The following is a 115,343-nucleotide window of genomic DNA, read 5'->3' as shown; positions in this document are numbered from 1 at the left end:
TGAGATCGCGATTTATACGATGAATCAAAATGGCTCCTTCTTGCGATTGATGGCCAAATCGAATAAAGCGGGCTTTGATCTGCCACGCTCGTTGAAAATGAGTGAGCATGCTTACCTCACTGAATTAATGACAACGAAGAAGATCATCGTGAATAAAGAGCTTCGTCACGACATGCCCCTTATAGCAGCGCCTATTTTTGACAAGGGCAAAATGCTTGCGGTGGTTACATTGCAGCAGCTCGGTTTTGAAAATTTTACGATGTACACCCAAAACCTTTTCCAAGTCGCCGTTCAATTGATCTCATCCGCTTTGTCCCGTTCTCTTCGATACTTAAACTCCACACAAAAGGACCGTTACCTAGAAGATACCTCTATCCTTATTCCCGCTTTTTTTTCAGCAATGTTGAAGAACAAAAGGGACGCCAAGCAACAGTTGAATAGTGACTTTACCCTGTTGGCAGTAGATTCTGCGCAAATGGATTATCATACGCTCTCCACTCTTGTCGCGGGCTCCCTGCGTGAAGCAGATTATATGGGGATGGACGAAGCTGGAGAGGTGTATATCATCCTCTCCAATTCAAACGAGGATGAAGCCAATATCGTCATTGATCGGCTAGGTAGACTTGGTATTTCAGCCAGAATTACGCATGAAAAGGACCAGGAGCGCTTCTCACTGAAGGATGGCGCCTATGCTTAAGCTGGTCATCCTCTATCTAGTGGTTTCTGTTGGCTACAGTTTGTTGCGAAGCCGTGGCAACAACAAGCAAGTGCTTATCATGCGCCTGCTTGTAACCGGCTTCCTTCCTATTTTGGGTCTTTTGTTATTGGTGATGACAGATGTATATAAACGAACATCGAAAAAGCATGTGAATGAACTGATGCTTGAGAGCGATTTGCTGAAACTGGCAGAGGGATCGAATATTTTCCGAAGAGCGGACATGGAGAAGGAAATGAACGTCGTTCCGGTTGAGGACATTCTGTTTTTGAACGACACTAGCACGCGCCGAAAGATGCTAATCGATGTCTTGAAAGAACAGACCATTTGGCAGATTGGCACTTTGGAGACAGCCTTGCAAAACGAGGATTCGGAAACGGTTCACTACGCGGCAGCCGCATTAACGGAAATGCGACGCAACCTTCAGCTTCAGTTGCAGGATTTATCGGTGAAATACGAGGAAAACAAGCAGGATCTTGAGGTTTTACGCGCCTACGCAGACGTATTGAAGAAGTACCTGGACAGTTCACTCATTGATCAACGCACCTTTGTGAAATTCAGCTACACGTATTCTTTTGTTCTGGAGTCATTATTGGACATTTATCAAGAAGAAGAAAGCTATTTTGTGGACAAGATCAATTGCGAGCTGGTGAACCAGTCCTATGAAAAAGCCGCACAGTACTGCCAATTGTTTTATGAGCATCATCCAGAAAGCGAACAGCCATACGTCATGTCGTTAAAGCGCTTCTTTACGCTCAGAGACCACGCAGGATTTGTGGCAGAAATGAATCGGTTAAAAAGCTCTTCAGTCAAAATCTCCCACGCTACGCTGATGATGATCCGCTACTGGAACTCCCTGGAAGATGATGAGCAAGACAGCACTTGGAAGGAAGTCGCTGTTGCACAGGAAACAGAGACGATTTCGAAAGAGATGAGCGATACAAAATGAGAATGAAAAGGAACAGGAGAAGGAAAAGAGACAAGGAAAAGGACAGAGAATGGAGCATGTCTAAGTCCAACGATATTCCCGTGAAAAAAAACATCTACATCATTCTGATCTTTGTGGCGATTCTGGGGATCACCATAGAAGCTACCCGATCCCAGTTCATCCTTCAGGTGAGCAGTAATAAATCGGGCGGCTCGGGAATGCATACTGACGAGCCGAAGCAAAACGCGATCAGCCAGGAGGAAATCGCCAAGCTCGCAAGGGAGAGATTCCTCATTCTACATGATTCCAAGGATGAGGGCAGCATGGCAATCGCGAGGAATGTGGAGCAAGTACTGCGGTATATGAAAAAGGAGTATGATCTCGCAGACGTTAAGCAGTTCTCCAAGCCCGATCCCCAATACATGACGGTCATTGTCACCATAGAAAATCTGGAAATGCTAGCCAATCTGGATACGATGATGCAATATGTGCACAATGGGGGAAATGTGTTCTTTTCACGTACGCCTGAATACAATGACAGCTTGTATCGCATATACCGAAAACTAGGGATCAATTCCATCAATCTCCCTATCGTGACAAACGGCATTCAGATGACATCCAATCTCTTAATCCAAGGAGAAGATGCAAAAATCGGGGCAGAGTCCATTGTTAATTCCTCGATTCCCGTAGAGCTGGATAGGGATGCGAAGGTTCACGCTGTTTCCGCCGAGAATATGCCACTGCTATGGGAGACCCGGTATGGACAGGGAAAGTTCATGGTCTATAACGGGACGAATATGCAATCTGCAATGAACAGAGGACTGATTGCTGGTGGCATCAGTTTGCTGAATCAAGATTTCATGTACCCCATTTTCAATATGAAAATCACGTATATTGACGATTTTCCCGCTCCCTTTCGCCAGGGAATCGAGCCGAGTATTTACCGCGAGTACCGCAAAGATATTCCCAGCTTCTTCCGGGATGTGTGGTGGCCCGACATGATCAAGCTTGCTGCCGATTACGATGTGACCTACACGGGAGCTATTATCAAAACCTACAATAACCGAGTTGTCTCCCCCTTCACAGATGAGGAAGGAACGGATTCGAACAATCTGATTACGTACGGTAGGGATTTGTTGAAGTTGGGTGGCGAATTGGGCATCCACGGATACAATCATCAATCGCTGGTTACCGATCAAGCGACGGCAAGCCATTACGAGTATAAGGCTTGGCCTGATGAAGCAAGCATGGCTGAGTCACTTGCATACCTGGACGATTATATCAAGAAGGTCTTCTCTTCATATGACATACAGGTGTATGTTCCGCCTTCCAACGTGTTGGGACAGGAGGGACGTCGAGCGCTGAAAAAGTCCTTCCCTGATCTGAGAGTCATTGCCTCCTTGTATGCAGAATCAGACAGCACGCACGAATACATTCAGGAGTTTTCCGTGGCCGAAGATGGCATGGTAGAGCTGCCGCGAATTACCTCAGGATACAGTCGTACAGACATTCATGATTGGTACGTAGCGAATGCGATCACATCCATCGGTGTTTTTTCTCATTTTGTTCATCCAGACGATGTGTTGGACAAGGAGCGAAGCAATAACAAGTCGTGGCCGGAATTGGTAAAAGACTTTCAGCTCATGCTGGAAGAGCTTTACCAGCAGTATCCATGGCTGCGCAGCCAGACTGCTTCCGAAGCTGCAACAAGCCTTGAGAGCTATTTGAAGACGGATGTGTATATCGCGCATACGGATAAAAAAATGACAGGCTACATGAACGATTTCTCCGGCGAAATGTATTTCATCTTGCGGACAAACAAAAAAATGACGAACTTGGTAAATTGCACGGTAGAAAAAATAGAGGAAGGCACCTATCTCGTACATGCAACGGGTGCGAAATTTGAAATAGGACTGGAAGAGTAAGCCATGAAAATTTGTCTGATTGCCGAAGGATCTTACCCTTATATTACGGGGGGGGTCTCTAGCTGGATTCATTCCTTAATCGCTAGCATGCCAGAGCATGAGTTTATCATTTATGCGATTGGTGCAGAAGAGAAAAACAGGGGGAAATATGTCTACCAGCTCCCCGCGAATGTGGTGGAAATCAAAGAGGTATTTCTGGATGCCTATCTCAAAGAAGAGGCCGCACCGGGCAAGCGTCTGGGTCTGACTGAGGATGAGCAGCGTGCGTTGCTTTCGTTGCTCGATGGCACCAAGGGCGACTGGCCTGCTCTTTTTTCCGTGTTGTCGGGGAGTAAGGTGCCATCTGTTGCCGAGTTGCTTACAAGCAAGGACTTTTTCGAGGTAATCCAGCGGCTTTGCGAGCAAAAATACCCGCAAATTCCTTTTACCGAAATGATCTGGATGATTCGCTCCATGGTGCTGCCGTTATGTCTGGTCATTCAGAACGGCATGCCGCAAGCAGATTTGTATCACAGTGTTTGTACGGGATATGGCGGTGTAGCAGGGAGTCTCGGAAAGTATCTGCATGCAAAGCCGTTTTTGCTGACGGAACATGGAATCTATACCCGCGAGCGGGAAGAAGAAATTATCAAGGCAAACTGGATCAAGGGTCACTTTAAAGATATTTGGATCGATTATTTTCATAATCTTTCTGCGTGTGCCTACTCCTACGCGGATGAGGTAGTCACGTTGTTTGAGCGAAACAAGGAAATCCAGATCGAGCTAGGCTGTGATCCTTCCAAAGTATCCGTGATCCCAAACGGTGTGAAAGTGAGCGACTATGCAGACATCGTGGAGGAACAAAATAACGACGCAATAACAATTGGCGCTGTCGTCCGCGTGGTACCCATCAAGGATATTAAAACAATGCTGCAAAGCTTCGGACTCGTCAAAGAACAAGTGCCACACGCACGCTTTGTCATTATGGGCCCGACGGATGAAGACGAGGAGTACTACACAGAATGCCTGCAATTGGTCGACAGCCTACAGCTTGAGGATGTTACGTTTACGGGTGCGGTCAATGTGAAAGAGTATCTCGGAAAAATGGACATGCTTGTTTTGACCAGCATCAGTGAAGGCCAACCACTCGTCATTTTGGAAGGAATGGCATGCAGAAAGCCCTTTGTCACAACGGACGTGGGAAGCTGTCGGGAATTATTGTACGGCAATGGTGACAACTATGGCAACGCAGGGATAACGGTACCCGTCATGCATTTTACCCAAATTGCCCAAGCGATGATTACGTTGTGTCAAAACGAGCCATTGAGACGGCGTATGGGCAGAAGCGGTTTCCAGAGAGTGTCGGCTATTTACACACATGAAAACTTCTTGGCGGGATATCGCAATATGTATCGGAAATACGGGGTGTAAGAAACATGGCGGGCATTGGCTTTGAACTGAAGAAAATGTTTCGGAATAAAGGGTATTTGTCCAGTGTGAAGGCGTATGCATTTTCTTCGTTGGTCACAGTCGGACCGATGCTGATTTGTATGGTAATGATTACGGTGCTACAGCAAATCCTTCTTCAATTGAATGTCAGCTATTTGGAGCGAATGTCATTTCTAGCTGCAGTCGTTTATGCATTTGTGTTTTCGCTGTTGATTACCTGCGGCTTTTCCATGGTCATTTCTCGGTATATTGCGGACAAAATTTACTTGCGTGAGTACAACGACATTATTTCTTCCTTGTATGGAGTTATCGCTGTTTGCCTGGGCTTGGGGGGAATTCTCGGCGTTGCTTTTTACTGGCTCGCTCCTTTGTCGTCTGGCTTTAAGCTCGTAGCCTACCTTCTTTTTGTGGAACTGATCGTCGTATGGCTGCAATCTGCTTACTTGTCTGCATTAAAGGATTACATGCGCATCATTCGCGGGTATTTGGCGGCTGTTGCCGTTACGCTTCTGGCTGCGTTTCTGCTGTTGAATCTGACTGAAGCGGAAATAGGAATCGCGATGCTGATTTCTTTGGATCTTGGCTTCTTTACGATGATCGTTCTGTCCATGATTCATCTGGAGAGCTATTTCCCCAAACGGGAGAGGAACTACTTTGATTTCCTAAAGTACGTGAAAAAATACCCAAGTCTGCTAGGTGTGGGTCTTTTTTGCTCTCTCGGCTTCTATGTGCACCATTTTATTTACTGGCTGGGAAGTCCGCTGCAGGAGGTCGTTGCGGATACTTACGTGATTGCGCCTTTTTATGACGTGCCTGCGTTCTACGCCTCCTTGAGCATATTGCCTACGATGGTCATGTTTGTTGTATCTGTGGAGACAGCTTTTTACGAGAAGTATCGAGCGTATTACGGAACAATATTGGGCACAGGCTCGGTCCAGGATATCAAGCGGGCAAAAACAGACATGGTCCAAACATTGATGCAGGAGCTCAGCTTCATGATGGAAGTGCAGCTGTTCTTTTCCTTCGTCGCACTGGCTCTGGGAATTACGCTGCTCCCGCACATCGGTTTTACGTCCGATCAGATTGAGCGGTATAACATTCTGGTCATCGCGGGATACTTGTACGCTGTTATGTTTGTAATCGTGCTGATGCTGCTCTATTTTGACGATCGGAAGGGAGCGCTTGCGGTGACAACCTTATTTCTCGTCAGTACGGTTCTCATCACCATAGCGATGCTGCCTCTTCAGAACTACGGCTTTTCATTTTTTATTGCTTCGTTTCTTGCACTGGTAGCCGGTCTCAGCAGGCTAATTTATTACTTGAAAAATATCGATTATTACACCTACTGTCTACAGCCACTCTTTGTCAAAGGAAAGCGAATGGAATAGGTGGGTATGTATGGATTGGGGAGGACTTGGGTTGAAGAAAAAACGATTCATGCTGAGCCTGCTCGCAGCATTGGGAGTTGTCACGGCTGGTTGTACACAGGATGCGTCAGAACAGCCAGTGTCAGACAACCCGCCAGCAACGAGTCAGGTGGCGCCAACTCAGCAGATGAACGAGGGTCTGATTGAGAATAGAAGCGTATACGATCAGGATGTTGATGGGAGCGTCGTCCATTTATATGTGACGGTAGTCAACGAAGAAAATTCGAAACTGGAGACGACCACCTTTACGCAACTCAATTTAGCTCCTAGCGGACGAAATGAAAAGGGAGAAGATCTCCAGGCCAAAGTCATTATGCAGGAAGGAACGGCGGAGGGGCCAGCTCAGGGGTACTTTGGTTTTGGCGATACGAGAGCGAACGGAACGATTGAGCTGCGGGGGGAATCGAGCCGAAGAGCGGAACAAAAATCGTACAAAATCCGTTTGTTCGACAGCGCTGGATACTGGCGGGATCAACGCAACATCAACTTAAGCAAGCACAAGTCTGACATGACGCGTGTTCGACAAAAGCTTAGCTTTGATTATTTCGAGCAGATGCCGAATATGACCAGTTTGCGGACGCAGTTCGTTCAAGTGAAAATCAAGGATTTGACCAAAAAAAATCCGGACCGGGACTTTGTTGATTACGGTTTGTTCACTCAAATTGAACAGCCGAACAAAACATTTTTGCAGGCGCATGGATTGGACCGGAACGGAAATTTGTACAAGGCAATTGATTTCGAGTTCCACCGCTACGAGGATCAAATCAAGCTGGCAACCGATCCTACCTACGACAAGAAAGCATTTGAGAAAATTTTGGAGATCAAAGGCAGCGAGAACCATGAAAAGCTCATTGCCATGCTGGAGGATCTCCACAATCCTGCGATCAATGCGCAAGACTTTTTGGACAAGCATTTTGATCGGGAGAACTATTATACCTGGCTGGCATCCAACCTGTTGATGGGGAATCACGACACCGCTGTTCACAATTTTTACTTATACAGCCCGAGCAACTCGAACAAGTGGTATTTCCTCCCGTGGGACTATGACTCATCGTGGGGATTTTTTGAAGAAGAGCTCAAGCGCAGTCCGGAAAAAGGACTCGGTCCATGGCAGTTTGGCCTCTCCAACTACTGGGTGTCGAACCTGCACCGCCGCATCTTCAAAGACCCGGAAAACATCAAGGCGCTAAACGAAAAGGTTGAGGAAGTCAGTAAGATCATTACGAAGGAGCAAACGGAAAAATACTTGAAGAGCTATTATCCGATTGTGAGCAAATACGTGCTGCAACAACCTGATTTATATAATTTGCCGTTGGATGTCTCCTATTTTCACAAGGAGCAAGCACTTCTCTCTGGTGAACCGGAGCGTAACAAAAAGAGATACTATGAACGCCAAGAGAATCCGATGCCCTTTTTTATGGGGGAGCCAAGAAAAGAAGGGGACAAGCTCGTCTTTAGTTGGGACCATTCCTATGACCTGCAAGGAGATGATCTGACCTACGACTTTGCCGTCAGCTACGATCCTGCTTTTACGAAGATACATGCGCAGGCGAAGGGGCTGACAGGGGTTGAATACGCGATAAAAGATCCGGGAAAAGGCCGCTTTTTTTGGCGCGTGATTGTAAGGGACAGCAAAGGGAATACACAGACGGCATTTGACAGGGTCGAGCCGGAGGATGCGATTTATCATGGGGTGAAGGAGTTCGTATTGAAATGAAAGGAATACAGAGCACGGGCATCCAACTCGGCAACAAGCGATTGCGGCATGAGTTGAAGTATTATCTTCGGCTGAGTCATTACGAGCCGCTGCGGCAGAAATTGCGGTTAATCGCAACTCCTGACCCCTATTCTGTGAGTGAGGAAGGATATCATATCCGCAGCTTGTATTTTGATGACTATCACGACACGGCCCTCTATGAAAAAAACTACGGGGTTTTTCAAAGAAAGAAGTACCGCATCCGTATCTACAACAAAAGTGATGCGGTCATCAAGATGGAGCGGAAGAGCAAGTTTGGCGGGTACATTTGCAAAGAATCAGCGTCGATCACGCGAGAGGAGTATGAACTGATTTTGGCAGGCGATGTTGAGTTTTTGCAAGAGACGGAAAGTGCTGTGCTGCGGGATTTTTACTTGTCGTGCAAAAACCATCTGTTTCGGCCGCGCGTTATTACGGATTACGTTCGAGAGGCGTATTTGATGAGAGAAGGGAATGTCAGGATTACGTTTGACAAGTACTTGAAGGCAAACGTCAATTCCCTTGATATATTTGACGAGCACATCATGATGGTGAGAGCCATTCATCAGCCCATGATGATCATGGAAGTGAAATACGATCACTTCCTGCCATTCAATATTAGACATTTGCTACAAAACCTGAGTAATCAGCGATCGGCTATCTCCAAATACGTCATTTGCAGAGAGGAGACCAAAAAGTACTATAATCTTTAGGGTGAGGAGAAGTCGGGAAACTATGGATACTACCAATACCATTAATTTTCAAGATATCATCAAAAAAAGTGTCTTAAAAATGGACCAATTCGCCAGCATCTCGATCATCGATACCATCATCGGTCTTGTGCTGTCGGGATTGCTTGGTTTGTTCATCTACTATATTTACAAGAAAACGTTTCGTGGCGTCGTTTATACACACACCTTTAACATCACGCTGGTGGCGATGGCGATGCTTACTTGCCTGATTATCATGACGATTAGCACGAATATCGTGCTCTCACTCGGGATGGTCGGCGCGTTGAGCATTGTGCGGTTCCGTACCGCTATCAAAGACCCGTTGGATATCGTCTTCATGTTTTGGTCGATCTCGGTAGGTATTGCGACTGGGGCGGGTGTGTACCCTGTCTCCGTCCTGGGATCACTGGTGGTAGCTGCTGTCATCGTCGTATTATCCAAGCGGCAAATGAAAGATGTTGCTTATCTGCTCATTATTAACTATCACGATCAAGCCAACGACGGGGTCAAATACCAGTTGAACAAGCTAAAATACACCCTGAAGTCAAAGACAGTCAACAAAGAGATCGTTGAATTGATTGTGGAAGTAAAAATCAAAGGAGATAATACGGCATTTGTTCAAGATATCTCAGAGGTAGAAGGTGTGAAAAACGTATCATTGGTAAGCTACGATGGCGATTATGCACCATAAATGATTCTGCAAAAAAATCCCTATCTGACGACTCCTTAACAGGCTGTCAGGAAGGGATTTTTCTTTGATTTTATTAATCTCGTACTTGAACCTTGCCTAGTGTGTATCTTCCGTCCGCTCTTTTTCCTTCCATGGCAAGTTGAATGCCAGGCTCTTCCGTATGGGGATCGAGGATCGCTACACAGAGTGTGTATGTTCCTTCTGGAAGATCATCCGGGATTTCCAAGCTTTGCTTGACGGTTTTCTTGCCAGGAAGCCATTTGCGGATGTCTTCATCCGTTTTTGTCTTGGTTACGATCTCGCCATCTTCATCCGCGAGTGACAGTTCGAGAATCCACGGGAAATAAAAAGGAGCAACACCGCGGTTTTGCCAATCCATCGTCACAGCGAGGCTGTCTCCGGGCTCGACTGCTTTGGCATGTGTCTCTTTGGTGATGGAGAAGCGGTAGCCAATCGTGTTTAAAAAGCGATCCAAATATTCTTGTTGCTCGCCGTCTTTTTCGAATCGTGCGGGTGTATTCGGGCCAAGCCAGCTAATATGCGAAGCTTTGGCTTGTGAGATTACCTGGTTAATTGAGGAGCGATCAAAGTAGCTGCTTAACGAGTCGGATGGGGAGAACTCTCCACCGCTTGGTGCGTACTTCCAAAAGTCAGGCATGGCAGGCATTTTCTCTTTGGTAAGCCAGGATACATAGCCCTTCTGTATCCATGACAGGTAACTGTCTGTATCTTCTTTGTTGCCGAACATGTCGTTAAACAGGCCAAGCTTATATTGTTTGGAGATAGGGTGTGGTCTGCGCATCAGCAGCATCGGATCAGCGAAGTTGTCCAAGTAAGGTTGTACGTACTGATCGGCAATTTCCGATGCAGGGAAAGGGATAGACGTATCGGTGTGCCATTCTCCCCAGTGACCGAGGCTTCCGAGTTCAATGAAAGCGATACGTGGGTCATCCTTGTAGCGCTCCCCCAATGCGTCTATTAACTGTTTGTGATACTTGATGATAAGCGGATTGCTATAGTTTGGGCTGTAGCCTTTGCCATAGTCGTTTCGATACCACTCACCATCATCAAACCCATCATCGTCCCCGCCGATTTCGTTATAGAGCCAATCGGGTATCTCCATGTCCGATTTCTTATCTGGGAGGTCCATGATGATACGGAGGATGAACTTGACATCTTTTTCTGTCCACTCTTCGAAACGAATCGCTTCCTCGACTTCATCAAATGCATAGTCGCCTTTTGTTGGCTCGAGCATTCTCCACGTAATATTGGCATAGACGAGAGTGTGGTTCTGGTCATTATTACTCACCCGTGAATCTGGCGCCAGCCCCATATACGGGTTATGCAACACATCTTGGATTTGCTTCGGTGAATAGGTAGCCGTTCCATAACTGGATGCAGCGGCAGAGGAAGGGAGAATGCAAAAAGCAGCGAGAAGTACACTGTATAAGCCGCAAATTCTGATCTTCATGAGTACCCCCTAGATAAAGTGAGAGAATTATTGCTTTTGTTCTGTCTCCTGTTTCCATATGTGATACCACGTCGTTATATGTTCGTTTGCAGCAGTGCCGAGCTCAAGCTCCCAACGAGAGGTTAAGAGATGGTACTGTTCTTCTACAGCAGCATGATTATCCAAGGAAGCGTACAATTGCATCAAGATCATGTAGCTGTCCTCTTCTAACGGATGCAAATGCTGAATGCGCTGATTGACGTTGATCGCCTCTTGTACTCTGCCGTGGCCCAAATAGAAGCTGCTCATTGTTTTCGCGAGCTGAAGCCACATTCTGCGGAGCCTTTCTCGCTCATACTCTGCCCATAAATAGTCGTAGTCTCCGAAATAATCGCCCGCATACGTCGCGAGCACTTTCTCATACTCCTGCATACTAGCAAGAGAAAGGGGCGGTAGTTGTTTGAGGCGATTCTCCCATTCTTCCACATCGATCGTGGCCGAATCAATCGTCAGCTTATAACCGCCTTCTAAATTGCCTTTGTTGATCGATATCGTCTGGAGACCATAGCGTTTCAAGGTTTGCCGGATGAGGTAAATCGTCGTATACAGCTGGGTTACGCCTTTGCTTCCATCATAATCCGGCCACAAAAGCTCGATCAGCGAATCTTTGTCGATCATCTTGTTACGGTGATGCAACAAATACGCAAACAGCTCGCGAGCTTTATTCGTACGCCACTTGATCTCTTGCGGCTCCTGATTCGGCTGGTGAAACAAAATACTATTGAAGCATTGGATGGAAACGACTGATTCTGCTTTAACAGGCGCGGCTTCTTGCGCGGACTTGATTCTCTCACGCAAACGGTCCATTGTCTTTTGCAAGCGTTGAAGTTGTACAGGCTTCATGATGTAATCCAGCGCGCACAGCTCAAAAGCATCGACGGCGTACTTATCGTACCCCGTGACAAAGACGATCTCCGGGGAGTTATCGATTCCTTGCAGACGTTCTCCGATCTCCAGACCACTGATACGCGGCATATTAATATCCAAAAATACGACATCTGGTTGAAGGGATATTGCTTGGTCGATCGCTTCGAGAGGATTGGTGTAGGCTCCGACTACCTTAACGCCGCCAACATCTTTTTCTAGCAATCGTTGCAGATGCATCAAGGGTAGTTGCTCGTCGTCTACCAATAAGGCTCTCATCCACTGTCTCTCCTTCAAAAAACGATAAAATACAACAGATTGTCTTGCGAAACTGATTTGTTCATACTTTCTACTCTATCATCAAAAGAGAGGTTATCCAAATCTTTACGGTGGAAGGAAGTGTGAATTTTTTAGCGAATTACGGTGAATTGCGAATAGGGTGATAGTGTACGCAAGATGCGGTAATGGGTTCAACGCTAAAAAGGAGGGGTGGAAGATGCCTTTTGGTCTTTACGTCATTCTAATTATTTTCAATTCTATTTTGACAATATTGGTATGCCCGGGATTTTTTCGAAAGTGGAAAGAACTACGAAATAAAATGCTCTTTTACCGGCTAGTCGCAACTGGTTTTGCAATCGTATGGTTCTGGATCATTATTTTGTACCAAACCATTGTTTATATCACGTAATCGCAAAGGAAAGCATGATGATTCGCTACAAAAAGTAGGGATTGTCATGCTTTTGTATTTTTCTTCGCCTGGGTCTCCTCCACTGTCAACTTCAGAACATGCTCCAACTCATCAAACGAGACAAACCGGGCTTGTCGGAACACTTCTTTTCCGTCCATAAACAGCAGGATCGCCGGAGCAGTAAATACAAGAAACTCACCGGAAAGATTAGGCATTTTTTCCATGGATGCAACCATACTTTTCACTTGTGGGTATTGTTTCAGCAGTTCTACCGTTCTTGCGTAGGTGACATCGCACACACCGCAGTTTGCCGTTTTAATGAACAGCAGGCTGAGGGGATGGCCCTCGATGTCTGTAAGCAGTTCAGTCAGTTCTACATAATCCTGCACGGTTCTCCACCTCTTGTTTCGTTGTCCTCACACTTTACCATCAGCTTAACCTACGATTCGACAGATTGAAAAGGAAAAACGTCCCGCACAATCTCAGGAAAAAAGAATATGGAAGCGGTTTCCATTAAAATACCCAAAAAAAATTGGGTATTTTTGCAACAATCTTCAAAAATCCTCCGTCTGTAATGGTGAATTTTTCCTAAAAAGCAGGAAGGAGGACATATGGTGTTATCCATGTATGTCATCATTCCCATTCTTTTCGTAATGGCAGTCGCTATGTATACCGACCTACGCAGTCGTCTCATTTACGACTGGCTGACGCTTCCAGGAATCGTTTATTTTCTCCTTGTGCATGCGTACCTTCATCCGGAAAAATGGCTAACCTATGCGATAGGAGCTATCATGCTGGGCGGAATCTCACTGATTATGGCGGTGATCAGTAAAGGGCAGATGGGCGGAGGAGATATCAAGCTGCTGGCTCTGGTGGGAGCGGCGGTTGGATGGCAAGCGGGATTGGTCGTACTCATGCTTACGTATTTGCTCGCGGGAGTCAGTGTACTTCCTATGTGGGTCATATCCAAGATGACGGGCAGAATGAAGGTTGGCCGAGAGATACCACTGGCGCCATTTATCGCTGGCGGAACCAGTCTGATGCTGGTCATGGTCATGTATTACTAGTCTTTTTCTCATAAGGATGTCGATTCGCAATCTTGGTAATAAAACGACAAAGTATGACACATGAATGGATTTTTCAAAAAAGAGAGGGAATCTTCAGATGTTGGAATCAAAACGTAGAGCAATCATCTTCCTTGTATTATCGTTCCTACTTGCTGCTCTGGCGGGCTTTCTGTTTTTGCAAAAAATCAAGGATCTGAACGCGCAGCTTGGCGAGATGGTGGAAATTTACGAGGCAAATGCAGACATTCCATCTCGGGCACTGATTCAACCCGACCAATTGACGGTAAGGGAAATCCCGAAAAAGTACGCGGATGATTCGTATGTGATCGATAAAGCCAGTTTGAAAAATCAAGTCACGATTGTCCCTTTGTCGAAGGGGGATATCATTACGAAAAACATCATGAAGCCAGCGAACGTTGTTCGGGATGAGAACAACAGGCTCGTGACGGTATTTTCATCGAATAATATCGTCTTCGACCAGGAGTTGGAAGCGCTAGACCGGGTCGACATCATCATCTCGCATGAGGTGAGTGGAAAGCCCGTAACGGAAGTGTTCATGAAAGACGTGCCGGTCGCCATGGTAGCGAAATCGGAGAACAGCTTCAAGGGCGTGGCTTTGGAACTGCCGTTTGAGGAAGCGCCGAAATTCATTCACCAGCAGCATTACGCCCAGATGGTTCGCATTTTGAAAGCGAATGTGGGCAAAGGAGACTTGGGCATTCCTGATCCGTTTGTGGAGCCTACGCCGGAACAGACGAAAACGCCTGGCAAACCAGCTGACGCCAAGCCTGGGACACCAGCAGTAACGCCACCCGCGGCACAGCCTGCCGGACTGCCCGCCGCCGTCCAGAAACCACCAGCGGCTCCGGTTCAGCCACAAAGCAAACCAACTTCGGTACCACCGCAGCCAACTAATCAACCACCGAAAACCGGAGGGTAAGTCATGAACAAAGATATGAAAATTCTCGTCGTTGCGGATTACGACTCTGTAAAAGACATGCTGAGGGAAATTCTGTCCGCTTACGAGCAAGTACGATACACGACTTCTATCGAAGTGAAAAAAGAAATTGACCGTATTGGACCCGATGTCGTTTTGCTCGTGCAGCCGGAAGACGGAGCAGGAGTAGAGCTGGTGCAGTATATACAAGGCGAGCTGCCGGAGGGCATTGTCATTTATCTCACGGAAAGACAGGATTTTGTCTTGCTGCGAGATGTCGTCCGTGCGGGTGCGGTTGAATACATCGTCATGCCTGATGAGCTGAATCTTTTGTCTGATCGTCTCGACAAAATATCCGATCTATCCCTAATCAAACAGAGAAAAAAGGGCGCGGATGTATCCGGCAAGGCTTTTGTGCGAGGACGAGGGAAGGTGTACTCCTTTTACAGCGGAAAAGGGGGAAGCGGGCGAACACAGCTGGCAACTGGCTTTGCGCAAGCATTGAAGCTGGAATCTACGGCAAGTGTGCTGCTCATCGACCTCAATCTCCAATACGGTGGTGTAGAAACCTTCTTGTCGTTTGAAAACAACCGTACATTGGGCGATCTGATGCCCGTTATGGACGAAATCAACGAATTTCATATTCGAAACGTGGCGCAGAGGGAGAACTATTCCAAGCTGGAGGTGCTGGTCAGTCCGCGGGATGCCGAGACAGCCGAGAATATGTCCGAAGCCTTCGTCACCAGGCTGATCCGCGCCAGTCGTCGCAGTTATGACTTTGTCATTCTCGACCTGCCAACGCATATGAATGAGCTAACCTTTGCCGCTTTGTCAGAGTCGGACATGATTTACTACGTGATGAATCTTGACACACCGTCCGTTCAAATTTACCGACTCGTGGAAGACTTGTTCAGACGTCTTCGGATTGATACGGCAGGCAGGCTCGAAGTGATCGTCAACCAGGTGGGACGGGATAACGAACTGAACGTATCGGATTTGAAAGGGTTATTCAACGCTCCGATTACTGCTGAAATCAGCAGAGATCATCAAGGAGTGCAAGCGGCCGTCAATCAAGGCCGACCATTGCAAAAAGAACCGAATGAGAAGAAGCTCTCTCCGGCTGCGAAAGACATCAGAAAATGGGTACTCAAGAAACTGTCATAAAGGTGGGAGTTAGATGGCTTTATTCCGACGCAAGCAAGAGCAGACAGCGCCAGGGGATGAGGCAAAGCAGACGACACTCGCTGCCACACTAGCAGCTCCTTCCTTCAATCCGTATATTGACGAACTGGCTGAGCATTACAAGACCCGACTCTTGCGTGAGACCAACCTGGAGAGACTGACTAGTCTACGTTCAGATGAGATGCGTCTCGCGATCGAACGTCTCGTATCCCAATACATGTCGGAAGAGAAAGTAGTCATTCCACGAAATGAAAAGGACATACTGCTGACTCGTCTGATCAATGAATCAGTGGGGCTTGGGCCGCTCGAACCGCTGCTCGCAGACCCGGAAATCACGGAAATCTCGATTAATGGGCACAGCCTTGTTTACGTTGAGAAGCGGGGAAGGCTCGAGTTGACCGATTTGAAATTTCGCGATGAGGAACATTTGCGGCATATTGTAGACAGGATTGTCGCACCGCTCGGCCGCCGAATCGACGAAAGCTCACCGATGGTCGACGCCCGATTGAAGGACGGAAGCCGCGTGAATGCGGTCATCCCTCCGATCAGTCTGAATGGGACACTCGTTTCGATTCGTAAATTCCGCAAAGAGCCGTATTTAATGGATGACCTGATGCAGTTCGGTTCCTTCAGCGAACCGATGTCCCAGTTTATTCAAGCCGTAGTGGAAGCCAAAATGAACGTCCTGATCTCAGGCGGTACGGGGAGCGGTAAGACGACGTTGCTCAATGCGACAGCAAAAGCCATTCCTCACTATGAACGTGTCATCACGATTGAGGATTCGGCCGAGCTGAAGCTGACTCACCCCAACTGTATTGGCATGGAGGCACGCCCACCCAATATGGAGGGAACAGGAGAAGTCACCATTCGCCAGCTCGTGCGAAACTCCCTGCGGATGAGGCCAGACCGAATCATCGTCGGGGAGGTACGGGGTGCGGAAGCATTTGACATGCTGCAGGCAATGAATACGGGACATGAAGGATCGCTCACCACGGTACACGCCAATTCACCGCAGGATGCCTTCAACCGTTTGGAAGGGATGGTCGTCATGGCAGGGATGGATTTGCCCTCCACGATCGTCCGTGAATATATTGTCAGCGCACTGGATATCATCGTCCAGGTCACACGTCTGTCTGACGGAACGCGGAAAATCGTTTCCATTTCAGAAGTGGTGAAAACCGAAGACAAACGGGTAGAGGTCAACGAGATTTTTCGTTTCCAGCGAAAGGGAATCGGCGCAAAAGGAGAAGTGCTTGGCTACTTTACGGCAACCGGAGTGATCCCGCGGTGCTTGGAGAGGCTCCAAGTATTTGGAATCAATCTCGACGAATCCATGTTCAGGGCGGAAGGAGGGAAGCAGCGTGACCATGCCTATTCTGTTTAGTCTTGCGGTATTGTTTGGTATCTGGGGCCTCTATGAATATCTCGGTTACCGGGCCAAGAAGACCGAATGGAAAAAGAAAGCAGAAGAATGGTTTGAGGTGAAGGGCAAACGAAAAAGCGTTGTCATCGTCTGGGGGGACAAATTCGACCAGACGCTTTATGCCAAAGAAATACAAAAAAAGCTGATCAAAGCGAATTTCCCTCTGGCGCCCTCCGAGTTTTACGGAATTTTGATTGTAGGGACGATGGGACTCGCTTTCTTACTCAGTAATGTGGTGAATATTCCCTTTCCTTACAACATCATTATTGGTGCAGCGGTGATGTATCTCATACAGAACGTGTTGTTCTTTGTAAGACGAAATAAGTACCAGGAGCGGTTGAATGAACAGCTGTCCGAGGTGTGCCGCCTTTTGGCAAACTCACTGCGAGCAGGACTTACGCTCTCGCAGGGGATCACGCTTGTTGCGAAAGAGATGAATTACCCTGCTGGCGAAGAGTTCAGCCGTATGGCGCGCGAGCTGCAGCTTGGCGTTAGCTTTGACCGGGCGCTCTCTGACATGGAAAAACGGATACCGACGCGGGATTTCCGTATCTTTACTGCTACGCTATTGATTCAACGGCGCGCAGGGGGGAATTTGAGCCAAGTGCTGCAGGAAATGGCGGAGACATTGGAGGATCGCCGCATTGTGAATCAGGAGATCAAGACCATGACGGCAGAACAGCGATACGTCTCCATTTTGGTGCCGATTATGCCTATTGCCCTGGTACTGATGATGAACATGATGAACGAAGGCTTCATTGATCCGTTGTTTTCCGGATTTGGTCTTTTTCTTCTGGGGTTGTTCGTAATCGGAACTCTCCTGTCCTATATCCTCGTAAAGAAAGTGACCAACATAAAGGTGTGAAAACATGGATGCTCTCATAATTACATGCGTGTTCTTGTTTCTCTTGCTGTTCGCCATCTGTCTGAAGGAGTGGTATCGCTACTCCATCGAGAAGCAAAAACTGCTCACACATGTCCATGAGGTGACCGGACACAAAAACTACGGAGTGCGCAAGAAGGAAACTTCATCCGAACGCTTGGTCAAACGCCTGCTTCGGTATGGAGACGACTATGCGGTCATAGGTCAGCGCATCAACTTTTTTAGTGAGTCACATGAGGTTGAGGACTGGCTCCTGAAGGCTGGACGCCCGTTAGATTTGACAGTTGCCCAATTTCAAGGAGTCAAAATATTTATGGCTTTGCTCGGCATCATTGCCGGCACGCTGTTTTTCATTCTTGGCTTTCCCTTGTCGCATCTGGGCCTGATCGCATGGCCGTTGGTTGGATACTTTCTGCCCATCCTTCTGCTGAAGAACAAAGCCCGGGATCGTCAAAATCAGCTTCGTTATGACCTGCCGGAATTTCTCGACACCGTAAGCGTCACCCTGCAAGCGGGGGTAAGTCTCGATCAGGCATTGCGCGAAGTCATCAAGTTTTTTGACGGACCGATTCGGGAAGAGTTTTCCCGTTTCAATCAAGAGCTGGATCTGGGTGTACAGAGGGAAAAGGCGTATGAACAACTGCTTCGACGCAACGATAATCCGGAGTTTCAAATGCTGATCAAAGCGCTCATTCAGGGGATGCGCTTGGGAGTACCGATTGCCGTCACGTTCAAGGCACAAGCCGAAAACATGCGAAGAATCCGGAAAGAGCTGATCAAGGAAAAGGCGGCCAAGGCGTCGCCGAAAGTAACCCTGATCACCACGTTTGTCGTGACTCCTACAGCGATTATCCTGATTGGCGGTTTGATGGTATTGAATATTTTAGAGAACCTCGATTTGTTCTCTGGCATCATGCCATAATGTATGTTTTGACTTTATGGGAGGTGATGCCCGTCACAAAGATGGGATGAGTAATGTGAACAATGTGCCTTATCAAATTCATTTTAACCATGAGGGGAGAAGATATTTTATGAAAACCATGATGCAAAAACTGTATGTAAAAGTCCAAGGAGCTCTGCATAATCAGAAAGGTGCTCAAGCCATTGAATGGATCGCGCTGGCAGGTGTGGTGATCGCCGTGTTTGGAGCAGTAATCACTTACTTCAAAGGTAATCCTGACGGTGTAGGAAAATCAATTGGTGAAACGCTTGGCAATATCATCGGAGACTTGGATGGGAAGTAATCTGAGTGAATGCTGTTTGGTTACAAACATTGGAAAAGTTGGCGGTGAAGGGCTTTCCTTCACCGCCACACATACATAGTAAATCTGTAGGAAGCAGGAGGTAGCAGTCGATGAGATTTGTGAAGGGAATTTTTGCGGCCATCCTCCTTTTTAGCCTGCTAACGGCGTGTTCACAAGAGGCAGGAAATCAACCGGAAACTCCACAGACCACGGATGGGCAGCCACCCTCTGTTCCATCAGGCACAGAAACACAACAGCCTCCAGACAACACTGGTGAAACGAACACCGAGATGAGCAGAGAAGAAAAAATAAAAGCGCTGGAGGCAATGGTAAAGGCTGGCCCCCTGCTAAAACGGGAAACAACAGAGGATTTTTTGAACACTCCTCCTGGGCTTTTTGCGGGGAAGTCGTATGACGACAACAAGGAAGAGATAGAAACGGAATTAAAGAAATTCCCTTATATTGAAAATCCAGACGAAGAAATCACGAATCTGTATTACCTTGCCCTCTTAGGTTTGTTCGCGGAGAGCTATCCAGATCCGCAACAAATTATTGATGACATGAAGATGGATTATTTCGGAAGTCCGGAAATCGAAGATCCTCGCTACCAGTACAAGGAAAACTACAATGTGGAGATTATTCTTGACGCAAGTGGCAGCATGGGTGCAATGGCGAACGGCAAGACAAGGATGGATGCTGCCAAAGATGCTATCAAAGCCTTTGCTGAATCATTGCCGCCACAGGCCAATGTGGCTCTGCGCGTATACGGACATAAGGGCAGCGGGAAAGAGTCGGATAAAGCGCTCTCCTGCGGCAGCAGTGATTTGGTATACGGAATGCAGCCTTACAACAAAGAAAAACTGCAGAGTTCCTTGAATCAGTTTCAGCCTGCGGGATATACCCCGATTGCCTACTCCTTGCAGGAAGCAATGAAGGATTTGAGCAAATTTTCAGGGGACAAAAACACCAATATGATTTACCTGGTTAGCGACGGAATCGAAACATGCGGCGGAAACCCCGCTGAAGCAGCAAAACAACTTTCCCAATCAGCGATTACACCGATTATTAACGTAATTGGTTTTGGCGTGGACGGCCCAGGGCAGCAACAGCTAAAAGAAGTGGCCAAGGCAGCAGGAGGTCGCTACGTACTGATTCAGGATCAAAAAGAACTACAGGAAGAATTCAATCGTGGGAAAGAGATTGCAGACAAATGGAAAAAGTGGAAAGCAGATGCGTCCTATCAGGCTTTTGACACGCGCATATCACGTAAGACAGACATCAGTTCGTTCGCAGCAGACTGGAGAATCATTGCTGGCGATGAAAGCTACAATATGAATTCTGCCATTACGACCATGGGTGCGGATGACATGATTCCGGATGAACTCGCCAATCGTCTCCGAACCATGAAGGACGAACAGAAGGATATAGCCAAGAAAAAGGCGGACGAATTGGAGGACTTTCTGGATTCCTTGAACGATAAGTCCTATAAGGAAACGGTGAATGCGATCAACCAGAAGTTTGCGCAGAATACGAAAACGAACTAAAGTCGAAATCTCCAAAAGGAGGTTTGTGAAGTGAGGAAATGGATTAGAGGCCCAATTGCAGCGGCTACCTTTGCTTTTCTGATTCTTTTGATGAATCTGCTTCCACTTGCGGCTCTGGCATCATCTGTTAATCTGCAAGCGCCGGATTACAATGCGCCAAATTGGCAGCAACCGAACATACAGGCGCCAAACTGGGAACAGCCGAACATACAGGCGCCAAACTGGGAACAGCCGAATGTGCAGGCCCCGAACTGGGAGCAGCCGAATCTGCAGGCACCGAACACACAGGCGCCGAATTGGCAGCAGCCAAATCTGCAGGCTCCAAACGTCAATCAACCGGACCTGCAAGCGCCGAATGTCAATCAACCGAACCCGCAAGCGCCAAACGCAACCGCCCCGACAACGAATATAGAAATGCAGCCACCTGGTGCAAACTCTGATGGTTCGAAACCGATGACGGAGACGCTGGAATACGGTGCAATCAAATGGACGTTCAAAGACGTAATGGGCGGTACGCTGGCATACAGCGCTGATTTGCTTATGAACGGCGAAGTAGATATGGCGACGGGACTTCGGGGCAAAGGCATGTTAATGGGAGACCTGGCAATAAAAGGCCTTGATTTAGCCTTCAAGAATACGCCGTATGCAGGTACTGTAACAGGCATGGGTGTTGATACACTCGACGGGATGAACGCATGGGCCAACTATCAGTTTGTGTTGGCGCAATTGCCGAATAACAGCTTCCGGGATATTTTCCAAGGCGGTCAGCTGACCAATTCGGCAAATCCATCCGGCGTTAGAATGCCGGGGATCGTGAAAGGTTTGAATGTTGGCGTAGCAGCCATCAGCCTTCCGTTTGATGTTATCGATACATTTGGAAGCTTTGGCATGGCATTTGATCCGAGCCAGAGTGAAGCCACACAAAATGAGAAATTTGTGGATGGCGTCGGTAATTTCGGCAGTGTACTGATGGATGCAGGGGTCATTGCTTCTGTCATACCAGGCGGGCAGGCCGTAGGTGGTGTGCTTGTTGTCACCGGTGCGGTCTTGTGGGGCTTGAGCAAACTCGTGAAGTACGCTGACAAGCTAGCCGGCGGAGCAATTACTCGTGGAATCCGGGATGGGGTCGGAAAAGCTGTTGGCTGGGTGAAATCCTTATTTGCGTAACGGAGGTCCTTTGCTATGAAAGTCGTGAATACACCACAGGTACAGGCTCAAATCGAGCGGCATAAGCGTTTTTTGGAGAGAACGGAGCTGTACAATTACCCAGCCTACGTAAACGGAGAATATTACTATCATGTAGCGTACTGGAAATGGGGGAAAAAAGACGCTGTCGGGTACTTGGTGCTGCGACCGGATGGTGAAGTAGTTCGCCGCAATGAAGCAGAGCCAGTGGTGAAATTGTTTTTGGTGCATGCACATGCGGGGCGCAAGATTAAGAACAATCTGGCCATTGATAAAGAGAAGCCGATCGAGATGTACCAGCAAAAATACGAGCATCTCAAAGCGCTGCTGCCCAGCTACCACGATAAGATGGATGCTGTGATACGGCAAGATGTGGAGAAGCTGATCGACGTTTGCGAAACCATGATCAAAAGCAGGGATCAACTGCGTGCCATTCATGCTCGTGGGATGGATCTGCTCAATCAGTTCTTTGCGCGCAACTACGTGATCGAGGGAGAAGAAACGGCGTTGCGCGATGTTTTATTTGAATCCGACTACATTTTGTATGATCGCATCCGCAAGCAGGTGTTGATCAAGGACTCAGTGGACCGACTGTATCAGTTTTTCCAGCCTAATCGAGTAGAACTGGATCGGGTGCAGGAGCAGAAACGAAAAAAGCTGCACGACTTGCTCTTGGCATACAAAGACAAAACGTTGCGAAATATTGCGGATGAATCTGTGAAAAGCTTTGAGACTCATACGATAGGGAAACATGAATCTTTCCATTCGGTTGAACAGTTGCGGGAAGCCCACGAGAGTCTAAACAAGACCATCTTGGAAAACGGGCTGATGGATAAACTGAGAAACCCTTAGCAGGAAAGGTGAGAGCATATGCATCCAATCAAAGAAAGCATTCGGTTTTACGCGCGAAACATCGAGTCCCTGCTGCTCTTGTCTGCAGTGCTCGTTGTGCCGTTTTTTCTGATACACAACTTTACGCTTAACTTCCTTAACCTGCTCGCCGCCATCACGGGTGCAAAATTTGTAGCAAGCTTTTTCAACCTATTTTTACTTCTTCTGTTTTTGCTGATCCTCCAGATCCCTTTTGCCCAATATGTGCAAAGCGATTTGGACGGCGATGAGCGCCCGGTTCGAAAGGCATTTCGGGCTTTTTTCGAACACAGCTTTTCCGTGTTCGTTTTCGGGATCGTGTTTAGCTTTCTTGTATCCGCAGGAATGATGCTATTCATGATACCCGGTTTGATCATTCTGGTTTTGTTTTATTTGACGCCGTTTTTCGTGGTGCTGAAAAAACAATCAGCTTGGCGTTGCTGGCGAGGTGCCCTGGAAATGGGGAAAAAGCATTTCTTGCAAATCTTTGGCTTGCTGTTGCTAGTGAGCTTGGTGGAATGGCTAATCAGTTTGGCGGGTCTGTTCCTCGTCACGTCCATCACCTCGACCTTCGGAGCGGTTATGTTTATCGAGCTTTTGCTCAACGTGATTGTTCTTCCGTTTTTCGCGGTCATGTTCATGATGTACGTGAATAAGTGGAAAGAAGAAGCGGCAGGAGCAGAAGCTGCTGTGTCGGGAGGATTGCTGCTTGATGAGAGGTAGCTTGCAAATAAGCGCGAAAGGAGATGAGCGAAGAATGCGCCTGAAGAGGATTGTTACAAATGAAAAGGGCTCCGTCACCGTGGAGTTTATCGCCATACTGCCGTTCGTCTTTCTGATCATGCTGATTTGCTGGCAGTTTCTTGTGGGTGTCTACGGCGTAATCATCTCGCAGTCGGCAGCCAATGAGGCGGCGAAGGTGTATGCCATAACGGGGAATTCGGGAGAAGCCACGCAAGCTGCCAAAAACGTGGTGAATGCGGCAGGAGGCTACATTTCCTTTAAAGGGGCGGATATCTCAGGGGGAGTCGACGGATATTTTACCGCCAAAGTCGGCGTTCAGATGGAGCTGGGGTTTCTTCCTGACTGGCTCTATATCAAAGAGGAAGACCGATATATCTCCTTTGATCGGGAAATGACGAGCAGGGTGATGAACTAATGGTACGTATACTGCGTCACTTGCAAAATGAACGTGGAAATATGACGATCTTCACTCTGACGATTTACTGGTTTATGTTCATGCTGGTGTTTGTTGCGCTTTTCAACTTTTCGACCATTTTTGTAGACAAGGAGCAGGCGTCGAACAGTGCGCAGCAGGCGAGTATTGCGGCTGTGAAGGATATTTATGTTGAGATGGATACGGCTATTCTCAAGTATGATTTGTCACCCAAACGGTATTATGACCAAAATTACCTCGGTCTTAGACTAGGAATTGCTAGGAGCCAGCTGAGAGCAGTGCACCCCGATTGGTCCCATAGCGAGATTGAATACGGTGCGATTGACTCGGTATTGAGCAGCGCATTGCCAGGCGATGTTGAGTTGCAGACTTATGTCTACGCTGGCTTGCAAACGGCAACAGCAAAAATTCCTGGAGTGGTTGCCAAAGTGCTATCGGATAACCATGCAACGCTAAGCGGTTCGTCCGTCAAATTGTTCAATAGTGACAATCGGATTGAAGTAACAACTTCTGTAAAGTACGAATCGGAATCGATGGGCTTTGACTTCATTCCTGCCTATTCCGAGCAAATCTACCAGACAGGAGAAAGCAGACGGATCGGTTTTATTGATGAAGTAAGCGGATGGGCGAATCCGCATATCCCTATGTAGGAACGGCGAGCATTGGAGGAAATGGCATGACAAGAAAGCTACAAAAAATGCAGCGGTTCTGGAATGTAATGACGGTGATCATCTATGGCGTTTTCCTGCCGCTGGCCTGTCTGTTCATGGCGTTGGGGGAAAAGCTCCCGTATGCACTGCTCTTTTTTATGTTTGCCCTTCCTTATATTGAACAGGCTGGCATGGACCATTTGCGCCGAAAAGAAATGAGTCGGTGATGATCAAGTGTACGAGAAGGAAGGTGTAAGCCATGTCCAGACAGGAACGAAACTGGCAGCGCTTTTGGCGCTACATGATGATTTACTTTTACGCCCTGATTGTACCGGCTACGATCATCGGCTCATTTTATCGAGAAGAGTTCCCGTTGCAGCTGCTTATCCTCGCCATCGGTATGCCTTTTATCAAAAGAAACCATCTGGCGTTCATCCGAAAGAAAAACGCGGCGATCTGATCAACAGGGCAACTAGGCAAGGAGGATATGACCGAATGCGTAACAACAAAATGCGGATGTCGCTCTTAATCAACAGCATTCTGATCACGCTGCTGCTGACCGGCTGTTCACTGGGCGCAATAGGAGCAGGTACGGGGATCGGGCAAAATCAATGGCCGCAGACAACACAGGAATTGATTGCTTCCCAGCCCGGACCACTCGCTGGCACACAATTTTTCCACGCAGCTTATCCGCATCGAGCTGAGATCATACAGGTTTTGGATAAAATGCCTACTCTAGTCGACGGGATGAATGATGCTTACTTGGATTTGTACTGGAATCAACTGCTCACCCTGTTTGCAGAGGATTACCTCAGTCCCCAAATGGTTGTCGACCGTTGGAGAATGGCTTCGTATGGCAGTCCGGACATCGAGGACGCCCGCTTTCAGTTTCGGGAAAATTTCAACGTAGAAATCATCCTGGATGCAAGCGGAAGCATGGCCGGGAAAATTGGGGACAAAACGAAAATGCAGCTTGCCAAGGAAGCGATCAAGGAATTCGCGGAAGCACTGCCTGAAGAGGCGAGAATCTCGCTGCGCGTATATGGACATAAGGGCAGCAATGCAGATGAGCATAAACAGCTCTCCTGTGGAAGCAGTGAGATGGTCTATCCATTGCAAGCCTACGATGCGAAAGGTCTTGAGCAAGCACTTGACATGTTTGAGCCGACGGGCTGGACATCCATTGCCCACTCCTTGCGTCTCGCTCAGGAGGATTTGGCGGGATTCGAAGCGGATAAAAATACGAATGTCATCTATCTAGTCAGTGACGGTATCGAGACGTGCGATGGCAATCCAGTGGCAGTAGCCAAGGAATTGTCCCAGTCCAAAATTATGCCATTGTTGAACGTCATCGGCTTTGACGTAAATGCAGAAGGGCAGAAGCAATTAAAGGAGATTGCCCACGCGTCAGAAGGGCTGTATGCAAATGTGACGAACCGCGAGCAGTTCAAGCAAGAGCTGGAACGTGCGAAAGAAATTGCCCAGAAGTGGGAGCAGTGGAAACGGGATGCTTTGACAGAAGCTGACGCTGTGCTGATCGACCGCAAAAAATGGGTGGATGCTTACGACCGGGACTGGTACGAGAAAAACTGGCGGGAGAGCCTGAACATCGGAATGGCGATCGAGCATTTGTCTGTGAGCGGCAAGATTGGCAATGAAGCGAGGGAGTACCTTACTGGGAAAAGGCAAGAAAGAGAAGCGTTGGCTACACAGTCCAAGGAGGAGCTTACCAATTATTTGGTGAGTCTCACAACCGAGACCTATCAGGAAATGAGAGAAGAAATTGAGGATAAATACAGCGGAAACTAACAGCAATGGGTTCTCCGTTGCAAAAGCGAGTGCTTTCGCAACGGAGAACCCACTGAAAATGGTAAGGGATAGGGTGCGTCAATCATACGTAAACGTAACGACCTGTTGCAGGCCTGGGTCCACTCCGATTGCCACGTCATTTAGGCCATCTGTGTAATAAAAGTAACGCTTGGCGTCATTGGAATGAGCGTCAGAAGCTTTCACCAATTGGAAGTCGTTCGTCGCAAGCAGGTTTTTCGAGCGGATGAAATCAGATGCCGTCTTTTCCAAAGCAGCTTCTGTCATCGTTTTTGTTGCCATTTCTCCGTTTATTCCAATAACGTCAATCGACAGGGAAAGGATTTGCTTTGACTTCGGTTCGATGATGGCGTGAAAGCCATGGACATCGCCACTCACAGGTTCGCGTTTCAGTATGGCGTGAACAGGTACTCCTCTGTATACCGAATTGGTTGGGTCCTCCAGCGTGATTTCCCGATCAGTTGTATCAACATCCACCTGATAATATTGTCTAACAGCGGCTGCAGCGATTTGCGCCGCTTCTTCTTTTCCGAGCCCTAGCACTGCATCTGGTGAACTGGAGGAGCATCCCATTAACAAAAGGACGAGAAGCGCCGTGCCCAGCCATGCGAACTTTTTCATTGTGAACCCTCCAGCCATCCCAAGTAATACGTGTAATCTTTTCTTATCCTAACAGGGATTGTTTCGACTCCCTATCGAATAACCTTTCCATTACCTTACGATGTTGTAAGCTTTGAGAAAAATGTAGGGAGTGACAGGACTTTGGGCAAAAAAGACGAAAAATTCGGAGTATGAGCAGTGTATATGAAAAACGAGGGGGCAAATGGAATGAACGCCATCGAGCTGAACCAAGCGCTTCAAATGTATGTGAGGACAGAGACTTTTCCCGTAGGAATTAGCATCCAAAAAGAAGAAGCCGCTCTGCCGTCAAAGGCAAAGCGACCTGTCCGTGATCTCGGTTATCCGATTACCATTTGCCAAGCTGTCGGTTTTTCACGGCGTTATGGCTGGAGTATCGCGATGAATGGAGCCGATCTGTCCTGTCCAATCGCGCAGGTGGCTTTTGGCTATGAAGAGCAGCCTGCGTTTTATACAGAGGGTCATCTTGCCTGTGGGATGTATACAGATTCATTGGAAAATGGGGCGAAAAGCGAGCTGGATGTCCCGAAATTTTCAGCAGAAGAAAGCGGCTACTACGTATCGTTTCCGCTGGAGCGAGCAGAGATCGAGCCAGATGTTGTCGTGATTTACGGCAATGCGGCACAGGTCATGAGATTGGTGGCGGGGATGCTGTACAAGCGCGGTGGATCGATTCCTTCCACCTTTTCCAGTCGGGCCGACTGTGCGGACATTGCAATCAAGCCGATCCAGACGGGACAGCCGCAAGTGATCGTCCCGTGTTATGGCGACAGATTGTTTGCCCAGACACAGGATCATGAGATGGCCTTCAGCTTTCATTTTCGCGATGCCGCTGAGCTGGTCGAGGGATTAGCGGGAACGCAAAAAGGCGGAATCCGCTACCCGATCCCGTCCTTCTTGCGCTATCAGGCAGAGTTTCCGCCGACCTATCAAAAGCTTGCGGGGATGTTTGGAGAAAAAAACTAACCCTTCAGTCGGTTAAGCTGGAGCAGGTGATGGCGATAGTGCATTTCTACGACGGCGAACCATTCCTTGGCCGTCAGCGGACCGAAGGCTGGGTGAGCTACCGTGTGATGCGCAGGAATTTCGTCCAAAGTCGGTTCCAGCTCTTTCATTTGTGCGAGCACGCTGATGAGTCCATCACGCAATTGCTCCTTGTTCTCCGGTTGTGCAGGTGTGTACTCCGGGGAGGCAGGGACTTTCACGCGAACGGGAGGCAAGGAGCCTTGAGCAAATATCGCCTGCCCGATCTCGGATTTTTCGGTACCTGCTTCTGTGACAGCAGGGCCTCCTTGTCTACACTTCTCGATACTTCCTATTTGAAAATACCGGGCAGATTGGATCAAGTGAAGGTACATTTGACCGATCGACCATTCCTCTTCACTTGGTTTTTGCAAGAGTTGTTCCATAGTGAAGCCTTCTAATTCTTGCAGGTAGTGGTTTGTCACGTCTTCAAATTTGTTTACGATTTCTTTTGTATTCATGGGCGAATCAGCTCCTCTTGGTTTTCTTGCTTTTATCATATGAAAACGCTACTGACAGCAGTATGTCAGTAGCGTTCGAATAATTTTTTTGCTTCTTCGCGTATTCGGCTACGCAAGGATTCAGGCGAAAGAACAACCGCATCTGCCCCCAGCCCAAGTACCCAAGACAATATTTCTTCAATTTGTCTGACGCGCAATCTGACGAGAAAGCCGTCCGGATGCTCCGTAATCTCTTCGATAAAAAAATTGCCTGATTCTTTTACCCGATCAGCGATAGCTGCACTGATGACGATCTGCACTTCCAGAGACCGATCGTCGAGAGGCTTGTAATCATCAAAATTGAAATGGTCAGGGAGGATAAAGCGGTCTTCCAATACGATCAGTCCGCTCATGCGCGACAGGCGGAATCGACGAATATCCTGTCGCAGATCGCAATGAGCGAGTAGTATCCAGGAGCCACGAACCAGCACCAGACCATATGGAGCAACGTCACGCACTGTTTCACGATCGTCACCCTCCCCAGGCGTGCCCCTCCGATAGCGGAACCGCACCTTTCGCTCGTTGATGATCGCATCGTGGAGGAGTTGCGCATGCGCTTTTTCCTGTTCGCGGAGATTGTTTGCTCTGGGGCTTATGAGGCGAAAGGTTGAACGAATACGTCTCGCTTGTTCGCCTACATCCGCAGACAGGATCGCTTCTACTTTGCGCTGTACAGCTCTTGCGCTATTGCCAAAGTTTTGGTCAAATGCTTGCTCGACCAAGTCTGCTCCGATCAAGAGTGCAACGGCTTCTTCTACCGAAAAGCTGACGGGCGGCAGAAAATACCCTTCCATTAACGAATAGCCCTGACCCGGTGCCCCAACGATGGGGACGCCTGCTTCGCTCAATGCCTGCATATCACGATAAATCGTTCGGACGCTCGTCTCGAAGGTCGCGGCCAAATCCTCTGCGCGCAACGTACCTTTTCGCTGCAGCTCCAGAACGATTGCCAACAGACGGTCTGTTTTGTTCATGCTATGCTTCTGACCTCCTCTCTATCCAGCTAAGCAACTTTATAAAAATGAGCGGACATCTTTAAAATTATTTTATATTTACCCTACTTTTTATTTTAACAGTTTTCCCTATCCTACATGTGTAAGTGAAGGAGGAAGCTGCGAATGAAAAAGAGGGTTTTTTGGCTTGTCATTTTATTGCTGTTTGGATATATCGTTTTTCAAAAAATAGCAGATCGACCACCTGATGTTGAGGGACATATGGAAACAGTGGGTGAGGCTACCGGTGTGGAGTACCAATCGATACAACTAGCAAAAGATCAAATTTATCAGGGAGACCTTCTCTTGGTCAATAAAGACTATCCGGTTCATGAGGCAGGGGTAAAAAACGATGTGATTCGGCTGTCTGAGCATGAAGAGCTGGTACAAGGCTATCGTTTGCTCGATCACAGAATCGAAGTGTCAGAGCGTGTAGCCAAAGTATTTTTGGAGATGGTCGAAGCTGCGCAGCAAGATAACGTGAGCCACTTTATCCTGAACAGTGGTTATCGAGGCATGGAAGAACAAGAGAAGCTGTATGAAGAAATGGGGCCAGCGTACGCGATGCCGAGCGGTTACAGCGAACATAATGTAGGTTCCGCGCTGGATATTGGATCGACGCAAATGAAAATGGAGCACGCCCCTGAAGGCAAGTGGCTGGAAGATCATTCGTGGAAATACGGTTTTATTTTGCGCTACCCAAAGGACAAGGTAGCCATTACAGGAACGGTATTCGAGCCTTGGCACTTCCGATATGTCGGCTTGCCGCATAGCGCGATCATGAAGCAAAATAACTTTTCGCTGGAAGAATACCTGGATTACCTAAAAGACAAAAGAAGTATCTCCGTGACAAACGATGGGAAGATCTATGAAATTAACTACTACCCTGTCGACGAAGAGATGACGATCAAAGTACCGATTTCGAGCAACTATGAGATTTCGGGTGACAACATGGGCGGCGTGATTGTTACAAGCTACGTGAACGAAGAAAAGAAGGAGTGAATCTAATGAAGAAATTGACTGTCGCGATTTTGTTTGGGGGATGTTCCTCGGAGTATGAAGTATCCCTTAAATCAGCGAGTTCGGTGCTGGAAAGCTTGTGTCTGGAAAAGTACGAGGTGATTTTGCTAGGAATTACGAGGGAAGGGCAATGGCTGCGATATACCGGCAACATCGAAAGCATTCGGAATGACAGTTGGCATCAAAGTGAGAAGTGTGTACCAGCTTTTCTCTCTCCTTGCAGACAGGTGAGGGGAATTGTTGCGCAGGAGAACGGTGCCATGACAGTCACGCAGGTTGATGTGGTGTTCCCGATTTTGCATGGCAAAAACGGAGAGGATGGAACCGTGCAAGGACTGTTGGAGCTCGCCGGCATTCCTTTTGTCGGTTGTCACACGCTATCCTCTGCGATTTGTATGGATAAGGATATCGCTCACACGCTGGCGGAAAGCTCCGGTATCAAAACGCCAAGATCCGTTACCGTTTATTCGAATACTGATCTTGCAAATGTTCAATCTGCTACCGAAGCACTGGGATTTCCTTTGTATGTCAAACCTGCAAAGGCAGGGTCTTCCATTGGGATTACGAAAGCATACAGCCCATCAGAATTGGCATTTGGTATAGAAAACGCCCTGCTGCAAGATGACAAAGTAGTCATCGAGGAAAACATCGCGGGATTTGAGGTGGGCTGCGCGGTACTCGGAAATCGTGAGGTCATTGTGGGGGAAGTGGATGAGATCGAATTGCTTCAAGGCTTCTTCAATTACGCAGAAAAGTATTCATTGGCGACTGCCCATATCCATGTCCCAGCAAGAATTGACGCCGAACTCGCTCATAAAATCAAGCAAACAGCTACCCATCTCTATCAGGTTTTTGGCTGTCGTGGCTTCGCTCGCGTGGATATGTTTGTCACACCAGACGGATACATCGTGTTTAACGAAGTGAATACGATCCCCGGCTTTACCTCGAAAAGCAGGTATCCAAACATGCTGCGTGCTGCGGGAATTTCCTATAAAGAGCTTCTAGATACGTTGATTATGCTAGCGTTGGAGGAGGACTAACTGATGACACAACCTCATGTCTTTACGGTTACTTTGAACAGCGACAATTTGCATCACGGCCATCTGATATTGGTGAATCGCCAGTACCCGATCCGCTGGCAAACAGACGACGGTATCCTGCTGAACCGCATGCGGCTGATTGACGGTGCACACAACAATATGATGCTGGAACGCACGGCTGCGAAGATGTTTGCCAAGCTGCTGAAAGCCTGCAACGCAGAGCATACAATCGTGCCTGTCAGTGGCTTTCGCAGCAAGGCCGAACAAAAGGATATTTATGATCAATCCTTGCTCGAAAATGGACAGGTGTTTACCAGTCAATATGTAGCGCGGCCGAATGAAAGCGAGCATCAGACAGGGCTTGCGATAGATGTAGGGGAGAAAAAGGAAGTAATCGATTTTATTTGCCCCTCTTTTCCCGATCATGGCGTATGCCGAATGTTTCGCCAACGTGCCAGCCAATATGGGTTTATCAAACGCTACGACAAAGACAAGGAACAGCTGACAGGGATTTCGGATGAGCCTTGGCATTTTCGGTATGTGGGCTATCCGCATGCTGTATTGATGGAAAAGCTCCAGCTTTGTCTGGAAGAGTATATCGAGTATGTGAAAAACTACGAATTCCATCAGGAGCATTTGCTAGTGGATGATGAGAGCATTGAAATCTACTATGTAAAAGCTACCGATACAGTTACGCACATCCCAGTTGTGGCTGGTGAGAGCTACGAAATATCGGGCAACAACGTGGATGGATTTATCATTACGGTGTTTCATTAGGAGGCACGTAATGAATAAGGGTAATGAAAAGCAGTATGGTGGGCTCGATCGATTCCGAATCATTGCGGCGATCCTTGTCATCGCAATCCATACTTCTCCGCTGCTGTCTATAAGTGAATGGGCTGACTTTACACTGACACGAACAATAGCCAGGGTTGCAGTTCCTTTTTTCTTTATGTGCACAGGATTTTTCTTCTTGCAAAAGCTTGGCTCAGATTACAACAGAAATGCGTCTATGCTGAGGCAGTTTTTATGGAAAGTAGGAAAGCTATATTTGCTTTCGATCCTTCTCTATCTTCCTGTGAATGTGTATGCAGGGTATTTTACAGATGGATTAACCCTATTTTCAGCAGTGAAAGACCTCTTGTTTAACGGGACCTTGTATCATCTGTGGTATTTCCCTGGCATCATGCTGGGGGTCTGTATCAGTACTTTTTTGTATACAAGACTATCGACTTGGAATACGTTTTGGGTGACTTTGCTGCTGTATGGCATCGGGCTATTCGGAGACAGCTACTTTGGCTTGGCACAGATGAGTCCGTATGTGGACAGTATCTACCAATCGATGTTTACCCTGTTTGATTACACGCGGAACGGTATATTTTTTGCCCCTGTGTTTATTGTCATAGGAGGGATGATTGCCAATACCCGCAGGCGGAAAAAGAAAAAGGTCTCACCGTATGCCATCGGACTTGGTTTGTTCGGAAGCATGCTTGTAATGGAAGGCTTGCTTTTGCACGCTTATCAGCTGCAACGCCATGACAGTATGTATATTTTTTTGATACCGTGCATGTATTTTCTCTTTCAACTACTATTGTTCTGGAAAGGAAAAAATCGCCCAGCCTTACGAAAGCTGAGCTTGTATGTGTATGTCATCCATCCGCTGTGTATTGTGCTCATTCGCGGAGCGGCCAAAGTAACGGGACTGACAGGGCTGTTTGTTGAAAACAGCTTGGTGCATTTTACACTCGTCACGGTGCTGTCGTTTGTTCTTTCTGTGATGGCGATGAAGGTGATCCGGCGCTTTCAAGGTGAGAAACCGGATCAAACAGGACGAGCATGGGCTGATATCCATCTTCCTCATCTCCAACATAATGTCAGGGAAATTCAGCGAGTGCTCCCCAAGGATTGTTCGATGATGGCAGTCGTAAAGGCGCAGGCATATGGCCACGGCGGATGGCAAATCGCGAGGTTCTTAAACAAGCTCGGGATTGATCACTTCGCAGTTGCCACCATCGATGAAGGAATCGAGCTAAGGAAGAAGGGCGTAAAAGGAGGAATCCTGATTCTCGGCTATACCGATGAACGACGGATACGCCAAATCGCCCGTTTCAAACTGACGCAAACCGTCGTAGATGACGAATATGCCCAAAAACTGAACAGCTACAACGTGAAAATCCCTGTTCATATCAAGATCGACACGGGGATGGGGAGACTCGGGGAATCTTGGACACACACGGAAAAAATAGCGTCCATGTATCGATATAAAAATTTGCAGGTATGCGGTACCTTCACGCATCTGAGTGTCGCTGACAGTTTAGTAGCTTCCGATATCGAATACACGAAAAATCAGATCGCCCGTTTCCAAAAAGTGATCGAACAGCTGAAAGAAAAGGGGATCGATCCACAGAGGCTGCACGTTCAAAGCAGTTACGGCGTGCTGAATTACGGGGAGCTGCAATACGATTATGCTCGGATTGGGATCGCTCTCTACGGAATGTTGAGTAAGCAGGGAGACAAGGTAAAAACAAACGTCGACCTACGACCTGTGTTATCACTGAAAGCAAGAGTTGTGCAGGTGAAACAGGTGGAAAAAGGAGCATCCGTGGGCTATGGACGCGCCCACAGAGTGCTGAAAGACAGCAAGATTGCCATCGTATCCATCGGGTATGCAGATGGGGTTCCACGCATGCTGTCACAATCGGGCGCTACCTGCCTGATCAGAGGAAAAAGGAGACCGATTATCGGCACTGTCTGCATGGATCAACTTATTGTAGATATTACAGATATGGAAGAGGTGCAAAAAGGGGATGTAGTGACCTTTATCGGCAAAGATCAAGAAGAGGGGATCACTGCCGAGGAAATGGCCCAACAGTGTAAAACCATTACGAACGAGCTGGTAAGCCATTTGGGAGAACGTGTCAAAAGAGTCTATCATGATTGAGCCCTGGACGAAAACGAGTATAGGGAGTGGTTCATTTTTTCCATGGTGAAGAGGAGACATAGCTTTCGTTCTAAAATGCTTGGGCTTCTTGGGCTTGGCATGCTTTTGGCCAGTATCGTAACCTATCTGCTCTATAAAGTGCTCCAGTTTTACTATAGGGCGGGGGTTAAGTACGAAGATCCGCTCGCTCAGGTTCGCTATTTCATCAGGGAGATAGGGGATATTAATTTCTTTTTGATTGTCTTTGCTCCCATTGCGATCTTGTTTTTCTATCTCCTGACCAAACGGTATGCGGGCTACTTTCGGGAGATTTCCACCGGGATTCATTATCTCGCCAGTGGAGACTTTACACGGCATGTCCATATTCCATCCAATGATGAGTTCGCAGATATCGCCAAGGATATTAACCTGGCAAGTGAAATGCTGCAAAAGGCGGTAGAAAGAGGAGATTTCGCCGAAAGCAGCAAGGATCAGCTAGTTTTGAACCTGGCCCACGATTTACGCACACCGCTGACATCCGTTTTGGGATATCTGGATCTCATTTTGCGAGATGAGCAGATGCCACAAGAACAAATGCGGCATTATGCAACGATTGCTTTTACCAAGTCGCAACGATTGGAAAAGCTGATTGATGAGCTCTTCGAAATTACGAGAATGAATTACGGCATGGTCAACATCGAGCAAAAGGTCATAGATTTGAGTGAATTGCTTGTCCAGTTAAATGATGAGATGTATCCTTCCTTTGAGAAAAATGAGCTGGTCGCGCGGTGTACGATTGCTGCTCAATTAGTGATCGTGGGAGACGGAGAGTTGCTGGCGCGCGTATTCGAGAATATCCTGACCAACGCGATACGCTATGGGGGCGATGGCCATTTTATCGATTTGAACGCTTATCGTGAGGGAGATGAAGTGGTTGTACAAATCATGAATTACGGTGACCAGATACCTGAGGAGGCGCTGCCGCATATTTTTGAAATGTTTTTTACGGGCGACAAAGCGCGAACTCATCTAGGAGGAGGCACAGGACTCGGCTTGTTTATTGCAAAAAATATAGTTGAGAAGCATCGGGGAACGATTTCTGTTCAAAGTGATTTGATTCGTACATGTTTTGAGGTCAGGCTGCCAAACGGAAGCAGGGGCTATCCAGAAAGTCAGTGAGTACGACTTTCTAGATAGCCCCTTTGCTAGTACGGCTTGATAGATTTCATTTAAATCAAATTCTCCGGGTTCAAGCCTTCCAGCTCTGGCAACACAAAGCGCCCATCTTTTCTGATCAGCACATCGTCAAACCAGATTTCGCCGCCGCCGTATTCAGGGCGTTGGATTTGGACCAAGTCCCAGTGAATGGAGGAGCGGTTGCCGTTGTCTGCTACTGTGTAAGCATTCCCTGGCGTGAAGTGGAAGCTGCCCGCGATTTTCTCGTCAAACAGGATGTCCAGCATCGGGTGGAGGATGTGCGGGTTGAAGCCGATCGCGAATTCTCCGATATAGCGTGCGCCCTCGTCAGTGTCGAGGATGTCGTTCAATGCTTTGGTATTGGAGCTGGTTGCTTCCACGATTTTACCTTCTTTGAAAGTGAACTGAACATCATTAAAGGTAATGCCGTTGTAGATCGATGCCGCGTTGTAGAAAATCGTTCCTTCCACGGAATTGCGCACAGGAGCGGTGTATACTTCGCCATCCGGGATATTGCGTTTGCCGTCGCATTTGATGGCATTGATTCCTTTAATGGAGAAGCGCAGGTCCGTTTTTGGGCCGACGATGCGTACGCGATCGGTGCGCTCCATCAGCTCTTTCAACGGAGTCATCGCAGCGGACATTTTCGCGTAGTCCAGATTGCAGACGGAGAAGTAGAAGTCCTCAAAGCCCTCGAGACTCATTTTGGACAGCTGCGCCATCGACTTGTTCGGGTAGCGCAGTACAACCCAGCGTTTGTTCGGAACGCGCTCGTTCGTATGTACAGGTTGATACAAGACGCGAGCGTAAATGCCCATTTTGTCTTCCGGTACGTCGGCAAACTCGTTGATGTTGTCGTAAGCACGGATGGCGATGTAAGCGTCCATATCCTTCATCCGGTCATACTCGTATTTTGCCATCAGGGCCATGTGTTCTTCGCTGGTGCCTTGATAGAGTGCACGCATGATTTCCTGGTCTTTCAAGGTGACCAAAGGCAGAGCCCCAACTGCAAATGATTCACGCACAAGTGCACGAACGAGTTCAGGTTGCAGGCCTGTATTTTCGATCAGAACTTTTTCGCCTTTTTGCAAATTGAGTGAGTAACGGACGAGACGGCTTGCCAGTTCATTAATGCGTGGATCTGCCATAGGTAGTAACCTCCGTAGTAAAATAATTTTGATTAATGATTAATTTGTATTATTACACAACTGAACGAGGGCTCGCCAGTGTGTTTGATGCTTCGATTACAGGCAAGCCTCGTAGATCGCGATCACATCGGATTCATTCAATTTTCGTGAGCTAGGCAGATACCCGATACCGCGTCCGCCGATGCGAACCGCTTCTTCAGCCATTTGTGCCAGCGATTGTTTGGTCACGCCGAAGTCAGACAGACGTTCTGTGATTCCCATGCGCTCATACCAACCGCGAACGGCTTCAATCGTTGCTCGTGCTGCTTCGCCCTCGTCCTCCACGGTAACGCCAAAGCAATGACGTCCCATACGGGCTAGTCTTTCGGGACGGTCTTGCAAAATCACCTGTTCGAAATAAGGAAGGGACAGGATCGCCAGTCCACGACCGTGAGCCATATCGTAGATCCCGCTCAGCGGATGTTCAACTCCGTGCAACGGCATACCAGCACCACGACCGCCAGCAGCGAATGGACTGATGCCCAGCGTGCTCGCCCACAGAAGGGTGGATCGTGCTTCTGCATGGTCTGGTTGCTGGATCGCTGTGATGGAGTGCTCGACGACGAGACGAATGAGTGTTTCGGAAATCCCGTCCTGAACGTGGGTTCCTTCCGCGCTGATCAAATAGTTCTCAAACAGATGGGAAAAGATATCGGCGCAAGATTCCGCTGTGACGCGAGCCGGAACGGTAAAGGTTACAGACGGATCAAGAATGGCAATCTTCGGGTAAAGTGCTGGGCCGTTGATCGATGATTTTTCATGCGTGTCCCAATGAGTCAGGACGCTGATATGGTTTGCTTCCGAACCTGTAGCGGCTACTGTCGGGACGGTCATGATCGGCAGTGCTTCCTGAACGGGTACTAGCAATTGACCAGAGCCGCTCGGATTTCCCCGCATGTAATCGTAAATCGGACGTCCGGAAACGGCTGCCGCCGCAATCGCTTTGGAGGCATCCATCACAGAGCCGCCACCGATAGCCAGGATGAAGTCACATTGATGCTCACGAGCAAGAGCAGCTCCGGCATCAACCGTTGCCGTACGCGGATTCGGTTCGATTTTGTCAAAAACAAGATACGCCACTTGAGCTTCCTGCAATAGAGCCTTGGCGCGGTCCAAAAGTCCTGTACGTTTGGCCGCATTGCCGCCTGTAACGAGCAATGCTTTTTGGCCCATCGATTTTGCTTCTTGACCCAAACGCTCCAGTTCGCCTATGCCAAAGTAAATTTTGGTAGGAAAAGACACTTCAAATGGAAACATCTGAAATTCCTTCTTTCACGTATTGGTTGTACCACTGACAAGTTTATCATAAACAAAAGAAAAGAGCCTGCCCGAGGGGGAGGCTCTGCTCGTTCATGCAACGCGAAAGCGATCACTGATTTCTTGCAGCCGCTCAGATAAGGATAGCAGCTCTGTTGCCAATTGACGTGATTTTTCAATGGAAGTGAGTTGTTCGCGCGAGGCGACCAGCATTTCTTCTGTGCTGCTTTTGGTCTCTTGGGAAATGGCAACAAATGAATCCAATGCCATGTCAACGGTGTGCAAGCCTTCGGTTATGTCGGATAACCCCTCGTTTGCTATATGCAGCTCTCCCGTTGTCTGATCGACAGCTTGTCGAAGCTCAAGAAAAGCAGAGGCAGCGTCTGAGAGCTTTTGCAGGCTTTGCTGAAGCTGTTCGGATGCTTGTGAGGTTTCGGAGGAAATTTCATAGGTTTGTACTTGAACAGCGTCCATCAGCCGCGTGATTTCTAATGTGGCATTTTCCGACTCGCTGGCAAGCTTGGCTACCTCGTTGGCCACGACAGCAAATCCGCGTCCATATTCTCCGGCACGGGCCGCTTCAATACTTGCATTTAAAGCGAGAAGCTTGGTTTGCTTCGCCACGTTTTGGATCAGATGAACAACATCTCCAATGGATTCTGATTGTCGGCGCAGTTCAGTCATGCGGGTGTCGACCTGTGCGTACGTGTGGGAGAAGCGGTTGATCATCGTGTTCAAATCATCGATACGATTTTGTCCATTGTGGGTGACTGTCTGCATCTTTTTACCTGCTTCAATCACAGAGAAAATACGTGCAAAAAGTCCATCCATCGATTGCTTTATGTGCTGAAAAGAGGCGCTGGCGCCATTTGTTGAGGCAGCCGTTTGTACGACGCCTTGATTGACTGTATCGAGACGCAGAGACAGCATCGACGAACGATTGCCTGCTTCATCGGCTGTTTGCCTGATTGCGATGCCTCCTTTGTTCAGTTCTTCAATCATGAGTTGGATCTCTGCAATAATCTCACACATTTGCTCTACCATGTGATTGAAGCTGTTTGAAATCCCACGAATCTCTGGACCCTCGTTTTGCAAAAGGGAGCGATGGGTGAGATCGCCCGAGCTGACTTTTTGCATTGCCGCAATCAACGTTTGAAAAGGGGCGGTTATCCCCTTCACAACCAGCAAGCACAGCAACAAAGAAAGGACCAAGCTAGCGAGAATGGTCATTACGATTATTTTGGTTATTTCATGGAGAGGACCTAGATAGGACTCTTGCAAAACGTCTATGACGTAAATGTAGCTCTCCTCAGGAGAATGCGTAAAGGCCAGGGTATGTATGTGATCATCGACAGGGACATGAATCACGCCGAAGCGTTCTGCTTCCATCCGTATCGCGATATCTTGCGGGATTTCAATAGCGCCCGTTGTCACTTTTTCAATGGGATGAAAGGCTCCATTTTTGACCAGATATTGCTGGAGTATCAAGCCTTCCTGAGACAGATTGCTTTCTTGCTGTTGCAATTCGTATTGAAGGCGCTTTTGGTAGGCTTGATCGTCGCTAGCGAAAGTGAACTTCAATAGCGAAATTTTTTCGGTGGTCTTGTCCGTCTCTGAGTCAAGGCGGGACTCCATTTGCGAAATCATCACCTGTTTTGCCTGGGTGTAAAAGGTCCAGCCAATCATGCCAGAAGAAATGAGCAGGATGAACAGCAGTGGGATCGTCAGCTTGGTACGGAGCCGCACTTGCCTGTGTAAGCGAGAAAAGGGAGTGAGTAAATGGCGAAAGATAGCGTGCATCTCCAGTTGCCTCCTGATAAGTGAATAGTCGAAAAGTCCCGAGACTAAGGACTATTGTACTCAGGAGATGTAAAGCCAGTATGGAGAACATGTAAACGAATGTTAACATCTGCCTTTCGAAAAACATGCAGTAAATCCCGAACATTTGTCGAAGTGTATTCCAGCATTTTTCGTTGATAAATGCGTATGTTTGTGTTTTAATGTAGTTGAAACGTTCGTGAATTAACCGAAACTCAACCTTTTTGACTGGGAAGGTGACTCCTACGGTGGAAAAACAGGAACAACTCTACGAAGGTAAGGCAAAACGCATTTATCGGACATCTTTGCCTGATCAGTACTGGGTAGAGTACAAAGACGACGCAACAGCATTCAATGGAGAGAAACGGGCGCAAATCACCGGAAAAGGTGAGCTGAACAACCGCATTACGGCAATCTTTTTCACCATGCTGAAGGAGCGGGGCATCGACAACCATTTTGTCCGTCTGCTGTCCGCCACAGAGCAGGTTGTTCGCAAAGTGGAGATTATCCCTTTGGAGGTAGTCGTTCGCAATATCGCAGCAGGCTCATTGGCCAAGCGTCTTGGCATGGAAGAAGGGACGGTGCTCCCGCAGCCCGTTGTCGAGTTTTACTACAAGGATGACGCACTGGGAGATCCATTGGTGAATGCCTCCCATATCAAAGTGTTGGGGATTGCGAGCGAGAGTGACCAAGCGACACTGGAGCGCATGGGTCTTGCTGTAAACGAGGTCCTCGTGCCTTACCTGCGTGAGCGCAACATTACCTTGGTTGATTTCAAACTGGAATTCGGAAAAACAGCGGACGGGGAGATTCTCCTCGCCGATGAAATATCCCCGGATACATGCCGTTTCTGGGATTCGGTAACGAATGAAAAGCTCGACAAAGACCGCTTCCGCCGCGATTTGGGCAATGTGGAGGAAGCTTACAAAGAAATGCTTATGAGACTAGGAGGAGACGTACATGTTTAAAGCTGTTGTTTATGTAACATTGCGCGAGAGTGTTTTGGACCCGCAAGGACACGCTGTAAAAGGTGCTCTGCACACCTTGGGTTTTGATGAAGTAAACAATGCGCGTATCGGGAAGTACATGGAGCTGGAATTGAATACTTCTGACCGTGCGCAAGCAGAAGAGCGTGTACGTGAAATGTGCGAAAAGCTGTTGGCCAATACGGTGGTAGAAGACTATCGCTTTGATATCGTGGAGGGCTAAGGATATGCGAGTAGCCGTTATCGTCTTTCCAGGCTCGAATGCCGACATTGATTTGTTTAACGCAGTTGAAGACGTAATGGGAGTGCCTGTGGATTATGTATGGCATTCCGATACGGATCTTTCCAAATATGATGCGATTCTCTTGCCAGGTGGATTCTCTTATGGAGATTATCTGCGCTGTGGTGCGGTCGCTCGTTTTTCACCCGTCATGGAGCAAGTGGTGAAGGCAGCAGAAGAAGGCAAGCTGATCATGGGAATCTGCAACGGTTTCCAGATCCTGACCGAAGTCGGGCTGTTGCCAGGTGCACTCTTGCGCAACCGTTCACTGAAATTCCGTTGCAAGCTGTCCGAATTGCGTGTGGAAAACAACGATACCTCCTTTACCCGTGATTTCACGGCAGGGGAAGTCATCCAAATTCCGATCGCGCACGGCGAAGGAAACTACTACTGTGATGAAGAAACGCTGGCAAAGCTCAAAGCGAACAAACAGATCGTTTTCCGCTATCATGGCGAGAATCCGAATGGTTCACTGGATGACATCGCGGGCATTTGCAACGAACGTGGAAACGTACTTGGCATGATGCCTCACCCGGAGCGTGCCGTCCACTCTTGGATGACTTCCGATGACGGACGCCGCATGTTTACCTCGATTCTAAAGACTTGGAGGGAGCAGAACAGTGTCACAACTCACGCATAAAGAACCGACAGCCGAACAAATTGCCGATCAAAAACTGTACAAAGAAATCGGTCTGACTGACGAAGAATATCAGCGTGTCGTAGAAATTCTCGGCCGCAAGCCGAACTGGACGGAGACAGGTCTGTACAGCGTCATGTGGTCGGAGCACTGCTCCTACAAAAATTCCAAGCCTGTCCTGCGTCGTTTCCCGACAAAAGGACCTCGCGTTTTGCAAGGACCAGGGGAAGGTGCGGGTATTGTCGACATCGGGGACAATCAGGCGGTTGTTTTCAAAATCGAAAGCCATAACCACCCATCCGCGATCGAGCCGTACCAAGGGGCTGCGACTGGCGTGGGCGGTATCATCCGTGACGTATTCTCGATGGGCGCGCGTCCGATTGCGCTGCTCAACTCGCTTCGATTCGGGGAGCTCAAGTCTCCTCGCGTCAAATATTTGTTCGAAAACGTCGTTGCAGGTATCGCAGGTTACGGGAACTGCATCGGGATTCCGACTGTGGGTGGCGAAGTGAATTTCGACCCTACGTATGAAGGCAATCCGCTTGTCAACGCCATGTGTGTCGGCTTGATCGACCACGAAAAGATTCAAAAAGGGGTAGCGTCCGGTATCGGCAACCCTGTTATCTACGTTGGCGCAAGTACGGGGCGTGACGGTATTCACGGGGCAACCTTCGCATCCGAGGAGCTCACGGAAGAGTCGGAGAAAAAACGCCCGGCAGTACAAGTTGGCGATCCATTCATGGAAAAGCTCCTGCTGGAAGCGTGCCTGGAGCTGATCGATACGGGTATTGTTGTCGGGATTCAGGACATGGGAGCGGCTGGCTTGACGAGCTCCAGCTCCGAGATGGCGTCCAAGGCAGGGAACGGAATCGAGATGAATCTGGATCTGGTGCCACAGCGCGAAGCTGGCATGTCTGCATACGAAATGATGCTGTCTGAGTCTCAGGAGCGTATGCTCGTCGTCGTGGAAAAAGGCAAAGAGGCAGAAGCGATTGCGATTTTTGACAAATGGGGTTTGGCGTCCGCTGTCGTGGGCAAAGTAACCGAAGACAGCAAGCTGCGCCTGTTGCACCAAGGTGAAGTAGTAGCAGAGGTGCCAGTAGACAGCTTGGCAGACGACGCACCTGTGTACCATCGTCCATCTTCGGTACCTGCTTACTACGAAGCAAACGCGAATGTAGATGTGTTGGCAGCCATCCAAGAACCGAAAGATCTGAATGGTACGCTGAAAAGCTTGCTGGCTCAGCCAACAGTGGCGAATAAAGCGTGGGTATACGAGCAATACGATCACATCGTGCGTGCAAACACAGCTGTAAAGCCTGGTTCTGACGCGGCTGTTGTGATGGTGCGCGGTACTCGCAAGGCTCTTGCCATGAGTACCGACTGCAACGGTCGCTATGTGTACCTCGATCCAAAAGTGGGCGGTGCCATTGCGGTTGCAGAATCTGCACGCAACGTCGTCTGCTCCGGTGCAGAGCCGCTGGCGATTACGGACTGCCTGAACTTCGGAAGTCCGGAAAAGCCTGAGGTGTTCTGGCAATTTGAAAAATCGTGCGAGGGCATGAGCGAGGCGTGCGTAGCACTCGATGCTCCGGTCATCGGCGGAAACGTATCTTTTTACAATGAACGCAGCGGTGACGCGATCTATCCAACCCCAACGGTGGGAATGGTCGGCTTGATCACCGATGTTGACCATATTACGACCCAGGATTTCAAAAACGAAGGCGACGCGATCATCCTGTTGGGCGAGACATTCGCTGAACTGGGCGGCAGTGAGTATCAAAAGATGGCTACGGGCAGCATTTCCGGACGTCCTCCGCAAATCGATCTGACCAAGGAAGCGGCAGTACAAAAGCTGGTTCTCACAGCGATTCGCCAAGGTCTGGTGAACTCTGCACACGATCTGTCCGAAGGTGGCCTGGGTGTCGCGCTGGCTGAATCTTGCTTCGGCAAAGGCTTCGGTGCACAGGTGGCTCTTACGTCCGAGCTGCGTGCTGACGTGCTCTTGTTCAGTGAATCTCAATCTCGTATCTTGCTCAGTGCTTCCAAAGAGCAAGCGGCGGCGATTCTCGCATTGGCAGGTGAACATGGCGTACCTGCTGAAAACATCGGTACGGTCGGCGGCGATCGTCTGGTAGTGAACGTGAACGGTACAGAAGCGATCAACGCTTCGACTCAAGAGGTGAAAGCAGCCTGGAAGGATGCGATTCCATGTTTGATCGGCTAATCTGGGACAAATTGAATGAAGAATGCGGCGTCTTTGGCATCTACAACCACAAAGAAGCATCCCAATTGACCTACCTGGGTCTGCATGCCCTTCAGCATCGCGGTCAGGAGAGCGCAGGCATCTGCGCCTCCGACGGCGAGAAATGGTATAAGCACCGCGGAATGGGTCTCGTGTCAGAGGCTTTTGGCAAGGGCGATTTGGAGAAGTTCAGCGGTCATATTGCGATTGGTCATACCCGTTATACGACTGCTGGTTCGAGCAAGATTGAAAATGCCCAACCACTCTTCTTCCGCTATGCACAAGGCAGCATGGCAGTTGCCCATAACGGGAATCTCGTGAATGCCGCCGTGCTTAGAAAAGAGCTGGAAGCAAAAGGCTCCATTTTCCAGACGACCAGTGACACAGAAGTGATCGCGCATCTGATCGCCCGCTCTGAGAGCAAGGATTTGCCGGGAGCGGTAAAGGACGCTCTGCAATACATCAAAGGAGCGTATGCACTTCTCGTCATGAACGAGAAGCAGCTCGTGATTGCTCTTGATCCGAATGGCTTGCGTCCGCTGTCATTGGGACGACTCGGAGATGCGATCACTGTCGCGTCCGAGACTTGTGCGTTCGATATCATTGGCGCGCAGTATTGGCGTGACGTGCAGCCGGGCGAGCTGATCGTCATCGACAAGGATGGCATTACCGAAAGCAAGTTTACGGAAACAACACAGCGTTCGATTTGTACGTTTGAATACATTTATTTTGCCCGACCAGACAGTGACATCGACGGAATCAACGTCCACATGGCGCGCAAACGTCTGGGCAAGCAACTGGCATTGGAATCCTCGATTGATGCTGATGTCGTCACAGGTGTACCGGATTCCAGTATCTCTGCTGCTATCGGATTTGCAGAAGCGACAGGAATTCCGTATGAAATCGGCTTGATCAAAAACCGCTATGTCGGACGTACCTTCATTCAGCCGAGTCAGGAGCTGCGCGAGCGCGCTGTCTATCTCAAGCTGTCTGCCGTTCGCAAGGTAGTAGAAGGCAAGCGCGTCGTCATGATTGACGACTCCATTGTCCGCGGTACGACGAGTAATCGAATCGTCCGCATGCTGCGTGAGGCTGGCGCCAAAGAAGTGCATGTGCGTATCAGCTCTCCGCCCGTTATGAATTCTTGCTTTTACGGCATCGACACCTCGTCGCGTGAGGAACTGATTGCGGCGACCAAATCCGTAGAGGAAATTCGTCAAATCATTGAGGCTGATTCGCTGTCGTTCTTGTCTGTTGAAGGAATGATCGATGCGATTGGCCGCACCGATTCGGCTCCCAATAGAGGACACTGCCTCGCATGCTTTAACGGAGAATATCCGACAGAGATTGAGTTCGAAGAAGCGCTACCTGCGCTCAAATGCTAATACAAGCACCTCTTGCTAGGGGGAGAAACGATGAGTGAAGCATATAAACAAGCTGGCGTAGACATCGATGCGGGCAACGAAGCCGTCGAACGCATGAAAAAGCACGTCAAACGAACCTTCCGCCCGGAAGTTATGACTGATTTGGGCGGGTTCGGAGCACTGTTTCGCCTGGATACCAAAAAATACGAGAAACCGATTCTCGTTTCTGGCACAGATGGAGTAGGAACCAAGCTGAAGCTCGCATTTGCCATGGACAAACACGATACAATCGGCATCGATGCTGTCGCCATGTGCGTCAATGACGTTGTGGTTCAAGGGGCAGAGCCGCTCTTTTTCCTCGATTATCTGGCAGTAGACAAGGTCATTCCGGAAAAAATTGAAGCGATTGTCAAAGGGATCGCGGAAGGCTGCTCCCAGTCCGGCTGCTCTCTGATTGGCGGGGAGACTGCCGAAATGCCTGGCATGTACGCAGAAGGCGAATACGACATCGCGGGCTTTACCGTAGGTGTGGTGGACGAGAGCAAAATGATTACAGGAGCGTCCGTGGCGGCAGGCGATGTACTGATCGGTCTGGCTTCCAGCGGCGTGCACAGCAACGGCTTCTCGCTCGTTCGCAAGGTTCTTTTGGCAGACAAAGGTATGTCCCTGCATGATCATGTTGACGTATTGGGCAAAAAGCTCGGCGAAGAGCTGCTGACACCGACCCGCATTTATGTAAAGCAAGTGTTATCCGTTCTGGAGTCCCATGAAGTGAAAGCTCTGGCACACATCACAGGCGGCGGCTTTACTGAAAACATTCCGCGCGTACTTCCAGAAGGAATGCAGGCTGTGATCAACGTTGGTTCCTGGCCGGTGCTGCCGATCTTCGAGCTGGTACAAGAGGCTGGTAACATCTCTTATCCGGATATGTACAAAACGTTCAACATGGGCATTGGCATGATGCTCGTCGTGAAGCCGGAAGACGCAGTGAGTGTTATGGAAAAGCTGCAAGAGCTGGGAGAACAGGCGTATTTGATCGGACATATTCAAGCGGGAGAGCGCAAAGTCGTATACAACGGGGTGGAATGGTGAGAAAGCTGGCCATTTTCGCCTCAGGCAGCGGCTCCAACTTTGAAGCGATCGTGCAGGCTGTACAGGAAGGCAAGCTCACAGGTGTAGAAGTTGCCTTGCTCGTGTGCGACAAGCCCGGCGCCAAGGTTTTGGAACGGGCAGAGCGTTTAGGGATCGACGCCTTTGTTTTTCAACCGAAGGAGTATGCAGACAAGGCGGCTTTTGAGCAGGAAATAGTGGCACAGCTCCAAAAACGCGATATATCGCTGGTTGTGCTGGCAGGCTACATGCGGTTGGTGGGCGACACCCTTTTGTCTTACTACGAAGGAAAAATCATCAATCTGCATCCATCGCTTTTGCCTGCTTTCCCAGGAAAAGACGCGATTGGTCAGGCACTCGCATACGGGGTAAAGATAACGGGGGTAACGGTACATCTGGTTGATGCTGGTCTGGATACAGGGCCGATCATTGCCCAGATTCCCGTAGCAGTGCAAGAAGCAGATACGGCTGAGACTTTGGCGGCTCGCATCCATGCCGTGGAGCATGAGCTTTTGGTGAAGGTCATTGGCCTTTTGGTGGACGAAAGAGTAAAGCTTGAGGGACGGCTTGTCCAGCTGACGTAAACCGAGAGAATAAGAAGAAACCGACATCCATTTCTGATGTCGGTTTTTTTGCAATCGGTTTTAGAAATATTTTTTCCTCCAAAAAAGGAGGGCTGTTACTGAGGTAATGGTGGTGCACATGATCATAATGATCGTAAATGCGTATGGATGATCCTGAAAAGGAAGCGCGACGTTCATCCCGTAAAAGGTGCCGATCACCATAGGTAATGTGATAACGATGGTAATGGCGGTCAACAGCTTTAATACGCGATTCAGATTGTTGGAGATGACAGAGCCAAAGCCATTCATGATGTTCCCTAAAATGGCCGTATAGATTTCCGTCATTTTGATAGCCTGCTTGGTTTCGATTTTTACTTCTTCCAGCAGCTCCTTATCTTCTTCGTACATTTTCAAATAACTGCCGCTCCGAAGCAGGGAGATCAACAGACTGTTCGTTTCCAGGGACGTCGAAAAATAAACGAGGCTTTTCTGCAATTCAAGCAAGGTAAGCAGTTCATTGTTTTTCGTCGATTGTCGCAACGATTTTTCCAGCATTTCTGTCTGTTTGTTGATTTTTTTCAAGTACTGCAAATAATAGTGGGATGCATTTGATAAAATTTGCAGAACGAACCGGTTTCGCATGTGCGTGTGAAAGCTTTTCACTTTTCCTTGGACGAACTCATTCATGACAGCCGTTTCTACCAGGCAAACGGTTAAGATATAATCTTCCATCACCATGATTCCCAGCGGAACCGTCGTGTAGTTGTCCTTCGTCCCTTCCTTCGTGGAGATCGGGATGTCCACGTAGAGCATCACGCGGTTGCCGTCCTTATCGATCCGTCCTATTTCTTCGTCATCAAGGGCATCCTGCAAAAAATGAAGGTCAATCGACAACTCCCTGACGACTTGTTGCTTTTCTTGCTCAGAAGGATCGGTCAGATGGATCCAGCAGCCTTTTTCAAATTGATGCCGTTCTTCTATTTTTCCCATGGCATTCGTTTTGTAAATGTTCAACATGGTTTTCTCATCCTTTCGCAAATAAGGATCGGAGGGATACGACCATGTTGCGCAAGCATGTGTACTTAAACATACTTACATACACTCGTCCCATAAAAAGGGAGAATGTCAAATAAGGTATGGGGAACATGCCGCAGCGCCACAAGGCCGGAAAATTCTCCGTACACAATACTGATTGCAGTTATTCATTCGGCAACTTGGACTACTGTCCATAAAAACGTTCCCCCCTTTCGATAATAAAAACCCTCTAGCGGGAATCTAGAGGGTTAGAAAAGTGCACAAAATAACACCACTTTTTCTCCCCCTGCAAGAGCTTTGGCACTATACAACGTAAAGGAAACATTCCTTAGCCACCTTAAGAAAAGCCTTAGTTCGGCAGTTCCTGTTCTACCCATTGGCATCTTTCGATATTTCCGGGCAGTGGCCTATGTTTGTATAGGAGCCTCACCTAACGAGGATGAATGATTGACTTTGTCATCTTATTCCTGTCACCAGTATTTGTCAATCATGTTTTCTCGTCCTACATGCATGTTATTCATGTCCTTTCATACGGTGTCGGCTTCTAACTATGACCGACTCACCCTATTTTGCTGCAATTCTTCTTCCGCGAATCATGACAAACCAAATCAACTCTTGTGACATACAGTAAGAGAGGGATATTCCCACAAAGGGAGGGGCAGACTTGAGCGGAGATTTTGTTTCGAACTTGCTCGATAAGCTAAGCCAAAAAACAGGGCGGCAATGGACGCTTAACGATATTATGAAGCTAGCGGAAAAAATGCCGAAGGGCGGAGCGAACGTAGATTCACTGCTCGATGAGCTGGGCAACATGGGATTCGAGGTGCCAGAGGAGACGAAAGAGCGCGTCAGGGATCGTGTAAAGGACGGCCAATCCATCTCCATGGAAGAGTTAGGGAATTTAATGCCCAAAGAAGTAAAGGCGAAGAGCCGCAAGTCGAAGAAGCCGATCAAGCCAATCAGGGCGACTGCCAAAAGCAAATCAGCCCCGCTGTCAGATCGCATCAAAAAGCTATCAGGCAAAGGCAAGAAAAAACGATAACTTCATCAAAGCAAATGCAGGTGTATGCAGTCGCAAGTGCCGAACAGGCATGGGCGGCTGCGTTTGTTTTTCTGACGAAGTTATTGATAATAGCGTACGATTATTTTATAATATATAAGTAATGTTCGTGTTTTGGTCGATAGTTACTCATGTTTTCACTAAAATTCAGGAGGTTCTATCCGTGAGTGTGAAAAAAGCGTTGATCAGCGTTTCTGACAAGACAGGATTGATTCCGTTTGCCCGTCGATTGGTAGCCGCCGGGGTACAGATCATTTCTACCGGGGGTACGGCTTCTCTTTTAAAAGCAGAGGGAGTTCCCGTCATTGGCATTTCTGAAGTGACTGGATTTCCAGAAATTTTGGACGGTCGCGTCAAAACGTTGCATCCCAATATCCACAGCGGCCTCTTGGCTGTAAGGGACAGTGAAGCACATGTGCAGCAACTAAAAGACCTTGGGATTGAAACCATTGATCTGGTTGTCGTGAACCTGTATCCTTTCAAGGAAACGATCGCGAAGCCAGACGTGACATATGAAGATGCCATTGAGAATATTGATATTGGTGGACCAACGATGCTGCGTTCTGCTGCGAAAAATCACGCGTTCGTCAGTGTAGTGGTCGATGCAGCCGATTATGAAAAAGTAGCAGAAGAAATTGAAGCAAATGGCGATACTACGCTAGAAACTCGTCGCAAGCTGGCTGCAAAAGTTTTCCGTCATACAGCCGCCTATGATGCCTTGATCTCTCGCTATTTGAGTGAGCAGGTGGGCGAACTGTTGCCTGAGAGCTACACGGTGACTTACGAGAAAGCACAGGATTTACGCTACGGGGAAAATCCACATCAACGTGCGGCATTTTACCGTGAGCCGTTATCGGATCAGTTGAGCATCGGGAATGCGAGTCAACTGCAAGGAAAAGAGCTTTCCTATAACAACATCAATGACGCAGATGCAGCGCTGGCGATTGTACGTGAATTCGCTGAACCTGCTGTCGTTGCGATCAAGCACTCCAACCCTTGTGGAGTAGGGATCGGCACTGATATTCGCGCCGCTTACCAAAAAGCGTATGAAGCAGACCCTGTCTCTATTTTCGGTGGGATCGTGGCAGCAAACCGCCCGATTGACCGTGACACTGCACTCGCAATGAAAGAGATTTTCTTGGAAATTATTATCGCACCAGACTTCACCGAAGAGGCATTGGCGGTTCTGGCTGAGAAAAAGAACCTGCGTCTCTTGCGTATTCCTGCGCTGAATGAACCAGGCAAAAAAGTGGACAATCTGTTCCGCGTGGCTCCGGTTGCAGGCGGTGCGCTCATTCAAGACTTCGACTACAAGCAGCTCGAAGAAAACGAGATTCAAGTGGTCACAGACCGCAAGCCTTCGGAAGAGGAACTGGCACAGTTGAAATTCGCCTGGAAGGTCGTCAAGCACGTCAAATCGAATGCGATTCTCTTGGCAAAAGACAATATGACCATCGGCGTGGGTGCAGGCCAGATGAACCGCGTTGGGGCAGCGAAAATCGCCATCGAGCAGGCAGGTGCATTGGCAAGTGGCGCGGTTATGGCCTCGGATGCGTTTTTCCCGATGGGAGATACCGTGGAAGAGGCAGCCAAAGCAGGGATTACCGCTATCATTCAGCCAGGCGGCTCCATTCGCGACCAAGAATCGATTGATGCTTGCAACCGAGCGGGCATCGCGATGATCTTTACCGGCACTCGTCATTTCAAGCACTAAAAGAGGCTATTCGGAGTAACGTTCGCTTTTTTAACACGTACTAAAGAGTGGATTACCTCTCACACAGGAGGAAATACGATGAAAATATTAGTGGTCGGCGGCGGCGGTCGAGAACACACGATTGCCTGGAAGCTGTTGCAGAGCTCTAAAGTAACCAAGGTATACTGTGCGCCAGGAAATGGGGGCACAGCCCAAATCGCTCAAAACGTACCGATTGGCGTCCATGATTTTGCTGCACTGGCTCAATTCGTCAAAGATGAGGGAATTGATCTGACTGTCGTTGGCCCGGAAGATCCTTTGCTGGCGGGGATTGTGGACTTTTTCCAGGAGCGCAACCTGCCGATCTATGGCCCGAATCAAAAAGCGGCAATGATCGAGGGCAGCAAGTCTTTTGCGAAAAGTCTAATGAAACGCTACGAGATTCCGACGTCTGCCTATGAATCGTTCCTGGATTACGAATCGGCGAGTGCGTACGTGAGAGAGCAGGGAGCTCCTATCGTTGTCAAAGCGGACGGCTTGGCAGCGGGGAAAGGAGTCGTTGTCGCAGAGACGGTGGAGGAAGCGGAAGAGGCACTCCGTCAAATCATGCAGGAAAGCGTCTTTGGAGAAGCAGGGGCGCGCGTGGTCATTGAGGAGTGTATGTTCGGCGAGGAGCTGTCGCTGCTGTCTTTCGTCGATGGAGAGACGGTTAAGCCGATGATTACCTCCCAGGATCATAAGCGAATTTTCAATAATGACCGCGGTCCCAATACAGGCGGCATGGGAACATACGCCCCGGTACCGCAAATGTCTGCTGAGCTGGTAGACGAGATCGTCAAAACGATTGTCCAGCCGATGGCATCAGGGATGGCCAAGGATGGCATTCCGTTCAAAGGCATTCTCTACACAGGTCTGATGATTACGGAGCAAGGACCAAAAGTCGTGGAGTTCAATGCGCGTTTTGGCGATCCAGAGACACAGGTGCTCTTGCCGTTGCTCGAAACAGATTTGCTTGATATTTTTGTCGGAACGGTCAATGGCGAGCTCGATGCAGTCGATGTGACATGGCAAAAAGGAAGTGCTGTTTGTGTCGTCATGGCAGCGCCGGGTTATCCGGGAGAATATCCAAAGGGTGCGTTGATCCAGGGACTGGGTCAGGCAAACGAGGGAGCTACGGTGTTTCACGCAGGTACGAAGGAAACCGAGGAAGGCATCGTGACGAGCGGTGGCCGTGTGCTTGGCGTTGTGGCAACAGGAGCGGATTTGGCGCAGGCGCGTGACACAGCGTATGCGAAGGTCCAAGGGATCTCGTTTGATGGGGCGCAGTATCGCACGGATATTGCGGCACGCGCGATGAAGTATCAGCAGAAGTCGTAACAGCAAAAGAAACTGTTCCTTAGTAGGAATTTCTACTAGGGAACAGTTTTTTTTTTAACAAGTGAGTTCATATTAGCGTCAAATTATTGATTAAAACTTCTTGCTTATATAACTTAATTTTCCAAAAAATACAAAGTCTATTTACCGAAAGTAGAGAATGTAGTATAAATATATATGGTAATATATAGGGTATTTACCAATAATATAATTTAAATACAGGGGGTGGAAGGTTGAATACTACAAAATGTAGTATCAACTGAATTTATGTTTAAGAATCAAAGATGGATAACCGTTTTTATGGTCATCGCATTGTTATTCGGAAATGCTTCTAGTATTTTTGCAAAGGCGAGCGATAAGAATGACGACTATATTCAGCGAAGTGAAATTGAGCAGTATATAGACATATTGTCAGATGAGGGTACAGAAGATTCCGTAGAATTGAGTGATAAATTAAAAGAATATTTGGCAGATAACGAAGATTACTTGTTTGAAGAGATTGTTTCAATTGTTGATGAGTATGCAGATAATACAACGCAGTCTGAGAACAACGATCATAATATGATGGATATAGATCAAGAAGATTTACAGAGGGACTTTGAGCGTATAGATGCGCTTGCTAAAGAATATTATGATTACTATCAGATCCACAATGAATTCCCAGAAGAGGTGGAGATCAGAAGTATAACGACGAGCCACGCTCTAACAGTATTAGAAGAGATTGGAATTAAAATAACCGAGAAACAGTTACTTAAACGCTTAGCAGCATTGGGAGTTATTGCTGCGATTGATGGCCCAATACCTGTTGGGGATTTTATAGCTCTTGTTACAGGAGCGGTAATAACAGGTGAATTTGTAGGTGATTATGTTGCAAACCAAGGAGCCCTTGCTAAGGAAATAGGCGAGTATTTTGGTAGAGCCTTTATTAAAGTTGTGACTAAAAGTGTTACAATGAGTGAAGAAGTTGAATATCAAATAAAAAAGAAAAAAGTAAAACATTTTGCAGCAAAATTAAATTCTGATGGTGGAATATTTGTAGAAGAACCACTAACTCTCAGACAGGCTCAATTAGAAGCTACAAGGGGAAAAGATACGTTTAGCGTAAGTAGAAAAGATGCCGAAAATGTAGTCACTCAAACGAACTATAGAAAAGTTTATGAAGATCCTCATTTTATAGATGGTGAGGGAAGGCTCATGATTGCTAATCTTCCTCATTTCCATTTAATAAAGAAGATTGACGGTGAATGGAAAAGAGTGAGAGGTCATCATTTCTTTTCTTGGTAGGCAAATATTCTTTATGTGGCGTAACATATTTTTGTTACGCCCTTACTTGCTATTATCGCTAAAAGCGAGGAGATATAATGAAATTAAGAGTTATTGAACTTGAAACTTTTTTTGTTGTGGGCAAAGTGCTAGACGATGAATTCGATTGGGAGGGTTTTATTGAATCACCCGATCCATTATTCTCAGAAATTGCAAGTAGTGTGGAATTTCCTGTATTTTATGAGGTCTGGGACCAAGAGTCAGAAAATGTTGTGATTGGAATAAGAGTAAATACAATCACTCGTGTCCCCGAAAATTGTGTGGTGGTGAATATTCCCTCTGGCACATATGCTTTAATTCATATGAGTCAATCAGATTTTGAACATGATATGTTTGCAATGACGAATTATGAGACTAGTGATCGGATTGAATTTAGAACCTTTAATATAAGAAATGGCTCCCTAAATGGTATGCATTTTTATCGACCAGTTGAGTACAAAGAAGATGTATTGAACATTCGTAGCATACCTGTTCTTTCTAATGAAGTGTCAACCCAATTAAGAGAGAAGTACATACATACATTCTTTAACGTCAGCGGTGATTGTGTAAGCAATTTTTTTTATAAACGGTACGTCAAGCTAGACAAAGGTTATTTATGGCAATTTCTTAAGAGAGAGAGAGCCACAGGGTTAACCATCTCAGAAGTAAATGATTATCTTGATGACAAAGAAGAAGTATTATTTTTCTGGGACTCTGCTAGTTTGGTTGGGAGAGACTTTACCCGAAATAAAGTATTCAAGCTAGGTACCAAGCGATTATTAGAATCATATACACGATTTACTTTTGATTTGTATATTTTTGACTCTATTTTGAACTGGACGATTATTTTTCAGCATGAACCAGATACGGAAGGTTACAAATGTTTTCTGATCACTAGTCCATAGATTTTGAGCGAGAAGGAGATGCTCCCTTAAAGAAATATCTCTATAGGGAGCATCTTTTTTCTGAAAAAATACAGTTGTGTTAGTATGGGCTATCTTGCATGGCATGGGATCGTTGATGATGAATGGAAGAATAGCAGGAGGACAAGAGCGGGTCAAAATGCTCGTCGTCCAACATGCCAGACAAACTCTCGCTACACTTAGGCATACCGCAAAACTAGAATAATAAGCTTCTCTTACATGCCCATGTTTTCACTCGCAACCGCCGCCTTTTTCGCTTTGGCCGCAGCCAGCTGCGAAAGGAAATAAACGATGAGGAACAGCAGCAAGCACGCTGCCGACCAGCGGTACATGACAGAGTAGCTCGAATGTGTCGCAATGACACCGAGGAGCACAGAGCCGACCGCGATCCCCAAATCGATGGAATTAAAGAACAGTCCGTTCGCCATGCCGCGTTGCTCAGGTGTGACGACCTTCACCATCCACGCCTGGATAGATGGCTGAATCATGCCATAGCCTAGCCCGTAGAAGGCAGCAGAGACGAGAAGCAAGGACTCTGTCGTTGTTAGGGACAGGAGCAAGAGGCTGATCCCGACGAAAATCGCACCGGGAGGCAGGACGGCAATGTGCCCTTTGCGATCGTACAGCTTGCCGGAAAACGGACGAATCAACACCATCGCCAGTGCATTTGCAAGGAAAAACCAGCCGACATTCTCAATGTGGGCTTCTTTCCCGTACAAGGCCAAAAAGCTGAGAATCCCGCCATACGTAATAGACAAACAAAAATTCAGTCCAGCTGGAAGCAGCAGCTTTTTATCATAAAAACGGCGAATGCCTGTGACCGTTTGTGCGTTCCCGGACGACACAGGAAGCTGATTGTAGGCGCGGATAAAATGCATTAACGGAAAAATAATGGCAACCAGCAACACGAGAACCATAAGCATCGATCCGAATCCAAACCAATTCAACAGGCCAAGTCCAATCAACGGGCCGAGTGCCATTGCCAAGCTGGTCGATAAGCCGAAATACCCCATGCCTTCACCGATCCGTTTGGCAGGAATCACATTGGAAACAATCGTCGGAAAGGTCGTACTGCCCATTCCAAAACCGATGCCGACCAAGATTCGCAACAGCAGAAAGAAAACAATGCTTCCTGCCCAGTAATAGCCTGCGCTAAATATCGCGACGAATCCAAGTGCTACAATCGCCAAGATCTTACTGCTTTTCGTTTTCAATGCTTCCCCGGTAAACACCCTTGCGATCACTGCTGCAAGTGAAAACAAGCTAATGACCAGGCTGACGACAAAATCATTGGCCTGATACGCTTCCTTCACATAGGCAGGGAATGTAGGTGTCTGCATTTGCACAGTGAGAAACAACAACAAATTGCATACAGTTAACAGGACAAAATCTCTCGTCCACAGTCTCTCTCTACTCTCTCCCAATGCTGTCACTCCTAGTCCGTCGTTTTTCTATTGATGTTCTCGTTAATCTCCAGCAAGATTTCTCGCAAGAAGACCAGCTTTTCAGGAGATATCCCTTCCAGAATGTCTGCAACGGCACGAGCCTCTACAGGAATCGCCTGCTCAATCCATTCCCGTCCTTTCGGGGAAAGGGTAATGATGTAGGCGCGTCGGTCTTGTTCGCTCAAAGTCTTTTCGATAAAGCCTTTTTTGGCGAGTGTGTCCAAAATGCGTGTCATGGAAGGCTGATCCTTGGCAGAGCGCTGGGCCAGCTCTTTTTGATTGATGCCCTCTTCTTCTCGTAGCCGATACAGGACGGCAAACTGCTCCGTGGTCAAATCAAAATCCTTTAAAAAAAGGGAAACATAATGAATCATTCTCCGGTATGTATTTCCGATAAGAAATCCAACCGGTTCTTTTTGCCAATGATCGATCAGGGGAATGACCCTCTTTCGTTCAAAAATGCTTGCAATGACAATTATATGTATAACAAGTAATTATGTAAATGGGAAAAAGTGAGATGATTACGCGTTGTGAATTCCCGAAAACGATTCGCTGCTAGGGAAAAGCCCGTTACATTTTCATCGAATGTAACGGGCTTTTCGTCTAGCTGTCTATTATTGGCGATATCTTCCTCTCTTTCGCGATGAGCGGAAGAAATAGTATCCCATCACGGCGATGACGCCAATGATCGTGGCAATGACAAAAAAGTTATGCGACATCCATTCATACATCTGGGAGCCGACAAGCATATGCAGTGCCTCCTCTCCTTACTTGTACGTGGGGTAGCGAGTGTTGCTGTTGTTATTTTCTTGGGAGCGAAAAGAGATGAACTCCCTTGCCGCCGTTTCGAGAAGTTGATCCTCGGGGGTAAGCTTCGCCTTTTGCTGATTGTCGATTGGTTGTTTCTCCTGGTTCGCTGAGAATTGTGGGCTTGCAGAATACTGTATGTTTGCCTTATTCGTTGGCGCTGGAGTGTTGCTCGCATCATCTTGGATAGTGTCTGAGCCTTTGATAGGGGCAATATTCATGGAGCGGGTAAACTGGTTGACCGCCATCTCCACGCCTTTTTTCTTGAGCTGGTCCATCATGCCCTGCATGCCAACTCCTTTTGCAGAATTAATGCCCAGTGCGGCGAATGTGGGACAAAAACGCGTCACCCCTTCTGCTACCCTCATTGCGGAGAACCCCATTAAAAACCAAGGAGTCTTATAGGGGCGGCGGCTCATTTTTCCGATACCGTATGCCAAGCCTAACAAACCGCCGGTAATGCGAAGCATAGCATCAGTCGTACCTACGTTTCTTTGCATGAGATATACCCTCCTGTCGCAATTACATCTATTCCATAGTGTGTAGTAAAGGGGGACAAGAGACCCGTGGGAATTGTTACTACCAACTGCACAGCTTGCAGGGGAATGATTGAGGGGCGGCGAAGCTGTAGAAAGCGATGAACGACCGTTCATTTTTAAAAAAACATCGGCAGACCAGCGAGGAGAGGAAGAAATGATGCGTGTACGTGCTCTATCAGACCGTGATTACTTGAACATGATTCGCGTGAGTAGACGTCAGGCACCGGCAAGCCTCTGGATAAAAGGCGCAAGCGTTCTGAATGTGTATACAAAAGAATGGCAAGAGCATCACGTCGTAGTGGCAGGAGAACGTATTGCTTATGTAGGAGAAAAAGAGCCGTTGGTCGATGACCAGACCGTGATCATGGAGGCGGCTGGGCAGTATCTCGTGCCGGGTTACATCGAGCCACACGCGCATCCGTTTCAATGGTATAACCCATACACGTTGGCTGACTTTGCTCTGCAAACGGGAACCACTGGAATGATGTCGGACTCACTGATGCTCATGCATCTGCCTTTTTCGCAAACGGCAGCGATCATGGATTCTCTGGCAGCACATCCCGTAAAGCAGTTTTTCTGGGGCAGACTTGATCCGCAGACAGGAAAAGCTCATCCGGCGTTCACCAAGGAAAAATTGGCGCAAATGCTCGAGCATCCACGAGTAATCCAGGGAGGAGAGTTGACGAATTGGGGCGGTGTTTTACAAGAGGATGAAACGCTGCTTTTTGGTTTGAAGCATACGCGAGATTTGGGCAAAAGGATGGAGGGGCATCATCCGGGAGCTTCTAACGAGACCTTGAACATTGCCGCAGCAGCCGGTGTAACAGCTTGTCATGAGGCCATCACTGCAGCCGATTTGTTGTCGCGTATCCGTTTAGGCATGTATGCAACATTGCGCCATTCCGCCATTCGCCCTGATCTGCCGGAGCTGGTGAAAGGGTGGCTTGCGCTGGGGGTGCCGTGGTCATCACGGATGATGCTGACATCGGATGGAAGCACGCCGCCGATGCATCGAGACGGGTTCATGGATAGTACGATCCGTGTGGCCATTGAAGCGGGAATGCCGCCAGAGGAAGCGTATATCATGGCGACGTTGAACCCGGCTGTCTATTATGGGCTGGACGCGGAGATCGGAGGAATTGCTCCGGGCCGAATCGCGGATATGCTGTTGTTGCCTGCAAAAGATCAGCCGACACCCTCCATCGTAATTGCGAATGGACAACGGGCGGCAGAAAAGGGAACCTTGCTTGTCCCAACCGTACAACCACAATGGGAGGAAGCTTCTTTACGTTTGACAGATCCATTGAAAAAGCGGACGCATCCCGATTGGTTCCGCCTGCGGCCAGATGAAGACGGGAAGGTCCCTGTGATACAGATGCTGAATGCCGTTATCACGCGGCTGTCGCTAGAGGACATGCCCGTTGATCAGGATGGATACGTATCCTTGCAGCATGATCCGCAGTTGGCGTTGATCGCCATCATTGATGCGACTGGCGGTAACCGAACATTGGCAGTACTTCATGGCTTCGGTGAGCATCTTGAAGGGTTGGCCAGCACCTATTCAGCGTCTGGCGATTGGATCGTAATCGGACGAGATCCCCAAGCGATGGCACAAGCGCTGGAGCGTACTCGGGAAATAAAAGGCGGAATCGTCCTGATCGATGAAGGAAAAATCACTTGCGAATGCCCATTGCCTCTTGCTGGAAAATTCTCCTCTGCGCCGATGGAGGAAGTGATCAGCATGGGTGAAAATTTGGTAAGTCAGCTCCGTTCCAAAGGCCATGTCCATCTCGATCCCATTTATTCGCTTTTGTTTTTTACGGCTACCCACTTGCCGTATGCACGTCTCACGGCAACAGGCATTGTCGACGTTAAGAGTGGGCAAATCGTCGTTCCGGCACTCCCTCTTTCCTGAGAGGGGGTTATTTTTTATTTGTGCATCAATGATATATGTACATAAAATATATTTTACTTCTTGTAAATTATCAGATTTATTTTAAAATAAAAACATCCAAGCCTCATCTAACTTTGTCCCCGTAGATCATTGTTTTTGAAAGTCGCAACCTGGCTAGCAAGGTAGATGGATTGGGAAACGAAAACAAAGAATGATAAAAGGGGGATTCATTCTGCATGAAAAAACGTTATGTCGGGGTTTTATCTGCGGTATTGGCTGCGAGTATGGCATTAACAGGTTGCGCAGGAAACAGCAATTCAAGCGGCGGAAGTAACGCAAGCGGGGGGCAAAGTCAGCCAGCTCCAGGCAACAGTGGTGGCGGAACGACCGAGGGGGGCCTCATCAAGATTGCCACACAATCCCCGCTGTCCGGGAGCAATTCCGCTGTGGGAGATGCGATTAAGACAGGCGCAGGTTACGCTCTCGAACAGCGCAAGGAAGAGTTTAAAGCACTTGGCTTTGATCTCCAGCTTTTCCCTCAGGATGATCAAGGCGACCCGAAAATCGGGGTATCCAATGCGGAGATGCTCATCTCTGATCCTGATGTATACGGTGTAGTTGGGCACTATAACACAGGTGTTGCGATTCCATCGTCTGTGAAGTACGAGGAAGGCAAGCTGGTCATGGTATCCCCAGCAAATACAGGGGTGAAGCTCACGGAGGAAGGCAAGAAAACCGTCCATCGAATTTGTGCTCGCGATGACGCGCAAGGACCAAAGGCTGCTCTTTATGCAAAAAATACACTTGGTGTAAAAACGGCCTATATTATCCATGATAAGACAGCATACGGCCAAGGTCTGAGTGATCAAGTGAAGCTGCAATTCGAAAAGGACGGGGTACAAATCCTTGGCTTCGAGGGCATTACCCAGGGCGAAAAGGACTACAGCGCGGTACTTAACCAGGTAACGGTGAAAAACCCGGACATCATCTTTTTCGGCGGCCTTTATCCAGAAGGTGGAATTTTGATCAAGCAAGCTCGTGAAAAAGGATTTAAGGGTTATTTTATGGGTGGCGACGGCTTGGATTCTTCTGATATGATAAAAATAGCCGGTGATGCTGTCGAAGGTGTTGTCTTTACGTCAGTAGCAGGAGACGTAACACAAACCGAAGAGGGCAAGAAATGGGCTGAAGAGTACAAGAAAGCCACAAGCAAGCCTCTGGAAACCTATTCCGTCTACGGTTTCGACTCCATGAACGTCATCCTCAATGGTGTCTTGGAAGCTGTCAAAGCAAACGGAGGCAAAAAACCAACCCGCGAGCAAGTCCTCGATGCAGTCCACAAAACCAAAGATTTTCAGGGTCAATTCACCAAAGTTACCTTTGATGAAAAAGGTGACAACACAAATGCAGATGTATTCATTTACAAGTACGACAAGGACAAATCCATTTTCGTAGGCAAGGCCGAGTAATCACACCACAAAACGCGCACACACTCCCATGCCTCATATCAGGATAGGGGGCTGCACGCCGGTGTTGGCCCCTTTTCCACGAGAAAACAAGTCCAGTCAATGGAATGAATGCAGAAAATTTGTACAAGTCTACAAGAGAAATGAGGGATGGGAAAGCATGATCAACATTTTGCCTCAGGTGTTGGTTGACGGATTGACACTTGGATTTATGTACGCAGTCGTGGCTTTAGGCTACACAATGGTTTACGGGATTTTGGAAATTATCAACTTTGCCCATGGAGACATTTTCATGGTCGGAGCCTTTATCGGTACAGAGGTATTATTGATCTCTGATGCGCTAGGGGCACTTGAAGGTATGAATCCATTTGTCGCACTTTTCATAACACTCATAATTGCCATGGTATTAACGGGTGCTTTAGGGGTAGGAATTGAGAGGATTGCCTATCGACCATTGCGTGGAGCACCTCGCCTTGTGCCGTTGATTTCGGCGATTGGCGTATCGTTTTTGCTGCAAGACCTCGTACGTTTTACAGAAGCACTGGCTCGTAATGAGTTTTATTTGAACAGTCCCGCTCTTTTTACAGGTTCGATTCCATTAGGAAGTATTGCTACGATTCCAACAAAAGGATTGATCGTAATTGTAATTGCGATCGTCATGATGATTGCGTTGACGTTGTTTGTGAATAAAACAAAGTGGGGAATCGCCATGCGCGCCGTCGCACAAGACCAGAGTACGGCTTCGCTGATGACCATAAATGTAAACAAAGTAATCATGCTTACGTTTTTGATTGGATCCAGCCTGGGTGGCGCGACAGGTGTTCTGTTTGCGCAAAACTACGGAACGATCGATCCGTATATCGGTTTTATTCTCGGTCTTAAAGCATTTACAGCTGCCGTACTCGGCGGGATTGGGAACCTGCGTGGTGCGATGATCGGTGGCGTACTTCTCGGTCTTCTGGAATCCCTGTCCGGTGCCTTTATGGGGCCGTTGACCAACGGAGCCTTTGGTGCAGAGTACAAAGACGTGTTTGCGTTCAGTATTTTAATTCTCGTGCTTCTCTTCAAGCCGGAAGGACTGTTTGGCGAAGCTGTAAAAGAGAAAGTGTAGGTGAAATAAATGGCAAATCTCGCTTGGAAATCGTTCAAAGGCATTCCGCTCGTATTCACGTTGATCTGGATTGTAGCTTTTTCTGCCGCGTTGTACCTCATGGATAAATCGGTCATCGCGTTTCTCGGCATTCTTTCTTCCATTGTGCTTGTCTATTACACCAATACCTCCAAAACGATCAAAATGGTGATTGGTGCTGTGGTTCTCCTTCTGATCATTCCGTTGGTAGCGGGTGAAAACCGATACTACATGGAAGTAGCTTCACAGGTAGGAATCTATGTAGCGATGGCTTTGGGTTTGAATATCGTAGTAGGCTTTGCTGGTTTGCTTGACTTGGGTTACGTCGCATTTTTTGCTGCTGGGGCTTATGCTTACGCGATTTTCTCGACCTCGCAAGCGAATGAGTTTATTGCAGGGAATCTGTTCCCGCTCTCCGGTGAGTGGTTTTGGCCATTTCTCATAGTCGGCTTGATAGTAGCTGCCGTTTTCGGAATATTGCTAGGATTGCCAGTTCTCAGAGTAAAGGGCGATTACCTCGCGATCGTGACCTTGGGCTTTGGCGAAATCATTCGCATTGTCTTCAACAACTTGGACAAGCCCATCAACATCACCAACGGTCCGCAGGGAATTACGCCGATTCCGTCTCCTGAGCTGTTTGGGATCAAAATGGGGACACCGTTTTACTTTTACTTCATCGTCTTGTTTGTGATTGCCTTTATCGTTTTGGCGAATATACGCTTTGAGCATTCTCGTTTGGGACGTGCATGGATTGCGGTACGTGAAGATGAGCTGGCTGCCCAGTCCATGGGGATTTCCCTGTTGAATACCAAGCTGGCTGCATTTGCATTGGGTGCTTCCTTCGCTGGTGTCGTCGGTGTTATCTTTGCGGCCAAGCAGACGTTTATCGATCCTACTTCCTTTACGCTGATGGAATCAATCGGGATATTGGTCATGGTCATTCTGGGTGGTAGTGGCAGCATTCCAGGCGTTGTGCTTGGTGCCGCTTTTGTCACGATCTTGCAGGTACAGCTGTTAAAAGAATTCTCCAACTTCCTGCACGGTCTGCAAAATGCGGGGATTATCAGTTTGCCGAACCAGCTGGACCCATCCAAGTTCCAGCGACTCATTTTCGGAATTATGCTCATTCTCGTAGCCTTGTATCGCCCTAACGGATTGATTCCGGCCAAACGGAAGAAAAACGATCTCGATGCGATCAAAAATAGCGAGTTTGGCAAAGAAAAGCTGGGGATTCTCGGCAGACTGTCCCAATTGACTTCTGGGAAACAGTCATAGCGGACGAGGAGGGATATGAGCATGGCATTGTTAGAGGCAAAAAATTTAACGAAGCGCTTTGGCGGCTTGGTAGCCAATCAAGACGTTTCGATTGGCATCGAAAAAGGAAGCATTACGGCTGTCATCGGTCCGAATGGGGCCGGAAAAACGACTTTTTTCAATATGATTACCGGATTTTACGAGCCAGATGAGGGAGAAATCCTGCTGAATGGCAAAAGCATCAAGAAGCTTCGTCCTGATCAGATCGCGAGTCGCGGTATCACCCGCACCTTTCAAAACATTCGTCTGTTCAAAGAAATGACGGCATTGGAAAATGTCATGGTGGGTGTGCATAGCCGCTTGTCCGCTGGAATTCTCGGTATCCTGTTCAATTCCAAACGTGTACGCCAGGAGGAAGAGCGGACGCGTGTCGAGGCTTATCAGCTCATGGAGTATGTCGGGATCGCACATATTGCCAATGAAGCAGCAGGAAGTCTGCCTTACGGGCTTCAACGCCGCTTGGAAATTGCCCGGGCGATGGCGACCAATCCGCAAATCATTTTGCTCGATGAACCGGCGGCAGGGATGAATCCTCGCGAGACGGTTGAGATGACGGATTTTATTCGTCGGCTGAAAAAAGAGCTCGATTTGACGATTATCTTGATCGAGCATGATATGAAGCTGGTCATGGGACTCAGCGAATACATTCACGTGTTGGATTACGGGAGAAAAATTGCAGAAGGAACACCCGAACAAATCCGCAACAACCCTAACGTCATTGAGGCCTATCTCGGAAAAAGTGCGTCGGACGTGTCGTAGAAGGAGGAAAATCGATGGCATTGCTAGAGCTGACTAACGTTCATACGTATTACGGCGGCATCCACGCATTAAAAGGATTGAGCATGACGGTAAACGAAGGCGAAGTGGTGACGCTGATTGGTTCCAACGGGGCAGGTAAATCGACCACGTTGAAAACGATATGTGGGCAGACCCGTGCTAAAGAAGGAAAAGTCATCTTTAATGGCAAAGACATTACGCAGATGCGTACACATGATATTGCCTTAGCAGGAATCGCTCACGTCCCGGAAGGCCGCCGCATTTTTCCCAAGCTGACCGTACGCGAGAATTTGGAGATGGGTGCCTTCAGTGTATCCGATAAAAAGGTGATCGAAGAAGGAATCGAGCGCGCCTTTGCTTACTTTCCTCGACTGAAGGAACGGGTTAGTCAAAAAGGTGGCACGATGTCCGGGGGCGAGCAGCAAATGCTGGCGATTGCGCGTGGCCTGATGATGAAACCCAAAATTCTGATGCTCGATGAACCGTCGATGGGATTGGCGCCGATTCTGGTAGAGCAGATTTTTGACATCGTTACGGAGCTGAACAAGGAAGGCATGACGATTCTCTTGGTCGAGCAAAATGCGAATCAGGCGCTGTCTGTCGCGCATCGCGGTTATGTGATTCAGACAGGCGAAATTATTTTGAAAGACGACGCCCAGACATTATTGATGAATCCGCAGGTAAGAGAGGCGTATTTGGCGTAATATTGGCGTAATAGAAACATGAGTACCGATGGAGATTTTTGTCTCCGTCGGTTTTTCATTTGGTCAGCGAGGAGGATGTAGCTTGTTAGATATTAGTCCCCGCTTTGTAGAAGGGAGCGAACCTCTCTATCTACAGCTTTATCGGTATTTTTGTACAGAAATTCAAGGGAGGCGCTTGATCTCCGGGACGCGTCTGCCTTCTGTTCGGGCATTGAGCGGATTTTTGCAAGTGAGTAAAACGACTGTCGAGAGCGCCTATCACCAGCTCATGGCAGAAGGCTACATCGAGAGTCGGGAGCGAAGCGGATTTTATGTGGTCGATGTGGACTGGGATGGGCCAGTGCCTGTACCTGTACCTGCAGGAAAAGGGCAGCAACCAGCAAAAACGGCTTACGTCCAAACACCTCCACCCTCAGCAGTCCCGATCCAATATGATTTTCACCAAGCCCGCGTAGATGCCGAGCATTTTCCTTTTGACCGTTGGCGCAAGTACACCAACCAATGCATGCAGGAAGAAAACAAGCATGTGCTCTACTACGGCGATCGACAAGGTGAGCCGCAGCTGCGGGAGGAGCTCGCACGCTATCTCGGACGAGCTCGGGGCGTACAAGCTACGCCGGAACAAATTGTGATCGGTGCGGGGACGCAGGTGATGATCAGCTTATTGGGATTCTTATTCGGAACACGGGGACAGGCTGTTGCGATGGAAGAGCCGGGCTATCACGGTGTACGTGCCGTGTTTTCCCATTTGGGTTATGATGTGCGCCCAATCAAGCTGGCGGAGGATGGGATTGATGTGGAAGCGCTCAGTGAGAGTCGAGCACAGCTGGTTTATATCACACCGTCTCATCAGGACCCGTCTGGAATTGTCATGCCGTATGCCAAACGGCAAAAGCTGCTGCACTGGGCGAATCAGACGGGGAGCTACATCATGGAGGATGACTACGATGGTGAGTTTCGCTATCATGGCAAGCCGATTCCTTCCCTTCAAGGACTGGATACGCAGGGGCGCGTCATTTATTTGGGGACGTTTTCCAAGGCATTGCTGCCATCGATTCGGATGAGCTATATGGTTTTGCCGCATGCGTTATTAGCGGTATATCAGGAGAAATTGGCGGACTTTGACCAGTCGGCATCGCGTATTCATCAGGAGACGCTGGCCCTGTTCATGAAAAATGGCGATTGGGAGCGGCATATTCGCAAGATGCGGACGCTTTACCGCAAAAAGCATGGGGCGCTGCTTCAGTGCTTGCAGGAACACTTTGGAGCGTACATCCGGATCAAAGGTCAGGATGCCGGGCTGTCCGTGACGGTAGAAGTGAAAAGTGAGAGCACTCCGCAACAGCTGAAGCAAATTGCGGCTTCATCAGGCGTTCGTGTCTATCCAACCGCACACAAATGGATTCATCCGCAGGAAAATGGACTTCCGGCTTTTCAGTTCGGATTCGGGGGGCAGACCATCGAGGAGATTGAGGCTGGCATTCGTCTATTGAAACGTGTATGGGAGCCTTATTTGCACAAGGATATGGGCAAGGCCTAAATGAAGATTAAACTATCCAAGTTAAACAAATGAAAAGCAGCATCCCAAAAAGGGAGTGCTGCTAATAATTTATTAGGGAACGTACTGTTCAGTAACTTTTGTGATGATTCCATTCGTTACTTCAACGTGGAATGGTATCTGATAAGGAATTCCCTTGGATAGCACAAACTTTTTAAAAGTATCGGTGTTTACTGGTTCATTCCAATAGAAATTCCCATCTTTTTGTGTAGAGTTGGTTTGAAGAGTAAACGAAGCCTTTGGAGAAATTTCAAACGTTCTAATTTTAGGACTGCTATTACGAATGTAATATGGCATTGGATAGTCCTCTTTTTCTAATGGATGATCTTGACGATAAGCTTTTACTGCTGCCTCACCGAAAAACCATTGAACATAGTCAAGCGAGACGATTAGTTTTCCGTTTTTCACTTGCAACGTTTTCACATATGCCATTGATTTTTCAATGGTATTTCCGTGTTTATCCTTGCTACTTATTGGAACAATGACTTGGGGAGGAACAGGTGCAACAGTTCCTTGAGGTGAAACTGCATGAGCGTCAGTAATAAACAAAGCACAGAATAACAAAGAAGAAAGCAGCAAATATGTTTTTCTCATAGGGTGTCATTTCCTTTCTAGTTACATGTAACACAATACACAACTAGTAAGACGAAAAACTAACTAGACCGTTTCGCCTCAAGATGAAAAATTTTACATACTATTTCGAGTGAAATGCAGGTGAACGGCTCTGGGCTTACAATTGGAAAACAAGTGAGTCAAAAAAAAGAGAAACCTCCTCTCTTCAGAGTAGACTGATGAACAGGAGGTTTTTCGTGGCAGCTTAAACTAATTTCAAGACATTCGATACCCTAACTGAGCAGACATCGCACGTACCGTCGCTAGCGTTTCTTGTAAAATCTCTTCTTTTTTCGGCATCACGCGGTCAGTGGGACCGATGACACTGACGGATGCAGTTACGTGTCCAGTTGAATCAAAAATCGGGGCGGCGATACCGGTCACGCCTGTATTGCGTCGATTTGAGCTAATTTCATAGCCCCGCTCGCGGATCGTCACCAAGTCCTCTTTGATTTGATCGACCGAGGTGTACGAATGAGGCGTGTAGCTTTTCAGTGGGTGTTCCTGCAAAATCTCATCCTGAAACTCCTCCGGCTGATAGGCGAGCAAAACCCTCGCAGCGGAGGTAGAGTAAAGAGGAAAACGCCGGAAGGATTCTACGGTAAAGCGAATAGGATGAAGGGAATCCTCTTTGGCTACATAGATCGCGTCCTTGGAATCTTGTACACATAAGACAGCCAATTCGTTTGTCCGTGAGACGAGCTGACCTAAGAACGGCTTGGAGAAATCAACGATATCGTGATTCGTGAGCACCTTAGTGCCCAGCTCCAGCAACGTGTAGCCAAGCGTATACTGCTTGGTTTTTTCATTTTGGCGGATAAAGCCTTCAGACTCCAGCGTGGACAGGAGCTTGTGAACGGCTCCCTTGGACAGCTGGAGCTTTTTGCTGAGCTCCGTTACCCCGAGTTCCTTTGGCGAATCGAGAAATATTTTTAACAGCCGACAGCCATTTCGAACAGAAGACAATACTTGGTCCATACAAACGTCTCCTTTAACGTACAGTAGCCCCTCTATAAAGAAGAGTCTCGAATGAGGTTATTTTACCATTAGAAAGAATGGTGACAAGCCTGTAATTGGGACAATGATGCTTCTAGTACGACTACCTTGAATAGTCAGTATCTTTATGCTAGTATAACATTATCGTTCTCGAATAGGAAACGTTGTTCTCTATTCGTGAACAATACAGACAATCGGGGGTCGAACTTACATGAAGAAAAAGGCATTATCCGTCTTGTCCATTTTCGCTTTGACTGGTTCCTTGCTGGCTGGATGTGGCTCCTCCACGCCGCAAACATCTGCTCCTGCACCGACTGCTGGCAACAATAGCGGCGCCGAGGCACAGGTTCAGCTGGAAGACACATTGGTAGTGGCAGGGAACGGCGCGACCGTTGAAAAGATGATGAAGGATGAAGTGTTCAAGAAGTTTAACGAGAAGTATCCGAATGTAAAGCTGACCTATGTTTCTGGTGTTTCTACAGAGATCGTAGCGAAGGTTAAGGCACAAAAAAATGCTCCGCAAATCGACCTGACAATCGTTGAGGGCGGCGAACAAGAGAAGGGACGTCAAGAAGGCCTGTGGGAAACCGTATCTGCAACCGATATCCCGAACATGAAAAACGTGCCAGAAGATTTGCATGTCACTGAGGATAGCGGTGTAGTCGTGAACTTCACGCCGATGGGGATTTCCTACAATGCGGACCTGGTAAAAGAAAAAGGTTTGCCTGTACCGAAATCCTGGAATGACCTGGCGAAGCCTGAAGTGAAGGGCTACATCACAATGACAGACGTAGCGAGCAACTTCGGACGCTCTGCGATGATCATGCTGGCATATGCAAATGGCGGGTCTGAGAAAGACATCGAACAAGGCTTCAAACAAATGGAAACGATTGCAGGATACATGCCGACCTTTGCGAAGAGTGCTGCACAGCTCCAGCAAAATCTGCAAAACAAGAGCGCAGCCTACACCACTTGGACAATGGCGCGCAGCTTGACACAAAAAGAAGCAGGCGTTCCATTGGAGTTCGTTTTCCCTGAAGAAGGCGGAAACATCGTACCGAACGTAGCTACGCTGGTAAAAGGTTCGAAGAGTCCAAAAGCCGCGAAAGCATTCGTCGATTTCCTTTTGACAGATGAAATTCAAACGATGTACGCAACGAAGCTGTACTACAATCCGGCAACATCTGTGAAGCTGCCAGACGCTGTAGCGAAAACATTGGAATTCGATCGTACAAAGGTTGTCAACTTCGACTATGGCGTAGTGAGCAAGGAAACATCTGCTTGGCTGGATCGCTTTAACAAAGAAATCGCACCCAAAACAGGAAAGTAGGTATTCACGTGACCAAGGTGATTGACGTTGAACTGCGCGGCATCATGAAAAAATTTCAAAGCAATGTCGTGGTTCAAAACTTCAACCTGCAGGTGGAGCAAGGCGAATTCATCTCGTTCCTCGGCCCATCTGGTTGCGGTAAGACCACGACCTTGAATATGATTGCCGGTTTTTTGGACCCGGATGGCGGAGACCTCTTGATCAAGGGGCAGCGAATGAATGGCGTACCTCCGTACAAACGGGAGCTGGGAATGGTGTTTCAGACGTACTCGCTGTTCCCGCATATGACTGTGGCGGAAAACATCGCTTACGGCTTGAAATTGCGCAAAGTGAACAAGCAAGAAATGCAAGAGCGCGTGAATCGCGTACTGTCTCTGGTCAAGCTGCCAAACGTAGCAGACCGCTACCCGAAACAGCTCTCGGGCGGACAACGTCAGCGGATTGCGATTGCAAGGGCGCTTGTTATTGAGCCGTCGCTCCTGCTTTTGGATGAGCCGCTCAGTAACCTGGATGCCAAACTTCGTGAAGAGCTACGCGATGAGTTAAAGCGCTTACATCACGAAATCGGCGTTACGACTATTTTCGTGACACATGACCAAGAAGAGGCGTTAGCGCTCTCTGATCGCATTGTAGTCATGAATCACGGATTCGTGGAGCAAATCGGTACACCGCTGGAGATTTACAATCAGCCCGCCTCTGAATTCGTACATACCTTCATCGGTAAGACGAACCGTTTGGAAGGGGAAGTCATCGGAATTGACGGGGATGTACTCACGTTGCAGACGACTGGTGGAATGCTCGTGAAGGCGGCAAAGCAACAGCGAACAGTGGCACTCCATGAAAAAGTGATCATTTTTATCCGACCAGAGAAAATCAAGCTGACCGATACTGCAGTCAGTGAGGAAGTAAATCGGGTAAAGGGACATTTGCAGCTTGCCTCCTTCCTGGGCTCGTACACAGAATGCGAGGTCAAGGTCGGGGAGCATACGCTTTCGGTAAAAGTCCAAATGACCGATCGTTCGGTGGACCGCCAAGAAGGTCAAACGGTTTACTGTCAATGGAACGCGGACGACGTACTGGTCATGCCCGCAGGAAGGGGATGACGGATGAGCAAGCGTCTCTCGGTTACATTGTTGACAGCACCTGCGATGATTTTACTGCTTGGAGTATTCATCCTCCCGATGCTGATGATGCTTTTGCTCAGCTTTCAGGATGAGAATCAGGCGTTCTCTTTGCACAATTATTTATTATTTGCACAAGATCCGTACTACTTGGAGATTCTTTGGCGGACGATTCGCGTGAGTCTCTGGACGGTACTGGCAAGCCTCTTGCTCGGATTCCCTGTAGCGATGTACATGGCACAGGCTACAGGGAAAATGCGTGGAATTGTTACCATGCTGATTCTTGCCCCTCACCTTATCAGTGTTGTTATTCGCAACTTCGGTTGGGTAGTGGTTTTGGGGGAAAAAGGGTGGATCAATGAAACGTTGATCAGTCTGGGGTTGATCGATCAACCATTGCGGCTGTTGTACAACGAGCTGGGGATTGTGATCGGTCTGACAGATTCCTTTATTGCCTACATGGTTCTGGCGATTGCAACCAGCTTGTATGCAATCGATCCGTCTTTGAACAAGGCAGCTTCGATTTTGGGTGCTTCCCGCATGCGGACGTTTTTCAGTGTGACTTTGCCTTTGTGCTTGCCGGGGATTATTGCCGGTACGACACTGGTGTTCAGCTTGTCGATGAGTGCCTTTGTGACACCTGCTTTAATGGGCGGCACTTCCGTGAAGGTCTTGCCTGTCATTGCCTATGAGCAAATCATGGCGACACTGAACTGGCCTTTGGGTGCGGCACTTGCCTTCCTGCTCTTAGGCAGCACGATTCTATTGGTGACTTTGTATACGAAGCTGATTGAAACCAAGCGGTATAAAGAGGTGTTTGCGTCATGAAAAAAATAAACGTACTCGGACTCATCACGTTCTTTGTACTTGTTTTGGTCAATCTGCCGTTTCTGGTCATTATCCCGAGCTCCTTTACGGCAGCCGGATATCTCGCTTTTCCGCCGGAAGGGTTTTCGTGGCAGTGGTATGAAATGATTTTGGATCGGCCGGAGTTCATCGATTCGCTGTGGTTCAGTCTGAAGCTAGCTACGGTAACGGCGATTTTGGCGACTTTCTTAGGGACATTGGCTGCATTCGCGCTGTCCAAATACAAGTTTCGCGGGAGCGGCATCATCAACGCACTGATGCTTTCACCGCTTACCGTTCCTTCGCTCATTATCGGGATTTCCGCGCTGCTGTTTTTCACGCGAATTGGTATCGCGGGGACGTTTACGGGGCTTTTGCTGGCGCACATGCTGATCTCGATTCCGTATGTCGTTAGGCTGGTGCTCACAGGGCTTAGCTCGTTCGATTATACGTTGGAAAAAGCGGGATACATGCTGGGTGCCCATCCGTTTCGGGTGTTCTGGGATATTACGTTGCCACTGTTGCGTCCGGCCATCGTGTCGGGGATGATCTTTTCGTTCTTGACGTCGTTTGACAATGTGACGGTTTCCTTATTCTTGGTGGCACCGGATACGACGACGCTGCCACTCGCGATTTTCACCTATATGCAGGAAACACTTGACCCATTGGTGGCTTCGATTTCCTCGGTGGTCATCCTGCTGAGTCTGGTGTTCATCGTCTTGTTGGAAAAAGTGTACGGACTAGAGCGCCTGTTCGGACTCAATTCACAATCTCACTAAGGAAGAGGCACTATGTCAATCCACATTTATGTACAAGAGAATATGCCCCACTATCTACAGCTACTCGAAGAGGCAGTCAACATGGACTCGCCTTCTCGTGACAAACAGCTGGGCGACCGCATGGCGGGCTGGTTCGCCCTGCAGTTTCAACGGCTGACAGGGGGAGTAGCAGAGCTGATCCCGAATAAGACGTATGGCGATCAGGTGCGTTGTACGCTGGGCAACGGGGAAAAGCAAATCCTCATCATCGGTCACTACGATACCGTATGGCTAGAAGGAGAGGCGGCTCGCCGACCATTTGCGATCCGGGATGAGAAAGCGTACGGGCCGGGCGTATACGATATGAAAGCGGGCGTTTTGCAAGCAATGTTTGCGATGCGGGCATTGGTGAAGCTGGATCGCTTGCCTGCAGATAAAAAAATCGTGCTCCTATTAAACAGTGACGAGGAGATCGGCAGCCCGACTTCTCGCCGACTGGTAGAAGAAGAAGCCGCGCGATCGGTGGCGAGCTTTGTGTTGGAGCCGCCGACAGAACCGAGTGGCGCGCTCAAAACATGGCGGAAGGGAAGCGCCTATTTTACAGTGGCAGTCAGCGGTATTTCCTCACACGCTGGCGTCGATCATCAAAAAGGTGTCTCTGCTATTGAAGAGCTGGCAAGACAGGTGCAATTTCTGCATGCCTTGACCGATTACGAGAAAGGAACGACCGTCAATGTGGGCGTCATCAAGGGCGGAATTGGCTCCAATGTCGTAGCCGACTCGGCAGAAGCAGAAGTAGATGTGAGGTTTATCTCGATGGAAGAGGCATTACGCATTGAGAAGGTAATGAGTGAGCTCACGCCAGTGCTCGCCGGTACTACCATCAGTGTAAAGGGAGGCATTCGCCGACCACCGATGGAGCGAACCGAAGAGACAGGCAAATTATTTTCCCTTGCACAATCGATTAGCATCAATGAACTAGGGATGGCTTTGGAAGAGTCGGGTACAGGCGGAGTAAGCGATGGCAATTTCGCTGCTGCTTGCGGAGTCCCGACGCTGGATGGACTTGGTGTAAAGGGTGGCTACGCCCACTCGCCGGATGAATGGATCGAACTGGGAGAAATATCGACGCGTGCTACCTTGTTGGCGCGGTTGATAGAGGAAGTATAGAGAGAGTATAGAGAAAAAAGAAGGGGCACCTGCCTGATGCGTGTGATGTTGCATCGGGCAGGTGCTTTTGTGTGAGGAAGAAGAGGTTATTGTTTCGAGGATGTATTCAGCTTTTTCACAAAGCTATTAAGGTAGTTCGCTCCGCGGCTCGTGAGGATACCAGCCAGCACGGCGGAAACGTAGTAGCCGCTGCCCTCAAGACCAAAGGGGTTGACTTGAAAAGCGAGGGAGAGCGAAATGCCAATGAGGATAGAGAGGATGTAAGTGGAGCGGTCTTTTAGTACGGGGAAGGCATTCTTCAAAATTTCGGTTACGGCTTCAATCAAGATCGCCATAAAAGTAAGCAGACTCAGGCTGTGAATGAACTGATCAATGTCAATCAAAGGTTGTTCCTCCTTTTGTTAGTAAAGCGGGGCGTACTTCGGGGAAAACATCGAGCAGTCATTCATTTGGAAGGGAGTTAGTTCTCGAAGCGAGATTTCGCCCCAAGGAAGGTAGGTGTCACCTTTGCAGATAACCCTTTTGTGGAGGAGGAACGGCTGGGTCGGCAACATTTAGGAAATCCTCGCTTGCATGTACGTTTTGAGCTCGGTCTCCAGCTCTTTTACACGGTACTCCAGCTGTTGTCTCTCTACTACCAGCGTCGTGTATTTATCTCGCCACTCCTGCACGATGGTTTCAAGCTCCATGCAACGGTTGCGCCAAACATGGAGTTCTTCCCGGAGCTTGTCCATTTCCTGACGCAGCTCCTGGCGAATTTGCTGGTTTTCCCGCGAGATTTGCTGCCTGTCTGTAATCATCAACTCTTTCTTGTTGTTGTGGCGAGCAACCAGATAGGTGACGATTGCCGTCAGCACACTGGATACTACCAAAGGGAGAGTGGAAGAGTTGAGTAGTGTTTGGATCATCCGTTTGTTCACCTGCTTTCTCTTGTGAGGTCTATATATAGAGTAGACAGTTTAGGGATTTTCTCACGGTGGTTTGAGAGATTGTCCTTTACCACAACTGCTTGATTTGGAAGTAAGTATAAGCGGGGAGGGCTTCTATGACGCTATTGGCAAAAAACGAGTAGCCGAAAAGCTCTACATAGTCGCCTGGTTGAAGTCGAACGATGCTTGAGCCGTTGAGACACCAGGCATGGTTGGAATAGGAAACGATGCTGCTGAGTACTTTATGAAGTTCACCGTTGATTCTGACTTCTAGATGCAGTCCGTTTGGCGAGGTTGTTGGGCTAATGATTCGGGCTGAGCCAACAATTAAGTAGTCGCCCGGTACCTTTGCGATAAAGCGATTTAGGTTTTTATCGAATTCTTGCAGTTCGTCTTGGAAGGGTGTATTGAAAGCAATTTTGGTGAAGGTGTGAGGGGCGGATAGGGTTTGGTCCGCTGACATGGTGGCGGTTAGGTTGGTTCCTGTTTTGGCTGGGGAGAGTAATAGGTTGGAACTGGTAAGGGTGTAACCAGAGATGGCAGGGGATTTCACGGAGCCAGAAGGCGAGGTGATGACTGCTTTTACCCGTAAATCTGCATAAAGTGGGTTCTTAAAGGAATGTTTACGTCCAAGGGTGGCTGATTCCCAAGTAGCGCCGCCGTCGTTGGATAGGTACCAGTCTATTGAGCCTTCTTGAAGGGTTTGGTCAGCGGTAAGCGAGGCATGGGCAACGGGAGATACAGAAGGGAGCTTGGTGCTTACAAACTCTTGGGTAACCTCCCCTGAAAGAGTTCCTGTAATCACACGGTACCCGTACAGCTCTGGAGATAGATTTGCAGTAGGCGAGTTTAATCTGGCTCGTAAAAGTAGTGAGGTGGAGGGAGTTTGGAATGTAATTTCCTCTCCTGATATAGCATTGATCCACTCTAGCCCGTTGTTGGTGGTTACCTCCAACGTAACGGTAGCTTTGGATGCTCCAAAAGTGTATTCGTCGATGGCTTGGTTGGCTTCATATCTAGTAGTCAAAGAGAGTGTTCGGAGGACCCCATTGCTATCCTTGAAGGGATAATGTTTGCCAACAAATGGCGAGACCGTGACTGAAGTATCGATCATTGATAAATCGGAAGCTTTAAATGTAGCAAGATAGTATTTATTTAGCTCAGTATCTGACGAGTAAACAAAGTGGTAGTTGGAGCCGTCAGCAACTAGTCTTGAGACCCAATTTGCGTTGATGTTTACCACTGAAGTGGTCTGAACAAGTGTTTCTGGGTGAAGGGAATAAAGCTTAACTGTGTAGGAATTAGTACTGCCCGTATAAATTGTTTGTATGGCGATGTACCTATCTAAGACGGGATCATACATCATATCGATGGAGATGTCTTTACCTCCATTTGCTAGTTGTATATTTCGAACACTCCGAAATGAACTGTCGAAAAGAAATACTTTAAAATAATTTCCGTTTACCATACCTAGAGCAACTTGGTTTCTTACTGGGTCATAGGCTGAGCGTAAGTAATCGGATGGCCCGGATGTAAGAATATTAGTCAAATCCTTAACTATAAGACCATCACTACTAAAAACATGAAGTCGCGTATAGGATGAAACGGAATGAAAGACCCATACCCTATTCTGATTATCTAGAGTCATTGATGTTGCTACCACTGTTCCTGATCCTAAATAAAGGGTATACCAATCTTTGAAAGTAGTGCCATCACTATTAACAGCACCAACTACCCCACCGAGTGACGAATTTGAAATAGAGAACCAGACACGATTGTTGTAGTCCACAACATAGTCGACCGATTGAAAAGGAAGCGTATGAGTATTCCCCTTGAATGGCAAGATCGTTCCTTCAAACGACAGGCTGCCATCAGGATTTGTTACCTTTGCATAAATCCCTGTGCCGTTTACTAGAGCCACCTTCCAAGTACGATTCGTGCGGTCTGTAAAACCCATAGGCTGCGAAAAGACACTTCCGGGATAAGAAAAGCGAGTGGCTTCTGAGAAAGCGTATGCGCTAGGTTCGTTGGCTACAGCGTTTATCGTTATTTTGTCAGTATTCGGGATGGTAATCGGCTCGGAGTAAAAAATCCCATTTTTTATCCCGGCTGTGTTCCTGATGAGACGGTTAGTTGTGTCAACAGTAACCCCCATAGAATTTAACTCGTCAAAGTAGTTCGTAGTGCTGAAGTCTTCCGTAAAGTCAGGGGTAACTGTAGGAGTTACTCTGCTCCCTACAATTCCAGCGGTTGTCTTTTCGGAGTCGACATAGGTTAATGTATCAAATTCTTCAGAGTAGGTGCTGGAGATGGTACTTCTGTGCATTTCAAGTTCTTCTACTCGATTTGCAAGAGTGGGATCAGATGCTGCGATTGGTACTACACTTTCACCTGTTCCGACAAAAAGTTCATGGGTATCGATTGTAAAAAGAGGCTCCCCCGCTGATGCAGCGGAAGGGAGATTGGCTTTTAGACCGCGTTTGAGTTTGATTGGTAGTGACATGAATAATCCTCCATTTCCTTCCGCCTAGCTTGGCAGTCGCGACTTGTATGAGTTAATCTGTCTTACTCATAGTAGTAGCCCCACGCATTGAGCTCAGCATTCCCAGTGATGATTGCTTTCACGACAAGTTGTGTTCCGTCTGGTTGGCTGGAAATATTCGTTAGCGTTTGTGCAGGAACGTCTGTCCAAGTGTTTCCGCCATCTCGAGACGCCTGGTATTTGATGCTACCCCCATTAACCGTCTCATCTCCGACAATCACGATTTTATTTGGCGGTGTAGTGGTGTTCTCGGGCTTGGATTGTAGATGATTTTGGTCTACGGCCTTTTGCAATCGTAATTCCTGAATCTGGGTTGCGCCAGACCCGTATTGGGAAGAGGTAGAGTAGAATCGATAGCATTTATAAGGTTTGATGTTCTCAGTGGGAATGGTAAATTCATTGCCTTCATACCGAGTCCAAACATAACCGGAGACGGAATGGAGCGTATCCCAAGTCATATTATTATTGGAGCCTTGCAATTGCCAGGTAGTAGGGGCGTAATTTGCCCCTCCAGATAAAAGATATCGATCAACACTCTGTCCGGGATCATCCAGAAAGATTTTGATCCAATGATGTCCACCTACAGTTGTACTCCAGCCACTTGCTAAGCTGCGGTCAAACAAATGAAACACAGCACCACCAGTAACACTGTCTGCACTCACTATAAAAGGGGCTGGGGCGTCGTTAGCAGTCATGGGAGGTACGATGTCTACGATTCCAGTAGTGAATTTTTTTTGAATATGGTCATAGACAGCTTGGCTATTCGGGATATCTACACCAGATAGATCTGTGAAAGTATCGATAACCATGTTTTTTAATCCATATTTTGTCGCGTTCATGTAAGTGATTAGCTGGAAATTTGTTTTTAGTAGATTTGTTTCAAGATCGATGACTCGTTGGGGGAGATTGGAGTCTGCTATGGAGGGGTTCAATAATATGTTGGCGCTTGTTACAGTGAAATCTCGAATAGAGGGGGTGCTTGATTCGCTAGCAGGAGAATGGAGAATCGCACGGACTCGAAGATCGCTGTTGATTGGATTGGCAAATTCAATCTCTTGACCTAGCTCAGCAGATTGCCAAGACCCGCCACCGTTATTGCTTACTTCCCAGAGAATTTCCCCGCCATCGAGAATTTGATTGGCAGTAAGTGTAACACGAGAAATGGGGGTAACGGATGGTAAAGTAGATGAAGTATATGCTTGTGTGATTTCTCCTGCTGTTCCGCCTAGTGAAATACGATAATTTCTAATTGTGGGAGAAATCCCGTAATTCGGTGACTGCATCTTTATCTTCATGATTAACTTGTCTGTTTTATTAGGAAGAGTGAGTTCCTTACCGAGTGATACGGGAAACCACGATGCACCGTCAGGGGAAATCTGGAAAGTTACAGAGGTAGGTACAGTACCGTAACGTAACATTTTTATCAGGCTATAGTTGCTTGAAGAATACTCGGTCGTATTTAAGACAATAGTTAATCTTCCTTCTCTATCAATACAGCCAGATACTCTTGTTGTATTGGTCCCGCTTTGAATGAGTGTATCCGGTTCCGCTACTGATAAAGTAGCGAGATCAATAGAGATAAGACGGGTAGAACCAACCGTTTGTTGATGATAAAACACCCGCATAATTTTGTCTTGTAACACAAACCCAATCGGTAAAGAAGGATCAATAGCCATGAATCCGCTCAAAGGAAAAGTGGTGGATGCTCCCGTTGACAAGTTTAGGCGGTGTACAATCGGAGTATTGTTATCAACACATAAGATAGTCGTAATCCCTGTTAATTCATCGTGGGTTGCGTTTAACCATCTACTTGAAGCTTTACCGATCGAAGAGAAATGGGTTGGGTTTGTTCCATCATAATTTAATCGAAGAGCTCTTACCGTGTTATTGCTATAACCTCGTATGATGAAACAAAGATAGCCTTTTGTACGGTCTTCTACCATTACAGTATTGTCGACTCCCGTATATGGGGTGAAAGCTTGTGAAGTAGTAGGGATGAAAAAGGTACCATCTGAATTAACGCATCCGTAATAGAGATTAATTGAATACCCCCACGAGTACCAGATTCGGTTGTTTTTATCGACATGGAGTTTTAAAAATGGAGTGTAGGTGTTAATGGTGGTGTTTCCTTTTACTGAAATGGGATTTAAAAAGGCTTGGAAATCAGGCTTAATTGAAATGATCAACCCAGGCATGTTTGTTAGGGCTGCTGCTATCCATACATTGTTGTTATAATCAACTACTGCATTCGTAATGCTAGAGGTGGCTACATAATAACCAGTTCCACTGTACGAATACAAATACCCTTCAAAGGCAATGGAATCGTCTGGATTGGTTACAACTGCATAAATTCCTTCACGGTCGACAGAACTGATAACCCAAGTCCTGTCTAACCGATCTACTAAAATAGTAGGTTCTAGGTGTGGTAATTTTGACGCCCTTTCCCCGGTTACTTTTTTGGTAGAGATGACGCCTAATGCGTTAGGAAGCGTATAGTCTGATTGAACTGTTAACTTATCAACTTCTACTACTGGAAGAGCAGAAGACACAACGACTCCTTCAAGGGTGTTGCTCAGTCTTACCAATCCGTTTTCAATATCGAAGTTAACGCCATAGGAATTGATTTGATCAACAGCGCTCAAATCTGTGAAATTCTCTGTTATGGAGGGAATTTTAGAGGTACGTACACCATTGGCTGAATACCATGCAGTAGTTTTCTCAATGTCAACTTTTGGTGAGGTAAATGTTTCCGTATAGGTCCGAGATACGGAACTGCGATATTTCTCTAGGTTGCCAACTCTTTCTGCCATAGTTGGATCGGTTCCAATAGCTGAGATCCCGTCACCTGTACCGATAAATAATTCTTTTGTATCTGTGGTGAAAAGAGGTTCTCCCGCCGCTGCAGCGGAAGGGAGATTGGTTTTAAGACCTCGTTTGAATTTGATTGGCAGTGTCATTAGAATGTACCTCCATCTACTTCTGTAATCGTGGAGCCATTGCTACCGCCAGTGCCTACGTTTATTTTGTAATCTCCATCTGAGAGTAAAAGGACTCGCAGATTTGTATTTCGGTTATACCCGTATTTGTAATCTACTCCGGGCATAGCCATGTCCCAGGAATCTAGTAAGTCCACATTCATGGTAAGGGAGTCTAGACTTGTTTCATCAGTGGATGATGACTGTTCGAAGTAGAACGCGCATCGCAAGTTTCTATTTTGACCAAGCTTCTCGCCCCAGTTTTGTATGCTATTGAAATCGTCTATTGTCATTGCTTTTGCTTTGAAATCAATGGGGTTAGTAACATCAACTGTTGTCCACGAACCATCCTTTTGTTTTGCTTCCCATGTTGTTCCACTGTCCGTACTTATGGCTACTCTTAAAACGCCTTTCTCTGTACCTGATAAGGTTAAAGAGTTGATTTTTGAGGTGCTGAGAAAGCTAACATCATTCTTCATTTTTACAATCCTTGGTACAGGAACTCCAGTAAGGTGAGCAACTGTGGGCTCCCTTTTAGGTTTCGAAACAAGGATTTTGATGTTGGATTTGTCGATTAAATCTTTCAAATAAGGGGCGCATTCAGAGAGAGCGGGCATGCCTTTATTCAGAAACATATCGTCTGTAGGGGGAGTAGTACCAATGGTTTCCCAGCCGGAAGAAGTGTACGTTTTCACGTCTGTACCGTCTAGTATGAGGAATTTATAATTGTATATTGGCTCAATCAGAAGAACCGGGCGAAAGCCTCTACCTGGGGTTGTAAGATCTGTTGTACCTGATGTCCAGTTTTTGAGGCCGTTATAACCTCGAATCACGCGTGCCTTTGGGTTGGATTGATCGGTTGTACTAGTCCATGAACCGTGATTTACATTATTCCAGATCCGGTCATCGGTCATGTATTTATCCCATTCGTTGTCTTTATCTGTAGCATTTACACCACCGGTCGGGAGGCGAAAGGTGAAGGCGCTGTCGTGTTTTCTTTCGGCAAGTTCTGCTTCGACAATTGCAATTTGCGTAGTACTGTAATTATTGTGGCTAGTTAAAACATTGATTCTGTAATACTGATATGATTTATTATTGATAAACTCGTAGACAAACTTAGCGTCTTCGATATTAGGCACAGTCCCTGATGTTAATAATTCGTAGGTACTGTCGTCATTTGAGCCAAATAGTTGCCAATCTTTGATTGAATTATTGAGGTAGCCTGTTGATATTTTCATCCCAATCAATGAGAGATAATTAATTTTCTTTTGATTACCAAAGTTTACCTTAACCCAATGACCTCCAACCGGAGCTTCTGTTCCATTCACGTACCAGATACGTCTTTCTTGGCCTAATACATTGTTGTCAAAGGCTTTCCAAGGCATGTCATTGTCAGAATACGCACTTGCAGTTATAGTAACTCCATCAGTAGTTTGTCCAGTCATGGTCGGAACTAGGTCCTCAAGTATTTCTAACCGTAGTCCGCTCCCGCTAGCGACACCAGTGGTATTCAAGACATCCCAACTAATATTATTTTGAATATTTCTATCTGCAAGAAGAACTTTTCTCCCCTGGTGATCAGTGTCCACCATTATAAAGTAACCATCGCCATTGGAACTTGCAGAAGAAGCTACAGGGATAAATTTACTTGTTTCTATACCTAAATCAGAAAATTTTCCTACAGTCCCGGATGTAGCAGAGTAATGGAAACGAATGCGTTTTCCTACCTCAAGATCATTTACTTTAGCTACCTCGTCAGGATGAAGTAATCGACCATTTGCATCAATGTCAATTGCGTCAATATACCACCAGTAACCTTCAACTGTAGAAGAAATTTCTACAGAGTGCCTTTTTAGTTCAAGTCCTAAATTCTCGTACTGAAGTATAGATCCCTGATTTTGACTTCCAATGGTGGCACTGTAACTTTCTTGCACTCCGTTAATTATTACTTTTAAATCAGGATGGTATCCACTGTTAGCCATACCCAAAATTCTTAACCTAGTACCATAGAAATCAAATTTGACTTTATTTTCGCCAGTCCTCTCCGCATAGATCGCAGTTCCACCAGACGATGTATTGCTTGTTTGCACAACCCATGTACCGGAATAGGATAATGCCTGATCATCTTGCTCGTATCTTTTCCACCCAAGTTCTGGTTCAGGCAAACGCTGTCCAATACTCGCAATCAGGGATCCGGAGTCATCTATATCAATAGCATCGAGAGTTGCAAAGGTATTGGTTCCCAAATGAGTAATTTTAACAGTGTGTACCTTCTTTTGTAGACCTGTAATTTCATAAGCGAGTGTTTGAGGTGCTGATTTTTTGTGATACCCTTTAAATACTTCGGGGAGGAGATCATCTACGACAATTTGCATGTTGGACCTGTTATTGTAACTGCTAACCAAAACTCTAAGTTTTGTTCCATAAAATCTAAAAGAAACAGTATCACCAGCAACTGCACTTACCTTGTCATTTGTATTGTCACTCCAGCTTCCTTTATAGAGTAAGCGTGAATCAGTAAAATCGTACCTATTCCACCCTATATCTGGTTTCAGAAGTGGAGAGCCGATTTCTCTTACTAACCAGCCTTTGTCATCAATTTCAATTCCATCGATATCGACATATCCTGTATCATTCGTTTTAATTTCAACAGTATGTTCTCCAAATGGCAATTTCAAGTTTTCAAACCATATGGTAGAGAATTGCTCTGTAGATGAATGCATAGAGACTGTTTTCATTTCTCCATCTACAGTAACAGAAATATTGGTACTCCGATTTGGGTGATATAAGCCTAGTAATCTAATTTTTGTTCCATAAAACTTAAAAGAGACACTTTGATTCACGGTATTTGTATGCCTGGTTTTTCCTTTGAAATATCTATAGTCTGTATAGTCACTCCAGCCTGAGCTCCATTTAAATGCATCAATTTCATCATGCGTGTCATATCGACTCCACCCTGTATCTGGCTCGAGTAATTGATCCCCTACACTCGATATAAGATGACCTTTGTCATCTATATCAATAGCATCTAGAGTCGTGAACCCTCCTAAACTGATGTGTTCAATTTCAACGGTATGGATGACATTTTCCAGGTTTGATTTTTCATAGGATAAGTATTTTCCAATAGGACTACCATACATATCAACTGTTTCGGTTATGCCATCTATAGTGATTTTCGTAGAATTTCGTTCTCTATTTGTATTTCTGTCTGATATCAGTCTAATTTTCGTTCCTTTAAATTGAAAAGTAACCTTATCTCCAAGTGTTGAGGTAGCTATAGCACTTCCTCCACTGTGTGCTGCATTCGTTTCTGTATTCCAGTTTCCGTGAAAATGAAATTGGGTAATGGAGTTTTCGTATCTTTTCCAACCTTTTTGGGGTGATTCCAATTGCCCAACTAGAAATCCTTGCGTATTTACTTCAATAGCATCAAATAGAAATAATTTCGTTCCCACAGTTTTTACTTGAACGGTATGGACTCCGTCTTCCAGTCCCTCAAGATTGTATACAAGTGCTGGAGCAACGGGTGAACCTGTCGTATGCTCATTTATTGTTCCTCTAAGAACACCGTCAACATATACTTCAGTTGCTCTTGCTCGATCATTGAACATACCTCCAATGATGCGTAACTGAGTCCCACTGAAACTAAAAGAAATGGTAGCACCATTTGTGGTTGTATAAGTAGATGTTCCACCATAGTTCCATGATCCAGTTTCTGTTTGCCAAGTCCCCGTGTATTTAATAAAGGAAGAAGTATGGTCATACCTTGCCCAACCTTCTTCCGGAGTCAATAAACGTTCTCCTACTGTTGCCATCTGCTATACCTCCTTGTATTCAAATACTGGTCTGAAACCCCAAGTCGTAGTAGTATAACTGGTTGAGTTGTAATTAATGTCCATCCAGACACTTCTATTGGTATTTCCTCGTACAATCCTTGTCGAAGCAGAAGCGCCTGTCCCTACACTTCCCGCTCCATCTCGCCAAGTTCCATACAAAGGTGTTTCTTGAACCCATGAATAGTTATCTGCATAATGAAACACATCGTCTAAAGTTTTTCCTGACTGAATCTTATCAACAGGAAAATTGACAATGTATTTATCCCATTCGTTAATTATAGGAAATGCGCCTTTTCCTTGATTAGTTAAGGACATATTTCCATTCGCATCTGCATAAGCAACTCCGCCTGTAAGACTACGAATAGAACCTACTACTTCAAACATTTCAAGCTCTGTAATTCCTAAGTTGCTTCCAGGTGAAGACTTTGTAATATTTAGCCGAAATTTAGAATAACTCTCGGTTTTTTGTAATGGAAAAATAATCTTCATTCCACTAGATTTCCATCCATTATATTCCAATTTACTATCCAATACGGTCCATTCGCTTTTACTTTCATCCCATCCTTCAAATGTCCAATTGATTGGAGGAACATTGCTATTCAAATCAACAATGGTAATCGAATAAGCCGAAACGCTTTTAATAGAACCAAAATCGTAAATTAACGATCCTGTAAGGACACCAGACTGCGTTGCCCAATAGGTACTGTTGTTGCCATCAAAAGCCCTCCATCCATCCCAAGCTGTTCTGTATATAGAACTTGCAATAACATTGCCAGTCGGCGTAGTGTGGCTTGTCATAATAGGAATGATATTTCCATTATTCCAAGGGAGTCCTTGAATAAGCCTTCCTGTATTTAAGGTGTCCCATGGAATGGAGTGGTTTACAACTCTGTCTCCAATTAACAATCCTTTATCTACCTTGACAAAATAAAACGTTCCACCGTTTCCACTGGTTGGTGCTGCTGTCATACCTGTGACTGGAATTTCATCACGGGTAGCTGTGCCAAGTAAGCTAAGGCTTCCCGGTGATCCTGCGGTGTTTTGCCAATATTCACAGGCGATATAATCGCCAATCTGCATGTCTGAAACCCTTGTTCTTTTCTGCCCTGTTGTTGCTGGCACTGGCATTCTTTCTCACCTCAAGCTTTTGATATTCCATTTATCTCGATTTTCTCTATGTTTAAGAATTCGACCAAGTCAATTGGAAAAGAGTATAGTGTGTTTCCAGATGGAAGGGGGACCTCCTCAAACGGCTCGATAGTATAGTCTGTTTTTAATCGGATTTTTCCATCGAGTAGCATGTACGAGTCGAGATCGTAGTTCTTATCCTCACTACTTGAAAAGGATGAAATTGTAATGAGCTGATCATTAGCCCCAGCGGCAAATTTCAAAACTTCAACTGGAGGTAATTTGAAATCTGTAGTTTTCGGGATTGGGATGTTCAGTTCAATAGGGGATTGAATGGAGGCAATGACACCAAACTTTTCTACTTGGAAGATAGAAGAGGAATTATTTCCTCCAGAAGAAGGAGAAGAGTTAATTAAAGTAATAGAATCGTCAAACCATGCATAACCGATAGAGTCAACTTTGCTATTTGGTGAAAGGTTTATCCGAAGACAGATTGCCTTTCCAGCCTGTTTAAGTTCAATAAATGTTTCCAGCAAAACATTATTTGTCCAAGAAGTTCCTCCGTTGGTAGAAAGGTCGAAAGTTACATCTCCCGAATATTCAGCGACGATAACCATTTTAGTGGGGACATTTTTGTGATTTGAAATGCTAGTAACAATGGAAGAAGATGCACTCGTCATCATTGCTAGTTCCTGAATTTCTAATAGGGAGTGCCCATTATTTCTAGTAACGTTAATTCTATATTTCTTGTATGGATGATTATTATAAAACACGTATTCTCGCATCTCTGCTGGTTTCCAGTTAGTCACATTTGTTTGTTCATCTAAGACGACCCAACGTGACTCATTGTCAGAGTATCCTTCAAAGGTCCAATCTCTTGGAGAGCCTAGTAAATTAACGTCAGTTGCTTTGGTAGCGGTTATGGCGTATTTAGAGATTACTTGAGGACTTTCGAATTCATATTGCAACCATCCATATGGGATACCATGAGGAGCCCATATGGTATTGAGTGACGAGGTGTCTTTATCAAAAGCATACCAAGGCTCAGTTTGAAAAGCAGAATGGACTGAGCTTGCCGATGCTATACCAGAAGGGGTAGTGTTACTAGTCATTGCAGGAATTATGTTTGAGCTATGACCAGGAAGTAATGAGCCACCTGATACGACATGATTCGAAGATAACGATGAGTTGATACCGGAGTCGTCGGAGAATACATCGATCACACAGTCTTTTAGCTCGTATCTTGGTTCGTTTTTCGATGTTGCTTCAAGAAAGTTAGTTTTTATTAGGTTCACGGTATTGTTTAAAAGCATGGAGCCGATTGCGGGATCAGCTTCTACTGGGGTTCCTCCGGTAGTCGGGCTTCCTGAGCCTGGGGAAGGGATTAGCATACTATCATCATACCAAGTAAATCCTAATGACTTTAAACTGCCTAAGGTTGGTATATTGGCTCGTAATTGAAGGTGTGTACCCTTTAGTGAAGATGTATCGATCATCTTGTTTAAATCGATATTGTTTGTCCAATTTACTCCATCAAGAGTCAGGTCGAAGGTGACAGTGCCTGTATATTCAGCAGTGGCAATAATACTCTTTGGAGAACTGCCAACATTAACTGCTTTAGTCACGAGAGTAACAGCGTCAATAATTTCATAGAATTTAATTTCGTGCCAACCGGTATAAATCACCGGGTTTGCACTACGATAACTGCGAAGCTTGGCTAGGCGGTAATAGCGGTATGCAGAGGTATTAGTAAAGCTGTGTTCTAACTCTGAATCTGTGTTTGCATGAGATCCTGCGTATAAATCTGTCCAATTCGTATTGTCTTGTGAACCTTGCAGAGTAAACGTGGCAAGACCGTACTGTCCAGCTGAGATTCCAATAGCTCGGATTGCGAGCTTAGTAATAATTTTGGGGACGAAAAAGTCAATTTGCCACCAATGACCTTCTGCGGGAGGAGTTGCTCCATCTGAATAATAGGCATCAGTTAAGTTTCCGTTGATTCCCATCCATCCAGGATAACCAGACGTTTCACTAGACGAGGTTACGTGATAAGGGGCAGGTTCAGTTGGACTGGACATGATGATATTTGTATCATGGAGCCCGGGTAAGATAGTACTATTTATAATGGCAAAAGAAGATGACTTTTCGTTATCAATTCCTGAGGAATCGCTAAATACATCAACATACATGTTGTTCTGACGATAGGCTGGTCTGTTATGTGTTTCCGCATCACGGAAGGTATTCAGCAAAAGATTGATTGGGGTCTGTAAATCAAAAGAGCTGCTTGAGGCTCCCCCATTATTTCCCCCGCCACCCCCAGCACCAATCTTCCCCTGCATGTCATCCAACCGAGCTTTCAGACTGGGAAAAGTCCTTCCATCCCGATCCCGGCGTGCAGCAACCACCTCGGCGTTCGGGTTAGAGGAGACATCGCTTTGCAGTTTCAAAATGGCTTGGTCCTGCTGCGCGTTCTTTTGTTCGATTTGCGACAGACGGAGATCTTGCGTCTGATTTTTCGCTTCTGCCGCACTGACCGCTGACGATAACGTATTCAGCCCCGTTTGAAAGGTAGAAACATCACTTTTCACGGCATCAAGCTGACGATCCTGTTCGTCGTCTTTGTCTTTTAGCTCACGGAATTTATCCTGTAAGCTCGGCTTATCCTCTCTAGCGTCATCCAGCTCCTGAAGGTAGGAGTCGATTTCAGCGTGGGTACGTTTACCCTTGTTGGCCAACTCATTATGATCCAGGACGATCTCGTTGCCTGTTCGAGTGATTCTGACCGACATACGTTCAGCTCCTTTTCGATTTATTTGGTATAAATGGCGGACAAGTTAAGCCCAAAATGGACATGCGTGGTTTTATCTATGAGTGCTGGATCTGATTCTCGGGAAATCCGCGTCCAGAAAACTTGTTCATTTCCTGCGGTAGTATCTGGAAGAGTGAAGGAATCGCCCCACGCGCCGGGCACACCGTTTTGGTCTACAGCGACATCTACAAGCCGCTTGTACTGATCGGTACCTGCATAGGACGTGAGGACCCCTTGGATACCCGTAAAAGTTCCATGATGCATCGTATTTCGGGCGATCATTTTCACTTCCTTGTACTGGCCTTGGAGCATATGGCCGAGAAACTCCTCTGTGTTGTCTTGGAGGTGTACCTCATTTCCTTCGCCATCGATAAAAAAGAGGGTAGGAGAGGGGGAAAAGTCGTATTCGTCTCCACCCCACATTTCCATCTGGTCGCTTGAGCTAATCGTTGTTTTGCCGTCTGCTTCCGCAAAACGTAGGGAGCCTGTAAAAGGAATGGGATGCTGGGTCATGTCAAATTGAATGGAGGTTTGGCTTGTCCGACACGTTTTGGAGTCGACAGGGGCTCCTTTGGAATCGAGCAGTTCCACGCGGATGCCGGGGGAGAGGTTTGAGACTGTGAGAGTGGGGAGGGAGAAAACGCGAACGTGTTCCATGTCCAGATAGTCGTCTGTAGCCTTGCTGTTGAGAAATATACCGATTTTGGGAGCGAGGCGGTTGAATTCCTCCGAACCGATGATGTGCCAGATGGCTCCGTCCTCGGACCAATACGCGGTGTAGGTATTGTAGTCGCGTATTAATCGAAGCCAGGGGAAGGTTTTCGCAGTGCCTTGCGATGTATCGTAATATTCTTCGACGTGGAAAAAGTCATTGTGGTTAATGAAGACAGTCAATCCGCCTGTGCTTCCGGAAGCTTTCGGATTGTATGAATTTTTCATATCGAGGACGAATTGTTTCACGGGTGTCAGTGAGTCTAAAAAGAGTTGAAGCGGCTCGGCTCCGCCTTTTAAACGGAGCGAGCCTGGTGCGTCTGATAGCGACCACCTTGCAGAGTCATTTGGTGTCATGTTCCACTTGGAATCGAGGGTAAGAGAATCGAAAGAATCCTCGAAGAGAAACCCCGATTTACGCCGAGAAACTACACTCATAGAAGTACCTCCTTACGTAAATAGCCATATTCGTTTGCCAATCACACATGCCTCAGGGCGTTGTTTCCAGATCGCCAGCAAGCATTTGATCAGTGCTTCGACGCATTTGTCTCCGCTGCCGGGATCGCAGTAGGGGGTGACCAGGACTTTGTCGCAGATCCAGTTGGTTAGTTTGATGTAGTCGATATTGCAGTAATCCCAAACTTCCGATGTGCCTTTCGCTGTAAATACCCAGGTGAAAGTATGTCTTCCTCTATCTACTTGAAACACAGGAGCTCCACCCGCATTTGTATAGCTGCCTCGAAGAACTCCATCGATGTAGAAGTCTAATTGGCTATTAAAAGGAGAGGGGACAATTGTCCAATTTTCCGTTGCCTTGAAATTTCGTAGCTTGAACGTAGTCAAATAGCTTTTGCCAGTCCACTCGCTTATTTCACCTTTTTGTTCTGTAGTAATTTCTACACGCACTTTAGATACGGAAGGCTTGGAAAGGTTTTCGAGGGTAAAGTCGTAGTTTCCGGAGAGATTAACTGTCGTGTGATGAAGTTTGTTGCCTGCTTGATCGAAGATGTTTACCTGAATATTGCTGCCGTTGCATCCGCCCATCCATATTGGGACATTGGCAGTCGTTTTGAAGTTGTATACAAAAGCCGATGATTTAGGGAGGGGGAGCTTGTCGTGAAAGGTATACTCTCCATTGCTCAATCTCGCTTCGGCATCGCAATCTGTATAGAATTTGATTCGGATAGAATAATTTTTCCCTTCATCAGAATCATTGGTAATGGCAGCCTTGATTGTTTGTATATCGTCAAAATCAGAGTATTTCTCTTCGGATAGGATGGTTCCGTTGTCTTCATCGTAAACTCTTACACGTACATAGGCATCACGGCATGGTTTTGATTTTTTACTTTGCCTGATCTCGATTGTATCGATCCAACACCAGGAGTCGTCGGGTATGATTACTTGAGTTGGAGGGGGGAGATTGGGTTCATATGGCGAGTTGTCTTTTGGATAAATAGAGCCTAGTTTATCAATGCAATATTTTACCCACTTTTCTTCAGCTTTTCCTTGACTGAGAGTAAATACCCCACCGTTGTCATCTAATCCTCCCCTATGACTTATTCCCTTTAGCAGCTTGTAATCAAAACGATAATGTCTACCTTGAGGGACATCGTACTTTATGAAATGCTCTGCCTGACCTGTAGGACCTGCTGACAAGGGGTAAGAATCAATAATCGTTCGATTGGTCAAATCCGTTACGGTAACTTCTACTTTTGTTTCGTCATAGTTATTGCTGAATTTACGGTGTTTGTTGGATGTTAATTTGAGATTGCGGATCGCGATGTAATAGGGAATTCCATCTTTTCCAAACGTGGAGTCTTTAAAAAAAGTTCGTTGGACGTCAAAGACAATACAATAGGGACCTGGCTTATTACAATAAAATTTTTTGGGAACGTGGTGATTAGCGGCGCTCCAATCTCTTATTTTATAGGGATTCTGCTTGTTTCCTACATTCATCCTCTTATTTCCTGTAGCTGTGATTGTTGGGGTACTCCAACCAATACCTCTACGTGTTACAAAAAGATGAGAATTGGTTTTAGGATCGTATTCCGTCGCTTGTGCGTAACCATACAATCTTCGAGTAGATACTTGTCGCCCATTTTTATTACCTTGTTTACTATCTAGTTCATAACAATAGTATTGATAGTCAAACTCAACTTCTAAATGTTCATTGCCGACACTGTGAAAGACGACATACCAATAGGTAGAAGAATTGTGCTTATTTGCAATCTGTTCAGACGTGATTACATAGGTATTATCATAGTGTATCGGTGTTTTTTTAGCAGCGTCAGGATGAGAGCGGAAAACCCATTTGACAGGTACATCGAATGCATTTGGAACATCATAGCCTTTACCAGCATAGATTTTTAATCGCTCGGAATATCTGGCTGATGTGATAGAAGAGTTATGAATAAATCGTCGGAGTGTGTAACCATCTCTTTCAGTTCCTTGAGCAATGGGTACTTTACCATCGTAGTAAATCTTTACAGGATCTTGGGTATATTGCATCCATCGCACTCTAAATTTTCTTTTCGATTCATATACTTGTTGGTGGTCAATAAAAGGACTATAATCACCCAAATGAGTCACTGACCCCGCGGGATAACACTTCTCACCACCTGTAGAAGGATCGGGTTTCGTCGGAGGCTCATAATCGGAATCGGGGTCCTCAACCTCAACTTCATCGTAATCTTCAAATACCCACTTTAACGTTTGTTTTCCTCGGCCTAGCGGAACCACTACGGTACGGCCAAGCGGATCACTCGTGCTTTTGTTTTCAGACCAAATTAACCGATTGTTACTATATAAACTGAGGTACTCGTAGTCTGAAAAGGAACCGCCATATTCGAACTTTACGAACCCCGGTTCATCCAAATCTATATTCTCGACATAAAGGCGGTTCCGGGTACCGTCTTTATTCTCGACCTTAAGTACACCGTCTCCACCGTGACCCTCCCCATGATAACGAGTAACGATATCTTCCCATTCCCAATTGTCATCAACACGAATTTCACGTGCATAATTATCGCGATCATTGAAATCCTCGGAGAAAATTACTTCATATTCATCTTCCTCTGATTCATCAATGAGACTTTTCAGCTCCAGTTCTTCCGAAAAGTCAAAGGAGGAACCAGGGTTTAGGAAGATGTCGTAAACATTTTCTGCACGATCCTTTTCTGTGTAACTGGAGTTTTTTTCTGTTCTCCATTCCCGGTCTACATCAATATAGCTGCCCATCGGTGTTTTATGTTTGCCACTTGAAGAGCGATAAGAAAATTCACCAGGATACGTTTCTTCCAGGGGCTCTTCTGTCAGGTCATCTTGAATCCGAAAAATAACGGTATTTCGGCCTTTTGCTAAGGGGAGCTGTACATTTTTCTCCCATTCATCTCCCGTCGCTTCTAGTTGTTGTACGTCATTGATAATGACAAGGAGTCTTTCTGTATCACGTAAACCAGTAGTAAAACTGAACTCAATCCACCCATCAGCCTCAAGCTCAAAAGTATAGGTGGCATCTCCATTTCCTGAAACAATGGGGTCCTGCATATAAATTCCGCTGCCAAGTCCGGGAATCGACTTCCATTCCCAGTGACTCACCCCAGTAAAGGAGAAGTTTAAAGGATCAGAAACATTGGTGGTTCGTTCCTCGTAGTGATCAATCTCTAGTGGTGGACAAATCAGTTGGACATCTCCTGTTAAATCAACGGTACAGTTGTCACCAATTTCAATATCATAAGAAATGATAGCTGAATCTTCTTGAGTGGAGGAGGAACGTCCATCTAATGACCACTGCCATCCATGTTGTGAGACCGCGGTACTTCCTCGTACTCCTTCGCCGGTTTGGGTACGGGAAGCAAATCTTTCATCGAAAAATAGAGCAGATTCATTCGTATAGGGCGGGTTATCCACACCCATTTCGTATTGAAAACTGAAATCTCCAGCGCACTCCGCATCAAGTACTCTCTGAACTTTCCTTGAAAGTGAGTCGTTTACTCCTGAAAAATAAGTGGTGATGATGCTCTTATCTGAAAATGTAATCCATTCCCATCCAGGAATGTTATAAGCCGCATCCCCCAACGTATCCACATCCGGCGGCGTCTGCTCATCCAAGCTCTGCACCACCTCGACGCACTCCACATCCTTAACATATACCGCATTTTTCCCAAACCGCCGATCACTCATCCGACGCACAAACCAATCAAACTTGTACGTCTGCCCCGGCTTGACGTGAAACTTTGCTTCCTGCCAGCTGTTGTTTTGATTCCATTCCCCGCCAACCTGATTGTTGTTGATAAAAAACAGCAACCCATCACCAGGGGCGGTGCTAGCCATGTACTTGAAACGAATGAAACCTTGCTTTTTAAAGCGCCATTGAAAAGTCACTTTGCTGGAATTACCGTGCTTGAGCGTGGTCACATCCAGCTTCATGATATTTTCATTCCCCGCCATCTCATTGGAGCCGATAGAGTGAATCATCTTCCATTCCTGATCTTCCGTCGAGGAGACGTAACGGAAAAGGCCGTGAAACTTGTCCGACAGCGGGAGAGTCCGCATATCAAATGTAGGGACTTCTTTATCGATGGCATCGTAATGATTGAGATAGTAGCCGCTGAAATGATGATAGTAAGGAGCCGGACAAACTGGCAGCGAAACATTTTGATGGGTTCCATCTTGCTGCTCGGCGTTTTTCAGGATTTTGTAAATGCAATCTCGCACCATGAGCAAGGCGCGCTGGTAGTCGTTTTTTTGTGGATCGATTTGCTGATTGACCCACCATTCCAGACGACGATACATATTCCACAGCGCTTCGCGGCAACGAACCTTGGCGTACCAATTTTTGTCCCGGACAAATTGTTCAATCATCTGATCAATCATGTTTTCGAGAGAATCGAGATTCACCGTCTGCCAACGACCAATCTGACCTTTGCCGGGATCACCTAAGAGCGGATTTTGATACCCAGCGTAACGATCCTCTGCACGAGGACGATTGGGGCTGTGCGGATTATCTGGATGATTCGGGTGGAATGCGCCCTCTACCAATGAGGAGCGCATTTTTCCGAATGTGACGTTGCCCACTGATTTAGAAAAAATGCCAAACGTATGACCCAAAATGATCACCTCTAATCCGTAAAATCGTATTGCAGGTTATGATCTACCCAGACGCGGATGCGGTTTCCCGTAACCCAAACACGAAGCGTGTACCATTTCTCTTTTTCCCAGGCAAACGGGTTCATCGGGGTAGAGTACATGGTTGATCTGCCATTCTCTACTTTGAAAAGCTGCATGGGCCGCGGCATACCGCTGGCGCCTCCGTCACTGACGACAAACATCCAGTAGTTCTGAGCATTGTGATATTTGAACACGATGCCAGCGCTGTCCCCTTCTGCGGGCTCATCTACTTTGAAATCGACCTCAAACTGATAGTCTGTATAGGTAAAGTCGTTTCGGATGTAGCCACTCATGCCACTGGAGCCTTTTGTATGGGTAAAAGTGCCTTGGTCGCGATTATGCTCCCAAGTGCCAGAACCAAAACGAGTCCAGTTGTCTTGCCCCATCGCGAGTGCGTTCATATCCGTCGTCCATGGATAGTACGCATTAAATGGATCGTGGGGATCGTACGCTTCCGGAACAGAAAAACCACCTGACCAATGCTCAGGATCGTGTTCAGCTTCGAGTACATCATCCGAGTAGTCGTAGACCAAACCTTGTCCTATTTCTTCTATACGATCTGCCCATGCTTTCTTGTAGTCGCGAACAGAAAGTAATGGTTTCTCGATATGACCTTTCCTATGATCCAATTGGCCAGCCAAGTATTCCAGGATGACAGCATCTGCGAGTTCTTTTTTACCCATGATTTGGGTGAGAAGAGAGGTCGCTCGCTCTTGGTTGTTAGCTATCCAATCCGCGTTCATAACAGCTTGATCTGGTTGCTTGTAGCTGAGGATGGATTCGATCAAATGAGCTGCTGCTTCCGGCTGATAGGCAATCAGTTGCTCATGCAATACCGTTTGTTCCAGCGCGAGCTTGGCATACTTTTGCCACTCATCGTCTTGCAGTTCTCCATCACGCGCGCTTTTTTCTGCCACATCGTATAAATCGACGAGGTAACTGGCTCGTTCATGCGGGGAGGTAGCGAAGAGATAGCCGCTGCACAATTCCGTGATTCGGCTGCGCAGCAGTGCGGTAACCGGCAACTCGTCAAGATCGCTGGAGTGAGCCGATTTACGGGCTGTATGCTCGTCGAACAAAAAGGACGGATCGGGTTCCATGTAACCAAAAGGATGCTCAATTTGCAGCTCGGCTGGACGGAATACATCTTCGCCAACAAGTGCTTCTGCAATGGTTGCAGGGGCTGCCTCCATTTGGCTAGCGATTTCGACCTCTTCAACGGTGGAAGAGAGCAATACTTCCCGTTTTCCTGCAACCCCGTCCTCCTCCAGATGCGAGAGAACCTCATTCGGGCGGGCAGCCTCCCATGTCTCAAAGGAAAGAATCCCTGCCTTTTCTTGCAACGTCTTACTGAATATGACCTCAGATTCGATCAATGCCTGAACCCGCGTCCGCACACCCTCCAAAAATTCCTCATCTACATAAGCATCGAAAGCCTTGTTGGTTAGCGCCCATTCCATCAGCGCTTCCAATATGCTCTGACCGTCTGTAAGGCGCGAGGCAAAAATCATGTCGTCCATCAGATGGGAAGGAAATTCTTTGGAAGCAAGGATGTCTTCCAAAAGATGAGCGGGCAGTAAGCGCAAGATGGTCGCGAAGAGCATATCTTCTGCCAACAAGCTATCCATCGTTGCTTCGCGGGAATAGAGCTGGGCAGCGAGCCATTCCTGAAGCAGACTTGGGCGTACATTTTCCAGGTTGGCGAAAATGTCATCCTCATCCTGATAAAAGGATGGCTTAGGTGCTTTGCCCCCACTGAGATCGATAGGGCGTTCCTTTTCCCAAAGATGAGCAGAACGCATGAGTTGGCGATTTGCGCGAACATCATCCCTGATAATCGAAGTGGGGCGAGAAAGATCTTTCTTTCCGAGTTCGAAGTCCTGAGAAATCCAGAGCGGATTGACTTTTTCGCGTCGAGAATCAGTGATGGGATTTGGGATAAACAGATGGTGGCTGCTTTGTCGAGAGGCTTGTTCGAGATAGGTTAAGAGTGAAGCATCTGTTTGAATTAAACGAGTTCCAGAAAGCTGTGACAGGAGAATAGCGAGCTCCGAAACCCCGTCTCTATTACCGATTGTATATTCCGTCATGAGTGTGCCAGGTGATTGATAGGGACGAAAAGCATGGAGTCGAGAGCGATTAATGAACAAGTCACTGTGATACGGACGGAAGGCTGTTGGTGAAATGGAATCAAGGGAGAGAAGACGCAAGAAGTCTCGATAACCCCAGCCGCGCTCCTGCAAAATGGAACCACCTTGACGCATGGTTCGAAAACCTGTAGCAGCCTGATGGATAGCTAAGTCATGAGTAACAATCCTGCTTGCACGTTGAAGGAAATGCAGCAAGGCGTCATACTGACGGGCTTTGAGGTAAGCCCAGTCCATGTCGCGAAGCACCTTCGTCGGGTGTGTTTTAATCCTGCGGAAAGCTTGCACGAAGTGTCGGGTCATCTCGAAGGCAAAATGACGCTCGCCAATGGAACGGGACCAATCCGTAAACATGGCATGTCTGTTATCCCGTCTGGAAAGGGAGGGGCTGTTCTCAATAGATAGGCTGTGAGTGATTGATCTGGTTGCGTATTCTCTTTCCATCTGCACAAAGAGAGAAGCCCAAAACTTTCGCTCAGCCAAGCTTCTTTCGGTGTTGATGAATAAATCGAAAGTAGAAAAACGCTCTCCCGTGAACCATTCGTTCATCTTTTTTCCGGCGAATCGCTCAGTCCGTGTTGCGCTAGGTTGATCTTTCCCAACGGTAGCTTCGGCAGAAATGGAACGGCTTGCCGATGCTGGTGGCAAATCAATATGCAGCTCATCCTTATTTACGCGCACGGACATTTGGGTCGGATTGAGCTTTGCCATTCCGGCTGCTTTGATCCGATCTGATAGATGAACGCGACGAATAACTTGTAATGGCTGCTTAATGATCCGGTCAGCATCCAAGGCATCGTCTTGAAGCAAGCTCTCTTTAAGCGGCGAGCGATCGGATACCACGACCAGATCCATAGGATATGCCATGCTGGTATCATTCCGTATCATATCCTGCAGGGAATCTTGAAGCTCAGCGGAGGCAAAACATTTTCGATTCGCGAGCAAATAATCCAGCATGACCATACTGGCACTTTGTCCGTAGGGAATATAGACGAAGGAATACTTGCGGGAGGGAGAAGTGGTGAAAGTTACTTTTCCTATATAGTTGCGAATAGAAGCGTAGTGGTCTGCAAGTCTGAATTGATAGGCTGCTAGAGAAGAAATCCCGGTCAAATGGTTCACCTCCCAAAAAGAAGGGGGAACACCAGAGATGCGTTCTAGTTTTCCCCCTTTTGCTAGCTATACGGTTTTAGAGGGACTTCTTTTAGTAGCGAACTTCCTTCAGGAAAGCGACCCCCATTTTTACGTTGGCGGAGTAGTTCATGAAATTCTGCTCGGTATTGTGGTCGAAATAGCGGTATACTTCCTGCTTGTGTTTCTTGGTCGTGTCGCTCGGATCGACATCAATGATCAATTCATCCAAGTGGAGAATATTGTTTTTCGATACGGCAATGCAGGCATCGAGGCTGCCGCGGTATCCATCGTAGCCATGCACAACATAAATCGGGCTCAAATGGTAACGGCGTGTCCAAGCCGATGCGTTAAAGCCTTGTGGCTCCAGCAGCAACCCAGTATCGCCTAGAGAGCCATCCTTATATGCCTTGCCCGGCTGTGGAGCTTGGGTAATGAAGGCAGGGTAGTGCTTTTGGAAGCGAATGCCCGATTTTGTCCCGAGCATTTGCAAGGTGTTGTTGCCAAAAGAGGTGTATTGACCATAATCGTGTGGGGCGATCGGAGCAGCAGGCTCAGCAGCGACAGCTCCGGCTGTCAGCATGATGTTTCCAACTACGTCATCCATGTTGTACTTGAACGGCTTGAGTGCGCCTACGTACAGGAAGCTCTTGCGATAATCTTCAAAGTGAACAGCCGGATCGCCAACAGCTACGAGGGAAAGGCGATTGTTCATCACGTTCATGTACAGGTAGACAGGTTTGTCTATCGTACGATCTGTCGGTCGTTTGTCACTCGTGACGAATTTCTCGTCAGCCCATTCAAAATTGACTGGATGTCCTTCTGTTCCGAAGGTTTTGGCTGTGGAATTGTAGTCTGCCAATACTTGAACCGTCAAGGAGCTATGTTCCTTTGGGTTGGTGAAGCCTGGATTGACGAATTTGACATAAAAATCTTTGGTCACGTTGTTAATGCTGGAGATGCCCTTCAGGACAAGCTCGGAGGTTTTTCCAGAAGCGGAATCTTTTTTTGTGAGATCGGTCATGACCGTCCAGGTTGATTTTTCTTGTGTCTCTCCGGCGGCTGGGTTAAAGGAATAGTTGGTAAGTTGCTCAATTTCGGATTTAATCGTCTCCAGAAGCTCTTTAGAAGTGGTGATTTTTTCAATGTATTTAAAATTAGCCATGTAAAATTCCTCCTTTAATATACTTCTTTTAAGATAGCGATGGTGCAATCGGTAGGGTTGGGGGAGTACTTGAAGAAGTTTACAGGGGTATTGATTCGGAAGAACTTGTAAACCTCTGTCCAAGTTCCGGCAGCGGGGTCCTTCGGATCTTTTGGTTCCTCTGTATCTACGACGAGCTCGTCCTTGTTGATCAGATTATGGTCCTCGATTGCTACGACACTGTCGAGGTAGCCCCGATAGCCTTCGAACTGGTGCACCAGATAGATCGGCGACGCATGATATTTCTTCGTCCATTTCGAGCTTTGGAAGCCGTTTGCTTCCAGTACCATCTTGGAAAGCTCAGGAGGGATTGTGCCCACGCCATCGTATTTGGGGAGCTGGGTAATGAAGGCAGGGTAGTACGCTTGGAAGTAGACGGAGCTTCGGGTTTGCAGCATGGAGAAGGAATACATGCCGTTGGAGGTATAGCGTCCCCAACCCGAGTAGTTAGGATTGCTGTCCTGCTTGATGTCGGCTGGAAGGAAGCCTGATTTTTCTTTTGTCAAATCACCCATGCCGACGGTGATTCCAAAATTGCCTTTGTGGTCATAGTCAGCAAAAGGAATGGTTTTTCCGATATAAGCAAAGCTGCTGTAGTAGGCATCCATATCAGGCGAAGGGTCGCCTTCAATTACGATTGCTACACGATCATTGCTGACGGAGAGGTTGTATTCTACCCAATAATCTGGGCGACGCTTCTTGTTCGGTACCCAAGAGACGACAGAGTCGGCGCCGTAGAAAAAGTGGGAGGAAGGGCTTTTGATTTCTACCTTGTCATCGTAATCGAGAGCCCAAGCTTCATGAGGTGGAGTATATTTGTCCGTTTCGTCAGGATTATTCCATTTCTTGAATTGGAGCTCGGCCTGTTTTTGGTCGATGATGACTGGGACTTTACCGGGAATAATAGTGGTTTTATCGCAGGCAAGGAGGTAGGTATCAGCAGATTTTCCAACGGGATTTTTACCAGTGAAGCCTTTGCCGTAGGACACATCGAAATAGTTGTACTGATTGTTAGGATGTTTTAACATGACGAAATATTCGTTAGACGTTTGGCCTGAAGGTACGTCAGGAACGGCTTTTAGGACGACAGTGCGATCGTAGTGGTGGACGGGATTGGCAATGTATTTGACCATTCCGAATTTGTAGAGTGAGACATTTACATATGTGAATGATGGATAGACATAATAAACTGACCATTTTTCCTTTACCAGTAGATCATTCCAGTCTGAGGGCACTTGTGTAATAAGTTTGTACTCATTCCACTCAGTACCAGGAGTAAAGGTAACTCCATCCAGTTCATGCTTGCCTTGTTGTACAGCAAAGCATTTCTTACCGACAGTGTTGGCGGGATCAGTATCATCGACATTAACAACCAGTAGTCCAGGAATAGATAGGGTCATATCTTTGCCTTCATCATCTTTATAGACAAACTCTTTTACCTGAATTTTTTTGCCCGATTTTACATTACTGTTGTTAAGGGTTTCATAGACATACCCGTCTGCATCGACTAGAGGAACACCTCCATAAGAAATCAACTCCCGCAAATCCGGCAACACATAAACCGGATAAGTCTTCCCATCCGTATGCTTGTACGTTCCTTGCGTATTCGCAACAGTCGTCTTCGTATACGTAACCCACTTATCTTCATTAACCTCAAACACCTTTTCCCATCGGTTCTTCGTATCCGGGATTTTGGCATTGACGATTTCATCAGCCAGCTTGTTGATGAGCAGATCGGCTGTAACCTCGCCCTCAATCCAAGCTACTTGTTTACTAGGCATCCATACGCCTCCTTTACAGTTTCTTGCGTAAAAATTTCACATTGTACCAAACTTTCTTTTCCGTACCTGAAATGTTGTGGAAGTCAAAGCGGACCTGCGCATTTGGCTTCAACGGATAGACGATCCCAAAGCTGTTTCCCATCGAGACGGACTCCGGGAGCTCTTTGGTATAAATCGTTTCACAGACCTTCACGCCGTCCAGACTCAGCTCCCAGTAATCGCCGACGCAATAATTATTGGTAGCAAACGCCACGGATAAAAATTCTGTCGGATAGGGAAGGGCATAGGTATCGGAAAAGACTTGCTTGGATGCAGTCACATCAATCATGCGTCCGCGAATGAAGGGCTCAGTAAATTTGGAAAAGTGCGGGTAGGGGAGCTCACGTACCTTGTCGATCACACCCCCGCCCGAATAAACAACGGAGAAGCCCACTTGTACTCACCTCTCTTTCTCTATACGAAGGACATCGGTGCCAGTTAAGAGGCCCCTCGTATCATAGAGTAGACGGATCAGGTAAGATCCTACCGTTTTTCCGTCAGGTGCGTAGCCCGCAGCGGTAACCGAGGTCAAGCGCCATAGAGAATAGTACTCCCAGTCTGGATGGAGCTGATCGACTTCAAGGGGGAAGGTGGTAGTGTCTGTAGAGCCAAACGTGAGGGAAATGTCCAGCATGTAGCCAGACTCGTAGAATAGCTTGGCACCCGTGACCTTTTCCGGATCGAGGGGATGCTCCCGGATTAGACGAACAGAGGGCTCCTCTTCGAACGGGTCTGCTGTGACGGTCGTGGTTCGGTGGACTTCATCACGGATCAGATCGAGGATGGGGTAAATCAAATAATCATTGGCAATCCCGGCCATTACACAATCGCCCCCTCGTTGTTGCTCCAAAATAAATCGAGGATTTGCATATAGCCGTTCTGCGCATCAAACATCGTGCGGATTCCTTTGATGGTATACGCTTCGCGGGTCGTTGTATTGGAGTCGATAATGTAAATGCGATCGAGGACATCCAAGGCAGGGTTGCCAGGGATGGAAATTTGCAGCGTACGACACAAGCGTTTTATATCAAAAAATGATCGTCGCGCGGCCAGTCGCTTCAATTCGTCTGTCTTCGCAAAAGGAACGTGTCTCACGCCTGTGCGGACCTCGCCTTTTAGCTCCATCAAAATCTCGGTGTCTACGAAATGACCAGCCTTATTTTCTTCGTCCAGAATGACCAGATGGCTTCTGCCACGGGAAAAATCGATCGTCTTATGAATCGTGATCAAATTATCGTGCTCCGTATAAGTGGCCACAATTGGTCGATTCATATCAATCTCTTCCAACCGATACGTACCGTAACGGTCACAATAGGAACGGAAATCTGTATCTTTCATGATTTCCGCGATGGCTTCTCCCACTTTGTATTGATACGACTCGAATTTGCGTCCGGGCGGCTCAATAAAAGGATTTTTCCAACCTTTTGGGGTCAGAATGGATTCGGCATCGACTTCCACGAATTCGCCCTCTTTATCAGGCACAGCCTTGAAAACCTTGCCTGTTGCCTGCGTCACGTGGGTATAGCTTGTCTCTTGTACAATGGCATACGGGTAGTAAATGTCTTGCGGATTGCTGCGCCAGCCGTACATTCCTGCATGGGCGATCAAGTCTTGTACGATGGCCGATTTGAGGTAGGCGGCTTTGGCAGTTGGTTCAGTTGGGACAGGTGCGGTACCCTCCCACTCAGGGATCGAATCAAACTCCGTGCTGGAACGGAACTTTTGATAGATTTGCCACACGCTGTTATACCAATTCGTATCGCTCGCCCATTGGTAAGCCCCCTTGTCTCCTCCTTGCCAAAAATATTTGACGTCGTCGACTGATTGGAAGCGCCAGCCTTTGCTCGCCATGGCTTCCCGATAGCGAACGGCTCCGCGATAGAGCTGTCGCTCGATTCCTTGGTATTGCGGGTCGCATTTTTCACCGGTATAGCATCCATACCCGAGAATGAAATCGCCAGGAGGAAGACCTTTCCCGAGCGTCCCCATTTTTGTCTCATGTTCGGCAATGGCAAGCAAAAATTTATAATCGAGTTCGGGACCTTGCTGCTTGGACTGCTTTTTGGCCATCGAGATGATTTTGTCCCGACGAGACATCGAGGAAAAAACATGGGTATCATGTGCGGCAGAATGTCCGATGTCTGGGGGGTATTGCTTGTCCTCGGTAATGACCTTGTTCAAAATCTTTTTGTACATATCGCGGCAGTAAATGGTCATGGTCGATTCCTCGCCATTCAAATCGAGCTTGTCGATCAGCCCAGTAAATACCCGCATCAAATTCAGACCATAACCCATGTAGATCCGGACAGGAGTATTTTCAGAGAGGACACCGACATGGAATCCGTTCACAAAATAAGACCAAGGGGTTTCCTTGTAGGTTTCGGGAAAGTAAAACGGATTGTAGTCCGGGCTGTAGTAGCCGCCCGGGTTTGAAATCGTGATTCGTGCCTCACATGATTCCATTTCAAACTGGTCGTCCATTTCGATGTGGTTAATATTGTCCAGAGTAAGGGTGTCCATATAGACAAACTTTCCGACCTGGAGCGATACTTTTCGCGGCTGCCCAGGCATGAAGGTGCTCGTAATTTCCCGTTCCTCAAAAAACTCCTGCTGCACCGTCGGATCGACTTTGTCTTTGTTCCCGTACAGATCGGGGCGCCCTTGCAATTCCTTGATCTGAATGTATTGGAGGGAAAAGCGATTGACTTGTTTTCCATTCCAGAACAGCTCGAAACGGATTTCCGTTTCGCCATTGGGAAAGGGGATATCACGAATCTCTACGTTTTCTGTCCCGGAGAATTTGTTGACCTTGATTTGCATTTTTCCATTGAAAAAAACGCGCAGCTCGCCAGCACCTTCACCGAAGTTGGTGGAGAACCCCATGCTAAAAATGCCGGGGTGAACGGAGGTCATCTTGAGATTCATGCCTGTTGTAACGGTAGGGGAGGGGAAGACGGTCTTGTACCCTTTGGGATCAAAGGTAAAGGTGAGGTTGCTATGCTCCGTCGAGCTTCTCTCGATCATGGATAGCTTTTTGGTCAGCTCGTCTACTTTGTAGACAGATTTTGTGTGCCACGTATTATTGGTAAACCGTTCGTCAAAAAGAGTTGCTCCTGGTGTTCCAACATAGGTGGCATCGGTTGTGACTCCTGCGCCGTTATTGGAAGAGGCAGCGAACAGATGCTTCGAGCCATTCATATAAGGAAACGGATCGATAACGGCTTGTCCGTTCCAGACTTCAAAGTGCAGATGAGCTCCTCTTCCTTTGGAGCGGGGGGAATTCGGATCGTCATAGCTGCCCATGTTCGTAACGCCGGCAGAGCGGACATCGCCTGTATTGCCGCTTTTACCGATTATGGTGCCCTGCGTGACATAATCCCCTGTTTTGACGTGGATTTCGCTCATATGGGCGTAGCGGGTCCACATGCCATCCGCATGCTGAATTTCTACACGAAAGCCAAAGCTCGTATATTTTTCAGACACGGTCACTTTTTTTACTTTGCCAGCCCAGGCAGCTTTGATGGGCGTACCGACTGGACAAGCGATATCAATCCCTTTGTGGTTGCGATTGTCGCCCATATAGGCTGTAATATCGCGGATGCTTTTGCCCTCTACGGGAAAGACAAAAGGAATCTTGGACAGAGCAGTGCCACCATCTCCTGAACCATCCTGAATAATGGTGCGGGTCAATGTTTTCTCTTCTCGCGGATCACTCATAATGAAATCGAGTTCTTCAGTACGGCCCGGCACGAAGACGAGTCGATCTACTTCGACGCGGCAAGCGGGCTTCGATAATTCTCCGAGCTTGAGTCTTTCGGAGAGAATTCTGCGCAGCTCATTGGACATCGTTTGCATGAAAGCACCTCCTATTTAAACCGTTCCAGGGACCATTTTCGAAAGCGATTCAAAAAAGAGACGGCCTGTGCCCGGGTGAGCAGCGAGTAAGGCATGAACCATTTTTCTTTCTCTTCCGCATTGGATGACGATACCTCGTACATATGATTGACGACAGCCGCTCCATCGACGAAGTTGTTGATCGCAATTCCTTCGATCAAGTAATCTCCGTTGCCAAACCGCTCGTCTTCCATAGAGAGGACGGATGGTGCCCACCATGAAGGCTTGTTGCCTGTCATCCCACCGTTTAGCGCAATTTTTTCCCCGGTATTGCTGTTGTACATATATTTTTCGTGCCCGACATCTTCAAAGCGGGTGCTCGTCTCTTTGACATAGAAGAAATGAACGTTTTTACCTGCCGCAAGCGGCATGTTGAACAGAACCGTATGATCATCAAATTCCTGATAGTCCGAGCTTTTCACCGCTTTTCCATCCACTTTGACGGCAAGCAGCTCCTTACCCGCAGGGTAGGTACCGTTCAGGCGAAAAACACGTTGCCCCTCGTATGCCGTGTGGGATTCATCCAGCCGCTGTGTGGGAGGTTGTGAATCCGTAAAGCGTTGGTAAAAAGAGCGCCGAAGCCGGTCAATGAGAAGAAAAGCCTCTGCCCGATTGATGTAGGCGTTGGGAAAGAAGCGGTCGTTTCGCCATACGCCAGGGCTTTTCACCGAAAAATATCCGCCTCGCATAAACAGAGCGCCGTTTTCGTAGCTGTTGTAGATGAAGCGCAACTGTACGCCGTTTAGATTGTAGGGAAGATAAATCGTGGCTCCGGGAGCAGGACTAACCATGTAGACGTCTTGCTTGAGTCCGATATATTTTTTGGCGAGGTCTTGGGCAGGTGTCGATTTCCATTCCTCTTCTGGCACATCAATCCGCTTGAAGGAGCGTCCATATGCGTACAAATACTCGTTGAATTGGCGACTGAACGGATTGTAGAAATACGTGTCTCCGTTATCGAGGCGTTTGTTCGGGTAAGCAAAGGAAGAGGAGTTGGGGGGAATCGGTTTGCCAAAACGGTCCAAGGCAGGCTTGCCGAAGCTGGAAAAGGCAACAACTGAGTTGGCAGATGGTGCGTAATACAGCTCGACGTCCGTTTTGTTCGGGTCTGTTTGATTCGGCCGAATTTCTTTGAAAAGGGTTTGCGTGCCGTCAATATAGACATTGACGGGGTTATCTGCACTCGGTGTCAATTTGGCTGTGAGCGTAAATACTTTTTGTCCGGTGGAGCCCTTTTGTTCCTCATACAAGTAAGGAGCATTGCTTTCAAAGGAGCCATAAGCAATTCCTTGAATGAACGGTTCTCCGTCAGCCATCAAATAATTGCTGGCCTCCATTACTTCATTAAAAAACCAGTCTTTTTCATTCACATCAGCCCAGCTGATCATTTTCATCACCTCCTATATAGAGTAGACAGAAACCCGTAACAGCCCCAGCTATTCCCGAATCATCCGTTCTACCAGTCGCCTTGTCCGATTCAAAAAGGCAATAAATTCGGCGCGTGTCACAAAATCATTGGGGCGGAAGTAAATGACGGGCTTCCCATCTCGGGTAATGACCGTGATCAGCCCAAGATCGGCCATTTCTTCGATATTTTTCTGTGCCCAATGCCCTTCAATATCTTGAAACTGGAAACGTGATTCGCGTTCGATCGAGTCTTTTTTGATGAGGATCAGATCGACGGTGACGCTGTAGCGCCGTCCTGCCTCAAGCACATGGGGGGTGATGGATTCTGCGCTTCCAAGGAAAATGCTTCCCTTTTCATCGTAAAACTTGTGGGTCCAGCCTGCGTAGCTCAAGTAATCGTTATACGATTCTTTGTCTGGAAAAAGTAAGGTCAATGAACACTGGTAGCTGCTAAAGCCGGAGTGGTGGATGTGCGAGGGAGCGTTGATGATTTTGATTTCGCGTAAAGAAGGCTGGGGACTTGGCGGAGAATAGGGCTCGATGAGTCGGGCGTTTATTTCCATGAATTCAAAGCCTGTATCGACGAACAGCTTTTTTTTATAGCGCTGATTGGCAGTGCCAAAGGCGTATTGTTGGGTCATCGTTGTACCTCCTTACAATCTCGTGTAGCTCGTAGCGATTCCAGAGCGGACTTGTTGGCTCAATTCGGTAGAAAGGCTTGCTTGTGTATTGCGAACGGCTTCGCTGACGGTTGAGCCGAGGCGTTGGAGGTCAGCTTCCGTTCCGCTCATATTGGCAATGGTAATGTTCACATTGCTGTCGCCGCCATAGGTAAGGTCGTAGGTGCTGTGTGTTGCATTTGCGGTTTGCATGCCCCAATAGGTAAGCGGCTGCAAGCCGTCGGGCATGTTGAAGGTTCCTTTGGTGGGCTTCTTGGACATATGCAGAGATACGAGATTGTCGTACTTGGCTTTTTCGAGGCTTTTTTTAAGGTTCTCGATGTCTTTCTTGAATGTCTCATTCATTTGGTTCCCGGACAAAAGGCGATCCATTTCAGAACTCGTCGTATCAAAAAGCTCATTGATACTGCGTAAATATTCTTCATCTAGCTTCTTTACTACTTCAGAATTTGCGCTGTGCCCTGCTAAGATTGCTTTGTTCCTGTCAATCGAGTATTGAAGCTCTTTACTTTCCAGCTCAGAGCTCAGCTTGTCCTTCACGGAATCAATTTTTGTGCCGGAGGTATGGTTGGTTTTATCGAGGTTGTTTTGGGCGATAGAAGCATTTATATCAGCGATTACTGATTCTACTACTCCAGAGGCATCTGTACCTTTAGGGATTTTCGCTAATACCGCTTCAAAATAGGCTAAGTGTTCACTCCGTTCCTTATTAATACCACTGTAGTAGTCAGCATAAGCTTTCAGCATTTCTGGAGAATCTTCGGATTTACCTTGGTCTAGAAGAGTTGCCTGCGTTTGCTCTAATTTGGCTTTTAACTTGCCTTCCGCTAAAGCGAGTTTTTCCAGGCGATACCCAACCACTTCTTTGCCATGTTCAAGTGTCTTGACTTCATCCCATGAAGGTAGTGGAGTATCGTCCAGCTTGTATCCATCTCCATCGACATCAATAAGTTTAGAGTGCTTTTCTTTTTCGTTTTTCTTTTTAATGTCGGATTTGACATTTTCAAGAGTGAGTTGAGCTTCCTTGTCTCCAAGCTGAAAGGTATTTTCCAACTGCTGTTTGAGTTCAGGGCCATCATGCTTATAAGCCGCTTTAAAAGCGTTATAGTAATCGCTCCATGAAGGAGCAGTGCCACCCATGAAGTTGATCAGACCATCTGTAATACCAGAAACAGCAGTACCGGCAAAAAATAAATGCTTTAAACCCGGAGGCATTTTATCAAAATTAGTGATGTCGGCCACTAGACCTTTTTGATTTTCTAAGACTCTGCTTTGTCTCTGGGTATCGGACATAAACATAGGCTGCAACCAATCTTTGTTAAAACTGTCCAATAAAGTGAGTGCTGTAATACCAATCCCTATGCCAGGTAGACCTTTACCTAATTTCGCGATGTTTTTTAATCCTTTTCGCCATAGAGGTACACTCTTGGCTGCATCATCGACAGACGTTGAAGCAGCTTTGCCAGCTTTGGATGGAGCTTTCGGAGTGGAGTCTGACTCATCCGGACCGCTCGCCTTTTCGGCAGTTTTCAATTTATATTTAAACTTAGGTTTAGGTTTAGATTTTGAATCGGATTCAGGTTCAGGTTTGGATTCAGGTTCAGATTCTTTCTCATCCCCCTTCTTTTTGCCTTTGAAGAACTTTTCCCGTATCTTCGTCTTAAAATCACCCGAGAACTCTTCAAAAAGGAGAGCAGCAAAAGGGGCGAGTCTGCTAGTGGTAGAGGATGAACTGCTTGCGGCTGCAGCTGAGGGAGCGGCCTGAGGACCCGCTGTGGCAGTCGGAGGTTTGGGTACAGCCGTGGACAGTGCTTCTGTCAATTCCTTCAAGGCTTCCCGTGTTTTCTGGAGTTGTTCCTCCTGCTGTTTTAAATCGCTTGTCATGTCCTTGATTTGCTGGTCGGTCGTGACAGATGTATCAGAGAGGGCACGCAGCCTCTCATCCAGCGAAGAGACGGAAGGAATTAAGGAGGTAATCGTGTTCTGCAAACTGCCGAATGCGCGCTGGACCAAAAGGATTCGGCTGGTGAGCAAATGTGCCTGACGCTCTACATCGCGCATCTTTCGTCTGAGCAAATGCAACTGTTCAAGAAGCTTTTTCTCTTCCGCAATCAATGCCTTTAACAATCGATCATTGTACGGATACAGCTCTTGTACTCTTTTCTGTTCCAGCCTGTTGCGAACCAACCGAGTGCGGGTAGCTTGATAGGAAGACAGATTTTGCAATTGCCAGGACTGGATCTCCATCGCTTCTTGTGTAAAGGGAGAAGAGGATTGACCAAGCAGTGCGGTAACACGCTCTTGTCTTCGCTGCTCACTTCCTTCATGAAGATTGCGCCGGGCTTTGACGTAGGCAGCTTTTCCGCCGTATTGATCGGCAGCATTTTTCAACAGACGTACAGCGAGCGATAATTGGCTCTGACTTTCTCTCATGCGCTGAAGCAGGTGGACCAAAAGCGAGGGAAAGCTACCGGGCTGATTTTTAAAAATATCGAATGCTTCAAGGGACGCTGCCTGCCAGATGGTTTGCATCTGGGTTTGGGGAGCAAGCGGGTCATCTGGTAACAAAGCTGCTTTCTCCCGAATATCCGCTACAGTTACATGCGGGTCATTTGATTGGCGAGAAGACGTATAGTAGGCTCTGGTTACTTCTTCAAGGCTGACGGCATGTGTTAGCGCGATATCCCGCAGGTCTTGTTTGACTCCTGTTCGCAAGTATTCGCGCAAACCAAGTGCTTCTTCTTCCACTTGTTTTTGATCCGTCGATCGTCCTGAAACGCGTGCTTGCGCCAAATCCATCATGTTTGTATCTTTGAACAAAAAATTACGCTCTGCCTTTTTTAACAGGCGGTTCAAAGATTTCGCCGACTCCCAATTTTCAATATCCATCGAGGTGATAAGCGTGTGAAGGCCGCTGCTCATCATGTTTCGCAACACATCTACGGCAGCCTCTTCCCATGCTTGTGGATGGAGGGTGCTTCTTCTGCTGTAGGACTTTTCTGTTCTTTTAACGGGGGCATTTGGTAAAGTCGCAAAGCGGAACGGGGCAATGGCTCCTGTACTTACGGACAACAGGGAAGCAGGAGCAGCATGGGAAACAGGCTGAGAGACGTACTTACGAGAAAAGCTGAGCGGCTTTGACTCAATGTCGCGTATCATCGCGCGTAATTCATACAATTGTTGATGCAGTGCTTGAAAAAATGGTGTAGCTTGCTGGGCACGAAATGGGGATGCCGACTGTTCTACAGCACTCGTTATAGAGCGGAGGGCATCGGTCAAACGTTGGGTTTCCATGAATATCACCTTCCTCAAAAGAAAAATCCCGTTCTGGTCTTAGAATAGACAGAAACGGGTTATAGACCACCTAACACTTTGCCAAGTACGGCAATATCGTCTTCGGATATTTCCTGATAGTCTTGCGAGCTAGATGCATGGGGGGAGCTGTCTACAGAATTCGTCCCCTTTCTTCTCAAGAAAGGAAATCCCATGCGTGTCTCTACCTCAAATTGAATGTATTTGTTCACTCTCTTCATTAATTCTGCTACTTGGGGAAGGGTGTACTCCCAAATATCCCATTTCTTCAAACCACAGTCCTTATGGAGATGAAAAAATAGATCGCCCCAATCAAGTGGCTCACCAGATTCCCTATCACGAATGGAGGAACTGTCACCCTCGCCACTCTCTACTTTTTTAAGCCGTTTAGGCCAATGAGAATGTTAATAAGCTTTTTGGCCGTCTCCAAATCACAATGTTCATCCAAGTACTCACGAGTAACCGTAGGGTAGTTGCGAAAGCCCAGAAGCAGGATATCGAATAAATCTTCTTCCTTGTTTTCGTAGGGGAGAAAATTAAGGATAATCGCGTCGATATGGACGGTTCCTAGTTTTTTCATCAGGATACGGGCGTCCTTTAAGGTCACAGGCGGAATCCGGTAGGTTTTGCCGTCACGCAGCATGATTTCACTATCATCTTCAAAGAAAATAGCTTCTACCAGATCAGCCTCCTCCTGTTTTTTGATACGCTCTACAGCTTCCTGGTTCATCATCTCAGCGTGTTTTTTTTCCAGAGCTTTTTGGTGGTTTAGCATGGAAGAATCCCTCCTTGAACAATGCCAGATTGTATTTGTTAAATATATCTACTTGCTAAAATGAGTTGTCGTTCGCTATGATTCGTTGTAAGTTATTCCCTTTGAAAAAAAGCAAGGCAAGAGCGAAGAGCACGGAGCTCTCCACTCAGCCTGCTTAACCTCGAAAGAGTTACACTTTTTTGGTCGATACGAAGCGTTTCACACTGCCTAGCTTGCCATCTGCTCGCTCTGGATCAATAACGGACAAGGAAATAGCGGAAGTGCTGGCTGTGGAGCGTGCCGCATCAATCGAGAAGCTGCCTTTTGCCATGCAGGAGAATAGCTCTGTTTCAATGCCTGCATAAGTTCCGTCTTTTTGCAGGAAAGAGCCGTGATGGACGACATGAACCGGGAATGGCACCTCATCCATCAAAATGTCGACCACGTCTACGGTTTCGATTCGCTGATAGTTGAATACCACATCTTCATTGAGCAGGGCAGGAGAGAAGATGAGACGAGCTTTATCTTCGCCGCCATCCTTGAAAGTATCTACCATGAACTCATCAGCTTGTGGTGCAGCAGACGTGCTCAATTTCACTTGTTTCAACAGGCGATTGCTATTTTTCAGACGAACAGCAAATCCGCCGCCGTTGAAGAGCTTGCCGCCAAACTCTACTTCACAAACACCAGCGTCGCCAGTGGATGCTGTGCGGTCCAGGCTGCCAGCAGTGACTGCTTTCTGCTCACCCAGCACGTATACATAGTCGCTCTTTTGCTCTTGCAGCTTGGAGCCCATCATGAGCTCAAGTGCGGCCAGATCAAATTTGGCATCCGTTGCGGTAATCTCAATGCTTTTCGATTTGACGAGAGTGTCGATGGCGAAGAGACCATCGCCGCCAAAGATATCCTCCATTTCAACATTCATGTCAATTTTCAGGTCCTGCATATTACCAAGCGTGATGACTTCGACGCCATTTCCATCTTTGGAAGCGCGTTTGGCAAGAAATTGACCGACACCTTTGATAATCATTTTTTTAGACAATGAAAGTCACTCCTTCTAGATAGGGGATTTGGGTGCTGTAGCTGAATCGTGTGGAAAGGGAACCGCGATCAGCTTGTCATAGGATAGACGGGGTTTTGAAATGTCTAACAAACTTGCAAAGTAAACTTCGTGATCAGTGTGAAACAGTACGCAGAGGAATGGCCCGTATCGGATTCCTGCTGAGAGACAACATACGTGTCCAATCCTTCTATTCCATTCATCGATAAGCTTTTGCCGTCTAAGAGATAGAAAAGATGGTTAGCAATTTGATGCGCCAGCCTGATATCGCCAGGCGTGATCACATCAAATCGGAAGAAGCTGGTGAGAAGGAAGGGATTGTCGGTGTCGCGCTTTCCGGAAGTTGCGTAGAAGGAAAGGAGAGGCTTCGCAACATCAGATAGCTGAGCGAGCTTTCTTTGCTTGATAATCTGCTTGGATAGAGAGTCCTTGTCTTCTGGAGCAATGCCGAGTAATGCGAGCACCCGACTATCCGTAGAAAGTAGTTCATAGAGATGATGATAGAGGTCGACAATCACGAATGATTCACCCCCTTTTGCTGAGAGTTTTTGGAACAAAATGTTCTCCTTCTACGTTCATAGGTTAGACAGATGAGGAAGATGTCTCCCTTGAAATACATATTCAGTCGTAATTAAGCCAGGAGGTCATAACATTGCGAAGTGAAATGATACAAATCATCATCCAACAGACCAAGGAAAAAGTCTCTGCGAAGACGCTCGAAGATCATGAAGCCGTTGTTGGGATTATGGCCATGGCCAAGAACTACACGCTGAATGAAGAAAGTGTGCGTCACATCATTCACGAGGTTTTTGATGGAGATAAGGAGCGAATGGCAAAGGCATTGACAGTAGCCAGCCATTTGATAGATGAAAGTTTGATTCAAAAAATCATCTCAGATGTAAAGTAAGCCCGTTTACAGCGGGCTTTTTCTTTTTAATTGGAGAAAACTCATTCGAAACTGTCTATTCTATCTCAGACGAAATAGAATCGAGGGGATAAGAATGAGAGATTCCAAAAAAGCCGTATTGTATGTCGTAATTATTGCCGCATTAGCTGAATTTCTACTAGGAGAAGATATCGATCGCGAAGGCTGGGAGGAGCTCAGTGACGCGCTCGGCATGGTAGGAATGGATCTGAACGAAGTTTTCACAGAAAATGATTCCTTGCTACTTGGATTTCAAAAAGTTTGTCAGGAATTTGGGAAGATGAATATGACAGAGGAAATGATAGAGGAATTATACGTAGAGGACCAGCTGGAATAAACGGCTGGTTTTTTTTTGTTTTCAAAATCCGCTTAATACATCTCAAATCGCTTCGTATAGATTCGACAAGAAGCAAAAGGAGGGGAGAAACCATGTACTATCAGATTAGTTTTTCGGCAGATGGAGAGCAGGTGCAGGTCATGAAATATACGTCGACCCAAGACACCCCCATAGCCGTTTTGGAAGAGTTCTTTCGCGAGCATGTTCAAGTGAATCCTGAGTCCCTAAAAGGAATCGGGATCGTCAGGATCGGTGGGTAGCATGGCTTGTCAGGGATGTGATTATGAAAAAGCCTGCCAAAAGAAGATGATAGTCAATGACATCGTGATGTCAGCAAAGGAACAAGATGTCGTGCCCATGACCTGTCGTTGTGTGGTTCATGACATTTGCCGTGATTGCCAATGGTACATGAAGCGTCAGTGTGCCTCATGGAAGATTTTGAATGGAAAAGTCTTCACGGCTGGTACCTTGCAAACATGTCCGAAAAAAATTTTGAAAGTTGGTTGCTAAATCCCTCCTCCAATTACCTAGTGTGATAGAGCAACTGTGAATAGGAGCATGAGGAGGGGATGAAGTACATGACAGATCAACTTCACCAAATGGACGAGTTATTTTTCGCAGGGAAAGTCGATGATTTTTTGCAGAAGGCAAAGGAAACCTGTGAAGCCAAGCTGACCGGGATGACGTTTGCCGGAATGACCCATGATGATGTCGTCCAAGAGGTTCTCTTGAAGGTGTATCGCACGATGAAGGATTACGACCAGGAAAAAGCAAGAGTGACTACCTTTGTCGATCATGTGATTACGAATAAAATTCGTGACTGCTTGCGGAAAGCCGGCACGCAAAAAAACCTGACAAACAGTAATGCGGTTCTTGTCTCTGGTGGAGATGAGAATGAAGAGGAAACGATGATCAGCCGTATTGCTGCTCCGAGTGAGGAGTTTCGATATGAGGAAGTAGAAATGATGATCGACATTATGGAGTATATGAAGCTGTCCACGCGAGACAAGCTGATTCTCCAGATGAGAAGCGAAGGCTATTACCATGAGGAAATTGGTCAGAAATTCAATATCAGCAAGGAAAGAGTGTGTCAGATCATCAAGGCGATTTTGAAACAGTACGGTGAGCTGTAGACATACACAAATAATCGATGAAAAGGAATGATCCAGCATGGCAGTTTTGTTGAAAAAGATGAATGAGGAATTGACCGAGGAGCTCTCCCATCAGGTCATTGGAAAATATGTACACGTTCCGACCAATATGCATGCAACACCTACAGCCGAAGGTGGAGAAGAAGAGGTAAATATTTGGTTCGGCGGTTGCGTAGCGGGCATTGAAAAAGCGGTCATTGCCTTCGATTACGAGAAGCAGGAATTTCGTGAGGAGCCGTTGACCTACACAAACTTTTTACTGACCGACGGTATGGGATACACGGTGAACCGACTCCATTCCGAGATTTATGAGATTACAAAGGAAGAATTCGAGCAAATGCTAGCAGATCATCTGGCTACTCAGGCTGCTGAGCTTGAAGCAGAGAAAAAGCTTCGTGAAGCGGCAGAGGAAATCTCGACAAATGAGGAGACGATGTAGTGCCATGAGACAGCCCACGATTGTCGCTTTCGAAGGAATTGACGCCAATGCGAAGGAAGCCCAAGCGGCGTTGCTAGAAGAAAATTTGAGATGCCTCGGATATAAAGTGAAAAGAGTATCGTTTCCGCGTTTAGATACCCCAATCGGAGCGGTCATTGGCATGTGGCTTCGCTGCGAAATTCAACTGGATGAGAAAGCGGTAGGAAAGCTTTTTGAAGCGGATTTTCTGGACTATCAGCGAGAAATGGCGCGGATTTCGAAGGAGAACGTTGATTTTATCATCATTGATCATTACGAACTGTCCAATTATTACTACTTCTATATAAAGGATACTCCTCTTTCTTGGTATGCCACGATGAGTGATTTGACGAAGCGACCCGATGCAACCTTTTTTCTGCGAACCGAAGTAGATGCGAATAATGCCATGCTGCTAAAGGTGCAGGAAGCCTATCTTTCCCTTGCCCATACTTCGCGCCGATCGGTACATACACTGGATACGGCAATCGGGGTGGAGAGAATGCAGAAAAACATTCTGCAGGCAGTCCATCAGCAACATCTGAAAAAGCGAGTTACGTGCTAACAAAGCTAATCGGCATTGTTGCGGCAGTGTTCATTCCCGCAAATGCTGTACTGCCAGCCGTAGAAAAGGGGCTGTCGGAAGTTCATCCTGTGATGAAACTGGCGAGGGACACAGAGAGGCAGTTGCATAGAAAAAAGGAGCTTGCAAACATAATCACACATGTTGCACCGAGACTTGATAAAGCTACCGTTGAGCTTTATACAGAAACGATTTTTGCATTATCCAAGCAATACGAAATAGATCCGGTTTTGATCATGGCGATGATCTGGCAGGAAAGCCGATTTCAGCACGATGCAATTTCCGGCAAGGGCGCGAGAGGATTATTACAAATCATGCCGAGCACAGGAAGCTGGCTGGGAGTTCACCCTGATGACCTGTTTGATCCAGTGATCAATCTACAGACAGGTATCAAGTATTTCGATCTCTTGCAAAAGAAATATGGAAACCTTCGTTTAAGTATCATCGCCTATAACCAAGGCGAGGGAAATGTCGACCGAAATCGTTATCACGATGGCTACTATACAAAAGTCATGACCCATTACAAAAAAATGAACGGCTTATTACAAGAATCATCAAGATAGGCTGGGAGGAGGTATTATGAGTGAACATGCCGTGTTCGTAAAACAGAGATTGGGCAAGAAAAAAGAACAATACTCCTTGTATAACATGGAGAATATTCGCCGCTGCAAGGAAGACAGTGAGTATCTCGGTGAAGTAATACTCGCAAATGAAGATCTCATTTGGCATTCTGTGCACAAATATATCGGAAAGCCGGAGACATTAGTGAAGCAATATTGCTTGGAAAAAGCAGATATCTTGCAATTGGGGAGAATGGGAATCATCAAAGCTATCAAAGCCTTTGATATTGCAAGAGGCGTGAAGTTTTCATCCTTTGCTGTCATCACGATTGTGAGGGAGATCAACTGCTTTTTGCGAGATAGCGGACATATTGTACGACCGACTAGAACGGCAACAACGATTCTCCAACAGATAAGTAAAATAGAAACAGACCTGGGATATCTCCCTACAATGGAAGAACTGTCCGAACTGTTGGGTGAAAATGTAGAACAGATCAAAAAAGCGCTGGATGTCGGTAGACCTGTGAAGTATTTACAGGAGCCATACTTGAATGGAGCCGCTT

The 115,343-nt window shown here is 47.1% G+C and carries 100 protein-coding genes and 1 riboswitch (2 of these 101 running past the window's edge); of the genes, 62 read left to right on the top strand and 38 right to left on the bottom strand.

What is annotated here, in order from left to right; translation table 11 throughout:
• The 8 genes in view from EL268_RS27325 to EL268_RS27290 are tightly spaced (at most 56 nt apart) and all read left to right on the top strand, a layout consistent with a single transcriptional unit that may run on beyond the window.
• Window positions 1-697, top strand: partial view of an NAD-dependent epimerase/dehydratase family protein gene (locus tag EL268_RS27325; RefSeq protein WP_106652436.1) — the end only. Its footprint begins 1,508 nt before the window's first position; the window shows 697 of its 2,205 coding nt (coding positions 1,509-2,205); its start codon lies beyond the left edge, outside the window; it ends in the stop codon at window positions 695-697.
• Entirely contained in the window at window positions 690-1,664 is a 975-nt protein-coding gene (locus EL268_RS27320) for a hypothetical protein (protein ID WP_106652437.1), read from the top strand. The genes EL268_RS27325 and EL268_RS27320 overlap by 8 nt, the downstream gene beginning before the upstream one ends.
• Before the next feature lie 56 nt (window positions 1,665-1,720).
• The gene (locus EL268_RS27315; RefSeq protein ID WP_232030114.1) at window positions 1,721-3,568 is read left to right on the top strand and encodes a DUF2194 domain-containing protein; all 1,848 of its coding nucleotides are present in this window, start codon (window positions 1,721-1,723) and stop codon (window positions 3,566-3,568) included.
• Window positions 3,569-3,571: 3 nt separating this feature from the next.
• Entirely contained in the window at window positions 3,572-4,978 is a 1,407-nt protein-coding gene (gene pelF / locus EL268_RS27310; RefSeq protein ID WP_106652438.1) for a GT4 family glycosyltransferase PelF, read from the top strand.
• 5 nt (window positions 4,979-4,983) lie between these two features.
• Window positions 4,984-6,384, top strand: a complete 1,401-nt coding sequence (gene pelG / locus EL268_RS27305) for an exopolysaccharide Pel transporter PelG (RefSeq protein ID WP_106652439.1) — start codon at window positions 4,984-4,986, stop codon at window positions 6,382-6,384.
• 31 nt (window positions 6,385-6,415) lie between these two features.
• Window positions 6,416-8,140, top strand: coding sequence for a CotH kinase family protein (locus tag EL268_RS27300; RefSeq protein WP_106652559.1), 1,725 nt, complete (start codon window positions 6,416-6,418; stop codon window positions 8,138-8,140).
• Complete coding sequence (locus tag EL268_RS27295; RefSeq protein WP_106652440.1) at window positions 8,137-8,871, top strand: polyphosphate polymerase domain-containing protein; 735 nt, start codon at window positions 8,137-8,139, stop codon at window positions 8,869-8,871. Before EL268_RS27300 ends, EL268_RS27295 begins: the two co-directional genes overlap by 4 nt.
• A gap of 22 nt (window positions 8,872-8,893) precedes the next feature.
• The gene (locus EL268_RS27290; RefSeq protein WP_106652441.1) at window positions 8,894-9,580 is read left to right on the top strand and encodes a DUF4956 domain-containing protein; all 687 of its coding nucleotides are present in this window, start codon (window positions 8,894-8,896) and stop codon (window positions 9,578-9,580) included.
• 73 nt (window positions 9,581-9,653) lie between these two features.
• Here EL268_RS27290 and EL268_RS27285 read toward each other — a convergent pair whose 3' ends face one another.
• The 3 genes from EL268_RS27285 to EL268_RS27275 form a co-directional block, all read right to left on the bottom strand.
• Window positions 9,654-11,051, bottom strand: a complete 1,398-nt coding sequence (locus EL268_RS27285) for a DUF4832 domain-containing protein (protein WP_106652442.1) — start codon at window positions 11,049-11,051, stop codon at window positions 9,654-9,656.
• 27 nt (window positions 11,052-11,078) lie between these two features.
• Window positions 11,079-12,233: a response regulator gene (locus EL268_RS27280; protein ID WP_106652443.1), complete on the bottom strand. Its 1,155-nt coding sequence runs from the start codon at window positions 12,231-12,233 to the stop codon at window positions 11,079-11,081.
• A 453-nt stretch (window positions 12,234-12,686) separates the two neighbouring features.
• On the bottom strand, window positions 12,687-13,031 hold the full coding sequence (locus EL268_RS27275; RefSeq protein ID WP_106652445.1) for a thioredoxin family protein: 345 nt from the start codon (window positions 13,029-13,031) through the stop codon (window positions 12,687-12,689).
• Window positions 13,032-13,253: 222 nt separating this feature from the next.
• Between EL268_RS27275 and EL268_RS27270 the strand changes: the two genes are divergently transcribed.
• The 16 genes from EL268_RS27270 to EL268_RS27195 all read left to right on the top strand — a co-directional run bounded on the left by EL268_RS27270 (window position 13,254) and on the right by EL268_RS27195 (window position 26,613).
• Window positions 13,254-13,709, top strand: coding sequence for a prepilin peptidase (locus EL268_RS27270; protein WP_106652446.1), 456 nt, complete (start codon window positions 13,254-13,256; stop codon window positions 13,707-13,709).
• A 97-nt stretch (window positions 13,710-13,806) separates the two neighbouring features.
• Complete coding sequence (locus EL268_RS27265; protein ID WP_106652447.1) at window positions 13,807-14,649, top strand: CpaB family protein; 843 nt, start codon at window positions 13,807-13,809, stop codon at window positions 14,647-14,649.
• 3 nt (window positions 14,650-14,652) lie between these two features.
• Window positions 14,653-15,810, top strand: a complete 1,158-nt coding sequence (locus EL268_RS27260; protein WP_106652448.1) for a CpaE/TadZ family protein — start codon at window positions 14,653-14,655, stop codon at window positions 15,808-15,810.
• A 13-nt stretch (window positions 15,811-15,823) separates the two neighbouring features.
• Complete coding sequence (locus EL268_RS27255; RefSeq protein WP_106652449.1) at window positions 15,824-17,212, top strand: TadA family conjugal transfer-associated ATPase; 1,389 nt, start codon at window positions 15,824-15,826, stop codon at window positions 17,210-17,212.
• Entirely contained in the window at window positions 17,190-18,116 is a 927-nt protein-coding gene (locus EL268_RS27250) for a type II secretion system F family protein (protein ID WP_047072375.1), read from the top strand. The genes EL268_RS27255 and EL268_RS27250 overlap by 23 nt, the downstream gene beginning before the upstream one ends.
• Window positions 18,117-18,120: 4 nt before the next feature.
• Window positions 18,121-19,056, top strand: a complete 936-nt coding sequence (locus tag EL268_RS27245; RefSeq protein WP_106652450.1) for a type II secretion system F family protein — start codon at window positions 18,121-18,123, stop codon at window positions 19,054-19,056.
• Window positions 19,057-19,165: 109 nt separating this feature from the next.
• Complete coding sequence (locus EL268_RS27240; protein ID WP_106652451.1) at window positions 19,166-19,378, top strand: hypothetical protein; 213 nt, start codon at window positions 19,166-19,168, stop codon at window positions 19,376-19,378.
• A 110-nt stretch (window positions 19,379-19,488) separates the two neighbouring features.
• Window positions 19,489-20,922 (top strand): vWA domain-containing protein, encoded by a 1,434-nt coding sequence (locus tag EL268_RS27235; protein WP_106652452.1) that lies wholly within the window; start codon window positions 19,489-19,491, stop codon window positions 20,920-20,922.
• A gap of 30 nt (window positions 20,923-20,952) precedes the next feature.
• Window positions 20,953-22,089 (top strand): hypothetical protein, encoded by a 1,137-nt coding sequence (locus EL268_RS27230; RefSeq protein ID WP_106652453.1) that lies wholly within the window; start codon window positions 20,953-20,955, stop codon window positions 22,087-22,089.
• Between the two features lie 15 nt (window positions 22,090-22,104).
• Entirely contained in the window at window positions 22,105-22,959 is an 855-nt protein-coding gene (locus EL268_RS27225; RefSeq protein WP_106652454.1) for a hypothetical protein, read from the top strand.
• An 18-nt stretch (window positions 22,960-22,977) separates the two neighbouring features.
• Window positions 22,978-23,700, top strand: coding sequence for a hypothetical protein (locus EL268_RS27220; protein WP_106652455.1), 723 nt, complete (start codon window positions 22,978-22,980; stop codon window positions 23,698-23,700).
• Window positions 23,690-24,136: a TadE/TadG family type IV pilus assembly protein gene (locus EL268_RS27215; protein ID WP_232030593.1), complete on the top strand. Its 447-nt coding sequence runs from the start codon at window positions 23,690-23,692 to the stop codon at window positions 24,134-24,136. Before EL268_RS27220 ends, EL268_RS27215 begins: the two co-directional genes overlap by 11 nt.
• Entirely contained in the window at window positions 24,136-24,804 is a 669-nt protein-coding gene (locus tag EL268_RS27210) for a Tad domain-containing protein (protein WP_106652456.1), read from the top strand. The genes EL268_RS27215 and EL268_RS27210 overlap by 1 nt, the downstream gene beginning before the upstream one ends.
• A gap of 26 nt (window positions 24,805-24,830) precedes the next feature.
• Window positions 24,831-25,031 (top strand): hypothetical protein, encoded by a 201-nt coding sequence (locus tag EL268_RS27205; RefSeq protein WP_232030112.1) that lies wholly within the window; start codon window positions 24,831-24,833, stop codon window positions 25,029-25,031.
• Window positions 25,032-25,063: 32 nt separating this feature from the next.
• Entirely contained in the window at window positions 25,064-25,264 is a 201-nt protein-coding gene (locus EL268_RS27200; RefSeq protein WP_106652458.1) for a hypothetical protein, read from the top strand.
• Window positions 25,265-25,299: 35 nt separating this feature from the next.
• Window positions 25,300-26,613: a VWA domain-containing protein gene (locus tag EL268_RS27195; RefSeq protein ID WP_106652459.1), complete on the top strand. Its 1,314-nt coding sequence runs from the start codon at window positions 25,300-25,302 to the stop codon at window positions 26,611-26,613.
• A 78-nt stretch (window positions 26,614-26,691) separates the two neighbouring features.
• On the opposite strand, the gene EL268_RS27190 is transcribed toward EL268_RS27195, so the two are convergent.
• On the bottom strand, window positions 26,692-27,252 hold the full coding sequence (locus EL268_RS27190; RefSeq protein ID WP_106652460.1) for a hypothetical protein: 561 nt from the start codon (window positions 27,250-27,252) through the stop codon (window positions 26,692-26,694).
• A gap of 207 nt (window positions 27,253-27,459) precedes the next feature.
• On the opposite strand from EL268_RS27190, the gene EL268_RS27185 reads away from it, so the two are divergent.
• Entirely contained in the window at window positions 27,460-28,236 is a 777-nt protein-coding gene (locus tag EL268_RS27185) for a DUF169 domain-containing protein (protein ID WP_106652461.1), read from the top strand.
• On the opposite strand, the gene EL268_RS27180 is transcribed toward EL268_RS27185, so the two are convergent.
• Window positions 28,233-28,754 carry a DinB family protein gene (locus tag EL268_RS27180; protein WP_106652462.1) on the bottom strand — a complete coding sequence of 174 codons (522 nt, stop codon included), beginning with the start codon at window positions 28,752-28,754 and terminating at the stop codon, window positions 28,233-28,235. The two genes, EL268_RS27185 and EL268_RS27180, sit on opposite strands and share 4 nt — an antisense overlap.
• Window positions 28,755-28,819: 65 nt before the next feature.
• The gene (locus EL268_RS27175; RefSeq protein ID WP_106652463.1) at window positions 28,820-29,767 is read right to left on the bottom strand and encodes a helix-turn-helix transcriptional regulator; all 948 of its coding nucleotides are present in this window, start codon (window positions 29,765-29,767) and stop codon (window positions 28,820-28,822) included.
• Window positions 29,768-29,911: 144 nt separating this feature from the next.
• Between EL268_RS27175 and EL268_RS27170 the strand changes: the two genes are divergently transcribed.
• Genes EL268_RS27170 through EL268_RS27150 form a run of 5 tightly spaced genes read left to right on the top strand, consistent with a single transcriptional unit; the run spans window position 29,912 to window position 35,944 of the window.
• Complete coding sequence (locus EL268_RS27170; protein WP_106652464.1) at window positions 29,912-30,787, top strand: M15 family metallopeptidase; 876 nt, start codon at window positions 29,912-29,914, stop codon at window positions 30,785-30,787.
• A gap of 5 nt (window positions 30,788-30,792) precedes the next feature.
• Window positions 30,793-31,845 carry a D-alanine--D-serine ligase VanG gene (vanG, locus tag EL268_RS27165; RefSeq protein WP_106652465.1) on the top strand — a complete coding sequence of 351 codons (1,053 nt, stop codon included), beginning with the start codon at window positions 30,793-30,795 and terminating at the stop codon, window positions 31,843-31,845.
• A 3-nt stretch (window positions 31,846-31,848) separates the two neighbouring features.
• On the top strand, window positions 31,849-32,622 hold the full coding sequence (locus EL268_RS27160; RefSeq protein ID WP_106652466.1) for a M15 family metallopeptidase: 774 nt from the start codon (window positions 31,849-31,851) through the stop codon (window positions 32,620-32,622).
• Between the two features lie 10 nt (window positions 32,623-32,632).
• On the top strand, window positions 32,633-34,786 hold the full coding sequence (vanT, locus tag EL268_RS27155; RefSeq protein WP_106652467.1) for a serine racemase VanT catalytic subunit: 2,154 nt from the start codon (window positions 32,633-32,635) through the stop codon (window positions 34,784-34,786).
• Between the two features lie 42 nt (window positions 34,787-34,828).
• Window positions 34,829-35,944 (top strand): sensor histidine kinase, encoded by a 1,116-nt coding sequence (locus tag EL268_RS27150; RefSeq protein WP_106652468.1) that lies wholly within the window; start codon window positions 34,829-34,831, stop codon window positions 35,942-35,944.
• Window positions 35,945-35,994: 50 nt separating this feature from the next.
• Here the strand turns inward: EL268_RS27150 and EL268_RS27145 are convergent, their stop codons facing one another.
• The 3 genes from EL268_RS27145 to EL268_RS27135 form a co-directional block, all read right to left on the bottom strand.
• Window positions 35,995-37,110 (bottom strand): aminopeptidase, encoded by a 1,116-nt coding sequence (locus tag EL268_RS27145; RefSeq protein ID WP_106652469.1) that lies wholly within the window; start codon window positions 37,108-37,110, stop codon window positions 35,995-35,997.
• A 96-nt stretch (window positions 37,111-37,206) separates the two neighbouring features.
• On the bottom strand, window positions 37,207-38,406 hold the full coding sequence (locus EL268_RS27140) for an iron-containing alcohol dehydrogenase (protein ID WP_106652470.1): 1,200 nt from the start codon (window positions 38,404-38,406) through the stop codon (window positions 37,207-37,209).
• Between the two features lie 93 nt (window positions 38,407-38,499).
• A complete protein-coding gene (locus tag EL268_RS27135) occupies window positions 38,500-40,206 on the bottom strand; it encodes a methyl-accepting chemotaxis protein (RefSeq protein WP_106652471.1) in 1,707 nt (568 codons plus the stop codon).
• Between the two features lie 266 nt (window positions 40,207-40,472).
• On the opposite strand from EL268_RS27135, the gene purC reads away from it, so the two are divergent.
• From purC to purN, 7 genes are read left to right on the top strand one after another with little or no spacing between them, the layout of a single operon-like run.
• Window positions 40,473-41,192, top strand: a complete 720-nt coding sequence (gene purC / locus EL268_RS27130; RefSeq protein ID WP_106652472.1) for a phosphoribosylaminoimidazolesuccinocarboxamide synthase — start codon at window positions 40,473-40,475, stop codon at window positions 41,190-41,192.
• Window positions 41,185-41,433, top strand: a complete 249-nt coding sequence (gene purS, locus EL268_RS27125; RefSeq protein ID WP_007717324.1) for a phosphoribosylformylglycinamidine synthase subunit PurS — start codon at window positions 41,185-41,187, stop codon at window positions 41,431-41,433. Before purC ends, purS begins: the two co-directional genes overlap by 8 nt.
• Before the next feature lie 4 nt (window positions 41,434-41,437).
• The gene (gene purQ / locus EL268_RS27120; protein ID WP_106652473.1) at window positions 41,438-42,130 is read left to right on the top strand and encodes a phosphoribosylformylglycinamidine synthase subunit PurQ; all 693 of its coding nucleotides are present in this window, start codon (window positions 41,438-41,440) and stop codon (window positions 42,128-42,130) included.
• A complete protein-coding gene (gene purL / locus EL268_RS27115; protein ID WP_106652474.1) occupies window positions 42,111-44,354 on the top strand; it encodes a phosphoribosylformylglycinamidine synthase subunit PurL in 2,244 nt (747 codons plus the stop codon). The genes purQ and purL overlap by 20 nt, the downstream gene beginning before the upstream one ends.
• A complete protein-coding gene (gene purF, locus EL268_RS27110) occupies window positions 44,339-45,757 on the top strand; it encodes an amidophosphoribosyltransferase (RefSeq protein ID WP_106652475.1) in 1,419 nt (472 codons plus the stop codon). The genes purL and purF overlap by 16 nt, the downstream gene beginning before the upstream one ends.
• Before the next feature lie 30 nt (window positions 45,758-45,787).
• A complete protein-coding gene (gene purM / locus EL268_RS27105) occupies window positions 45,788-46,828 on the top strand; it encodes a phosphoribosylformylglycinamidine cyclo-ligase (protein ID WP_106652476.1) in 1,041 nt (346 codons plus the stop codon).
• On the top strand, window positions 46,822-47,430 hold the full coding sequence (gene purN / locus EL268_RS27100) for a phosphoribosylglycinamide formyltransferase (RefSeq protein ID WP_106652477.1): 609 nt from the start codon (window positions 46,822-46,824) through the stop codon (window positions 47,428-47,430). Before purM ends, purN begins: the two co-directional genes overlap by 7 nt.
• Window positions 47,431-47,490: 60 nt before the next feature.
• Here purN and EL268_RS27095 read toward each other — a convergent pair whose 3' ends face one another.
• Complete coding sequence (locus EL268_RS27095; RefSeq protein WP_106652478.1) at window positions 47,491-48,426, bottom strand: magnesium transporter CorA family protein; 936 nt, start codon at window positions 48,424-48,426, stop codon at window positions 47,491-47,493.
• A gap of 294 nt (window positions 48,427-48,720) precedes the next feature.
• A riboswitch (M-box (ykoK) riboswitch) is annotated at window positions 48,721-48,889 on the bottom strand.
• A gap of 219 nt (window positions 48,890-49,108) precedes the next feature.
• On the opposite strand from EL268_RS27095, the gene EL268_RS27090 reads away from it, so the two are divergent.
• The 5 genes from EL268_RS27090 to EL268_RS27070 all read left to right on the top strand — a co-directional run bounded on the left by EL268_RS27090 (window position 49,109) and on the right by EL268_RS27070 (window position 54,778).
• Window positions 49,109-49,486 carry a hypothetical protein gene (locus EL268_RS27090; protein ID WP_106652479.1) on the top strand — a complete coding sequence of 126 codons (378 nt, stop codon included), beginning with the start codon at window positions 49,109-49,111 and terminating at the stop codon, window positions 49,484-49,486.
• Between the two features lie 181 nt (window positions 49,487-49,667).
• Window positions 49,668-51,218 (top strand): bifunctional phosphoribosylaminoimidazolecarboxamide formyltransferase/IMP cyclohydrolase, encoded by a 1,551-nt coding sequence (gene purH / locus EL268_RS27085; protein ID WP_106652480.1) that lies wholly within the window; start codon window positions 49,668-49,670, stop codon window positions 51,216-51,218.
• 78 nt (window positions 51,219-51,296) lie between these two features.
• Entirely contained in the window at window positions 51,297-52,574 is a 1,278-nt protein-coding gene (purD, locus tag EL268_RS27080; RefSeq protein WP_106652481.1) for a phosphoribosylamine--glycine ligase, read from the top strand.
• Window positions 52,575-52,871: 297 nt separating this feature from the next.
• The gene (locus EL268_RS27075; RefSeq protein WP_106652561.1) at window positions 52,872-53,855 is read left to right on the top strand and encodes a hypothetical protein; all 984 of its coding nucleotides are present in this window, start codon (window positions 52,872-52,874) and stop codon (window positions 53,853-53,855) included.
• 77 nt (window positions 53,856-53,932) lie between these two features.
• The gene (locus EL268_RS27070; protein WP_106652482.1) at window positions 53,933-54,778 is read left to right on the top strand and encodes a hypothetical protein; all 846 of its coding nucleotides are present in this window, start codon (window positions 53,933-53,935) and stop codon (window positions 54,776-54,778) included.
• A 233-nt stretch (window positions 54,779-55,011) separates the two neighbouring features.
• Here EL268_RS27070 and EL268_RS27065 read toward each other — a convergent pair whose 3' ends face one another.
• The 4 genes from EL268_RS27065 to EL268_RS27055 form a co-directional block, all read right to left on the bottom strand.
• Window positions 55,012-56,220 (bottom strand): MFS transporter, encoded by a 1,209-nt coding sequence (locus tag EL268_RS27065; protein ID WP_106652483.1) that lies wholly within the window; start codon window positions 56,218-56,220, stop codon window positions 55,012-55,014.
• 11 nt (window positions 56,221-56,231) lie between these two features.
• The gene (locus tag EL268_RS27060; protein ID WP_106652484.1) at window positions 56,232-56,615 is read right to left on the bottom strand and encodes a MarR family winged helix-turn-helix transcriptional regulator; all 384 of its coding nucleotides are present in this window, start codon (window positions 56,613-56,615) and stop codon (window positions 56,232-56,234) included.
• Between the two features lie 240 nt (window positions 56,616-56,855).
• Window positions 56,856-56,990 carry an EYxxD motif small membrane protein gene (locus EL268_RS33770; protein ID WP_269149376.1) on the bottom strand — a complete coding sequence of 45 codons (135 nt, stop codon included), beginning with the start codon at window positions 56,988-56,990 and terminating at the stop codon, window positions 56,856-56,858.
• 18 nt (window positions 56,991-57,008) lie between these two features.
• Entirely contained in the window at window positions 57,009-57,548 is a 540-nt protein-coding gene (locus tag EL268_RS27055) for a YgaP family membrane protein (protein ID WP_106652485.1), read from the bottom strand.
• Between the two features lie 196 nt (window positions 57,549-57,744).
• On the opposite strand from EL268_RS27055, the gene EL268_RS27050 reads away from it, so the two are divergent.
• From EL268_RS27050 to pdxR, 7 genes are all read left to right on the top strand, one after another.
• The gene (locus tag EL268_RS27050) at window positions 57,745-59,502 is read left to right on the top strand and encodes an adenine deaminase C-terminal domain-containing protein (RefSeq protein WP_106652562.1); all 1,758 of its coding nucleotides are present in this window, start codon (window positions 57,745-57,747) and stop codon (window positions 59,500-59,502) included.
• A 215-nt stretch (window positions 59,503-59,717) separates the two neighbouring features.
• Complete coding sequence (locus tag EL268_RS27045) at window positions 59,718-60,950, top strand: branched-chain amino acid ABC transporter substrate-binding protein (RefSeq protein ID WP_106652486.1); 1,233 nt, start codon at window positions 59,718-59,720, stop codon at window positions 60,948-60,950.
• 61 nt (window positions 60,951-61,011) lie between these two features.
• A complete protein-coding gene (locus tag EL268_RS27040; protein ID WP_106652487.1) occupies window positions 61,012-62,058 on the top strand; it encodes a branched-chain amino acid ABC transporter permease in 1,047 nt (348 codons plus the stop codon).
• A gap of 9 nt (window positions 62,059-62,067) precedes the next feature.
• Window positions 62,068-63,351: a branched-chain amino acid ABC transporter permease gene (locus EL268_RS27035; protein ID WP_106652488.1), complete on the top strand. Its 1,284-nt coding sequence runs from the start codon at window positions 62,068-62,070 to the stop codon at window positions 63,349-63,351.
• A gap of 21 nt (window positions 63,352-63,372) precedes the next feature.
• Window positions 63,373-64,149, top strand: a complete 777-nt coding sequence (locus EL268_RS27030) for an ABC transporter ATP-binding protein (RefSeq protein ID WP_106652489.1) — start codon at window positions 63,373-63,375, stop codon at window positions 64,147-64,149.
• Window positions 64,150-64,163: 14 nt separating this feature from the next.
• A complete protein-coding gene (locus tag EL268_RS27025; RefSeq protein WP_106652490.1) occupies window positions 64,164-64,871 on the top strand; it encodes an ABC transporter ATP-binding protein in 708 nt (235 codons plus the stop codon).
• An 82-nt stretch (window positions 64,872-64,953) separates the two neighbouring features.
• Window positions 64,954-66,411 (top strand): MocR-like pyridoxine biosynthesis transcription factor PdxR, encoded by a 1,458-nt coding sequence (pdxR, locus tag EL268_RS27020; protein WP_106652491.1) that lies wholly within the window; start codon window positions 64,954-64,956, stop codon window positions 66,409-66,411.
• Between the two features lie 72 nt (window positions 66,412-66,483).
• Here the strand turns inward: pdxR and EL268_RS27015 are convergent, their stop codons facing one another.
• Together EL268_RS27015 and EL268_RS27010 are read right to left on the bottom strand one after the other, a co-directional pair.
• Entirely contained in the window at window positions 66,484-67,023 is a 540-nt protein-coding gene (locus tag EL268_RS27015) for a hypothetical protein (RefSeq protein ID WP_106652492.1), read from the bottom strand.
• 234 nt (window positions 67,024-67,257) lie between these two features.
• Window positions 67,258-68,019, bottom strand: a complete 762-nt coding sequence (locus tag EL268_RS27010) for an IclR family transcriptional regulator (protein WP_106652493.1) — start codon at window positions 68,017-68,019, stop codon at window positions 67,258-67,260.
• 229 nt (window positions 68,020-68,248) lie between these two features.
• On the opposite strand from EL268_RS27010, the gene EL268_RS27005 reads away from it, so the two are divergent.
• The 5 genes from EL268_RS27005 to EL268_RS26985 are packed head-to-tail and all read left to right on the top strand — an operon-like array spanning window position 68,249 to window position 73,262.
• Window positions 68,249-69,367 carry an ABC transporter substrate-binding protein gene (locus tag EL268_RS27005; protein WP_106652494.1) on the top strand — a complete coding sequence of 373 codons (1,119 nt, stop codon included), beginning with the start codon at window positions 68,249-68,251 and terminating at the stop codon, window positions 69,365-69,367.
• An 8-nt stretch (window positions 69,368-69,375) separates the two neighbouring features.
• Window positions 69,376-70,470, top strand: coding sequence for an ABC transporter ATP-binding protein (locus EL268_RS27000; RefSeq protein WP_106652495.1), 1,095 nt, complete (start codon window positions 69,376-69,378; stop codon window positions 70,468-70,470).
• Window positions 70,471-70,473: 3 nt separating this feature from the next.
• On the top strand, window positions 70,474-71,316 hold the full coding sequence (locus EL268_RS26995) for an ABC transporter permease (protein WP_106652496.1): 843 nt from the start codon (window positions 70,474-70,476) through the stop codon (window positions 71,314-71,316).
• The gene (locus tag EL268_RS26990) at window positions 71,313-72,113 is read left to right on the top strand and encodes an ABC transporter permease (RefSeq protein ID WP_106652497.1); all 801 of its coding nucleotides are present in this window, start codon (window positions 71,313-71,315) and stop codon (window positions 72,111-72,113) included. The genes EL268_RS26995 and EL268_RS26990 overlap by 4 nt, the downstream gene beginning before the upstream one ends.
• A 12-nt stretch (window positions 72,114-72,125) precedes the next feature.
• The gene (locus EL268_RS26985) at window positions 72,126-73,262 is read left to right on the top strand and encodes a M20 family metallopeptidase (protein ID WP_106652498.1); all 1,137 of its coding nucleotides are present in this window, start codon (window positions 72,126-72,128) and stop codon (window positions 73,260-73,262) included.
• An 86-nt stretch (window positions 73,263-73,348) separates the two neighbouring features.
• Here the strand turns inward: EL268_RS26985 and EL268_RS26980 are convergent, their stop codons facing one another.
• The 22 genes from EL268_RS26980 to EL268_RS26875 form a co-directional block, all read right to left on the bottom strand.
• A complete protein-coding gene (locus tag EL268_RS26980; RefSeq protein WP_106652499.1) occupies window positions 73,349-73,645 on the bottom strand; it encodes a hypothetical protein in 297 nt (98 codons plus the stop codon).
• 171 nt (window positions 73,646-73,816) lie between these two features.
• Window positions 73,817-74,170, bottom strand: a complete 354-nt coding sequence (locus EL268_RS26975; protein WP_106652500.1) for a hypothetical protein — start codon at window positions 74,168-74,170, stop codon at window positions 73,817-73,819.
• 88 nt (window positions 74,171-74,258) lie between these two features.
• Window positions 74,259-76,694, bottom strand: a complete 2,436-nt coding sequence (locus EL268_RS26970; RefSeq protein WP_106652501.1) for a hyaluronate lyase N-terminal domain-containing protein — start codon at window positions 76,692-76,694, stop codon at window positions 74,259-74,261.
• 62 nt (window positions 76,695-76,756) lie between these two features.
• A complete protein-coding gene (locus EL268_RS26965) occupies window positions 76,757-79,690 on the bottom strand; it encodes a hyaluronate lyase N-terminal domain-containing protein (protein ID WP_106652502.1) in 2,934 nt (977 codons plus the stop codon).
• Window positions 79,690-83,523, bottom strand: coding sequence for a hypothetical protein (locus EL268_RS26960; protein ID WP_232030110.1), 3,834 nt, complete (start codon window positions 83,521-83,523; stop codon window positions 79,690-79,692). Before EL268_RS26960 ends, EL268_RS26965 begins: the two co-directional genes overlap by 1 nt.
• A gap of 3 nt (window positions 83,524-83,526) precedes the next feature.
• The gene (locus tag EL268_RS26955) at window positions 83,527-84,672 is read right to left on the bottom strand and encodes a discoidin domain-containing protein (protein WP_106652503.1); all 1,146 of its coding nucleotides are present in this window, start codon (window positions 84,670-84,672) and stop codon (window positions 83,527-83,529) included.
• Between the two features lie 11 nt (window positions 84,673-84,683).
• Complete coding sequence (locus EL268_RS26950; RefSeq protein ID WP_106652504.1) at window positions 84,684-87,461, bottom strand: discoidin domain-containing protein; 2,778 nt, start codon at window positions 87,459-87,461, stop codon at window positions 84,684-84,686.
• 20 nt (window positions 87,462-87,481) lie between these two features.
• Entirely contained in the window at window positions 87,482-88,630 is a 1,149-nt protein-coding gene (locus EL268_RS26945) for a beta-xylosidase family glycoside hydrolase (RefSeq protein ID WP_106652505.1), read from the bottom strand.
• 12 nt (window positions 88,631-88,642) lie between these two features.
• Window positions 88,643-93,310 carry a hypothetical protein gene (locus tag EL268_RS26940; RefSeq protein ID WP_232030108.1) on the bottom strand — a complete coding sequence of 1,556 codons (4,668 nt, stop codon included), beginning with the start codon at window positions 93,308-93,310 and terminating at the stop codon, window positions 88,643-88,645.
• A 2-nt stretch (window positions 93,311-93,312) separates the two neighbouring features.
• Window positions 93,313-96,630 carry a 3-keto-alpha-glucoside-1,2-lyase-like domain-containing protein gene (locus EL268_RS26935; RefSeq protein WP_232030106.1) on the bottom strand — a complete coding sequence of 1,106 codons (3,318 nt, stop codon included), beginning with the start codon at window positions 96,628-96,630 and terminating at the stop codon, window positions 93,313-93,315.
• 82 nt (window positions 96,631-96,712) lie between these two features.
• Window positions 96,713-97,804, bottom strand: a complete 1,092-nt coding sequence (locus EL268_RS26930) for a hypothetical protein (RefSeq protein WP_106652507.1) — start codon at window positions 97,802-97,804, stop codon at window positions 96,713-96,715.
• Window positions 97,805-97,818: 14 nt separating this feature from the next.
• Window positions 97,819-99,624, bottom strand: a complete 1,806-nt coding sequence (locus tag EL268_RS26925) for a hypothetical protein (RefSeq protein WP_106652508.1) — start codon at window positions 99,622-99,624, stop codon at window positions 97,819-97,821.
• Between the two features lie 13 nt (window positions 99,625-99,637).
• A complete protein-coding gene (locus EL268_RS26920; RefSeq protein ID WP_047072281.1) occupies window positions 99,638-100,057 on the bottom strand; it encodes a hypothetical protein in 420 nt (139 codons plus the stop codon).
• Between the two features lie 6 nt (window positions 100,058-100,063).
• Window positions 100,064-100,483 (bottom strand): hypothetical protein, encoded by a 420-nt coding sequence (locus EL268_RS26915; protein WP_106652509.1) that lies wholly within the window; start codon window positions 100,481-100,483, stop codon window positions 100,064-100,066.
• A complete protein-coding gene (locus EL268_RS26910; RefSeq protein WP_106652510.1) occupies window positions 100,483-103,518 on the bottom strand; it encodes a M23 family metallopeptidase in 3,036 nt (1,011 codons plus the stop codon). Before EL268_RS26910 ends, EL268_RS26915 begins: the two co-directional genes overlap by 1 nt.
• A gap of 11 nt (window positions 103,519-103,529) precedes the next feature.
• Window positions 103,530-104,945, bottom strand: coding sequence for a hypothetical protein (locus EL268_RS26905; protein ID WP_106652511.1), 1,416 nt, complete (start codon window positions 104,943-104,945; stop codon window positions 103,530-103,532).
• A 48-nt stretch (window positions 104,946-104,993) separates the two neighbouring features.
• On the bottom strand, window positions 104,994-105,605 hold the full coding sequence (locus EL268_RS26900) for an S-layer homology domain-containing protein (RefSeq protein WP_106652512.1): 612 nt from the start codon (window positions 105,603-105,605) through the stop codon (window positions 104,994-104,996).
• 12 nt (window positions 105,606-105,617) lie between these two features.
• Complete coding sequence (locus tag EL268_RS26895; RefSeq protein ID WP_106652513.1) at window positions 105,618-108,938, bottom strand: AAA family ATPase; 3,321 nt, start codon at window positions 108,936-108,938, stop codon at window positions 105,618-105,620.
• A 59-nt stretch (window positions 108,939-108,997) separates the two neighbouring features.
• Window positions 108,998-109,228, bottom strand: a complete 231-nt coding sequence (locus tag EL268_RS26890) for a hypothetical protein (RefSeq protein ID WP_232030104.1) — start codon at window positions 109,226-109,228, stop codon at window positions 108,998-109,000.
• A gap of 98 nt (window positions 109,229-109,326) precedes the next feature.
• Window positions 109,327-109,731, bottom strand: a complete 405-nt coding sequence (locus tag EL268_RS26885) for a hypothetical protein (protein WP_106652515.1) — start codon at window positions 109,729-109,731, stop codon at window positions 109,327-109,329.
• Window positions 109,732-109,900: 169 nt separating this feature from the next.
• Window positions 109,901-110,752, bottom strand: coding sequence for a hypothetical protein (locus tag EL268_RS26880; protein WP_106652516.1), 852 nt, complete (start codon window positions 110,750-110,752; stop codon window positions 109,901-109,903).
• A 104-nt stretch (window positions 110,753-110,856) separates the two neighbouring features.
• Window positions 110,857-111,327, bottom strand: a complete 471-nt coding sequence (locus tag EL268_RS26875; RefSeq protein WP_232030101.1) for a hypothetical protein — start codon at window positions 111,325-111,327, stop codon at window positions 110,857-110,859.
• A 95-nt stretch (window positions 111,328-111,422) separates the two neighbouring features.
• Here EL268_RS26875 and EL268_RS26870 point away from each other — a divergent pair, with 95 nt between their 5' ends.
• The 8 genes from EL268_RS26870 to EL268_RS26835 form a co-directional block, all read left to right on the top strand.
• The gene (locus tag EL268_RS26870; RefSeq protein WP_106652517.1) at window positions 111,423-111,677 is read left to right on the top strand and encodes a hypothetical protein; all 255 of its coding nucleotides are present in this window, start codon (window positions 111,423-111,425) and stop codon (window positions 111,675-111,677) included.
• A 94-nt stretch (window positions 111,678-111,771) separates the two neighbouring features.
• Window positions 111,772-112,032 (top strand): hypothetical protein, encoded by a 261-nt coding sequence (locus EL268_RS26865; protein WP_106652518.1) that lies wholly within the window; start codon window positions 111,772-111,774, stop codon window positions 112,030-112,032.
• Between the two features lie 92 nt (window positions 112,033-112,124).
• Window positions 112,125-112,292 (top strand): hypothetical protein, encoded by a 168-nt coding sequence (locus EL268_RS33015; protein ID WP_164724532.1) that lies wholly within the window; start codon window positions 112,125-112,127, stop codon window positions 112,290-112,292.
• A 318-nt stretch (window positions 112,293-112,610) separates the two neighbouring features.
• A complete protein-coding gene (locus EL268_RS26855; RefSeq protein ID WP_106652520.1) occupies window positions 112,611-113,165 on the top strand; it encodes a sigma-70 family RNA polymerase sigma factor in 555 nt (184 codons plus the stop codon).
• Window positions 113,166-113,202: 37 nt separating this feature from the next.
• On the top strand, window positions 113,203-113,622 hold the full coding sequence (locus tag EL268_RS26850) for a hypothetical protein (protein ID WP_106652521.1): 420 nt from the start codon (window positions 113,203-113,205) through the stop codon (window positions 113,620-113,622).
• Window positions 113,623-113,626: 4 nt separating this feature from the next.
• Window positions 113,627-114,202 (top strand): nucleoside/nucleotide kinase family protein, encoded by a 576-nt coding sequence (locus tag EL268_RS26845; protein ID WP_106652522.1) that lies wholly within the window; start codon window positions 113,627-113,629, stop codon window positions 114,200-114,202.
• On the top strand, window positions 114,196-114,783 hold the full coding sequence (locus EL268_RS26840; protein ID WP_106652523.1) for a lytic transglycosylase domain-containing protein: 588 nt from the start codon (window positions 114,196-114,198) through the stop codon (window positions 114,781-114,783). The genes EL268_RS26845 and EL268_RS26840 overlap by 7 nt, the downstream gene beginning before the upstream one ends.
• A 16-nt stretch (window positions 114,784-114,799) precedes the next feature.
• A protein-coding gene (locus EL268_RS26835) for a sigma-70 family RNA polymerase sigma factor (RefSeq protein WP_106652524.1) crosses the window boundary here: on the top strand, window positions 114,800-115,343 show its 5' portion. 263 nt of this gene lie beyond the right edge of the window; only the first 544 of its 807 coding nucleotides appear in the window; its start codon is at window positions 114,800-114,802; the stop codon falls past the right edge of the window.

It is taken from the genome of Brevibacillus brevis (assembly GCF_900637055.1).
Classification (GTDB): Bacteria; Bacillota; Bacilli; order Brevibacillales; family Brevibacillaceae; genus Brevibacillus; species Brevibacillus brevis.
The sequence above is the reverse complement of the archived record's forward strand: the minus strand, read 5'-3'. Positions and strand labels throughout refer to the sequence as shown.

Excerpts from the sequence above, each read along its gene's own strand:
- EL268_RS27015 (WP_106652492.1), bottom strand. The coding sequence starts at position 67,023 with ATGAGAAAAACATATTTGCTGCTTTCTTCTTTGTTATTCTGTGCTTTG.
- EL268_RS26930 (WP_106652507.1), bottom strand. The coding sequence starts at position 97,804 with ATGGCTAATTTTAAATACATTGAAAAAATCACCACTTCTAAAGAGCTT.
- EL268_RS27050 (WP_106652562.1), top strand. The coding sequence starts at position 57,745 with ATGCGTGTACGTGCTCTATCAGACCGTGATTACTTGAACATGATTCGC.
- EL268_RS26915 (WP_106652509.1), bottom strand. The coding sequence starts at position 100,483 with ATGGCCGGGATTGCCAATGATTATTTGATTTACCCCATCCTCGATCTG.
- EL268_RS26985 (WP_106652498.1), top strand. The coding sequence starts at position 72,126 with ATGTCAATCCACATTTATGTACAAGAGAATATGCCCCACTATCTACAG.
- EL268_RS26970 (WP_106652501.1), bottom strand. The coding sequence starts at position 76,694 with ATGTCACTACCAATCAAACTCAAACGCGGTCTAAAAGCCAATCTCCCT.
- EL268_RS33015 (WP_164724532.1), top strand. The coding sequence starts at position 112,125 with ATGTACTATCAGATTAGTTTTTCGGCAGATGGAGAGCAGGTGCAGGTC.
- EL268_RS26910 (WP_106652510.1), bottom strand. The coding sequence starts at position 103,518 with ATGCAAACGATGTCCAATGAGCTGCGCAGAATTCTCTCCGAAAGACTC.
- EL268_RS27035 (WP_106652488.1), top strand. The coding sequence starts at position 62,068 with ATGGCAAATCTCGCTTGGAAATCGTTCAAAGGCATTCCGCTCGTATTC.
- EL268_RS27010 (WP_106652493.1), bottom strand. The coding sequence starts at position 68,019 with ATGGACCAAGTATTGTCTTCTGTTCGAAATGGCTGTCGGCTGTTAAAA.
- EL268_RS27055 (WP_106652485.1), bottom strand. The coding sequence starts at position 57,548 with ATGCAAAGAAACGTAGGTACGACTGATGCTATGCTTCGCATTACCGGC.
- EL268_RS33770 (WP_269149376.1), bottom strand. The coding sequence starts at position 56,990 with ATGCTTGTCGGCTCCCAGATGTATGAATGGATGTCGCATAACTTTTTT.
- EL268_RS27195 (WP_106652459.1), top strand. The coding sequence starts at position 25,300 with ATGCGTAACAACAAAATGCGGATGTCGCTCTTAATCAACAGCATTCTG.
- EL268_RS27245 (WP_106652450.1), top strand. The coding sequence starts at position 18,121 with ATGGATGCTCTCATAATTACATGCGTGTTCTTGTTTCTCTTGCTGTTC.
- EL268_RS26945 (WP_106652505.1), bottom strand. The coding sequence starts at position 88,630 with ATGAGTGTAGTTTCTCGGCGTAAATCGGGGTTTCTCTTCGAGGATTCT.
- purF (WP_106652475.1), top strand. The coding sequence starts at position 44,339 with ATGTTTGATCGGCTAATCTGGGACAAATTGAATGAAGAATGCGGCGTC.
- EL268_RS26965 (WP_106652502.1), bottom strand. The coding sequence starts at position 79,690 with ATGACACTGCCAATCAAATTCAAACGAGGTCTTAAAACCAATCTCCCT.
- EL268_RS27265 (WP_106652447.1), top strand. The coding sequence starts at position 13,807 with ATGTTGGAATCAAAACGTAGAGCAATCATCTTCCTTGTATTATCGTTC.
- EL268_RS27260 (WP_106652448.1), top strand. The coding sequence starts at position 14,653 with ATGAACAAAGATATGAAAATTCTCGTCGTTGCGGATTACGACTCTGTA.
- EL268_RS27135 (WP_106652471.1), bottom strand. The coding sequence starts at position 40,206 with ATGCACGCTATCTTTCGCCATTTACTCACTCCCTTTTCTCGCTTACAC.
- EL268_RS26975 (WP_106652500.1), bottom strand. The coding sequence starts at position 74,170 with ATGATCCAAACACTACTCAACTCTTCCACTCTCCCTTTGGTAGTATCC.
- purS (WP_007717324.1), top strand. The coding sequence starts at position 41,185 with ATGTTTAAAGCTGTTGTTTATGTAACATTGCGCGAGAGTGTTTTGGAC.
- EL268_RS27030 (WP_106652489.1), top strand. The coding sequence starts at position 63,373 with ATGGCATTGTTAGAGGCAAAAAATTTAACGAAGCGCTTTGGCGGCTTG.
- EL268_RS27070 (WP_106652482.1), top strand. The coding sequence starts at position 53,933 with ATGAAATTAAGAGTTATTGAACTTGAAACTTTTTTTGTTGTGGGCAAA.
- EL268_RS27060 (WP_106652484.1), bottom strand. The coding sequence starts at position 56,615 with ATGATTCATTATGTTTCCCTTTTTTTAAAGGATTTTGATTTGACCACG.
- EL268_RS27225 (WP_106652454.1), top strand. The coding sequence starts at position 22,105 with ATGAAAGTCGTGAATACACCACAGGTACAGGCTCAAATCGAGCGGCAT.
- EL268_RS26845 (WP_106652522.1), top strand. The coding sequence starts at position 113,627 with ATGAGACAGCCCACGATTGTCGCTTTCGAAGGAATTGACGCCAATGCG.
- EL268_RS27280 (WP_106652443.1), bottom strand. The coding sequence starts at position 12,233 with ATGAGAGCCTTATTGGTAGACGACGAGCAACTACCCTTGATGCATCTG.
- EL268_RS26895 (WP_106652513.1), bottom strand. The coding sequence starts at position 108,938 with ATGGAAACCCAACGTTTGACCGATGCCCTCCGCTCTATAACGAGTGCT.
- EL268_RS27235 (WP_106652452.1), top strand. The coding sequence starts at position 19,489 with ATGAGATTTGTGAAGGGAATTTTTGCGGCCATCCTCCTTTTTAGCCTG.
- EL268_RS27145 (WP_106652469.1), bottom strand. The coding sequence starts at position 37,110 with ATGGCAGATCCACGCATTAATGAACTGGCAAGCCGTCTCGTCCGTTAC.
- EL268_RS27175 (WP_106652463.1), bottom strand. The coding sequence starts at position 29,767 with ATGAACAAAACAGACCGTCTGTTGGCAATCGTTCTGGAGCTGCAGCGA.
- EL268_RS27240 (WP_106652451.1), top strand. The coding sequence starts at position 19,166 with ATGAAAACCATGATGCAAAAACTGTATGTAAAAGTCCAAGGAGCTCTG.
- EL268_RS27315 (WP_232030114.1), top strand. The coding sequence starts at position 1,721 with ATGTCTAAGTCCAACGATATTCCCGTGAAAAAAAACATCTACATCATT.
- EL268_RS27190 (WP_106652460.1), bottom strand. The coding sequence starts at position 27,252 with ATGAAAAAGTTCGCATGGCTGGGCACGGCGCTTCTCGTCCTTTTGTTA.
- vanT (WP_106652467.1), top strand. The coding sequence starts at position 32,633 with ATGAATAAGGGTAATGAAAAGCAGTATGGTGGGCTCGATCGATTCCGA.
- EL268_RS27025 (WP_106652490.1), top strand. The coding sequence starts at position 64,164 with ATGGCATTGCTAGAGCTGACTAACGTTCATACGTATTACGGCGGCATC.
- EL268_RS27185 (WP_106652461.1), top strand. The coding sequence starts at position 27,460 with ATGAACGCCATCGAGCTGAACCAAGCGCTTCAAATGTATGTGAGGACA.
- EL268_RS26855 (WP_106652520.1), top strand. The coding sequence starts at position 112,611 with ATGACAGATCAACTTCACCAAATGGACGAGTTATTTTTCGCAGGGAAA.
- EL268_RS27150 (WP_106652468.1), top strand. The coding sequence starts at position 34,829 with ATGGTGAAGAGGAGACATAGCTTTCGTTCTAAAATGCTTGGGCTTCTT.
- purD (WP_106652481.1), top strand. The coding sequence starts at position 51,297 with ATGAAAATATTAGTGGTCGGCGGCGGCGGTCGAGAACACACGATTGCC.
- EL268_RS26885 (WP_106652515.1), bottom strand. The coding sequence starts at position 109,731 with ATGCTAAACCACCAAAAAGCTCTGGAAAAAAAACACGCTGAGATGATG.
- pelG (WP_106652439.1), top strand. The coding sequence starts at position 4,984 with ATGGCGGGCATTGGCTTTGAACTGAAGAAAATGTTTCGGAATAAAGGG.
- EL268_RS27140 (WP_106652470.1), bottom strand. The coding sequence starts at position 38,406 with ATGTTTCCATTTGAAGTGTCTTTTCCTACCAAAATTTACTTTGGCATA.
- EL268_RS27095 (WP_106652478.1), bottom strand. The coding sequence starts at position 48,426 with ATGTTGAACATTTACAAAACGAATGCCATGGGAAAAATAGAAGAACGG.
- EL268_RS26865 (WP_106652518.1), top strand. The coding sequence starts at position 111,772 with ATGAGAGATTCCAAAAAAGCCGTATTGTATGTCGTAATTATTGCCGCA.
- EL268_RS27290 (WP_106652441.1), top strand. The coding sequence starts at position 8,894 with ATGGATACTACCAATACCATTAATTTTCAAGATATCATCAAAAAAAGT.
- EL268_RS27295 (WP_106652440.1), top strand. The coding sequence starts at position 8,137 with ATGAAAGGAATACAGAGCACGGGCATCCAACTCGGCAACAAGCGATTG.
- EL268_RS27255 (WP_106652449.1), top strand. The coding sequence starts at position 15,824 with ATGGCTTTATTCCGACGCAAGCAAGAGCAGACAGCGCCAGGGGATGAG.
- EL268_RS27005 (WP_106652494.1), top strand. The coding sequence starts at position 68,249 with ATGAAGAAAAAGGCATTATCCGTCTTGTCCATTTTCGCTTTGACTGGT.
- EL268_RS26955 (WP_106652503.1), bottom strand. The coding sequence starts at position 84,672 with ATGCCAGTGCCAGCAACAACAGGGCAGAAAAGAACAAGGGTTTCAGAC.
- EL268_RS26990 (WP_106652497.1), top strand. The coding sequence starts at position 71,313 with ATGAAAAAAATAAACGTACTCGGACTCATCACGTTCTTTGTACTTGTT.
- EL268_RS27180 (WP_106652462.1), bottom strand. The coding sequence starts at position 28,754 with ATGAATACAAAAGAAATCGTAAACAAATTTGAAGACGTGACAAACCAC.
- EL268_RS26925 (WP_106652508.1), bottom strand. The coding sequence starts at position 99,624 with ATGCCTAGTAAACAAGTAGCTTGGATTGAGGGCGAGGTTACAGCCGAT.
- EL268_RS26905 (WP_106652511.1), bottom strand. The coding sequence starts at position 104,945 with ATGATCAGCTGGGCTGATGTGAATGAAAAAGACTGGTTTTTTAATGAA.
- pelF (WP_106652438.1), top strand. The coding sequence starts at position 3,572 with ATGAAAATTTGTCTGATTGCCGAAGGATCTTACCCTTATATTACGGGG.
- EL268_RS27285 (WP_106652442.1), bottom strand. The coding sequence starts at position 11,051 with ATGAAGATCAGAATTTGCGGCTTATACAGTGTACTTCTCGCTGCTTTT.
- purN (WP_106652477.1), top strand. The coding sequence starts at position 46,822 with ATGGTGAGAAAGCTGGCCATTTTCGCCTCAGGCAGCGGCTCCAACTTT.
- EL268_RS27320 (WP_106652437.1), top strand. The coding sequence starts at position 690 with ATGCTTAAGCTGGTCATCCTCTATCTAGTGGTTTCTGTTGGCTACAGT.
- purQ (WP_106652473.1), top strand. The coding sequence starts at position 41,438 with ATGCGAGTAGCCGTTATCGTCTTTCCAGGCTCGAATGCCGACATTGAT.
- EL268_RS26950 (WP_106652504.1), bottom strand. The coding sequence starts at position 87,461 with ATGTCGGTCAGAATCACTCGAACAGGCAACGAGATCGTCCTGGATCAT.
- EL268_RS27205 (WP_232030112.1), top strand. The coding sequence starts at position 24,831 with ATGACAAGAAAGCTACAAAAAATGCAGCGGTTCTGGAATGTAATGACG.
- EL268_RS27075 (WP_106652561.1), top strand. The coding sequence starts at position 52,872 with ATGGTCATCGCATTGTTATTCGGAAATGCTTCTAGTATTTTTGCAAAG.
- EL268_RS26995 (WP_106652496.1), top strand. The coding sequence starts at position 70,474 with ATGAGCAAGCGTCTCTCGGTTACATTGTTGACAGCACCTGCGATGATT.
- EL268_RS26900 (WP_106652512.1), bottom strand. The coding sequence starts at position 105,605 with ATGACCCAACAATACGCCTTTGGCACTGCCAATCAGCGCTATAAAAAA.
- EL268_RS26960 (WP_232030110.1), bottom strand. The coding sequence starts at position 83,523 with ATGGCAACAGTAGGAGAACGTTTATTGACTCCGGAAGAAGGTTGGGCA.
- EL268_RS27200 (WP_106652458.1), top strand. The coding sequence starts at position 25,064 with ATGTCCAGACAGGAACGAAACTGGCAGCGCTTTTGGCGCTACATGATG.
- purM (WP_106652476.1), top strand. The coding sequence starts at position 45,788 with ATGAGTGAAGCATATAAACAAGCTGGCGTAGACATCGATGCGGGCAAC.
- EL268_RS26850 (WP_106652521.1), top strand. The coding sequence starts at position 113,203 with ATGGCAGTTTTGTTGAAAAAGATGAATGAGGAATTGACCGAGGAGCTC.
- EL268_RS27210 (WP_106652456.1), top strand. The coding sequence starts at position 24,136 with ATGGTACGTATACTGCGTCACTTGCAAAATGAACGTGGAAATATGACG.
- EL268_RS27160 (WP_106652466.1), top strand. The coding sequence starts at position 31,849 with ATGACACAACCTCATGTCTTTACGGTTACTTTGAACAGCGACAATTTG.
- EL268_RS27220 (WP_106652455.1), top strand. The coding sequence starts at position 22,978 with ATGCATCCAATCAAAGAAAGCATTCGGTTTTACGCGCGAAACATCGAG.
- EL268_RS27170 (WP_106652464.1), top strand. The coding sequence starts at position 29,912 with ATGAAAAAGAGGGTTTTTTGGCTTGTCATTTTATTGCTGTTTGGATAT.
- EL268_RS27270 (WP_106652446.1), top strand. The coding sequence starts at position 13,254 with ATGGTGTTATCCATGTATGTCATCATTCCCATTCTTTTCGTAATGGCA.
- vanG (WP_106652465.1), top strand. The coding sequence starts at position 30,793 with ATGAAGAAATTGACTGTCGCGATTTTGTTTGGGGGATGTTCCTCGGAG.
- EL268_RS27215 (WP_232030593.1), top strand. The coding sequence starts at position 23,690 with ATGAGAGGTAGCTTGCAAATAAGCGCGAAAGGAGATGAGCGAAGAATG.
- EL268_RS27045 (WP_106652486.1), top strand. The coding sequence starts at position 59,718 with ATGAAAAAACGTTATGTCGGGGTTTTATCTGCGGTATTGGCTGCGAGT.